The sequence below is a fragment of the Pseudoalteromonas rhizosphaerae genome, assembly GCF_902498845.1.
GTDB classification, from domain to species: Bacteria; Pseudomonadota; Gammaproteobacteria; order Enterobacterales; family Alteromonadaceae; genus Pseudoalteromonas; species Pseudoalteromonas rhizosphaerae.
The window spans coordinates 1-115343 of the sequence record NZ_CABVLM010000011.1 but is presented as its reverse complement, the minus strand read 5'-3'; the positions used below and the strand labels follow the sequence as shown (position 1 = coordinate 115343).

The 115343-nt window shown below is 40.8% G+C and carries 99 protein-coding genes, 1 tRNA gene and 2 pseudogenes (1 of these 102 running past the window's edge); 58 read left to right on the top strand and 44 right to left on the bottom strand.

From position 1 onward, the window contains the following. From PSR9079_RS16790 to PSR9079_RS16770, 5 genes are all read left to right on the top strand, one after another. A protein-coding gene (locus tag PSR9079_RS16790; RefSeq protein ID WP_145233164.1) for a transglutaminase family protein crosses the window boundary here: on the top strand, positions 1–1430 show its end. The gene continues 1882 nt to the left of window position 1, outside the view; only the last 1430 of its 3312 coding nucleotides appear in the window; its start codon lies off the left edge, out of view; it ends in the stop codon at positions 1428–1430. A 146-nt stretch (positions 1431–1576) separates the two neighbouring features. Next, entirely contained in the window at positions 1577–4096 is a 2520-nt protein-coding gene (locus tag PSR9079_RS16785) for a circularly permuted type 2 ATP-grasp protein (protein WP_149982507.1), read from the top strand. Further along, positions 4093–4971 (top strand): transglutaminase family protein, encoded by an 879-nt coding sequence (locus PSR9079_RS16780; RefSeq protein ID WP_149982506.1) that lies wholly within the window; start codon positions 4093–4095, stop codon positions 4969–4971. Before PSR9079_RS16785 ends, PSR9079_RS16780 begins: the two co-directional genes overlap by 4 nt. 43 nt (positions 4972–5014) lie before the next feature. Further along, a complete protein-coding gene (locus PSR9079_RS16775) occupies positions 5015–6469 on the top strand; it encodes a circularly permuted type 2 ATP-grasp protein (protein ID WP_145233167.1) in 1455 nt (484 codons plus the stop codon). A 1-nt stretch (position 6470) separates the two neighbouring features. Continuing rightward, entirely contained in the window at positions 6471–7400 is a 930-nt protein-coding gene (locus PSR9079_RS16770) for an alpha-E domain-containing protein (RefSeq protein WP_149982505.1), read from the top strand. 82 nt (positions 7401–7482) lie between these two features. On the opposite strand, the gene PSR9079_RS16765 is transcribed toward PSR9079_RS16770, so the two are convergent. The 3 genes from PSR9079_RS16765 to PSR9079_RS16755 form a co-directional block, all read right to left on the bottom strand. After that, complete coding sequence (locus PSR9079_RS16765) at positions 7483–9228, bottom strand: AMP-binding protein (protein WP_149982504.1); 1746 nt, start codon at positions 9226–9228, stop codon at positions 7483–7485. A gap of 201 nt (positions 9229–9429) precedes the next feature. Beyond that, a complete protein-coding gene (locus tag PSR9079_RS16760; protein WP_145233170.1) occupies positions 9430–9876 on the bottom strand; it encodes a DUF3010 family protein in 447 nt (148 codons plus the stop codon). 66 nt (positions 9877–9942) lie between these two features. After that, positions 9943–10956 (bottom strand): endonuclease/exonuclease/phosphatase family protein, encoded by a 1014-nt coding sequence (locus PSR9079_RS16755; protein WP_149982503.1) that lies wholly within the window; start codon positions 10954–10956, stop codon positions 9943–9945. A 258-nt stretch (positions 10957–11214) separates the two neighbouring features. Here PSR9079_RS16755 and thrS point away from each other — a divergent pair, with 258 nt between their 5' ends. From thrS to PSR9079_RS16725, 6 genes are all read left to right on the top strand, one after another. Continuing rightward, the gene (thrS, locus tag PSR9079_RS16750; RefSeq protein ID WP_145233174.1) at positions 11215–13125 is read left to right on the top strand and encodes a threonine--tRNA ligase; all 1911 of its coding nucleotides are present in this window, start codon (positions 11215–11217) and stop codon (positions 13123–13125) included. A 59-nt stretch (positions 13126–13184) separates the two neighbouring features. Beyond that, entirely contained in the window at positions 13185–13748 is a 564-nt protein-coding gene (infC, locus tag PSR9079_RS16745; protein ID WP_145233176.1) for a translation initiation factor IF-3, read from the top strand. A gap of 208 nt (positions 13749–13956) precedes the next feature. Then, positions 13957–14157, top strand: a complete 201-nt coding sequence (gene rpmI, locus PSR9079_RS16740; protein ID WP_004587840.1) for a 50S ribosomal protein L35 — start codon at positions 13957–13959, stop codon at positions 14155–14157. Positions 14158–14172: 15 nt separating this feature from the next. After that, positions 14173–14535, top strand: a complete 363-nt coding sequence (gene rplT / locus PSR9079_RS16735) for a 50S ribosomal protein L20 (protein WP_008110477.1) — start codon at positions 14173–14175, stop codon at positions 14533–14535. 174 nt (positions 14536–14709) lie between these two features. After that, entirely contained in the window at positions 14710–15783 is a 1074-nt protein-coding gene (locus tag PSR9079_RS16730) for a sensor histidine kinase (RefSeq protein ID WP_149982502.1), read from the top strand. Next, a complete protein-coding gene (locus PSR9079_RS16725) occupies positions 15780–16604 on the top strand; it encodes a LytR/AlgR family response regulator transcription factor (protein ID WP_149982501.1) in 825 nt (274 codons plus the stop codon). Before PSR9079_RS16730 ends, PSR9079_RS16725 begins: the two co-directional genes overlap by 4 nt. Before the next feature lie 104 nt (positions 16605–16708). Here PSR9079_RS16725 and pyk read toward each other — a convergent pair whose 3' ends face one another. Further along, on the bottom strand, positions 16709–18145 hold the full coding sequence (pyk, locus tag PSR9079_RS16720; protein ID WP_149982500.1) for a pyruvate kinase: 1437 nt from the start codon (positions 18143–18145) through the stop codon (positions 16709–16711). 404 nt (positions 18146–18549) lie between these two features. Here pyk and gndA point away from each other — a divergent pair, with 404 nt between their 5' ends. Beyond that, positions 18550–19923, top strand: a complete 1374-nt coding sequence (gene gndA / locus PSR9079_RS16715) for an NADP-dependent phosphogluconate dehydrogenase (protein WP_149982499.1) — start codon at positions 18550–18552, stop codon at positions 19921–19923. An 84-nt stretch (positions 19924–20007) separates the two neighbouring features. On the opposite strand, the gene ansA is transcribed toward gndA, so the two are convergent. Together ansA and sppA are read right to left on the bottom strand one after the other, a co-directional pair. Then, positions 20008–21018, bottom strand: coding sequence for an asparaginase (gene ansA, locus PSR9079_RS16710; protein WP_149982498.1), 1011 nt, complete (start codon positions 21016–21018; stop codon positions 20008–20010). A 70-nt stretch (positions 21019–21088) separates the two neighbouring features. Next, the gene (gene sppA, locus PSR9079_RS16705; RefSeq protein WP_149982497.1) at positions 21089–22954 is read right to left on the bottom strand and encodes a signal peptide peptidase SppA; all 1866 of its coding nucleotides are present in this window, start codon (positions 22952–22954) and stop codon (positions 21089–21091) included. Between the two features lie 218 nt (positions 22955–23172). Between sppA and PSR9079_RS16700 the strand changes: the two genes are divergently transcribed. The 7 genes from PSR9079_RS16700 (at position 23173) to bamJ (ending at position 28461) form a co-directional block, all read left to right on the top strand. Continuing rightward, positions 23173–25134: an oxidoreductase gene (locus PSR9079_RS16700; RefSeq protein WP_149982496.1), complete on the top strand. Its 1962-nt coding sequence runs from the start codon at positions 23173–23175 to the stop codon at positions 25132–25134. Between the two features lie 64 nt (positions 25135–25198). Beyond that, entirely contained in the window at positions 25199–25876 is a 678-nt protein-coding gene (locus PSR9079_RS16695; protein WP_149982495.1) for an HvfX family Cu-binding RiPP maturation protein, read from the top strand. A 106-nt stretch (positions 25877–25982) separates the two neighbouring features. Beyond that, the gene (locus PSR9079_RS16690; RefSeq protein WP_149982494.1) at positions 25983–26531 is read left to right on the top strand and encodes an NAD(P)H nitroreductase; all 549 of its coding nucleotides are present in this window, start codon (positions 25983–25985) and stop codon (positions 26529–26531) included. A 202-nt stretch (positions 26532–26733) separates the two neighbouring features. Further along, a complete protein-coding gene (locus tag PSR9079_RS16685; protein WP_145233198.1) occupies positions 26734–27111 on the top strand; it encodes a hypothetical protein in 378 nt (125 codons plus the stop codon). 101 nt (positions 27112–27212) lie between these two features. Next, positions 27213–27303: transfer RNA gene (locus tag PSR9079_RS16680), tRNA-Ser, on the top strand. A gap of 49 nt (positions 27304–27352) precedes the next feature. After that, entirely contained in the window at positions 27353–27739 is a 387-nt protein-coding gene (locus PSR9079_RS16675) for a hypothetical protein (protein ID WP_179959208.1), read from the top strand. 104 nt (positions 27740–27843) lie between these two features. Continuing rightward, positions 27844–28461 carry a BamJ family beta-barrel-assembly machinery protein gene (gene bamJ / locus PSR9079_RS16670; RefSeq protein WP_149982493.1) on the top strand — a complete coding sequence of 206 codons (618 nt, stop codon included), beginning with the start codon at positions 27844–27846 and terminating at the stop codon, positions 28459–28461. Positions 28462–28531: 70 nt separating this feature from the next. On the opposite strand, the gene PSR9079_RS16665 is transcribed toward bamJ, so the two are convergent. Continuing rightward, entirely contained in the window at positions 28532–30904 is a 2373-nt protein-coding gene (locus PSR9079_RS16665) for a TonB-dependent receptor (protein ID WP_149982492.1), read from the bottom strand. A gap of 150 nt (positions 30905–31054) precedes the next feature. On the opposite strand from PSR9079_RS16665, the gene PSR9079_RS16660 reads away from it, so the two are divergent. Then, complete coding sequence (locus tag PSR9079_RS16660) at positions 31055–31582, top strand: YaeQ family protein (RefSeq protein ID WP_145233204.1); 528 nt, start codon at positions 31055–31057, stop codon at positions 31580–31582. A 4-nt stretch (positions 31583–31586) separates the two neighbouring features. Here the strand turns inward: PSR9079_RS16660 and yfaE are convergent, their stop codons facing one another. From yfaE to ubiG, 5 genes are all read right to left on the bottom strand, one after another. Continuing rightward, positions 31587–31859 (bottom strand): class I ribonucleotide reductase maintenance protein YfaE, encoded by a 273-nt coding sequence (gene yfaE, locus PSR9079_RS16655; protein WP_145233207.1) that lies wholly within the window; start codon positions 31857–31859, stop codon positions 31587–31589. Then, positions 31859–32989, bottom strand: a complete 1131-nt coding sequence (gene nrdB, locus PSR9079_RS16650) for a class Ia ribonucleoside-diphosphate reductase subunit beta (protein ID WP_149982491.1) — start codon at positions 32987–32989, stop codon at positions 31859–31861. The genes yfaE and nrdB overlap by 1 nt, the downstream gene beginning before the upstream one ends. A 69-nt stretch (positions 32990–33058) precedes the next feature. Next, positions 33059–35341, bottom strand: coding sequence for a class 1a ribonucleoside-diphosphate reductase subunit alpha (gene nrdA / locus PSR9079_RS16645; RefSeq protein ID WP_145233211.1), 2283 nt, complete (start codon positions 35339–35341; stop codon positions 33059–33061). 401 nt (positions 35342–35742) lie between these two features. Continuing rightward, the gene (locus tag PSR9079_RS16640; RefSeq protein WP_149982490.1) at positions 35743–36426 is read right to left on the bottom strand and encodes an HAD family hydrolase; all 684 of its coding nucleotides are present in this window, start codon (positions 36424–36426) and stop codon (positions 35743–35745) included. After that, positions 36426–37136: a bifunctional 2-polyprenyl-6-hydroxyphenol methylase/3-demethylubiquinol 3-O-methyltransferase UbiG gene (ubiG, locus tag PSR9079_RS16635; RefSeq protein ID WP_149982489.1), complete on the bottom strand. Its 711-nt coding sequence runs from the start codon at positions 37134–37136 to the stop codon at positions 36426–36428. Before ubiG ends, PSR9079_RS16640 begins: the two co-directional genes overlap by 1 nt. A 179-nt stretch (positions 37137–37315) precedes the next feature. On the opposite strand from ubiG, the gene gyrA reads away from it, so the two are divergent. From gyrA to pyrF, 9 genes are all read left to right on the top strand, one after another. Next, complete coding sequence (gene gyrA, locus PSR9079_RS16630) at positions 37316–40015, top strand: DNA topoisomerase (ATP-hydrolyzing) subunit A (protein ID WP_145233217.1); 2700 nt, start codon at positions 37316–37318, stop codon at positions 40013–40015. 114 nt (positions 40016–40129) lie between these two features. Then, a complete protein-coding gene (serC, locus tag PSR9079_RS16625; protein ID WP_149982488.1) occupies positions 40130–41212 on the top strand; it encodes a 3-phosphoserine/phosphohydroxythreonine transaminase in 1083 nt (360 codons plus the stop codon). Next, entirely contained in the window at positions 41212–42489 is a 1278-nt protein-coding gene (gene aroA / locus PSR9079_RS16620; RefSeq protein ID WP_149982487.1) for a 3-phosphoshikimate 1-carboxyvinyltransferase, read from the top strand. Before serC ends, aroA begins: the two co-directional genes overlap by 1 nt. Positions 42490–42596: 107 nt before the next feature. Continuing rightward, positions 42597–43307 carry a (d)CMP kinase gene (gene cmk / locus PSR9079_RS16615; protein WP_149982486.1) on the top strand — a complete coding sequence of 237 codons (711 nt, stop codon included), beginning with the start codon at positions 42597–42599 and terminating at the stop codon, positions 43305–43307. A gap of 93 nt (positions 43308–43400) precedes the next feature. Then, on the top strand, positions 43401–45068 hold the full coding sequence (gene rpsA / locus PSR9079_RS16610) for a 30S ribosomal protein S1 (protein ID WP_029216020.1): 1668 nt from the start codon (positions 43401–43403) through the stop codon (positions 45066–45068). Between the two features lie 62 nt (positions 45069–45130). Then, the gene (ihfB, locus tag PSR9079_RS16605) at positions 45131–45418 is read left to right on the top strand and encodes an integration host factor subunit beta (RefSeq protein WP_016707218.1); all 288 of its coding nucleotides are present in this window, start codon (positions 45131–45133) and stop codon (positions 45416–45418) included. 21 nt (positions 45419–45439) lie between these two features. Then, positions 45440–45721, top strand: a complete 282-nt coding sequence (locus tag PSR9079_RS16600) for a lipopolysaccharide assembly protein LapA domain-containing protein (RefSeq protein WP_016707217.1) — start codon at positions 45440–45442, stop codon at positions 45719–45721. A 2-nt stretch (positions 45722–45723) separates the two neighbouring features. Next, positions 45724–46860, top strand: a complete 1137-nt coding sequence (gene lapB / locus PSR9079_RS16595) for a lipopolysaccharide assembly protein LapB (protein WP_145233226.1) — start codon at positions 45724–45726, stop codon at positions 46858–46860. 49 nt (positions 46861–46909) lie between these two features. Next, on the top strand, positions 46910–47614 hold the full coding sequence (gene pyrF, locus PSR9079_RS16590) for an orotidine-5'-phosphate decarboxylase (protein ID WP_149982485.1): 705 nt from the start codon (positions 46910–46912) through the stop codon (positions 47612–47614). Between the two features lie 263 nt (positions 47615–47877). On the opposite strand, the gene PSR9079_RS16585 is transcribed toward pyrF, so the two are convergent. Then, the gene (locus tag PSR9079_RS16585; protein WP_149982484.1) at positions 47878–48240 is read right to left on the bottom strand and encodes a TIGR02391 family protein; all 363 of its coding nucleotides are present in this window, start codon (positions 48238–48240) and stop codon (positions 47878–47880) included. A 100-nt stretch (positions 48241–48340) separates the two neighbouring features. Between PSR9079_RS16585 and PSR9079_RS23795 the strand changes: the two genes are divergently transcribed. Beyond that, complete coding sequence (locus PSR9079_RS23795; RefSeq protein ID WP_218939785.1) at positions 48341–49744, top strand: SNIPE associated domain-containing protein; 1404 nt, start codon at positions 48341–48343, stop codon at positions 49742–49744. Between the two features lie 10 nt (positions 49745–49754). Further along, complete coding sequence (locus PSR9079_RS16575; RefSeq protein WP_149982483.1) at positions 49755–51017, top strand: SNIPE associated domain-containing protein; 1263 nt, start codon at positions 49755–49757, stop codon at positions 51015–51017. Positions 51018–51263: 246 nt separating this feature from the next. On the opposite strand, the gene PSR9079_RS16570 is transcribed toward PSR9079_RS16575, so the two are convergent. Beyond that, the gene (locus PSR9079_RS16570) at positions 51264–52094 is read right to left on the bottom strand and encodes a CvfB family protein (RefSeq protein WP_149982482.1); all 831 of its coding nucleotides are present in this window, start codon (positions 52092–52094) and stop codon (positions 51264–51266) included. 2 nt (positions 52095–52096) lie between these two features. Beyond that, positions 52097–53425 (bottom strand): DEAD/DEAH box helicase, encoded by a 1329-nt coding sequence (locus PSR9079_RS16565; protein WP_145233234.1) that lies wholly within the window; start codon positions 53423–53425, stop codon positions 52097–52099. Between the two features lie 215 nt (positions 53426–53640). Between PSR9079_RS16565 and trhO the strand changes: the two genes are divergently transcribed. Next, entirely contained in the window at positions 53641–54648 is a 1008-nt protein-coding gene (trhO, locus tag PSR9079_RS16560) for an oxygen-dependent tRNA uridine(34) hydroxylase TrhO (RefSeq protein ID WP_149982481.1), read from the top strand. 137 nt (positions 54649–54785) lie between these two features. Beyond that, positions 54786–55316, top strand: coding sequence for a gamma subclass chorismate mutase AroQ (gene aroQ, locus PSR9079_RS16555; RefSeq protein ID WP_149982480.1), 531 nt, complete (start codon positions 54786–54788; stop codon positions 55314–55316). 320 nt (positions 55317–55636) lie between these two features. On the opposite strand, the gene PSR9079_RS16550 is transcribed toward aroQ, so the two are convergent. Continuing rightward, entirely contained in the window at positions 55637–55978 is a 342-nt protein-coding gene (locus PSR9079_RS16550; RefSeq protein WP_149982479.1) for a hypothetical protein, read from the bottom strand. Positions 55979–56388: 410 nt separating this feature from the next. Here PSR9079_RS16550 and PSR9079_RS16545 point away from each other — a divergent pair, with 410 nt between their 5' ends. The 4 genes from PSR9079_RS16545 to PSR9079_RS16530 all read left to right on the top strand — a co-directional run bounded on the left by PSR9079_RS16545 (position 56389) and on the right by PSR9079_RS16530 (position 63192). Next, positions 56389–57405, top strand: a complete 1017-nt coding sequence (locus tag PSR9079_RS16545) for an efflux RND transporter periplasmic adaptor subunit (protein ID WP_179959207.1) — start codon at positions 56389–56391, stop codon at positions 57403–57405. 2 nt (positions 57406–57407) lie between these two features. Next, positions 57408–60488, top strand: a complete 3081-nt coding sequence (locus tag PSR9079_RS16540; protein WP_149982478.1) for an efflux RND transporter permease subunit — start codon at positions 57408–57410, stop codon at positions 60486–60488. Positions 60489–60582: 94 nt separating this feature from the next. Further along, positions 60583–62478 (top strand): DUF294 nucleotidyltransferase-like domain-containing protein, encoded by a 1896-nt coding sequence (locus PSR9079_RS16535; protein WP_145233241.1) that lies wholly within the window; start codon positions 60583–60585, stop codon positions 62476–62478. Between the two features lie 3 nt (positions 62479–62481). Continuing rightward, complete coding sequence (locus PSR9079_RS16530; RefSeq protein WP_145233243.1) at positions 62482–63192, top strand: 3'-5' exonuclease; 711 nt, start codon at positions 62482–62484, stop codon at positions 63190–63192. Between the two features lie 83 nt (positions 63193–63275). On the opposite strand, the gene PSR9079_RS16525 is transcribed toward PSR9079_RS16530, so the two are convergent. Next, on the bottom strand, positions 63276–64856 hold the full coding sequence (locus tag PSR9079_RS16525; RefSeq protein WP_149982477.1) for a BCCT family transporter: 1581 nt from the start codon (positions 64854–64856) through the stop codon (positions 63276–63278). Positions 64857–65362: 506 nt separating this feature from the next. Here PSR9079_RS16525 and egtB point away from each other — a divergent pair. The 3 genes from egtB (at position 65363) to PSR9079_RS16510 (ending at position 68497) form a co-directional block, all read left to right on the top strand. Further along, on the top strand, positions 65363–66592 hold the full coding sequence (gene egtB, locus PSR9079_RS16520; RefSeq protein WP_149982476.1) for an ergothioneine biosynthesis protein EgtB: 1230 nt from the start codon (positions 65363–65365) through the stop codon (positions 66590–66592). A gap of 2 nt (positions 66593–66594) precedes the next feature. Then, entirely contained in the window at positions 66595–67566 is a 972-nt protein-coding gene (gene egtD, locus PSR9079_RS16515; RefSeq protein ID WP_149982475.1) for an L-histidine N(alpha)-methyltransferase, read from the top strand. A 142-nt stretch (positions 67567–67708) separates the two neighbouring features. Beyond that, positions 67709–68497, top strand: coding sequence for a 2-keto-4-pentenoate hydratase (locus PSR9079_RS16510; protein WP_246175590.1), 789 nt, complete (start codon positions 67709–67711; stop codon positions 68495–68497). Here PSR9079_RS16510 and PSR9079_RS16505 read toward each other — a convergent pair. From PSR9079_RS16505 to pxpB, 7 genes are all read right to left on the bottom strand, one after another. Further along, positions 68468–69316 (bottom strand): PhzF family phenazine biosynthesis protein, encoded by an 849-nt coding sequence (locus PSR9079_RS16505; RefSeq protein ID WP_179959206.1) that lies wholly within the window; start codon positions 69314–69316, stop codon positions 68468–68470. The genes PSR9079_RS16510 and PSR9079_RS16505 overlap by 30 nt on opposite strands. Then, a complete protein-coding gene (gene asnB / locus PSR9079_RS16500; RefSeq protein WP_145233255.1) occupies positions 69300–70973 on the bottom strand; it encodes an asparagine synthase B in 1674 nt (557 codons plus the stop codon). The genes PSR9079_RS16505 and asnB overlap by 17 nt, the downstream gene beginning before the upstream one ends. Before the next feature lie 154 nt (positions 70974–71127). Beyond that, a complete protein-coding gene (gene pcp, locus PSR9079_RS16495; protein WP_149982472.1) occupies positions 71128–71796 on the bottom strand; it encodes a pyroglutamyl-peptidase I in 669 nt (222 codons plus the stop codon). Beyond that, entirely contained in the window at positions 71789–72814 is a 1026-nt protein-coding gene (locus tag PSR9079_RS16490) for a DUF979 domain-containing protein (protein ID WP_149982471.1), read from the bottom strand. The genes pcp and PSR9079_RS16490 overlap by 8 nt, the downstream gene beginning before the upstream one ends. Then, entirely contained in the window at positions 72814–73518 is a 705-nt protein-coding gene (locus PSR9079_RS16485; protein WP_145233413.1) for a DUF969 domain-containing protein, read from the bottom strand. Before PSR9079_RS16485 ends, PSR9079_RS16490 begins: the two co-directional genes overlap by 1 nt. A gap of 65 nt (positions 73519–73583) precedes the next feature. Then, positions 73584–74519 (bottom strand): 5-oxoprolinase subunit C family protein, encoded by a 936-nt coding sequence (locus tag PSR9079_RS16480; RefSeq protein ID WP_149982470.1) that lies wholly within the window; start codon positions 74517–74519, stop codon positions 73584–73586. Next, positions 74516–75184 carry a 5-oxoprolinase subunit PxpB gene (pxpB, locus tag PSR9079_RS16475; protein WP_149982469.1) on the bottom strand — a complete coding sequence of 223 codons (669 nt, stop codon included), beginning with the start codon at positions 75182–75184 and terminating at the stop codon, positions 74516–74518. Before pxpB ends, PSR9079_RS16480 begins: the two co-directional genes overlap by 4 nt. A 383-nt stretch (positions 75185–75567) precedes the next feature. Here pxpB and msrA point away from each other — a divergent pair, with 383 nt between their 5' ends. Next, positions 75568–76860 carry a peptide-methionine (S)-S-oxide reductase MsrA gene (gene msrA / locus PSR9079_RS16470; protein ID WP_149982468.1) on the top strand — a complete coding sequence of 431 codons (1293 nt, stop codon included), beginning with the start codon at positions 75568–75570 and terminating at the stop codon, positions 76858–76860. A 156-nt stretch (positions 76861–77016) separates the two neighbouring features. Here the strand turns inward: msrA and PSR9079_RS16465 are convergent, their stop codons facing one another. Beyond that, positions 77017–77895 (bottom strand): LysR family transcriptional regulator, encoded by an 879-nt coding sequence (locus PSR9079_RS16465; RefSeq protein ID WP_145233266.1) that lies wholly within the window; start codon positions 77893–77895, stop codon positions 77017–77019. Positions 77896–78339: 444 nt separating this feature from the next. Between PSR9079_RS16465 and PSR9079_RS16460 the strand changes: the two genes are divergently transcribed. Further along, the gene (locus PSR9079_RS16460; RefSeq protein ID WP_149982467.1) at positions 78340–78927 is read left to right on the top strand and encodes a zinc-ribbon domain-containing protein; all 588 of its coding nucleotides are present in this window, start codon (positions 78340–78342) and stop codon (positions 78925–78927) included. Positions 78928–79030: 103 nt separating this feature from the next. Here the strand turns inward: PSR9079_RS16460 and PSR9079_RS16455 are convergent, their stop codons facing one another. The 8 genes from PSR9079_RS16455 to PSR9079_RS16420 all read right to left on the bottom strand — a co-directional run bounded on the left by PSR9079_RS16455 (position 79031) and on the right by PSR9079_RS16420 (position 87415). Then, positions 79031–79687 (bottom strand): 3-oxoacid CoA-transferase subunit B, encoded by a 657-nt coding sequence (locus tag PSR9079_RS16455; protein WP_145233269.1) that lies wholly within the window; start codon positions 79685–79687, stop codon positions 79031–79033. 12 nt (positions 79688–79699) lie between these two features. After that, positions 79700–80398 (bottom strand): CoA transferase subunit A, encoded by a 699-nt coding sequence (locus tag PSR9079_RS16450; RefSeq protein WP_145233270.1) that lies wholly within the window; start codon positions 80396–80398, stop codon positions 79700–79702. Positions 80399–80452: 54 nt separating this feature from the next. Then, positions 80453–81364, bottom strand: coding sequence for a hydroxymethylglutaryl-CoA lyase (locus PSR9079_RS16445; RefSeq protein WP_149982466.1), 912 nt, complete (start codon positions 81362–81364; stop codon positions 80453–80455). Continuing rightward, positions 81357–83333 carry an acetyl/propionyl/methylcrotonyl-CoA carboxylase subunit alpha gene (locus tag PSR9079_RS16440; protein WP_149982465.1) on the bottom strand — a complete coding sequence of 659 codons (1977 nt, stop codon included), beginning with the start codon at positions 83331–83333 and terminating at the stop codon, positions 81357–81359. Before PSR9079_RS16440 ends, PSR9079_RS16445 begins: the two co-directional genes overlap by 8 nt. A gap of 8 nt (positions 83334–83341) precedes the next feature. Beyond that, complete coding sequence (locus PSR9079_RS16435) at positions 83342–84112, bottom strand: enoyl-CoA hydratase/isomerase family protein (RefSeq protein ID WP_149982464.1); 771 nt, start codon at positions 84110–84112, stop codon at positions 83342–83344. Positions 84113–84122: 10 nt separating this feature from the next. Then, a complete protein-coding gene (locus PSR9079_RS16430) occupies positions 84123–85730 on the bottom strand; it encodes a carboxyl transferase domain-containing protein (RefSeq protein ID WP_149982463.1) in 1608 nt (535 codons plus the stop codon). 11 nt (positions 85731–85741) lie between these two features. Continuing rightward, positions 85742–86917, bottom strand: a complete 1176-nt coding sequence (locus tag PSR9079_RS16425) for an isovaleryl-CoA dehydrogenase (RefSeq protein ID WP_145233275.1) — start codon at positions 86915–86917, stop codon at positions 85742–85744. A 63-nt stretch (positions 86918–86980) separates the two neighbouring features. Continuing rightward, complete coding sequence (locus PSR9079_RS16420; RefSeq protein WP_145233276.1) at positions 86981–87415, bottom strand: MerR family transcriptional regulator; 435 nt, start codon at positions 87413–87415, stop codon at positions 86981–86983. Between the two features lie 329 nt (positions 87416–87744). On the opposite strand from PSR9079_RS16420, the gene PSR9079_RS16415 reads away from it, so the two are divergent. The 7 genes from PSR9079_RS16415 to PSR9079_RS16385 all read left to right on the top strand — a co-directional run bounded on the left by PSR9079_RS16415 (position 87745) and on the right by PSR9079_RS16385 (position 95383). Next, a complete protein-coding gene (locus PSR9079_RS16415) occupies positions 87745–88926 on the top strand; it encodes a thiolase family protein (RefSeq protein WP_145233277.1) in 1182 nt (393 codons plus the stop codon). Between the two features lie 89 nt (positions 88927–89015). Then, the gene (locus tag PSR9079_RS16410; RefSeq protein ID WP_149982462.1) at positions 89016–90506 is read left to right on the top strand and encodes a CoA-acylating methylmalonate-semialdehyde dehydrogenase; all 1491 of its coding nucleotides are present in this window, start codon (positions 89016–89018) and stop codon (positions 90504–90506) included. A 124-nt stretch (positions 90507–90630) separates the two neighbouring features. Continuing rightward, positions 90631–91788, top strand: coding sequence for an acyl-CoA dehydrogenase family protein (locus PSR9079_RS16405; protein ID WP_149982461.1), 1158 nt, complete (start codon positions 90631–90633; stop codon positions 91786–91788). Positions 91789–91798: 10 nt separating this feature from the next. Next, positions 91799–92578 carry an enoyl-CoA hydratase gene (locus PSR9079_RS16400; RefSeq protein WP_145233284.1) on the top strand — a complete coding sequence of 260 codons (780 nt, stop codon included), beginning with the start codon at positions 91799–91801 and terminating at the stop codon, positions 92576–92578. After that, positions 92578–93723, top strand: a complete 1146-nt coding sequence (locus PSR9079_RS16395; protein ID WP_149982460.1) for an enoyl-CoA hydratase/isomerase family protein — start codon at positions 92578–92580, stop codon at positions 93721–93723. The genes PSR9079_RS16400 and PSR9079_RS16395 overlap by 1 nt, the downstream gene beginning before the upstream one ends. Before the next feature lie 4 nt (positions 93724–93727). Next, positions 93728–94618 (top strand): 3-hydroxyisobutyrate dehydrogenase, encoded by an 891-nt coding sequence (gene mmsB, locus PSR9079_RS16390; RefSeq protein WP_149982459.1) that lies wholly within the window; start codon positions 93728–93730, stop codon positions 94616–94618. A 3-nt stretch (positions 94619–94621) separates the two neighbouring features. Beyond that, positions 94622–95383 carry an SDR family oxidoreductase gene (locus PSR9079_RS16385; protein WP_145233291.1) on the top strand — a complete coding sequence of 254 codons (762 nt, stop codon included), beginning with the start codon at positions 94622–94624 and terminating at the stop codon, positions 95381–95383. Positions 95384–95529: 146 nt separating this feature from the next. Here the strand turns inward: PSR9079_RS16385 and PSR9079_RS16380 are convergent, their stop codons facing one another. Beyond that, on the bottom strand, positions 95530–96453 hold the full coding sequence (locus tag PSR9079_RS16380; protein ID WP_149982458.1) for an IS1595 family transposase: 924 nt from the start codon (positions 96451–96453) through the stop codon (positions 95530–95532). Positions 96454–96682: 229 nt separating this feature from the next. Here PSR9079_RS16380 and PSR9079_RS16375 point away from each other — a divergent pair, with 229 nt between their 5' ends. Further along, positions 96683–97534 carry an HDOD domain-containing protein gene (locus tag PSR9079_RS16375; RefSeq protein ID WP_149982457.1) on the top strand — a complete coding sequence of 284 codons (852 nt, stop codon included), beginning with the start codon at positions 96683–96685 and terminating at the stop codon, positions 97532–97534. Positions 97535–97912: 378 nt separating this feature from the next. Here the strand turns inward: PSR9079_RS16375 and PSR9079_RS16370 are convergent, their stop codons facing one another. Next, entirely contained in the window at positions 97913–98350 is a 438-nt protein-coding gene (locus PSR9079_RS16370) for a DUF4265 domain-containing protein (protein ID WP_149982456.1), read from the bottom strand. Between the two features lie 448 nt (positions 98351–98798). On the opposite strand from PSR9079_RS16370, the pseudogene PSR9079_RS24035 reads away from it, so the two are divergent. Next, a pseudogene (locus tag PSR9079_RS24035) lies at positions 98799–99094 on the top strand (hypothetical protein); the annotation flags it as partial. An 82-nt stretch (positions 99095–99176) separates the two neighbouring features. Here the strand turns inward: PSR9079_RS24035 and PSR9079_RS16355 are convergent. The 4 genes from PSR9079_RS16355 to asnS form a co-directional block, all read right to left on the bottom strand. Further along, positions 99177–99497: a hypothetical protein gene (locus tag PSR9079_RS16355; protein ID WP_149982455.1), complete on the bottom strand. Its 321-nt coding sequence runs from the start codon at positions 99495–99497 to the stop codon at positions 99177–99179. 86 nt (positions 99498–99583) lie between these two features. Further along, on the bottom strand, positions 99584–99898 hold the full coding sequence (locus PSR9079_RS16350) for a hypothetical protein (protein WP_149982454.1): 315 nt from the start codon (positions 99896–99898) through the stop codon (positions 99584–99586). A 204-nt stretch (positions 99899–100102) separates the two neighbouring features. Next, positions 100103–101644 carry a methyl-accepting chemotaxis protein gene (locus PSR9079_RS16345; RefSeq protein ID WP_149982453.1) on the bottom strand — a complete coding sequence of 514 codons (1542 nt, stop codon included), beginning with the start codon at positions 101642–101644 and terminating at the stop codon, positions 100103–100105. Positions 101645–101803: 159 nt separating this feature from the next. Then, the gene (gene asnS / locus PSR9079_RS16340; protein ID WP_149982452.1) at positions 101804–103201 is read right to left on the bottom strand and encodes an asparagine--tRNA ligase; all 1398 of its coding nucleotides are present in this window, start codon (positions 103199–103201) and stop codon (positions 101804–101806) included. 287 nt (positions 103202–103488) lie between these two features. Between asnS and PSR9079_RS16335 the strand changes: the two genes are divergently transcribed. Then, the gene (locus PSR9079_RS16335) at positions 103489–103923 is read left to right on the top strand and encodes an AAA family ATPase (RefSeq protein WP_149982451.1); all 435 of its coding nucleotides are present in this window, start codon (positions 103489–103491) and stop codon (positions 103921–103923) included. 218 nt (positions 103924–104141) lie between these two features. On the opposite strand, the gene PSR9079_RS16325 is transcribed toward PSR9079_RS16335, so the two are convergent. Genes PSR9079_RS16325 through PSR9079_RS16315 form a run of 3 tightly spaced genes read right to left on the bottom strand, consistent with a single transcriptional unit; the run spans position 104142 to position 106777 of the window. Beyond that, the gene (locus PSR9079_RS16325) at positions 104142–105206 is read right to left on the bottom strand and encodes an HD domain-containing phosphohydrolase (protein WP_149982450.1); all 1065 of its coding nucleotides are present in this window, start codon (positions 105204–105206) and stop codon (positions 104142–104144) included. A 40-nt stretch (positions 105207–105246) separates the two neighbouring features. Further along, positions 105247–105612 (bottom strand): response regulator, encoded by a 366-nt coding sequence (locus tag PSR9079_RS16320; RefSeq protein WP_149982449.1) that lies wholly within the window; start codon positions 105610–105612, stop codon positions 105247–105249. Beyond that, positions 105587–106777, bottom strand: a complete 1191-nt coding sequence (locus PSR9079_RS16315; RefSeq protein WP_149982448.1) for a sensor histidine kinase — start codon at positions 106775–106777, stop codon at positions 105587–105589. The genes PSR9079_RS16320 and PSR9079_RS16315 overlap by 26 nt, the downstream gene beginning before the upstream one ends. A gap of 407 nt (positions 106778–107184) precedes the next feature. Between PSR9079_RS16315 and tnpA the strand changes: the two are divergent. Continuing rightward, positions 107185–107480: pseudogene (tnpA, locus tag PSR9079_RS24030) on the top strand (IS200/IS605 family transposase); the annotation flags it as partial. 247 nt (positions 107481–107727) lie between these two features. On the opposite strand, the gene bioA reads toward tnpA, so the two are convergent. Beyond that, positions 107728–109029, bottom strand: a complete 1302-nt coding sequence (bioA, locus tag PSR9079_RS16305; protein WP_149982447.1) for an adenosylmethionine--8-amino-7-oxononanoate transaminase — start codon at positions 109027–109029, stop codon at positions 107728–107730. Between the two features lie 95 nt (positions 109030–109124). Between bioA and bioB the strand changes: the two genes are divergently transcribed. The 5 genes from bioB (at position 109125) to htpX (ending at position 113895) form a co-directional block, all read left to right on the top strand. Further along, a complete protein-coding gene (bioB, locus tag PSR9079_RS16300; protein WP_149982446.1) occupies positions 109125–110165 on the top strand; it encodes a biotin synthase BioB in 1041 nt (346 codons plus the stop codon). A gap of 55 nt (positions 110166–110220) precedes the next feature. Next, on the top strand, positions 110221–111375 hold the full coding sequence (locus PSR9079_RS16295; protein WP_149982445.1) for an aminotransferase class I/II-fold pyridoxal phosphate-dependent enzyme: 1155 nt from the start codon (positions 110221–110223) through the stop codon (positions 111373–111375). Continuing rightward, positions 111372–112190, top strand: a complete 819-nt coding sequence (locus PSR9079_RS16290; RefSeq protein ID WP_149982444.1) for a methyltransferase domain-containing protein — start codon at positions 111372–111374, stop codon at positions 112188–112190. Before PSR9079_RS16295 ends, PSR9079_RS16290 begins: the two co-directional genes overlap by 4 nt. A gap of 18 nt (positions 112191–112208) precedes the next feature. Further along, complete coding sequence (bioD, locus tag PSR9079_RS16285) at positions 112209–112892, top strand: dethiobiotin synthase (protein WP_149982443.1); 684 nt, start codon at positions 112209–112211, stop codon at positions 112890–112892. Positions 112893–113031: 139 nt separating this feature from the next. Beyond that, on the top strand, positions 113032–113895 hold the full coding sequence (htpX, locus tag PSR9079_RS16280) for a protease HtpX (protein WP_064666216.1): 864 nt from the start codon (positions 113032–113034) through the stop codon (positions 113893–113895). Between the two features lie 71 nt (positions 113896–113966). On the opposite strand, the gene gloA is transcribed toward htpX, so the two are convergent. After that, positions 113967–114494, bottom strand: a complete 528-nt coding sequence (gene gloA, locus PSR9079_RS16275; protein WP_149982442.1) for a lactoylglutathione lyase — start codon at positions 114492–114494, stop codon at positions 113967–113969. Positions 114495–115343 lie beyond the last annotated feature (849 nt).

Genomic DNA, 115343 nt, shown 5'->3' with positions numbered 1-115343 from the left:
GTCGTGTAGAAAAATACGCCGTGACACCTGATCCAGGTGTCATTGAAGTGAACATCCACCCATCTTCGTCATGGCAGCAATTGGTAGATAGAACAACGACACTTTACGATCTAGCCAAACAAGCACGTTTAGGAACAGATAAGTTTATGGCGGACGGTCGTCATACCGGCACCGGGGGGGGTAATCATGTCACTTTAGGTGGTGAAACGCCGCAGCAAAGCCCGTTCTTACGACGCCCAGATATTTTAAGAAGTTTTATTACTTATTGGCAGCACCATCCTGGATTATCTTATTTATTTTCAGGTTTATTTATTGGCCCTACAAGCCAAGCACCTCGTGTGGATGAAGCACGTGATGAGTTGCTCTATGAGCTTGAAATCGCATTTTCACATATGCCTGAAGGGGAAGTACCTGAGCCATGGCTCGTTGATCGTTTGTTACGCAACTTACTTGTTGATTTAACAGGTAATACACACAGGGCGGAGTTTTGTATTGATAAGCTATATTCACCCGATTCAGCAACAGGACGACTAGGTATTGTCGAGTTTAGGGGGTTTGAAATGCCACCTCACTCACAAATGAGCTTAGTGCAAATGTTGTTATTACGGACTTTATTAGCTTGGTTTTGGAAAAAGCCTTATCACAAACCGTTGATCCGTTGGGGCACCGAATTACATGATAAATTTTTATTACCTCAGTATGTTGAAAATGATTTAGCTGAGGTTGTTAGAGATCTGCAGCAAGCTGGTTTTGCATTCCAAGTAAGTTGGCTAAACCCATTTTTTGAGTTTAGGTTCCCTGTTTGCGGCACCCGAGAACTCGATGATGTGACGTTAGAGCTTAGAACCGCGATTGAACCTTGGCATGTACTGGGTGAAGAAGCCAGTGCATCTGGTACTGCTCGGTATGTTGATTCGTCATTAGAACGCGTGCAAATCAAAGTAATTGGCACAATGAGTGACCGCTATATCGTTACATGTAATGGCCGACGCGTGCCGCTTAAAATTGTTAAAGGCAAAGCGAAAGATGAAATGGTTGCCGGAATCCGTTACCGTGCATGGCAGCCACCAACAGCGCTGCATCCTACAATTGGTGTACATGCACCGTTAGTATTTGATCTGATCGATACCTGGGAAGGCCGCTCAATGGGTGGTTTTGTCTACCATGTTAGTCATGCTGGTGGGCGAAATCCAGAAACATTACCCGTTAATGCATTTGAAGCTGAAGGGCGAAGGGTTGCACGATTTTGGGAGCATGGTCACACACCATCATTATTAGCATCTGATCAGCCTAGTTGGAGCCCATCGGCTGCGACACGAAGCTTTGAATCAGCACAATCGGTGAGTGAATTTGTTGTTCCCGATGAAGAAAATACTAATTCAGATTACCCTAATACGCTCGATCTAAGAAGGCAGCCTAAGTTCAAATAAATGATATTTTTGGGTTGTTAATTGTATGACTCCACTTTGACATTACGCAAAGTAGAGTCATTATTTAACAGACGCTTTTGTTAATACAATTACCAACAAATTGAACTAGAATGATAGTTTACTTTTTATAGCGGAGCGCTTTTAGCTTGTACATTAATAATAATACGATGCCAGAGCTACCTAATTGGTTGTCTTTATACCTTGATAAACGCCACGGTCATGATGAATTGGCGGATCACAGTGGCTTAAACCCTGAGCATTGGGATACTTTATTTAATCGTTTAGCAAGTTTAACCGCTGAAGATGTAAGTAGTCGTGCCATTGAAATTACGCAACTTTTGCAAAATGGCAATATTAAAAGTGAGAGTAATCAACAGTGGCACTTCGATCCACTGCCTTTTATGTTTTCTCGAGCAGATTGGAATACGTTAGAGCAAGGCATAAAACAGCGAACTTTATTACTTAATAAGATCCAACAAGATGTTTATTCTGAGCAAAAGCTACTTTTGAGTGGGCAAATATCACCGCAGCAGCTGTACCAAGATAGTCATTACTTACGTGAAGGATTTAGCTTACCAAGTGATGAGCTAAAACTTTTTTTTACAGCGGTTGATGTGTATCGCGCACCATCGGGTGAATTTAAAGTCTTAGCTGATCATTGCCAATGTCCGTTAGGTCTAGGGCTATTGCTTAAAAACCGCATTATAGCTAGGCGCGTCATGGCTGAAGAGTTTGCTGAATGCAACGTGCAACAAATTAAAGAGTTTTTAAATTTGTTTCAAGAAGGCATTAACGAGTTTATTCATTATATGGATGATCCTCGTATTGTTATTTTAACTCAAGGGATCGATGATCCAAATTATAACGAGCATGCGTTTCTATCTACTTACTTTGGCTATACTTTAGTGCAAAGCGCTGATTTAACAGTGCGTAATGGCGAAGTGTGTTTAAAGTCATTACAAGGGTTGGGGAAAATCAATGTGATTTTACGTTGGATCCCAGATCAAAGTATCGATTCACTTGAACAAACACAATACTCGTTACATGGTATTCCAGGCTTATTACAAGCTGTACGTGAGGGCTCTGTAAAAGTATTAAATCCTTTTGGAAGCGGGGTACTCTCATCACCGGCAATACAATGTAATTTAGCCCAGCTATCAGAGCAACTTTTACAACAACCATTATTACTAGATTGCCCTAAGTACCACAGCACTGAAGATGTTAAATCATCGGATTGGTCACAGTTAGTGTTTGGTAGTTATAAAGATCCTAAACTAACACTTGATGGCCATTTAGACGCGGATAAAATTAAACAACTTATAACTAAGCAACCTAGCGATTATTATTTTCAAGATAAACCCGCATTTAGTAGCGCACCATTTTGGGATGACGGTAAGTTAATTGCAAAACCTGTGGTATTTAGGTGTTATGTATTAACCACAGAAAATGGCATCGAAGTGCTGCCATCGGCACTGTGTTTCTCTTATCAAAATAGTGCTAACGCTAAGGGCGCTGGTTGGCTCAAAGATACTTGGATAAATACCAGTAAAGATATTGATTTAACTGAGCAAAGTGTACCAACACCAATTAAAAAAAGAATGGATGTAAGCTTACTTGAAGGGGTTATATCAAGTCGTACTGCAGAACATTTATTTTGGCTCGGTCGTTATTTAGAGCGCTGTGAAAATACCATAAGAATATTACGTATCTTTATTGATCGTTACACTGAGTTGGCTATTTATCCAGATTTAATACGCCGCAGTACTGTTGCTCGTTTGTTGGCTGCTATCAGCGCTCAGCATATTGTCTACCCTTATGTAGAGCAAGCCATCAAGCTTGAAGAATTTGACAGCGCAGTGTCTAAGCAAACAGCGTTTGCTTTACTCGCTGATGAGCTACGCGCGGGTAGCATAATAAATACGTTAAATTATTTAGCGAATGCATCAGTACAGATCCAAGAATTATTGTCTCATGATAGTCGTCGTATTATTGATGAAATTAATGAGCAAGTTAAAGTGCTAAAGCATATCAATATCAACATTTCATCACGTGCGATGCAAAGTATTTTAGATAAAGTGATTGGTTTGATCATGGCCTTTAATGGCTCGTTAGTGGATTGTATGCCAAACAGCAATGGCTGGTTTTTACTTGAGATGGGTCGCAGAATTGAGCGCAGCTTACAAATCACCTCATTAACAGGGGCTTTATTAACGCAAGAACTCGAGCAAGCTGAAGAGCTTGGTTTACTCGAAGCGGTTTTGAGTAGTCAAGTTAGCTTAGTGACCCATAAACGTCGCTATAGAATGTATCAAAGTATAGGTACTGGGCTTGAGCTGTTATTACTTGATGCAGAATACCCTCGCTCATTACTTTTTCAGTTAGAGCAAATAAACCAGTTATGCAAGCATTTACCGACTAAACGCAGACAGGGAGTGATAGCAGCACATGAAAAAGCAATTTTACTTTCTAAAACGAGTTGCTATGTCACAGAAAAAGACTACCTGCAAAGGACGGACGCTGGAGTTCGTAAACAGTTAATCGAGTTTAACCATAATATTCGCCTGAACTTAAATACCTTTTGTGATGTATTATTATTGCAGTATTTTTCTCATACACAAACGGCGAATAAATTGAATTGGACTAATATTGAGCAAGCTCAATCGTGAAATATAAAATAAAGCATTCCACAACTTACAGTTATGCCGATTTTGTTAGCTTGTGTCAAAACCAAGCACGGTTAACACCAAAAACAAATCGTGCTCAGATATGCCACAGTAGCCGCATAGATATTGAGCCGCCGGCAAATTATATACAAGAATTTACGGATTATTTTGATAATAAAGTGACCGCGTTTGAAATAGCCACACAGCATAAAAAACTGAAAGTGACTATGACCAGTGAAGTGGAACTTTTATTAAGTGCAAATATTAACCTCGTCGACACTGATATGCCTTGGCAAGAGGCTCGCGATATCGTCGCAAAGCCAAATACATATCAGCTGTTAAAAACATCGGAGTTTATTTTGCCATCTCAATATACTCCTTTTGTACAGGGTATAAAGGAATACGCTTTAACGTCGTTTTTAGCTGATATTAGCTTGATTTGTGGCTGTAAAGATCTCATGGCACGGATTTTTCATGAGTTTCAGTATGATCCCGGTTTTACTACGATTAGTACGCCTTTGAGTGTTGTTTTTGCACAAAAAAGGGGCGTTTGCCAAGATTTTGCACATTTTGCGATAGCGTGCTTACGCAGTATTGGTTTAGCAGCACGCTATGTTAGCGGGTATATAGAAACAATGCCTCCCGAGGGTGAAGAAAAGTTAGCAGGTGCAGATGCGACCCATGCATGGTTTTCTGTGTTTGTGCCAAGGTTTGGTTGGGTAGACTTTGATCCAACAAACAATGTTATGCCTAATGAGCAGCATATAACACTTGCTGTTGGCCGTGATTTTTCTGATGTCACTCCTTTGAAAGGCGTGGTTTTTGGTGGCGGTACACAATTGCTTGATGTAGCGGTTGATATGATTCGATTGGAGTGATTAAAACAACTCAATATTAATAATGGATAAGGCGGAAGGATGTATGAAAATTGACTGGAAAGCATATCAAACAAATGGCTTTTTTGATGAATTAATAGATGCACAAGGAAATATTCGAACGCACGGTAAACAGTTAGCACAGTTTTTTTCTAGCTTATCAAAAGAAGAATTAGTTAAAGCCAGAGCTGTTGCAGATCTTGCCATAAAAGAAATGGGCATTACGTTTACAGTTTATAATGAAGGCAATATGATCGATAGAGCGTGGCCGTTTGACATTATTCCGCGCACTATTGGTAAAAAAGAATGGCAAACTATTGAGGTAGGTTTAAAACAGCGTGTAGAAGCGTTGAATCTGTTTATAAATGATTTATACCATGATCAAAAAATAATAAAAGACGGTATTTTTCCAAAAGGCTTACTCGAAAAATCAGTTAACTTTCGCTCTCAATGTGTTGGAATTACTCCGCCAAATAATATATGGGCGCATATCTGCGGCTCCGATTTAGTGCGCGATGGAAATGGCACTATGTTTGTACTCGAAGATAACTTACGCGTGCCGTCTGGGGTGTCTTATATGCTTGAGAACCGCTCTGTGATGAAACGTGTTTTCCCTGAGTTATTCGAACAAGTGTCGATTTTACCAGTTGATGATTATCCTTCACAACTGTTTGATATGTTGGCAGCAATGTCACCTCGTCCAGACGATAAGCCTGAAGTAGTGGTATTAACACCCGGTGTATTTAACTCCGCCTATTTTGAACATTGTTACCTTGCTCAAGAGATGGGCTGTGAATTAGTAGAGGGGCGTGATTTAGTAGTCGAAAAAGACGACTGTGTCTATATGCGCACAATTACAGGCTTGCAACGCGTTGATGTAATTTATCGACGCATCGACGATTTATTCTTAGATCCCGAAGCTTTTTTACCTGAATCACAATTAGGTGTACCCGGTTTAATGCGAGCATGGTCGAAAGGTAATGTGGCGTTAGTCAATGCACCCGGTGCAGGGGTTGCGGATGATAAGGTGGTTTATGCCTATGTACCTGACATCATAAAATATTACTTGGATGAAGAACCCAAGATAGAAAATGTGCCAACCTATAAGTGTTTAGATCCTAAAGAATGTGATTATGTTATTAAAAATATCGATAAACTAGTTGTCAAACCTGCAAACGAGTCGGGTGGCTATGGTTTATTGATTGGTCCTAAATCGACTAAAAAAGAGCAACAAGCAACCATTGCACAAATAAAAGCCGATCCACGGAATTGGGTAGCGCAACCAACTCTTGATTTGTCTACGGTTCCCACCCTTGACGGGACAGAGCCTGATGGACGTCACGTTGACTTGAGACCGTTTATATTATCGTCAGGTAAAGACACACAGATCACTACTGGTGGCCTTACTCGTGTTGCGATGGTGAAAGGTTCATTAGTGGTAAATTCATCTCAAGGCGGTGGTAGTAAAGATACCTGGATTGTTGACGAAGAGGCTAAATAATATGTTATCAAGAGTAGGTGAAACTTTATATTGGGTAGCTCGTTACATTGAACGTGCAGAAAATGTTGCACGGTTAATTAATGTCAACAACATGCTGATGTTGGATTTACCTAAAGGCGTATGTACAGGCTGGGAGCCATTAATAGATATTATTGGCGCGCGTCAGGCGTATGAAGATAAACACGCTGATTACACAGAGCAAAAAGCGCTGCGTTATTTACTTGTCGGTAGTGATAATGGCTCGTCTATTTTAAATTCTATTATCTATGCAAGAGAGAGCGCTCGGACAATCCGAGACGTAATGCCTCGCGATGTATGGGAAGAAATTAACTCCCTTTATTACTATGTAAAAGATAATCAAAAAGAAGGGCTTGCTAAGCGTGGCCGATTTGCTTATCTAAAGAAAATCATCGAATCAGCCCATCAAATATTTGGTGCTTTAGATGCGACTATTAACCATGATCATGGTTTTACGTTTATCCGCTTTGGGTCGTTAATAGAACGTGCTGATATGACGTCACGAATATTAGACATTCGTTCAGAGACGTTGATTACCAGCGATGAAGCAAAACCTTATGAAAATATTCAATGGATCAGCTTATTGCGCTCGCTTAGTGCTTATCAAATGTATCGACAAGAGATGAGCGTACGTGTGCAACGTGCTGATGTATTAGAATTCGTGATGCACAGTGAAGTATTTCCACGGTCAATTTTGTTTTGCTTAATAGAGCTGAAAACGCTGATTTCACCTTTACCAAATTCTACAGAGATTATAAATTTAATAGATGCAGTGGTAAAACAATTGAAAGCTGAAGATGTAAGAGCGCTTAAAAATGGCCACTTACACAATTATATGGACCAAATTCAAATTGAATTAGCGGGCATTCATAATGCATTAGCGCAAACGTATTTTTTAAAACCGCCAGAATAGGCCTGTTAAGCTATTAATCTTATAATACGCCCAAGGTTTTAAATTACATTGGGCGTTATTAACTAACGTGAGCTTTGGCTAATTATGAAAACGCGTTGTCTTTTAATTGTGCTTGCATTTGTTCGCGCATTTTAAACTTTTGTAGTTTTCCGGTAACCGTCATAGGGTAACTTTCAACAAATTGAATGTGTTTTGGTATTTTAAAATAAGCTAATTTATCTTTTAAGAAGCTGCGAATTTCTTGCTCTGTTAACACGGCATCATCTTTAGGCTGCACCCAAGCACATACTTCTTCGCCGTACTTGTCGTCACTGATGCCAAAAATAGCAGCATCTTGCACGCCAGGGTAAGTGTAAAGTACTTCTTCAATTTCGCGCGGGTAGATATTTTCGCCACCACGAATGATCATATCTTTAATTCTGCCCACTATTGCAACAAAACCTTCCGCATCCATTACACCTAAATCACCGGAGTGTAGCCAACCTTCTTTATCGATAGTTGCGGCGGTTTTTTCTTCATCATTCCAATAGCAACGCATAATACCCGCACCACGGCTGCATACTTCGCCAGCAAGCCCTATTTTTTGTAAATTACCCACTTCGTCAATAATTTTTACTTCTGTATGCGCCAGCGCGCGACCGACGGTAGTAACTTGTTTTTCAATGGATGAGTCAATCTCCGTGGCATTATTGATGGGACTACATTCCGTTTGACCGTAACCGATAACAACTTCATTCATATGCATCAGCGATTGTACTTTACGCATTACTTGCTCAGGACACGTCGAGCCTGCCATGATACCCGTACGTAAACTGGATAAGTCAAAACGAGCAAAATCTTTTAGTTCCAGTTCAGCAATAAACATAGTCGGTACGCCATGCAGTGCAGTACAGCGTTCTTTTTCAACCACCTCAAGCGTGATTGTTGGATCAAAAGAATCTCCCGGAAATACTGCCGTAGCTCCTTTACTTATACATACTAAATTACCTAATACCATTCCAAAACAGTGATATAACGGCACTGGAATACACAGCTTATCATCTGCAGTTAAGCGCATTGCATTAGCCATAAGAAAACCATTATTTAAAATGTTTTTATGGGAGAGCGTAGCGCCTTTGGGATTGCCTGTTGTGCCGGAGGTAAATTGAATGTTGATGTCTTGATCTGGTTGCAAAGTTGCACCAATGGCGTTGAGTTCAACGCGGTGGGAGGCAGTTGGCATTGTCATAACTTGACTAAAACTAAACATGCCAGCGGCAGGCTCATCACCAATGCGAATAATATTTTTTAAATAGGGGAGGTTTTTTGCCTGCAGTTGCCCTGCTTTTGCAGCGGCAAGTTCGGGCAGTAATTCATTAAGCATGCCTAGGTAATTACTGGCTTTGAAACTTGAAGCGGTTATAAGAGTTGAACACTCGACTGAATTTAGTGCAAATTGTAGTTCGTTTGGACGATACGCTGGGTTAATACAGACCATGATTGCGCCAATTTTGGCGGTCGCAAATTGGGTTAAGCACCACTCAAGGTTGTTTGGTGACCAGATACCAACACGATCACCTGGTTTTACACCTAAAGCCAGTAACCCCATTGCCAGCTGGTTGATCTGCTGCTGATATTCTTTATAGCTTAAACGAATGTTTTGATGATGCAGTACTATTGCAGGGTGGTCTGGGTTATTGTCGACAATGGAGTCGAAGTAATCACCTATGGTTTTATTGATCAATGCTGGGCTTTGTGCTCCTTTATAGTAGCTATGCTCTAAGCCTGCTGCATCTTTGACTGTTTTATTCGCATCGGTTGCAGTTGTATTATTGTTACTTATTTGCATGTACGGTCTCCGTGTCAATGTTGTGAGAGTCTACTTAGTTAGAAAAACACAGATTGTCGACAAATGAAAGCGCTATACGACCAATGTAGTAATAAAAATGATAAATATTAGGCAATAAAAAACGCTAGCTGTAGCTACAACAAAAACATTGCAGTACACACTAGCGCAGTATCTGATTATAAATTGAACTTTAATTGAAAATTAAAGTTCTTCGCTGCGGTAGGTTTTTTTCATTAAATGTACATATGCATTTACAAACGCATTTTCTTGGTACTTTTTAAGCCCCGTTTCAGCGAAATCAATAGGAATAGGATTACGTTTTAATTGCTCTTTGATCTCGGTTGTGCTGAATAAATAAACACTCAGCTCAGGGATCAATTGAATTGCAGTTTCCATTTTGAAACCGTTCGCACTACCGGCAAATTTACCTTTAGGCGCACGTTGACGAATAGCAACTGAGTCAATTTGATAGTCCTGCATAAGTTTCGCAAAATCAAATTGGAATTTACGCATTACTTCAGTGTCATTACCATTACCTAAGGTAAAGCGAGTTTGGCGAATATCTCGTATATCAAATACATCGTTATCTTTTGTTAAAATACACAGTAGTACGTCACTACCGGTAATTTCTACACCGCATGTTCTCATTGTCATTCTCTAAATAACTAATTTGGGCAGCATTATATCAATTAAACGCCTTAAAAACAGTGCATTTTAAAAACCGATTTCAATCCCAATGCCGCTGTGGTCGCTTACGCAGATATCTTCATCAATTTGGTTTGGATTTAAGTGTTTATCAAAGCTTAGATAGTGCAACGATTTTATCCGCGATAATGCACAATCAGTATTAAAGTGTCCTGAGGTCAAAATATAATCAAGCACATTGCCACGACCTTGATAGTAATGTGTTGCTGGTTTTACTTTACCATTTGCTGATTCACTGCTTAATGCAAACGAATCAGTTAATCCTACAATGGGTTGTTCAAGCTCTAAACAGGGCTCGCAACGAGTAGGGTGAAATCCTTGGGTCATGAATGACAGCGCAGGGCTGTCAATATTGTCGTTAAAATCCCCCATTACTAATGTTGCACAGTTTTTTTCACGCTGGGTTTTTAGCGCATCATAATAAACAATCGAAGCTTCCAGTGAGCGTGATATTTGCGATTGCATCATGCCAACGGTTTGTTGTAATAGATTTAATAAGGGATCGTCTTGATTATGAATGTTTAAAATATGCGCCATTGAATGCACCCGTTGTGATTTAAAGTGCACCACATAGCAGGTTAAATCACCAAATTCAGGTACATCAAAACTGCATTTAATAGGTGTGCGATTAAATTTAAATTCATTTTGATTATTTAAGTACTCAAGTAGTTCTGGGCAAGGGGTGAGTTCGTGACACGCTTGAAAAGGGATTTTCGCGGCAATCGCCACCACAGGGTTAAATAACACCTGTGGATAGAGATGATCACTGCGTGGACTGGCAACAGTAGCAAAATAGTCATAGCCTTGCTCTTTACACAAAATGGCCAATTGTTTGGGGCTAAACACCTCTTGGAAAGCAACAACCGTTGCCTGGCTTTGCTGTAGAAAGTCAGTGATAAATTGCTGTTTTTGCCGCCATTGCGTTGCGTTATAACGTTCATGTAATTGATAAAAAGAATAAGGTGGCGCCGCAAAATTAAGTAAATTTAAAGTGGCAAAACGGATACGATTAGACGTCGTCATTAGGTTATCCAACAGCTGAAATTAAATTAAGTATGAAATGCGAGGGTTATTTGTCAATTTGTCTGGCTAAATACTTGTATTTAGTGGCTCCAAACGCGACAATAACTGCTTGTGTTTGCTAAGACTCAACAAATACATTAACCAAATACGGTTAAAATTAACAATGCTTATTCGTAAAAGCGTTGTCGAGTTATTCATTTTAATTTAATAAATACATGTGATGCATTGTAGGCGTCACCACTGTAGTAAGGACTTATAATGCCAGTTATTACTCTTCCTGACGGCAGTCAGCGTAGTTTTGAAAACCCTGTAAGTACACTTGATGTAGCCAATGATATCGGCCCAGGCTTAGCAAAAGCCACTATCGCTGGTCGTGTTAATGGCACTCGTGTTGATGCCTGTGATTTAATTTCTGACGATTCTCGCCTTGAAATCATCACCGCAAAAGATGATGACGGCTTAGAAATAATTCGTCACTCATGTGCTCACTTGATTGGTCATGCAGTTAAGCAACTGTTTCCTGATGCAAAAATGGCAATTGGTCCAACGATTGATAATGGTTTTTACTATGATATCGATATGGAACATTCATTAAGTCAAGATGACTTAGAAGCTATTGAAAAGCGCATGTTGCAACTTGCTAAAACAAACTACGACGTGGTTAAGAAAACCGTAAGCTGGCAAGAAGCCCGTGATGCATTTGCAGCGCGCGGTGAAATGTACAAAATTCAAATCCTTGACGAAAACATTGCTAAAGATGACCGTCCAGGATTATATCACCACGAAGAATACATCGATATGTGTCGTGGTCCACACGTACCGAACATGCGTTTTTGCCAACATTTCAAAATAATGAAAGTAGCCGGTGCCTACTGGCGTGGCGATTCAGATAATAAAATGTTGCAGCGTATTTATGGCACTGCATGGGGCGATAAAAAGCAACTTAAAGCCTACTTGCAACGTTTAGAAGAAGCCGAAAAACGTGATCACCGTCGTATTGGTAAAGCACTTGATTTATGGCATTGGCAAGAAGAAGCGCCAGGCATGGTGTTTTGGCACAACGATGGGTGGAGCATTTACCGTGAACTTGAAGAGTTTGTGCGTGAAAAGTTACGCGAGTACCAGTACGAAGAAGTAAAAGGTCCAATGATGATGGATCGTTCTTTGTGGGAAAAATCAGGTCACTGGGAAAAGTATTCAGAAGCAATGTTTACCACTGAATCTGAAAAGCGTGAATACGCAATCAAACCAATGAACTGCCCAGGTCACGTACAGATCTTTAATCAAGGTTTAAAATCGTACCGTGATCTTCCACTGCGTATGGCTGAATTTGGTTGTTGTCATCGTAACGAGCCGTCAGGCGCACTTCATGGTCTAATGCGCGTACGTGGCTTTACTCAGGATGATGCCCATATCTTCTGTACTGAAGAACAAATCATGGACGAAGTATCAGCGTGTATCCAAATGGTTTACGATACGTATGAAACATTCGGCTTTGAAAAAATTGTGGTTAAGCTGTCAACACGCCCTGAACAGCGTATTGGCGAAGATCATATGTGGGACAAAGCAGAGCTTGCATTAGCTGATGCCCTGAAAGCAAATAACATCGAATTTGATTATTTACCGGGTGAAGGTGCTTTCTACGGTCCAAAAATTGAATTTACTTTGTACGATTGCTTAGACAGAGCGTGGCAGTGTGGTACAGTGCAACTAGATTTTGCATTACCAGGGCGTTTAGGGGCAACTTATGTTGCTGAAAACAACGAACGTCGTACACCTGTAATGATCCACCGTGCAATATTGGGCTCTATCGAGCGCTTTATCGGTATTCTTACAGAAGAGTACGCGGGCTTATTCCCGACTTGGCTTGCACCAAAGCAAGTAGTGATTATGAATATCACTGATAAACAAGCAGCTTATGTGCAGGAAATTGTACAAAAATTAAATAAACTTGGAATTAGAGCCGCTGCTGACTTGAGAAATGAGAAGATTGGCTTTAAAATCCGTGAACATACATTAAAACGTATCCCCTATTTACTTGTTGTTGGTGATAAAGAAGTTGAACAACAAGAAGTAGCAGTACGTACCCGCACAGGTGAAGACTTGGGCAAATTTAATGTTGATGAATTTGTCGCTAAAATTAGCGAAGAAATTAAAAATCGACTATAAAAACTCTGCGTGTAGGGCATACATTTAATTGCTAACTACACGCTTATTATTTGATATTCTTGGAGGAACGTACTATTAGAGGCGGCAAGAAAGGGCAACAAACAGCCCAAAAAAATCGTATTAACGAAGAAATTACAGCTCAAGAAGTTCGCTTAATTGACATTGAAGGCGAGCAAGCTGGAATTCAGTCATTAAAAGACGCGCAAACTATGGCTGATGCCGCTGGTGTTGATCTAGTAGAGATTAGCCCAAATGCTGAGCCGCCTGTTTGTAGAATCATGGACTACGGTAAGTTCATCTTTGAAAAAAGCAAAGAACTAAAAGAGCAGAAGAAGAAGCAAAAGCAAATCCAGATAAAAGAAATCAAATTCCGTCCTGGTACGGATGAAGGTGATTATCAGGTTAAGCTTCGCAACTTACGTAAGTTCTTAGAAGGTGGCGATAAAGCTAAGATTACCATCCGCTTCCGTGGTCGTGAAATGGCCCACCAAGAAATTGGTATAGAATTACTAAACCGTATCAAAGGCGATTTGGAAGAGCTTGCAGTTGTTGAGTCTTTCCCTAATCGTGTTGAAGGTCGCCAAATGGTTATGATGATGGCGCCTGTTGCTAAAAAGCAATAAACAAGCTAAGATACTCAGCGAATTTAGCTCAGGTCACCAAGTAATATGCAAATATTCACCTGTGCTAACCGGTAATAAAGTAAAACTGCAGCATTTATGTTGGGTTTTCACCGGAATATGGCAGTAAGTTAGGCCTAAAAGTGGAGCTATAGCAATATATCTCACGCCTGCTTACTAATTTTAAAGCAATACATTTGGAGTTATTGCAATGGCTTATAAGCTAAAAAGTCACAGAGGCGCGGCTAAGCGTTTCAAAAAGACTGCTTCTGGCGGTTTCAAGCGTAAACAAGCGCATCTTCGTCACATTCTGACTAAGAAAACTTCTAAGCGTAAGTTACACCTACGTCCTAAGATGATGGTTCATAAGAACGACCATGGTCTAGTTTCACGTATGTTACCATTCGCTTAATAGGGGTTTTTAGAAATGGCAAGAGTTAAACGCGGCGTTGTCGCACGTGCACGTCACAAAAAAGTTTTAAAACAAGCAAAAGGTTACTACGGAGCACGTTCACGTGTTTACCGCGTAGCTTTCCAGGCTGTTACTAAAGCGGGTCAATACGCTTACCGTGACCGTCGTGCGAAGAAACGTACTTTCCGTCAATTATGGATTGCACGTATCAATGCTGCTTCACGTCAAAATGGTCTGTCTTACAGCCGTTTTATCAATGGTCTTAAAAAGACATCTGTAGAAATCGATCGTAAGATCCTTGCAGATATCGCTGTTTATGACCAAGTTGCATTCGCAGCGCTTGTTGCAAAAGCTAAAGAAGGCCTAGCGGCAGCTTAAGCTTTTAAAAATAAGTATTAAAAAGGAGCCTATGGCTCCTTTTTTTGTGGCTAAAATAAAGTTTTCACCAACAGTTATTTGCGGTAAGGCTCGTGAAAAGCGAGATAGTCGGTAGTGATCCCAACCGCGCTAACGCTATATAATAATTACAAATAAATGAGGTAATTAACTATTTTGAATTGGCAATCCTTAGTTGATAACCGTCAACGCTTTTTCTGGGTATTACAGATTGCGGGTTGGGTCGGTTATGCACTTGTTAACTACATTGGCTCTAAAGTCTTTGAGATGCGCGATATTTATGTATTTGTGATCGTACTCAATGCTTACGCCGGCTGTTTAATGACTGTACCATTGCGTTATATGTATCGCAAAGCCTGGAATGCATCTCCTTGGGTTTTAATGTTAGTAGTGTTCGGCGCTTCGTACATTACAGGGACTTTATGGGCAGTAATACAAAAGTTCAATTTATGGGAGATTTATCGCCATGGCTATCGTCCTACAGAGTGGTTTTACTACCTACAACAAGGCTTAGATTCGGTTTATATTATTCTTTGTTGGAGTGGTTTGTACTTTGGCATTAAATATTATCAACTACTGCAAAGTGAGCGCCAAAAAGCCCTTAAAGCAACAACGATGGCGCATGAAGCACAACTGAAGATGCTACGTTATCAATTAAATCCTCATTTTTTGTTTAATACTCTTAATGCTATATCTACATTGATTTTGGTAAAAGAGAATAAAGATGCTAATTTAATGGTGTCAAAATTGAGCGACTTTTTACGTTATACACTCAATACCGATCCGATAAAGAAAGTCCCACTTGAACAAGAGTTGCATGCACTGATGCTTTATCTTGAAATAGAGCGAGTACGCTTTGATGAACGGTTGCAAGTGAATGTGCAAATCAGTGATGAAGCAAAAAATGCATTAGTGCCGAGTTTAATATTGCAACCGATCATTGAAAATGCGATTAAATATGCGATAGCTCATCTGATCGAAGGTGGGGTGATTGATATTAAAGCACAAGTTTTTGCTAATGAACTATTACTGGAAGTAGGCGATAATGGCCCTGGTACTGAATTACTTAATGGCCAATTAGTTAATTCACAAGGGGTAGGGGTGGCAAATACGAAAGACCGCCTGAAAACTTTGTATGAAAATAACTATTCGTTTGTGTTATCACATAATACGCCAAGTGGATTGAAAGTGAATCTGCGCGTTCCGTTTGAGAAGGCTGTGAAGAAATGAGCAAGATTAAGACCCTGATTGTCGATGATGAACCATTAGCCCGTAGAGGCTTAGCTGTAAGACTAGAGGAGTTTGATGATATCGAAGTCATTAAATTATGTAGCTCTGGCCAAGAGGCAATCGATGCATGCCAAGCAGGGAAAATAGATTTAGTTTTTTTAGATATTCAAATGCCTGGAATGAATGGATTTGAGGTTGCCAGAGCACTCAGTGAAAGTGTCAGAGCGTTACCTGCTATTGTATTCGTTACCGCATTTGATCAGTTCGCAGTCAAAGCATTTGAGATCCATGCTTTAGATTATATCCTTAAACCAGTCGACGACAACAGACTAAAACAGGCGGTAGAAAAAGTGCATACCTACTTGAAGACGCAACAAGACAACGCCCATAAAAAGAAATTGGCGAGTTTTGTAGCTGGAATTACTGGTAATAATTGTGAAGAGATTTTGAAAAAACTGGCAACTGGCGATACATTAACAGATCGCCGTTACCCAGAATCTTTAGCGGTGAAAGAGCAGGGTGAAATAATCCGTGTACCTGTAGCGACAATTCAATGGGTTGATGCCGCTGGTGACTATATGTGTTTACATTGCCAAGATGGTCAAACGCATATTTTACGAAAAACAATGAAAGAGCTTGAACAGGAACTTGATCCTCAGCTATTTGTACGTGTACACCGCAGTGCAATAGTAAATACTAAACAAATTAGCAAGCTTGTAACTCAGGTAAGTGGTGAGTATTTATTAGTATTAGATAATGGGCAAGAGCTAAAAGTAAGTCGTAGTTATCGCGATAAAGTAAAAGCTGCGTTAGCAAGTTAACTTAGAAACGGGCTCAATAGCTGTTATATAACGAAGTAAATTAAACCATGTGTTTTAAATAAAAAACGCGAGCCTTGGCTCGCGTTTTTTTATAACTGCGTTAATTAAGCAACAGTAACAATTTTCATAGTGTTGGTTGCACCAATCGTTTCCATAGCATCACCATGAGTAATGATCACAGTATCGCCAGATTGTAATGAACCCGCATTCACAAGTGTGTTAAGGGCATCTTTTACCATGTTATCTTTTTCACATTGTGTTGAGTCAAAGAATACCGGGTAAACACCACGATATAATGCTGTTTGACCAAGCGTACTGGCATGACGAGACAATGAATAAATAGGTAAGCCAGAGCTGATACGTGACATCAATTTTGCTGTGCTACCTGATTCAGTTAAAGTAATAATCGCTTTTACTGAATCTAAATGGTTTGCCGCATACATAGCTGACAATGCAATTGATTCTGCATTAGAAGAGAAACGGCTGTCTAAGCGATGTTTAGAAACGTGAGTTTCTTTTTGTGATTCTGCCCCTAAACAAACGCGCGCCATGGTTGCCACGGTTTCTTCTGGGTAATCGCCTGCCGCTGTTTCAGCTGAAAGCATTACCGCATCAGTGCCATCAAGGACTGCGTTGGCAACATCCATAACTTCTGCACGGGTTGGCATTGGGTTATCGATCATTGATTCCATCATTTGTGTTGCTGTGATCACGGTACGGTTAAGTGAGCGAGCACGACGGATAATGAGTTTTTGTTTACCCATTAAGGCAGCATCACCAATTTCAACACCTAAGTCACCACGAGCAACCATCACCGCATCTGAGGCAAGAATAATATCATCAACTGCTTCTACCGTTTCAACGGCTTCAGCACGCTCAATTTTAGCTAAAAGCTGTGCTTTAGAGCCTGCAGCTTCAGCTAGTGAACGCACATAACGCATATCGTCGCCACTGCGTGGGAACGATACTGCGATATAATCAACATCAATTTCTGCTGCAGTTAATAAATCTTCTTTATCTTTATCAGTGAAGGCTGGAGCAGTTAAACCACCACCTAAGCGGTTGATGCCTTTATTGTTAGATAACACGCCACCAACAGTTACTGTGGTATGCACTAAATGACCTTCAACATTTACTACTGTTAATTGAATTAAACCATCGTTTAAAAGTAGTAAGTCACCAGGGGCAACATCTTGTGGTAATTCTTTATAATCAATACCTACGGCGTTGATATCGCCTAGGCCTTTTTCCATTTTTGCATCAAGAATAAATTTTGCACCAACAGATAGCGTTACTTTGCCATCTTTAAATGTCGATACACGAATTTTTGGGCCTTGTAGATCGGCTAAAATAGCAATGTGCTTGCCTAGTTTTTTGGCAATGTCACGCACAGCTTGGGCACGGTCTTTGTGATCTTGTGCAATGCCGTGTGAGAAATTCAAACGCACTACGTTTGCACCAGCACGGATTATTTTTTCTAAGTTGTTATCTCGATCGGTTGCAGGTCCAAGGGTCGCGACTATTTTTGTGCGTCTAAGCATCAAATTCTCCTGTAGGCTTACGATGTTGTAAGCAGGTTGACGGTTTTTCGTTATTTATAGGTGTTAGTTTAACTGACACGCATAATACAGTTTTTACTGACAGCAAATAGCGCGTTGACATCAAGGTAACGTGTAAAGCTGTCATTATTTTATACAAAAAAATTATGACCACATTATGACACCGGTGTCAGGTCTCGTCAATGCTCGACTCAGAAATCCATATCAGGAAAATTTATCGCCCCGAGGCAACGGTTGTTTGATATAATCACTGTATCTTGCGTGTTTGTCTTGCGCAAAGCGTTGTATCTGTTGTCTAGGCTCGCATTTTTAAGTGGCTTGGGTATATAATGCGCGCGGTATTATTTCATTTACTAACCAATAGTTGTTACCGAGGAGGACACTAAATGCAAGTTGCATTAGTAGGGTTAGGCGTTATGGGTAAAAATCTTGCTCTCAACTTGATTGAACAAGGGATGACGCTAGTAGCTTATGATAAAAACCCAGACGCGGGCGAAGAGCTATTAAGCTGTGCTAAATTACAAGGCATGGCAGATCGTCTGCACATTGTGTCTGATTTAGGTGATATGGTAAAACGGTTAACGCCGCCTCGCTCAATTTTGTTATTAGTGCCAGCGGGTGAGTTAGTCGATACAGTTTGCAGCGATTTAGTTGATGCAGGCGTTGATTGTGACGATATTATCGTCGATTGTGGCAATAGTAATTATAAAGACGGTATTACTCGTAAACTTAAATATCAAAATAAATTTGAATTTGCCACGATGGGTATTTCTGGCGGTGCCGAAGGCGCGCGTCATGGTCCTGCGATGATGGCAAGTGGTTCAGAAGGCGGCTGGGAACGCGTTGAGCCATGGTTTGAAAAAGTAGCAGCAAGCTACAAAGGTGAATCGTGTTTTGCCCGTGTTGGTCAATCAGCCAGTGGTCACTTTGTAAAAATGGTGCACAACGGAATTGAATATGCATTAATGCAACTAATCGCAGAAATGTATCAATTATTACGCTTAGGCACTAACCGCACTCCACATGAAGTTGCAGAGATTTTTAATCAATGGTCTGAAGGCACACTCAATAGCTATTTATTATCTATCTCAAGTCATATTTTATCGTTAGAAACCGATGCGGGTGAAGCGTTAGTTGATTTGATTGATAATAAAGTTGGCGCGAAAGGCACTGGTTTGTGGACGGCACAAAATGCATTAGAACTGGGTATCGCCGTTCCTTCATTGGTTGCAGCTGTGCAAGCGCGTCACTTAACCAATACTGGTGACACACATGCAGCGAAAGAAATGACGTATGCAGCTAAATCAACTTCACAGGTTGAATTAGATTTAGATGAACTTAAAGATGCCTTCTTGTTTGCAAGTTTACTGGCTTATCGTCAAGGCCTTGCGCTGATCAAAGGTGCATCACGTGCACATCAATGGAAAGTCGATTTATCTAAAACACTGCAAACGTGGCGTGCTGGTTGTATTATCCGTGCTGATTACTTAGATAACATCGCTGAAGGTGTTGAGTTTATCGACACTTTAGAAAAAGAGTCATTAGCGCTGCGTAAAATAACAGGTCAAGCAATGATGACTGGATTAGCATTTCCGGTACTTAGCTCAACGCAAACGTATTTTGCGACGTTGACGACACCAAGCAATGGTCATCTAGTACAAGCACAGCGAGATTATTTTGGTGAGCATGGCATTAAAACTCATAGTGGTGAGGTATGTCATTTAACTGATTTAGTAGAGATTGACGCGAAAGTACGTTAATTAGACCAATAGGTTTAAATGAAAGGCACGCTAATTAGCGTGCCTTTTTAATTTAAAAAATAGTTTTATTATAAAGCGCTCAGCTTATCTACTTAACTCACCACGTAAGTTGTCTTGCATTAAATGGCGAATAGTTTCAATTTCAAGCTTTTGGCTAAATAAGTAATGTAATTTAGTTAAGCATGCCTCTAAGGTCATATCGTAACCGCTGATCACACCAATGTTAAGTAATGCGTTACCAGTTGCATAGCCGCCCATATTTACATGCCCTTTTAAGCACTGGGTTAAATTGACGATAACCATTCCGCGCTTACTTGCGCTGGAGAGGATCTCTAAAAAGTCTGGATCTTGTGGCGCATTGCCTACACCGAAGCTCAATAATACGAGGGCTTTGATATTGTCGTTTACCAGACTTTTAACTACAGCATGACTGATCCCAGGATACAAGTATAAAACACCAATAGGTTGCGGCGTGATGTTGGTGACTTGTAGCTCATTTTCAACATACGGGCTTAACTGGCCTTTTAATAATTGAATATTAATACCTGATAGTGCTAATGGATCTAGGTTAGGGGATGCAAAGGCATCAAAGCCATCGGCATGTGCTTTAGTCGCACGATTACCGCGAAATAATTGATTATTGAAAAATAGACTAACCTCAGCAATCGGATAATTAGCCGCTAAATACATCGCATTAAGTAAATTTACTTGGCCATCAGAGCGCAATTGCGACAGTGGAATTTGCGAGCCTGTCACTATCACTGGCTTTGTTAAGTTTTCAAACATAAAGGACAAAGCAGATGCGGTATACGCCATGGTATCTGTACCATGAAGCACGACAAAGCCATCATAATCTTGGTATTTACTTTTAATATCATCAGCGATTAGTTGCCAATGAGCAGGGGACATGTCTGATGAGTCAATCAGCGGGCAATACTCGTGAATATCGAATAAGGGCATTTCATCACGATTAAATTCGGCATTGTTTTCTACGGTTTGTGTTAAAAAACCTTCAGCGGGAATATAGCCTCGACTCGATTTTTTCATCCCAATCGTACCGCCAGTATATGCGATATAAATACGTTTACGTTTCATAAAAAAAGCCCAGTAAAAAAACTGGGCTTAGTATAACGGTTAGTTGCTGCGATTACAGCCTATACACTATTTATTGCGAAATATTACACACTAAGCAGCGGGCATAAATGCCTTGCGGATCGTTGTAATCTTTTAGACCTTCAACCTCAGTTGTTAATTGCTTAACTAAACCATTGATAGATGCTTGGTTTGAGAGTGCGTTTTGTAGCGTACTTTGTGAGCCAATTAGCGATCTAATCGATGCATTTCCAAAAATATCCTGCATTAATTTCTCTTCCGCCGATAGACTCTGCTTAATGGTTTTAACTTCATAAAAATCAAGCTTAGCCAGTTCAGCTGCCGCTTTGATAGCGTCTTGCTTATTGCCTAATTTGTCAACTAAGCCAAGCTCTTGCGCTTGACTTGCAATCCAAACACGGCCTTGTGCAATAGAGTCAACTTGCTCAGGGGTCATATTTCGTGCTTCACCAACAACCTCTAAGAAGCGTTGATAAGCGTCTTCTACACTTAGTTGAATAACCTGTGCCATTTTTTCATTAAGCGGGCGAGCGATTGATAGACCAGCCATTTCAGTTGTGGCAACGCCATCGGAATAAACACCTAATTTAGCCATGGTGTTTTCAAAGGTCATAAAGTTACCAAATACACCAATTGAGCCGGTAATTGTGCTCGGTGCTGCCCAAATTTCGTTGGCAGCAGAGGCAATCCAGTAGCCGCCAGAAGCTGCTACTGAGCTCATTGAAGCAACCACGGGTTTACCAGCTGCTTTAAGAGCAAGTACTTCAGCACGAATAACTTCAGAGGCAAACATACTGCCACCGCCTGAATCAATACGCAGTACAACCGCTTTTACTTTATCATCTAAGCGTGCTTTACGTAGTAAAGCCGCTGTAGAGTCACCACCAATTTCACCGGCTTTACGTTCTCCGTCAGAGATAGTACCGCGTGCAACCACAACGGCGACTTTTTCTGTCATTGGGTTATCAAACTCAATCGGCGGTTTAACCAATGAAAGATATTCTTTAAATGATACTTGGTTGAATGTTTTGCCCGTTTCTTCAGTGCCTACTAAGGCAATTAATTGTTGACGCACTTGTTGATTGGTTTTTAAAGAATCAACCCATTGATGTTCAAGGGCATATTTACCTGAATCGCCATTAACTGCTTGCATTTTTGCCAGAAACACGTCCATTGTTTCATCAAAGTTTGCTTCATCAAATGGGCGCACAGCGGCAACGTCTTGTTTGTATTCTTGCCACAATGCACCTAGCCATACATTATTAGCTTCTTTTGCTGCATCTGACATATCGTTACGAATAAACGGTTCAACAGCCGATTTAAATGTACCAACACGGAAAATATGCTGAGTGATACCGAGTTTTTCAAGCGCATCTTTAAAATACAATGGGTACATGCCAAAGCCTTGGATCTCTACACCGCCATAAGGGTGCATCGATATTTCATCAGCGTGCGCAGCAATGTAATATTGTGCTTGTGAGTAATAATAACCAGAGGCAATTACTTTTTTGCCGCTCGCTTTAAACCGCTCTAACGCTTGAGTGATTTGTTTTAATTTATTTAAATGCGCATTAGGCATTTTTTGTAAATCCAGCAAAATCACACTAATGCGTTTATCTTCAGTGGCTTGATCAATTACTTCGATAATATCATCAAGTAAAATTTCAGCCGGCTCGTCGTTGCCCTGTGTTGCATCATTGATGGCAGCTTCAATTGGATCAACGTAAACTTTTTCTTCTACGATTGGACCATTGAGGTTTAGCCTGAGCACCGATGTGTCAGCAACATTGATTTCATTGTCATCGCTTGCGATTGAAACAATGAAAAGAATTACGAGTAACACAAATAAAAAATTGAGGACTAAACGACGAGAAAAGTTAATTCCTGCCCACAGTCCTTTAAATAGCTTTGCAATCAAAATAAATCCTTAGTCTGGTACAACTTATATCTGTCACCATCTTAGCCCAGAATAAAAATTAATTTAACTGTTAAATCGTAACTAAGTATTTATGAGCGAGGTTTTAACCGTGAGAATGTGAAAATATTAGCTAATTTATCGCTTTTGTTGCTTATTGCTTGCCAATCGAGCAAAATTGGCTAATGTATAGAGGTTAGACCAGTTTATTGGGGCAGAGGATGTTAGAACAACAATTACAATTGAAACACACACAGCTACGTAACCGTTTGGTAATGGGCTCAATGCACACGGGGCTTGAAGAGGGATGGCATAATCGAAAACGCCTGCGTGCTTTTTATGAAGCGCGCGCTAAAGGTGGTACTGCGATGCTCATTACGGGGGGCTACAGTCCTAATTTGCGTGGCAAATTAACCCCAATCTCATCGTCTTTTAATAGCTATTATGATGTGTTTAAGCACCGTGCATACACTGATGTTGTCCATCAACACGGCGGTAAGATTTGCTTACAATTATTACATGCTGGACGTTATGCGTATCATCCATTTAATCAAGCACCAAGTGCAATTAAAGCACCTATTAACCCATATCAACCCAAAGCAATGTCGCTCAGTGCAATAAAAAAAACCATCAAAGACTTTGCTCATTCCGCCTATTTAGCACAAAAGGCAGGCTACGATGGCGTTGAAGTGATGGGCTCAGAAGGTTATTTGATTAATGAGTTTATGGCACCGCATACCAATAAACGCTCAGATGAATACGGTGGAAGTTTAGAAAACCGTATGCGTTTAGCGTTAGAGATAGTCAAAGCTGTACGTGCCAAAGTAAATAAAGAATTTTTAATTATCTTTCGATTATCGGTGATGGATTTAATTCCGAATGGGTCAACACCTGAAGAGGTTACTATCCAGGCCAAAGCATTAGAGCAGGCTGGAGTTGATATTTTAAATACCGGCATAGGCTGGCATGAAGCACGAGTACCTACTATTGCGAGTATGGTGCCAGCAGGTGCATTTAAAGAAGCTTCAAAACGTTTAAAAGAAGTGGTATCGGTTCCTGTCATTGCTGTAAATCGTATTAATACTCCTGAGATTGCCAATGAAATTTTAACTGCAGGGGATGCCGATCTGATTTCGATGGCACGACCACTATTAGCCGATCCAGAGTTTTTTAATAAATATCAAGCACAACAAAGTAAACACATTAATATTTGTATCGGCTGTAATCAGGGCTGTTTAGATCATGTATTTAAAGGTAAACGAGCAACATGCTTAGTGAATCCTCATGCGGGGTTTGAGCTAGATTATCCTCTTGAGCTGACCAACAAGGCTAAAAATGTGTTGGTTGTAGGTGCTGGGCCTGCGGGCTTATCTGCCAGTTGTTACTTAGCGCAAAAAGGTCATACGGTAACGCTGATTGATAAAAATACAGATATGGGCGGCCAATTTAATTTAGCGATGCGAATTCCTGGTAAAGGAGATTTCAATCATACCTTGCGTTATTTTATTAATGAACTTGAACGTCTAAAGGTCACGGTAACACTCAATACTCCTTTTACCGATAAAATGCTTGAGCAATACGATGACGTGGTGTTTGCAACGGGTGTGCGCCCGCGTGAGGCAAACTTTACCTGCGCGGATAATAAACGTGTTTTTTCATACGATGAAGTTATTCGTGGTGAAGTTGAATTAGGGCAATCGATTGCAATTTTAGGTGCCGGCGGCATTGGCTTTGATATGGTTGCTTTTTTAAGTGAACATAAAGACCAAAGTATTGCTGATTTTAAATCGCAGTGGGGAATTGAATGTCAGCCAAGTCCAGATAAAGATAATCGTCAATTGTTTATGCTAAAACGCAGCGCCGGGCGTTTTGGCAGTGAGCTTGGTAAAACAACGGGCTGGATACATCGTCAAGTTGCAAAGCAACATGGTGTAAAACAGATCGCTGATTGTCAATATCATCATTTTGATCAGCAAGGTCTAAAGATTACTGTGGCAGGAGAGGAGCAGGTGCTACCTGTTGATACAGTGATCGCTTGTATCGGGCAAGTCTCTAATAACGAATTAATGTCGGGGTTAATCGATAATCCTAAAGTACATGTAATTGGCGGGGCCAAATTAGCATCAGCAATTGATGCAAAACGAGCTATTTATGAAGCGCTTCAGGTCGCGCGTAAAATTTAACTGAAATAAACTTTTAATCGTAGCGGTCTTTGTTTAATACATTTCAAAAGACTAGACTGCTACGATGAATACATTGATCACACTATATAAAACTTCCCTACAAAAAATAGCCATTTTTGATGGTATCCCTGCTTTACTATTTAGACTGATACTGGCGCCAGTTATGATCATCGCAGGTTATAACAAGCTAAATATCAGTGGTAATGGTAATGGTTTTTTTGAATTCTTTTTAGCTTCTCCAGATGTTGTTGCTTGGTTTGGTAACCCAGATTGGGGTTTAGGCTTACCTTTTCCTGATTTACTGGCTTTTTTAGCTGGCTGGAGTGAATTTCTCGGTGGCTGGCTGCTCTTAGTTGGTTTATTAACCCGTCTGGTTAGCATACCGCTGATGTTTACTATGGTCGTTGCCGCAACCTCTGTACATTGGCACAATGGCTGGTTTGCGATTGCGCCGACAGATCCAGATACCAGTGCTGCACAAGTACTTGATTGGTTGGCGATCCCCGGTGCAAAAGAAAGTTTAGATAATTCCCGAGAAGTAAAAGAACGTATTGAGAAAATTCGAGGGCTTGTACAAGAACATGGTTTCCCAGATTACCTTTATGAAAAGGGTAAACCGTCCATTTTGAATAATGGTATTGAGTTTTCAGCAATTTATTTTGCGATGTTATTGAGTTTATTTTTTACCGGCGGTGGGCGTTTTGTTAGCCTTGATCACTGGTTACGGAAAAGATTCGAATAATCTAAATCTCTACCTGTCAGTTTGCGACGCCCGTCGCAAACTTTCAAACTTTCTCAGCAATCCCTATCAATGCTATGCTAGTTTCTTTTTTAATTAGAGAATCGTTATGGACGCTATTGAGCTTTTATTGACTCGTCAGTCAGATCCTCGACTGATTGCACCTGCCCCAAACAACAGTCAACTTGATATTATTAAACAAGCAGCGCTTCGTGTGCCTGATCATGGTTGCCTTGCGCCTTGGCAATTTATTGTTGTTGCAGAAGATGCGCGAGAACGACTCGGCGAAATTTATTATCAAAGTGCAGTTGCAGAACAACAAGATGAAAAAGTCATTAATCGTGCCAAAGAGTTACCGCTGCGTGCGCCGATGATAATCATTGCCATTGCCAAATATCAAGCGCACCCAAAAGTACCGCGTATAGAACAAGTACAAAGTGCTGGTTGTGCTGTGTTAGCTATGCAACAAGCAGCTTTTGCGCAGGGACTGGGTGGTGTCTGGCGTACTGGTTACTTTGCGCAAAGTGAGGCGGTAAAAGCGGCGTTAAAGCTTGATAATGAAGATGAGATTGTCGGTTACCTGTATTTAGGCACTCCAGAAGTGGACTGTAAAAAGACTGTTCGTCATAGTCCAGAACACTTTTTCACACACTTATAGTTGCCAAAACGTAATTAATTGGAACTTTGTCGTGTTATTTCAGTCAGAGTGCATTAAGGCTACCTTTGTTATTATCTTTAGGTAGCTTGGCTGTCTGAAGCGCTTGGATGCAATAACCCTCAATACAATGGTTTGTTATTTTTCTGCAGTTTGTTAATGTATGGAGTGTCTTAATTAGAATAACAACAAGAAGACGAGGATAATGGGAAATTTATTTTTACGTGAAAAAGAAAAATGGTTAACGTGGTCCTTATGGGGTTTTGTTGGTGCGGCTATCACTCTTTACACAGCATTTAGTACACAGACTCCTCATTTAATCGCGATCTCATCAACTGCTATTGTGGTTATCTTAGCGTGGTGGATGCAACGCACAAGACGATTTGATTTTGGTAGAGCGTTTAAAGTGTGTTGTTACGTGTTGTTTGTGAGTATTTTACCCGCTTTTGTATTGGTGCTTGTACCAAGTGATGATCTAAACCGCTTTGATTTAATCTTTCAGAGCTTAAGTTTTGTAACTTTTAGCTTATTAGTTTGCTTACTGTGTTCGTGGGTCGCGAAACGTCCAAAACAGTATTATTGATGTATTTTTAAGCGCTTCGAGTAATTGTAACGATTAATTTGAACTTTTTTACTTTTAGGGCTTTACAACAAGGCGGCTAACCCCTATTATCCGCGCCGTACGGAGAGATGGCAGAGTGGTCGAATGCACCGGTCTTGAAAACCGGCAGGGGTTTATAGCCCCTCTAGGGTTCAAATCCCTATCTCTCCACCATATTTAAAAAGCCGCCTTATGGGCGGCTTTTTGCTATCTGGAGTTTAAGATGTCACAGCAAAATCAATTAAACACCACACAACGGGTGCTAAAACACGTACTGTTATGGTCGGTGTTTGGCTACTGTTATCACAGTGCTATTAACTTACTCGTTAAAATGGCGATGGATGCACAACCAGAGCATGTATTGCTCACAGCTATGCTTTACTGCCTAGGCTTTAATCTATTAGCTGGGCATTTAATTACTAAATATGATAAATACTGGCCAGAAATTGCGGCAATATTTATTGGTTGTATCGGTTTATTAGTCGTGCCGGTGTTATTAGTTGGTACGCAGGCATTACTGAGTCGTCCATTACTTGCTGGTATTTTAATCAGCTTGCCAATCTTGACTTTTGCTGTGCGCTTAATAAAGCGAAAACTCACTAAAAACTAGCTCTAAAGAAGCCCAAAAGGGCTTTTTTTTATGATAGCATAGGCGCGTCTTTTAACTGATACCAGCGTTATTAAGCTTGGTATAAACAAAACGTGAAACATATTATGTCAGATAATTTTACTACAGATGCTGAAAAAGCAAGTTACGGTATTGGCCTACAGATGGGTGAGCAACTTAAAGCTAACCCTTTCGAAGGTTTAAACTTAAATTCAGTATTTGCAGGCATGAAAGATGCGTATGTGGGCGGCGATTTCCAAGTTGAGATCCCTGAGATCCAAGCTGCATTCGAAAAAATCAACACTGAAATCCAAGCACGTCGTGAAGAAGAAGCGAAAGTACTTGCAGCTGAAGGCATTGCATTCTTAGAAGAAAATGCAAAACGTGCTGAAATCACAGTGACTGAGTCTGGTCTTCAATATGAAGTACTAGCAACAGGTGAAGGCAAAAAGCCAACTGCTGAGTCAACAGTGCGTGTTGATTATCACGGTACACTTATCAACGGTACTGTATTTGACAGCTCTTATGAGCGTGGTCAACCTGCTGAGTTTCCAGTTGGTGGCGTGATCAAAGGCTGGACTGAAGCATTACAAATGATGCCTGAAGGCACCAAATGGCGTATCTATGTTCCTCATGAGCTTGCTTATGGAGAACGTGGTGCCGGTGCTGCAATTGCACCATTCTCAACACTGGTATTTGACGTTGAGCTACACGAAATTCTTTAATTAGAAATTGAGTAATAAAAAGCCGCGCTAATAACTATTAGCGCGGCTTTTTTATGGTTATTTACTGAGTTCAGAAATAACCACGTAGACCAATTCTAAAGTTACGCCCGGGTAGTGGCGCTTTATCTTTAATAAATGAACTATGTACAAAACCCAGTTCATCCGTAATATTATCAACGTTGATATAAAACTGTGTATCTACCGGACCGACACTTAATTGGTAATTTGCTTGCGCATCAAACAGTGTATAGCTATCAGTTGCGGTTTCATAAGCCGTGATATCACGTTGTTCAAAGTAGTGTGTGCCAGTTAAGCTGAACTGCCAATCACTGATATTATACTGTAATTCTGAACCTAACTTATTTGCCGGAATACGCGGTAAATACCCTTCATCATCAGCAAGTTTTGCAGTGGTTGAGTCACCAAATACTTTTACCATCGCATTTGAATTTAATTGATAATGTGCATCAAATTCAATGCCGTATAATTTCGCATCTTTACTGACAAATTGATAAACAGCCATACCATCATCGTGGCCAGGCTCTGCAGCTTCAAGGCCGTGCTCTTCATCAAACATTAACCCCGTGTTTTGCTGATAGTAAAAATTGGCAATGTCGTTATAGAAAAAGTTAACCGTATAACCAAAATCGCCACTAAAGCGTCTAAAGCCAAAATCAATATTGGTTGATGTTTCTTGTTTGATATTTTCAGGTTCGAAGTGAATTTCACCGTCTTCTATCGCGTAGCCTAAACCAAGCTCATAGGTGCCAGTTGCAATATGGACACCATTTGATAATAGCTCGGCTGATAACGGTGCGCGTTCAGAGTGTGACACGCTCAGCGCAATACTTTGTCCGGGTGTATATTGCCAAATAGCGCCTGCTGAAGCGCTCAGATTAGTAAAGCTTTTACTGTAAGGCGTTATTTCATTGGCGTGTTCATCAGTATGATCATCTTCATCTTCATGGTCATGCGCAGCAGCACCGACATTACTATCAATATTATAATCTTCAATACGCGCACCTAATTCTAATGTCACGTCGCCAAACTGTTTTTCTTCGAGGATAAATAATGCATGAGTAGTCGTTTTGCTAGCGGGTGTGAAGGCTTCTTCACCATCGGCATCATAATCAGAGTCACTAAAATGATAACCAGCCATACCATGCCAATTACCTAACTTATGCTCAATATTTAAACGTGCTTCAGTGGTTTCATTACTAAAGATAGTACCGATCGCGCCATTTTCAATTTCAGCATGGCGATAATCAGTATAACCTAGACGTAAATTAATAGTTTCAATCCAGTTGTTGTGTAATGCATAGCTCATCAAACCTTGCCAGCGATCTTGTTCTACACGCGCATAAACGGCTTCTTCTTCGCCTTCATCATGGTCGTGTTCGTGATCATGGCTATGTGCTGGAATACCGTAGTCGGTTTCAATACGGCCATAAGAAACACCTAGCGTTAAATGCTCACCTACATAGCTAGTACCAAAGTTAACGGTTTGGCTATCAATAAAGGTATTTTTTACCGAGGTGGCTGTTTCATGCTCTTCTTCGTCATGACCCTCATGATCTTCGTGCTCTTCTTCAGGTAAGTTAAAACGCGGAGTTTGGTAGTCATCACCAGTGCGTTTGGTACCATCAAAATGGAAATTAAAGTTGTTATGGCCCGTCTCAAGCTTGGCAGCATAGGTGTTGGCATTTGAAACTGTGTCATGGCTGTATTCAACAGCCCCAGTTAACTGCTCGATATTATCAGTTGGAATGCGGTTATCTACTACGTTAACTACGCCACCAATCGCGCCTGAGCCATAAAGTAGCGTAGCTGGGCCACGCAAAACTTCAATCTGTTCTGCAGCTAGGCTGTCATTCGATGTTGCGTGATCTGGGCCAATACGTGACGCATCGCTGCTGTCTAAGCCATTTTGGGTGATTTTAACGCGAGGGCCATCTAGGCCACGGATTATAGGGCTAGATGAAACAGGGCCAAAATAGCTGGCATTAACACCTGGAAGGCCTTTGAGCGTTTCGCCTAACGTGGGTTTTGCTTTATTGCGCAGTTCATCACCACTGAGTACACTCACTGGTGAAATCATCTCTAAGCTATTTTTATGCAGGGCAGAGGCGTACACAACGACAGATTCAACTGACGTAGGTACAAGCGTGATATTTAGAGCAGAACTGGTTTCAGTTACTTGAACTCTAGCATCAACAAAATTATTTTTACTAATATGTAATTGGCTATTAGCATCAATATTAATACTAAATCGGCCATTCTCGTCAGTTTTAATTGACTGTGCTTTACCGTGTACGTGCACATCGGCATAGCTGAGTGGTTGCTTGTTATTGTCAAAAACTTGCCCAGTTACCAGCGCAGCATGAGCAGAAAAAGAGCTTAAAGCAGTGATAATTGCAGTTGATATTAAGGAATGTCGGATCATGGTTACTACGTTGTTGCTATTATGTTGTGATATAATATAACACCATCATTTGTGCTGATCAATAATGTTATACCATAACTTTTAAAATAAACGTGCTTATATCAGATTGGGCTATACTCAATAGGAGTAACGGCGAGACTGGTGAATATTATGTCTGATAAAACACGTATTTTTAAAGCACGATTTAGCATAGCTGATCTGCGTCATCAGCGTAATCACAAAGAAATTTTTACCACAGCGTTGACTAAAAATGAAACACTGGAGCATTTTGTTTTAAAGCTGTTAGGCTATTGTATTTTATCTTATGACAGCCATGCAGTGCTTAATAAACTTGCTGATAAACTACAGCCAGATGTAGGAATTCTAGCGTTGGATGAACATTATAAAACCTGGTTAAGTGTTGATAAACCTGACCTTGATGAATTAGTTAAGATCGCTAAGCAAGTGGATGAATTATTAATATTAACAACGGGCAATAGTGAATGGTTAACGCAATCTCAGTCACGGTTAAAGTTATTTGATAATAGCCATATTATTGAGATTGACCAGCAGTTTATTGATGATATTCAGGTGGATTTAACCCGCAGTTTAAATTGGGATGTAACCATAGATGAAAGTAGTTTAATGATCAGCGATAAAATACATTGCTATGAAACAAAGCAGTTTGACTGGCATTAATAAATTACTTCAAATTGAGAGTGATATTGCCATCGGGTTTACAGCAGCACAGCAGTACTTCTCCATCACGTACAAAGGCGAGTGGTTCTTCGTTATAGGTGACTTGCCCTGCTACTAGGGTTGCTCTACAGGCACCACAATATCCTTCTCTACACTGAAAAGGAATTTCATATTGCTGTTGTTCTAGGCAGTCTAAAAGGGAATGACAGCCAGTGTCAAAATCTACACACTGGCTATTATCTGCAAAGTGGATCTTTGCAGTTTTGTTGCTGGTCATTAGAGATCGAAGTCACCGAAATCAGAGGCATTAACTTGAGAGTCAATTTGGCCTACAAGGTATGAGCTGATCTCCGCTTCTTGCGGAGCAACTTGTACATTGTCTGACACTAACCATGAATTGATCCATGGGATAGGGTTACTGCTGGTTTTAAACTGTGTTGGTAAACCAACTGCAGTCATACGAGCATTAGTAATGTACTCAACGTATTGGCATAAAATATCTTTGTTTAAGCCAATCATTGAACCATCTTTAAACAGGTATTCAGCCCATTCTTTTTCTTGTTCAGCAGCATCAACAAACATCTTGATCGCTTCATCACGACACTGGGCTGCTACGATAGCCATTTCAGGATCGTCTTTACCATCTTGCATAATATTCAAAATATGCTGAGTACCAGAAAGATGAAGCGCTTCATCACGGGCGATCAGCTTAATAATTTTAGCGTTACCTTCCATTAATTCTCGCTCTGCAAACGCAAATGAACAGGCAAAGCTGACATAAAAACGGATCGCTTCTAAGATATTCACTGACATCATTGCAAGGTATAAAAGCTTTTTAAGTTCAAATAAACTGATATGAACTGTTTCGCCATTAAGTTCATGTTTACCTTCACCGTATAAGTTATACACAGCCACTTTATTAATTAATTCATCGTAATATTTAGTTACGGCATCAGCACGTTCACTGATTTTGTCGTTACTAACGATATCATCAAAAATAAGCTCAGGGGCTTGGGTAACGTTACGAATAATATGTGTATATGAACGGCTATGGATTGTTTCACTAAATGCCCATGTTTCAATCCAGGTCTCAAGTTCTGGGATCGACACAATTGGCAGTAACGCAACATTAGGCGAGCGACCTTGCACACTATCAAGTAAGGTTTGATATTTTAAGTTACTTAAAAATATATGTTTTTCGTGATCAGGTAAGGCCTGAAAATCTAACCGATCTTTACTTACATCGACTTCTTCAGGACGCCAAAAAAACGATAGTTGTTTTTCAATTAGCTTTTCGAAAATAGGGTACTTCTGTTGATCATAACGCGATACGTTAACGGTTTGGCCGAAAAACATCGGTTCTTGTAGTTGGTTATTATGGTTTCGGCTAAAAGTAGTATAAGACATAAGATCACTCAAAAAACGAACAGGGCAAAGCGGGCGTATAGCCCGCTTCCAATTTATATTTATTACCGATTAGATTTTACACGCACCGCCTGCACAATCATCATCTTCCACTTCTGGTGTATCTTCTTGCATATCAGATGCACCATCACGGGTGTTATGGTAGTAAAGGGTTTTAACGCCAAGTTTGTAAGCACCCAGTAAATCTTGTAATAAGACCTTCATTGGTACTTTACCACCTTCAAACTTATTTGGATCGTAGTTAGTATTGGCAGAAATTGTTTGGTCAACAAACTTTTGCATAATACCCACTAATTCTAAATAACCTTTATTTGATGGGATATCCCACAATAATTCATAATTATTTTTAAGGCGTTCATACTCAGGTACAACTTGTTTTAAAATACCATCTTTACTGGCTTTAACACTGATATGACCACGTGGTGGTTCAATACCATTAGTTGCATTTGAAATTTGCGACGATGTCTCAGATGGCATCAACGCAGATAACGTTGAGTTACGCATACCATGCTCTTTAATATTTGCACGTAATGTATCCCAATCTAAATGCAATGGTTCATCACAAATTTTATCCAAATCACGTTTGTACGTATCGGTTGGCATAATACCTTGCGAATACGTTGTTTCGTTAAATTTAGGACATGCACCACGTTCTTTAGCCAGTTCATTTGAGGCTTTCATCAGGTAATACTGAATTGCTTCAAATGTTTTGTGAGTCAATGCATTGGCACTGCCATCAGAATAACGTTTGCCATTTTTAGCAAGGTAATATGCGTAGTTGATTACGCCTATTCCGAGTGTACGACGGCCCATCGTTGCATTATGTGCTGCTGGCACCGGGTAGTCTTGGAAATCCAGTAAGTTATCAAGTGCACGTACCGCAAGTTCTGCAAGCTCTTCAAGTTCATCCAGTGACTCAATCGCACCTAAGTTAAAGGCCGACAGCGTACACAGTGCAATTTCACCTTCTTCATCATTAACATTGTTAAGTGGTTTAGTTGGTAATGCAATTTCTAAACATAAGTTAGATTGGCGAATTGGTGCCACTTTAGCGATGAACGGGCTGTGTGTATTACAGTGGTCAACGTTTTGTAAATAGATGCGGCCAGTGCTAGCACGCTCTTGTGCAAACATTGAAAACAGCTCAATCGCTTTAATACGTTTTTTACGAATTGACTCGTCTTGTTCATATTGTACGTAAAGACGATCAAATTCATCTTGATCTTCAAAAAATGCATCATATAAACCAGGCACATCAGATGGGCTGAATAATGTGATGTAATCATCTTTTATCAAACGTGAGTACATTAGTTTATTAAACTGTACACCATAATCTAAGTGACGAACGCGGTTATCATCAACACCACGGTTGTTTTTAAGCACTAATAAGTTTTCAACTTCTAGATGCCAAAGTGGATAGAACAGGGTTGCTGCGCCACCACGGACACCACCTTGCGAACAACTTTTAACAGCCGTTTGAAAGTGCTTATAAAACGGGATACAACCGGTGTGGTATGCTTCACCATTGCGAATAGGGCTACCTAGTGCGCGAATACGACCAGCATTAATACCAATACCTGCACGTTGCGATACGTATTTTACAATCGCTGATGAGGTTGCATTAATTGAATCTAGGCTGTCACCGCATTCAATCAGTACACATGAACTGAATTGACGCGTAGGGGTACGAACGCCCGCCATAATAGGCGTAGGTAATGAAATTTTGAACAATGACACCGCATCGTAAAAACGCTTTATGTAGTCTAAACGTGTTTCCTTTGGGTAATCAGAGAACAAGCTGGCCGCAACTAAAATATATAAAAACTGTGCGCTTTCATAAATTTCACCCGTAACACGGTTTTGTACTAAATATTTACCTTCAAGCTGTTTAACAGCAGCATAGCTGAAGTTTAAATCACGTCCATGATCAAGGTATTCATCCAGTTGATCAATTTCTTGCTCTGTGTAGTCAGCTAGTAAGTGTGCATCGTAACGCTTATCTTCAACTAACTTAACGATATGATCATACAAGCGCGGTGGCTCAAATTGACCATAGGCTTTTTTACGCAAATGGAATACAGCTAAGCGGGCTGATAAATATTGATAATCAGGCGACTCTTTAGAGATCTGATCAGCGGCCGCTTTGATGATGGTTTCATGGATGTCTTCAGTACGAATACCATCATAAAACTGGATGTGCGATTTCAGCTCAACTTGTGAGACAGACACATTATTTAGACCTTCGGCGGCCCAAGCAATAACGCGATGGATCTTATCTAAATCAAGTGACTCTTTACGGCCGTCACGTTTGCTTACAGATAGCTGTTGGTTCATAGTTTTGCCTGTATTCCTTGGGATATAATATTTTTTAGTGACACATTTTTCTTAAAATAAATTTTTTATTGCAATAAAACTGTATTAGCGCGAATTTAATTGAATAACATTTAGCCACAACATCTGGTGTTCATCAAATTCTAGATCACAAGATAGTGTGGTATGCGATCATTTGCAAGGGGCATAAACGCCCCACATTGTGGATAACGTTGGGATAACATGCTTGTGTTAGTAGCCATTAACCTTTGACCATCTGATTAAAATGAAATTTATAAAAATCAACTGATGATCGATTAAATTTACGCATTTTAAAAATAAATTTTGGCTGCTTTTTTTATCAACAAACAATGTGCAAAAAGTAACACGATCACAATATGTAGTGGTTAAAATTTAACATGGCACTATATATGGTTAAATGCATCAATAGGTGATTGCCAATTAAAATCGGCTTGCCAACTCAATGCTTCAGCTTCACTAGGGATGTAGCCCCACAACGCAGCAGCGCTATGCATGTTTGCAGCCTTAGCTGCAATTATGTCACGCTGCGCATCACCGATATACAAACAACGACTCGGATCAACATCTAACAGTTGGGCTGTATGCAGTAAAGGTAAAGGAGATGGTTTAGCGATATCGAGGGTGTCACCACTGACAATTGCTTGTGCATCTTTGAGTTCAGCAATTGCAGCAACTAATGGAATAGTCAAAAACTCAGGTTTATTAGTCATGATCCCCCATTTGATCTGTTGTTGATCAAGTGCGATCAATAATTGTGCAATTCCAGTAAAGCATTGACTATGGGTGGCAATATTATCTGCGTAGGCAGTTAATAGCTGCTGGCGTAAGTCAGCTTGATTTGGGTGATCGTGCCATTGCTGACCAAATCCAGCTGCAAGCAGCGCCATTGCACCGTTAGAAGCTGCAGGGCGATATATATCAGCGGTTACTGATGGTTGGTTATGATCAGCGAGTACGTAATTTAGCGCAGCCCCTAAATCATCTGCGGTATCGAGTAATGTACCGTCTAAATCAAAAATAAAGGCGTCGTAATCAATTGCGGGGGTTGCTGTGTTAAAACCAGCCATTACGCTAGTTTCTCAAAATGCAGAATATAATTAACGCTTACATCGGTATTTAAGCTGTACTGCTTTGATAAAGGGTTATAACTCAATCCCGCACTAGCACGTACTTTGAGGCCCGCTTGTTCTGCCCATGCAATGAGTTGTGCTGGTTTGATAAACTTTTTATGATCATGGGTTCCATCAGGCACCATCTTCAATAATTTTTCCGCCCCGATAATTGCGTACAAATATGCTTTTGGGGTTTTGTTTAATGTAGAGAAAAATACATCAGCACCAGGTTTCGCTAATTCTGCTACTGCATGAATGATAGATGCAGGGTCTGGCACATGCTCTAACATTTCCATACAAGTAATAGTATCAAAGCGGGCAGGGTGTTCGCTGGCATACTGTTCGGCAGGTATTTTTATATAGTCAACGTTTACACCGGTTTCTAAACTGTGCAGTTTCGCAACGGTTAACGGCTCTTGACCCATATCAATACCAGTCACATGTGCGCCCATTCGCGCCATACTTTCACTCAATATACCGCCACCACAGCCGACATCTAGGGTTTCTTTATCAAATAAGCCGTTGGCTTTATCGGCGATAAAATCTAATCGTAACGGGTTAATTTCATGAAGGGGTTTAAATTCCCCGTCGCGGTCCCACCATCGCTCGGCAATGGCTTCAAACTTTGCAATTTCTGCACTATCTACATTCTGATGTTCGGTCATAAAAAACTTCCTCGTCAATCTGAGGCCATTATATAGGGTGAAATTGATAAATCGCAAAGATTTAGCGCCTGTAAATTTAAATTAATTGTGGTAGCATGACTTGGTAATAATAACTAATATCCTCGCAAGCGCCCGTATGCGGCACTTTGTGGGGAAATACTGAAGGAATGTGATATCAAATGACTGATTTCGCCAACGAAATTCTGCCAGTCAATATTGAAGACGAGTTAAAAAACTCCTACTTAGACTACGCGATGAGCGTAATCGTAGGACGAGCACTACCAGACGTACGTGATGGCTTAAAACCTGTTCACCGCCGCGTTTTGTTTGCTATGAACGAGCTTAATAATGATTGGAATAAGCCTTACAAAAAATCAGCCCGTGTGGTTGGTGACGTAATTGGTAAATACCATCCCCATGGCGACAGTGCGGTGTATGACACAATCGTACGTATGGCCCAGCCATTCTCTTTACGTTATATGTTAGTTGACGGCCAAGGTAACTTTGGTTCAGTTGATGGTGACTCAGCAGCAGCAATGCGTTATACCGAAGTCCGTATGGCGAAAATGTCTCATGAGCTTTTGGCTGATCTTGAAAAAGAGACTGTTGATTTTGTACCTAACTATGATGGTACAGAGCAAATTCCTGACGTATTACCGACCAAAGTTCCTAACTTATTAGTGAACGGTTCATCGGGTATTGCGGTAGGTATGGCGACGAACATTCCGCCTCATAACTTAACTGAAGTTGTGAATGGCTGTTTAGCACTTATTCAAAACCCTGAATTAACCATTCATGAACTAATGGATTATATTCCGGGCCCAGATTTTCCAACTGCGGCAATTATCAACGGTAAAAAAGGCATTGAACAAGCCTATTTAACTGGCCGTGGCAAAGTGTACATGCGTGCACGTGCGGAAATTGAAGTTGACGAAAAAACCCATCGTGAAACGATCATCGTTCACGAGATCCCTTATCAAGTAAATAAAGCCCGCTTAATCGAAAAGATTGCTGAGCTTGTTAAAGATAAGAAGATTGAAGGCATTAGTGCATTACGTGATGAATCAGATAAAGACGGTATGCGTATCGTTATCGAGATCAAACGTGGTGACGTAGGCGAAGTGATCTTAAACAACCTTTATGCACAAACTCAGTTACAAACTGTGTTTGGTATGAACATGGTTGCGTTGATCAATAACCAGCCTAAGTGTTTCAACTTAAAAGAAATGCTTGAAGAATTCATCATTCACCGCCGTGAAGTAGTGACCCGTCGTACGGTATTTGACCTACGTAAAGCCCGCGATCGTGCACACATGCTTGAAGGCTTAGCAATTGCACTTGCTAACATTGACCCAATTATCGAGCTTATTCGTAACTCACCAACGCCAGCTGAAGCTAAAGTAGCACTTGCTAGCCGTCCGTGGGAATTAGGTAATGTGAAAGCCATGCTTGAAAAAGCCGGTGAGGCAAATGTTGCCCGTCCAGATTGGTTAGCGGATGACTTAGGCATTCGTGATGGTCAGTATTATATTTCTGAGCAACAAGCCCAAGCAATTCTAGATTTACGCTTACACAAGCTTACTGGTCTTGAACATGAAAAGATTCTAAGCGAATACCAAACGTTATTAGATTTAATTGCCGAGCTTTTATATATTCTTGCTAATCCTGAGCGTTTAATGGAAGTTATCCGCGATGAGTTAGTTGAAATTAAAGAGCAATACGGCGACGAACGTCGTACTGAAATTAATGCCGCGGCTCATGATATTAGTCTTGAAGACTTGATCACAGAAGAAGACGTAGTAGTAACCCTATCTCACGAAGGGTATGTGAAGTATCAGCCATTGTCTGATTACGAAGCACAGCGCCGTGGTGGTAAAGGTAAATCAGCAACCAAGATGAAAGATGAAGATTTCATTGAACGTCTACTAGTTGCTAATACTCACGACACGATTCTTTGTTTCTCAACGGCGGGTCGCTTATATTGGCTTAAAGTGTATCAATTACCACTTGCCAGTCGTGCAGCCCGTGGTAAGCCAATTGTAAACTTATTGCCGCTTGAAGCAGACGAACGTATTACGGCTATCTTGCCAGTACGTGAGTATGAAGAAAATAAATACATCTTTATGGCAACTGCATTTGGTACCGTGAAGAAAACACCATTGACTGCGTATAGCCGTCAACGTGCTAGCGGTATTATTGCCGTTAACTTAAACGACGGTGATAGCTTGATTGGTGTCGATATCACTGATGGTAGCAACGAAATCATGTTGTTTACTGATGCTGGTAAAGTTGTTCGCTTTAAAGAAGCCGAAGAATCACCTGTTTTAGATGAAAACGGCAACCCAGTACTTGATGAAAACGGTAACCCGGAAATCAAGTTCAAGGGTGTTCGTCAGATGGGCCGAACTGCAACAGGTGTTCGTGGTATTAAGATGGCTGAAGGCCAACGTGTTGTATCATTAATTGTACCTAAGACGAATGGTGCTATCTTAACCGTGACAGAAAACGGCTACGGTAAGCGTACATTGCTCAGTGACTACCCTGCTAAGAGTCGTGCGACTCAAGGTGTGGTATCAATCAAAGTAAGTGAGCGTAACGGTGCTGTAGTTGGTGCTGTACAAGTTGACGATAACGATGAAATCATGATTATCTCTAATCGAGGTACTCTGGTGCGAACTCGCGTTAATGAAGTTTCTACCGTTGGGCGAAATACCCAAGGTGTTATTTTGATAAGAACTATTGACGAAGAGCAAGTAGTTGGTTTACAACGTATCGAAGAGATCGAAATCGATGAGCTTAACGCTATTATCGAAGGTGAAAGCGTTGAACTAGTCGACACTGTTAATGATGACGCTGGGGATAATCCTCCAGAGGCATAACATTAATCATTAAAGCGGCTTCGGCCGCTTTTTTTTACTATAAAAATCAAAAAAATTAATTGTTAAAATTAGCAATTAAAAACAATTGTTAAATTACTGGAATGAGGAAAGGTAATGAGTATATATAATTTTTGTGCTGGGCCTGCAATGTTACCGCCAGCTGTGATGGAAAAAGCACAAAAAGAATTTCTTGATTGGCAAGATTTAGGTGTATCGGTGATGGAGATCAGTCACCGTAGTAAAGAATTTTTAGCATTAACGGCACAATGTGAAGCAAGCTTACGCCGGTTAATGAATATCAGCGATGAATTTGAAGTGCTGTTTATGCATGGCGGTGGTCGAGGCCAATTTGCTGCAGTGCCACTGAACCTGCACCAAGCAGGTAAAGACGCCGTATATTGTGAAAATGGTGTGTGGTCTAAAGGTGCGGTTGACGAAGCGATCAAATTCACCACCGTCACTGAGCTTGATGTCCGTAATGACACAAATGAGCAATTTTCTATCAAACCAGTTAGTGAGTGGCAATTTCCAGCCGATCCTTCATACATCCACTATTGTCCAAATGAAACCATTGATGGCATTGAAGTGTTTGATGTACCAAGTCACCCAACAGCGCCGATCGTTGCAGACATGTCATCAACTATTTTATCGCGTGAGTTTGATGTTGATCAGTTTGATTTAATTTACGCTGGTGCACAAAAGAATATTGGTCCATCAGGCCTTGCCATTGTGATCATTCGTAAAACGTTGCTTGAGCGTGAAGGGGTTGCAAAGCCAGGTATATTTGATTACGCACTCGAAGTAAAACAAGGCAGCATGTATAACACGCCACCTACGTTTGCTTGGTATTTAGCGGCAGAAGTATTTGACTGGCTTGAGAAAAATGGTGGTGTTAAAGCCATGGAACAGCAAAATATAGCAAAAGCCGAACTGCTGTACGGCTTTATTGATGAATCACCGTTTTATAGTAATAAGGTTGCTAAGCATTGTCGTTCACGTATGAATGTGCCTTTTTGGCTCAATGATGAAAGCTTAAATGCACAGTTTTTAGCCCAAGCAAAAGAAGCTGGCTTACTTGCACTTGAAGGTCACCGTATTGTTGGCGGTATGCGTGCGAGTATTTACAACGCCATGCCACTTGCCGGTGTACAAGCGTTAGTTGACTTTATGGCGAAATTTGCCAAGGAGCACAGTTAATGGAGCAGTTACGCTTAGAGCCAATCAATCTAGTAAATGGCAGTGTTACCTTACCTGGCTCAAAAAGTTTATCAAATCGTATTTTATTGTTAGCGGCACTTGCGCAAGGCACAACGGTTGTAGAAAACTTATTAGACAGTGATGATATTCGTCATATGCTTGGTGCATTAAAATTATTGGGCGTTGATGTCAGTCTTAATGATGATAAAACTGTAGCCACTGTAAAAGGTGTTGGCGGGCAGTTTTTGACTCCAGCTGAGCCATTGTTTTTAGGTAATGCAGGCACTGCGTATCGCCCACTGACTGCGGTTTTAGCCGCTGTGAAGGGAAACTATGAACTAATTGGCGAGCCACGTATGGAGGAACGTCCAATTGGTCACCTAGTTGATGCATTACAAGCGCTCGGTGGGGATGTTAGTTATTTAAAAAATAAAGACTATCCGCCACTTAAAATTGTTGGTGGGCAAATTAATGGCGGCAACGTTGCAATTGATGGCAGTATTTCGAGCCAATTTCTTACCGCATTATTAATGGCAGCGCCGTTATTTAATGGCGATACGTGCATTACAATTAAGGGGACGTTGGTATCTAAACCGTATATTGATATTACCTTAGATGTAATGGCTCGCTTTGGCATAACGGTAACTCACGATAACTATAAAACCTTTACTGTAAAAGGTGCGCAGCAATACCAAGCTGTTGAACGTATTATGGTTGAAGGGGATGCATCAAGTGCATCTTACTTTGTCGCTGCGGCGGCAATTGCCGGTGGTGAAATAGAGATCAAAGGTGTAGGTGCAAAATCTGTGCAAGGCGATATCGGCTTTGCAAAAGTGATGGAGCAGGTCGGTGCTAAAATAGATTGGTATGACGAGCGCTTAGTGGTACGTAAAGGCGAATTAAAAGGTGTTGATATCGATGCCAATGCTATTCCTGATGCGGCGATGACCCTTGCGACAGTGGCGTTATTTGCAGATGGTCCAACCGCTATTCGTAATATCTATAACTGGCGCGTAAAAGAAACTGATCGCTTACATGCAATGGCGACAGAGCTGCGTAAAGTCGGTGCAGAGGTAGTTGAAGGTGAAGATTTCATCGAAATAACACCGCCAAAACACTTTAACGATGTGGCGATTGATACCTATGACGACCACCGTATAGCGATGTGTTTTGCCATGGTAGCGGTAGGCGGCAAGCCAATAACTATCAATGATCCTAAGTGTACATACAAGACATTTCCAACATTTTTCAATGTACTAGCATCGGTTAGTCAATAAATGACTAAAGTTGAAATATAAAAAGTTACATACAAAAAGCGGATATATTTAATTAAGTAACGTATAATGTCGCAGTTTTATTTTGGTGTGCATTGCAGGAGGTTTAAATGCAGGCGTTATTAATGCCCGTGATCACCGTTGATGGCCCAAGTGGTTCAGGTAAAGGAACTGTTTGTCGCTTGTTAGCCGATAAATTAGGGTGGGATGTATTGGATAGTGGCGCGATTTATCGCGTATTAGCACTAGCAGCACTTCATCACCAAATTGCACTAGACAACGAAGAGGCATTGGTGCCTTTAGCTGCTAACTTAGATGTGCAGTTTTTAGTTGATAGTCAAACTAACGCTGGAAAGGTTATTCTGGAAGGTGAAGATGTATCAACAACAATTCGAAATGAAGAAGTAGGAGCTGCCGCTTCAAAAGTAGCAGCCTTACCGCGCGTAAGAGAAGCGTTATTACGGCGCCAACGTGCATTTCGAACTGAAAATGGGCTAATAGCCGATGGCCGCGATATGGGCACTGTGGTGTTCCAAGATGCTCCATTAAAAATTTATTTAACCGCTAGTGCAGAAGAACGCGCGCGCCGACGTTTTGTTGAGTTGAATGAACGCGGTCTTGATGTTACACTAAGTGGTCTATTAGAAGATATTCAAGCACGTGATGACCGCGATATGAATCGTGCTGTTGCGCCGCTTGTACCAGCTGACGATGCTATTGAACTCGATACTAGCGAGCTTAATGCACAGCAAGTGTTTGATAAGGTTATGACTTTATTAGATGCAGCGATTGTCGAAGGTAAACTTCCAAAACGACGATAAACTATTTATGCGCCAGCAGGATGCCAGTGCTATTTTAACAACCCCATGCAGCATGGTTGCTTATTGGTAATAATATATGAGACGTATATTCGTATGTCAGAAAATTTTGCGCAGTTATTTGAAGAAAGCTTAAAGGGTTTTGAAGCAGAGCAAGGCTCTATCGTTAAAGGTACAGTTATCTCTATCGAGAACAACATTGTACTTGTAGATGCTGGTCTTAAATCAGAAAGTGCTATCCCTGCAGAGCAGTTCAAAAATGCTGCTGGTGAACTAGAAGTTGCTGTTGGCGACGAAGTAGATGTTGCACTAGATGCAATTGAAGACGGTTTCGGTGAAACTATCCTTTCTCGTGAGAAAGCGAAGCGTCACGAAGCGTGGATCCGTCTTGAGAAAGCATGTGAAGAGCAAGAGACTGTTACTGGTGTTATCAACGGTAAAGTTAAAGGCGGTTTCACTGTTGAAGTTGATTCAATCCGTGCTTTCCTACCTGGTTCACTTGTTGATGTTCGTCCAGTACGTGACACAACTCACCTTGAAGGCAAAGAGCTTGAATTTAAAGTAATCAAGCTTGATCAAAAACGTAACAACGTTGTTGTTTCACGTCGTGCAGTTATCGAATCTGAAAACTCACAAGAACGTGAAGAGCTTCTTGCTAACCTTGTTGAAGGTCAAGAAGTTAAAGGTATCGTTAAGAACCTTACTGACTACGGTGCATTCGTTGACCTTGGTGGTGTTGATGGTCTACTACACATTACTGATATGGCGTGGAAGCGTGTTAAGCACCCTTCAGAAATCGTTAATGTTGGCGACGAAATCGCAGTTAAAGTTCTTAAATTCGACAAAGATAAAACTCGTGTATCTCTAGGCCTTAAACAGCTTGGTGAAGATCCATGGGCAGCTATCGCTGGTCGTTACCCAGAAGGTTCTAAACTTTCTGGTCGTGTAACTAACCTTACAGATTACGGTTGCTTCGTAGAAATCGAAGAAGGCGTTGAAGGTCTAGTACACGTTTCTGAAATGGATTGGACTAACAAGAACATCCATCCTTCTAAAGTTGTTAGCTTAGGCGACACTGTTGAAGTTATGGTTCTTGAAATCGACGAAGAACGTCGTCGTATTTCACTTGGTCTTAAGCAATGTATTGCTAATCCTTGGCAAGAATTTGCTCGTCTACAAAACAAAGGCGATCAAGTTACTGGTAAGATCAAATCAATCACTGACTTCGGTATCTTTATCGGTCTTGACGGTGGTATTGACGGTCTTGTACACCTTTCAGACATTTCTTGGAATACACCTGGCGAAGATGCTGTACGTGAATTCAAGAAAGGCGACGAAATCACTGCTATCGTATTGCAAGTTGACCCAGAGCGTGAACGTATCTCTCTAGGTGTTAAGCAAATCGAAGCTGACCCATTCAATAACTACCTTGATGCAAACAAAAAAGGTGCTATTGTTAAAGGTAAAGTGACAGAAGTTGATGCGAAAGGCGCAACTGTTGAACTTATCGAAGGCGTTGAAGGTTACATCCGTGTAGCTGATATCGCTCAAGAGCGCGTTGAAGATGCAACTACTGTTGTTTCTGTAGGCGACGAAATTGAAGTGAAATATGTTGGTGTTGATCGTAAGAACCGCACTTTAAGCCTTTCAGTTAAAGCTCTTTTCGAAGCAGAAGAGAAAGAAGTACTAGAAAAGCTTAAGAAAGAAGAGCCAGTGTTCGAAAACGCAATGGCAGCTGCATTCGCAAATGCACAAAAAGACTAATTAATCAGTCTTAATTGGAAGGGCAGTGTTGCCCTTCCTTTATCTCTTTTTAAGGAAACGTTATGACTAAGTCAGAATTGATAGAACAATTAGCCGAGCAACACGCACATGTACCTGTGAAAGATGTTGAAAATGCTGTTAAAGAAATTCTTGAACAAATGGCCGGCTCATTATCAAGCTCAGATCGCATTGAGATCCGTGGCTTTGGTAGTTTCTCACTACACTTTCGCTCACCACGCACAGGTCGTAATCCTAAGACTGGCGACACAGTTGAGCTTGAAGGTAAGCACGTACCACATTTTAAACCAGGCAAAGAGTTACGAGATCGCGTAAACGCGAGCATTGCCTAGTTACTTAGTTGGAGTAGTTACTTGTTTAGGGTATTAAAAATTATCCTGGTAGCAATATGCTTAATTTTTGCATTTGTACTTGGTTCGCAAAATCCACAGTTAGTGCAAATAAATTATATTATTGCCAGCAATACTTTACCCCTCGCAATGATAATAAGTATCTGCTTTGCTTTAGGTGTCGCAATTGGTTGTTTTATTAGCTTTAAATTGTTTTCGCAATTAAAGTGGCAAAACTATCGTTTGAAAAAAAAATTAGCGCCTGAAAAAGATAATAATAAGCTTGTTGCTAATAAAGACACCTAACTATGATTGAGCTTTTGTTTTTACTTTTACCTGTTGCGGCTGGTTATGGCTGGATCATGGGTAAAAATAGCGCTAAAAACCAAGCTCATCAACTTAATCGTCAGATCACATCTGAATACAGTAAAGGCTTAAAGTTTTTACTCGACAGAGAGGAAGATCAAGGCCTTGAGCACTTAATCAACTTGCTTGAAGTCGCCGCTGACTCTGTTGAACATTATTCTACATTAGCAACGATGTTTCGCCGCCGAGGTGAATTAGATCGTGCAATAAAAATCCACGAATTACTGCTCAAACACCCAAGCCTTAATGAACAACAAGCTGCTGCTAGTCGCCTTGAACTTGCTGAAGATTATATTATGGCGGGTTTGCTTGATGGCGCAGAAGAACATCTTGTTTGGTTAGTAAAAGCCAACCACAGTGATGCATTAGAGCCGATACTTAATTTATATTCGCAAACACGCGAATGGGAAAAGGGTATCAATATGTTTGAAGCACACAGTGATTTATTTTCAAAGCCGCAACATTTCAAAGCCATTGCTAACTTTTATTGTGAAGCTGCGTTGCTTAGCAATGATCCGCAAATTATGCGCAAAGCCATTAGCCTAAATCATAAAGCGATCCGCCCATTATATGAATTAGGTAAATCAGCATTTGCAAAAGAAGATTACGTAAAAGCAATTTATTATTGGCGTGAGCTGATCTGTAGTTTCACTTTTTTTGCCCCCTTGTTTATAGATGATTTAGCTCACAGTTATGAGCAATTAAACTTAACCCACCAATTTCATGAATTATTACAGCAGCTACTTGATAAGGGTGGGGTGCTAATAAAAATAAAACATTGCCAAGCATTACTTGAGCAAGGGCATACCGAACAAGCAATTAAATTTTTAACTGATAGTTTAAAACGTCAGCCGACAATTCGTGGCTTTAGTTTTTTATTACAGCTATTAGCAAAACAAAATAATGATATTAAAGATGTACTAGACCAAATAGATAAATTGGTAACCTCTTATATTGCAACAAAGCCAGATTTTCAGTGCCAACACTGCGGCTTTACCAGTCATACAATTTATTGGGTTTGTCCTTCGTGCAAACATTGGGAAACCATAGTACCGAGCCGTGGTTTAGACGGTTTTTAGTTTTCTATAAAAATATTCACTTACTTCTACAATCAGTTTTAGGAAAGTTATGTCTCTCGAACATTCAAAAAAAGTTCTTATCGCCCTCGATTACGATGATCAGCAAACCGCTTTAAACTTTGTAAAGCAATTATCGCCTGATACATGTCGTTTAAAAGTAGGCAAAGAAATGTTTACCTATTTTGGACCTGCTTTTGTAAAAGAATTAATTGACCTTGGCTTTGACGTATTCTTAGATTTAAAGTTTCATGATATTCCAAATACGGTTGCCAAAGCGGTTACCGCAGCTGCCAAAATGGGTGTTTGGATGGTTAATGTTCATGCCAGTGGTGGTGTCGAAATGATGACTAAAGCCAAACAGGCACTTGAGCAATTTGGTGATAAAGCGCCATTATTAATTGCCGTAACCGTTTTAACCAGCATGGATGAAACAGAGCTTAAGCGTTTAGGTGTCGAGAAAACACCTGCGGAGCAAGTAATCTATTTAGCTAAGCTTGCAAAAGAATCCGGCCTTGACGGGGTAGTGTGCTCAGCACAAGAAGCCAAGCAATTAAAAGCTGAGTTAGGTGATGAATTTAAACTTGTCACCCCAGGCATTCGCCCTGCAGGCAGCGATGAAGGCGACCAAAAACGCATTATGACGCCAAAACAAGCCATTGATGATGGCAGTGACTACCTAGTTGTTGGGCGACCAATTACACAAGCCGCAGACCCTGTTGCGGTTCTTAAAGAAATTAATGACTCGATAAAATAAACAAGCGTTATTTTAACTATTACTAATACTAAGAACTAAGAACTAAGAACTAAGAACAAAGAGCAAAGTATTTACTTTGCTCTTTTTGTTTCTAGGTATACAAACTTAATAACTTGGCGATGAATAGGCTGGAATGTGCCACAAGCGGACATTTGTAACGCCGCTATAAAAGACGCGCGTTAGCGCGTCCAGTGGAGGCCGTTTTTTGGCCGGAACGATTTTTGATAGCCTTGTTAACACGGGTGTTACACACAATTTTAGCTTTAATGGGCATTGTCTAGCTTCCTGTGAATAAATGATATCGTTGACAAAATATCCAGTGCATCTAGCTCACTCATGGGCCACGATGTTTTTGGCGCATGAGCTACAGGATTCCTAACTGCGCCAAACAACCCTACAATCATATTGCTAAAGCCTTTTTGTTCACTGATTTCTGTATCTGTTCTCAGAGCGTTTATCTTTAAGATTGGGTGCTTAACAGAAAATGCGGTATTAAATAGATCTGCGCCATCTGTTGTTAAAGATGACATATTGCGAATTCGTTCTGCAATACCCTTTACGGCTTCAAGGACAGTATGAAAGTAATTTTCATCGACTAGTTCAGCCCGACAATAATTGAAAACCACTACACGTTAATAAATGTAAAAGCTGAGCATGTTGATATGGTAATTATGGTTTGGATTTCGACAAAAGTGCGATTAAGGAAGTTACTGTTCGGAGGTAGTGTTGAATATATTCCATACAAAAGATAAGGTAATCCAAAAGCATAATAAAATGAAGGGAAATATGATTGAGGGAATAGACATACACGTTTACTTATGGGCGCTATTTTGCGGAGCCATAATTGTTCTCGCCATCAAAGCGAAATCTAATCACACGAAACGAATTGAACAAATTGCTGAAATTCAACGTCAAAAGGAAAACCTTGAAAAGGAATCTGTTGAAAATCAGGTTGCCAAACTTGAAGGTGAGTTAGAAGAAGTGGAAAGGAAAATCACTTCTGGTCAAGAACATTTTAAAACACTCGAGGAATCCACTGAGAAGCTTGAGCTAGAGAGACAATATATCGAAGTTGGATTACTGCCACCTGTTTATAGCTTTGATGACAGAGAGGAACTTAAAGCTCAAATCAATAAATGTTATGCGGATCAGTATCGTGTCATAAGCAGAGGCCTGGCAACAGACGCATACTCAAAATGGGAATGGTTTGGCTGCGAAAAAACTGGTGCACGAATGGTCGAAGATTACCGATATCTTTCGCTCAAAGCATTCAATGCAGAATTTGATGCCATACGAAAAACAATGCGCCATTCAACTTATGATACGGCGGTTAATAAACTACATCGTGTAAACGAACAACTTGGTAAACTGGGCGAGACGGCTAATGTAACCATCTCAGCAGAATTCTTTAATTTTAAAATCAATGAGTTAAACGCTTGGCATCGAGAACTTTTATACAGAGAAAGACAGAAAGCGGAGAGGAAAAAACAACAAGCTATCCTCCGTGAGCAAAATAATCAATCCGGAGATGAAGCCGATGACCTTGAAGACGAAATATCTTACCGGAGCTCTGATCTGAAAAAAGCCCAAGCCTTAGCTTTAAAACTGCACGGGGCAAGCGCTAAAGTCATGGAAGAAAGAATCCAAAAGATGAAATCTGAAATTGCCAAGTTAGAAAATAAATTTCAACGCGCAACCTCGCAAGCACAGATCACAAAGGTCGGCTACATATATGTCATTTCAAACCTAGGTAGTTTTGGAGAGGGTGTTGTTAAAATCGGAATGACTCGTAGACTCGAACCGATGGATCGCATTAATGAACTCGGTGACGCAAGCGTACCGTTTAAATTTGATGTGCACACGATGGCATTTGTGCAGAATGCTCCAGAAATAGAGAAGAAACTTCATAGAAAGTTTGACGAACAACGAGTGAATGTGGAAAACAATCGAAAGGAGTTTTTCAAGGTAAGCCCCCAGCAAGTAAAAGCTGCAATGGACGAACTGAATGTGTCAAGCGACTGGTACTTTGATGTAGAAGCCAAGGAATACAGAGAAAGTATTTTGATTCGTGAAGCAATGAACAAGCAATCGCACGAAAACCTAACTGGGTCAATTCCGGCATCAATATAAGGACATAACCATGCTCATAACAATTATATTATTCATTTGTGCATTAGGTGCATTTTTCTTGTGGAGGAAATCATGCGCAGCGCTTGAAATGGTCGAAGCAGATGGTAAGAAAGTTAGAGATGCGTACTTCCCTGTATCGAGGGCAGAAGACAAGCTAAAACAAATTAAAGAGAAATATTCAGACTTACAGATAAAGTACAATAAGACATTCAGCAGACTACGTGACAACAAAAAAAAGCTTTCATTGTACAACCTTGGCGTGGGTACCTCTGATGATACTTCTTACGCATTTATATCGGAAACGAAAGAAGTCAGAAAAATTGAAGCAAAACTTGCTCAAGTTAAAGAAGACTTAAAGGAAATGGTAAAAAACAAAACAGCTTGTATCTGCAGTATGAGTAAAGACGTAAGAGTTAATGGTCGCAAAGCTGGCGCTACAAAACTATTCAATCGTGAAATAAAACTCCGGATCCGCTGTTTAGATAATGAGTTTAAAGCGGCATGTTCAATGGTTGATTGGAACAACATCAATAGGCTATCTCAACGCGCCCGTGAAACATTCGACGATATAAACAACTCAGGCCGTATAGTTAAGACGCAATTGTCTGAAAGTTATTTCAGGTTAAAGAATAAAGAGCTCCGACTAACATATGAATTGAACCAGATCAAAGCTGACATCAAAGAAGAACAACGTGAGGAAGCACGTATAGCGAAAGAAGCAGAGCGAGAAGAAAAGCGTATAATTGATGCTGCGAATAAAGCTAGGAAAGATCGTGAGATTATGGAGAAGCTGGTTGCGCAGGAGTTGAGCAAACTAGAGTCCAGCTCTGATGAGCAAAAGGAACTGTACGAGCTGCACAAATTGGAACTGGAAGTGTTGAAGAAAAGAGAGGTTCGCGCACAATCGCTCGCTCAACAAACACGAGCTGGTTACGTTTATATAATCTCTAATAGGGTGTCATTTGGGGAGGGGATGGTAAAAATTGGCATGACTCGAAGAGCAGATCCAGATGAGAGAGTCAAAGAACTCGGAGATGCTTCTGTACCAGAACTGTTTGATATCCACGCATATATATATTCGGAAGATGCCCCCAGTTTAGAGAAATTTCTACATAACGAATTCAGCAAACAAAGAGTCAACCTAGTAAATCATCGCAAAGAGTTCTTTAAAGTGGATGTTCAAAGCGTTGTTAAGGCACTCGACAATTACCAAGAAGATTACGAGATCGAATTGGAGCCGCATAAAGACACTGACACGTTAGCAGTGGCATAGTGGCAAGCTGCTGTGGTAGCTTTTGTATTGCGCTAGCAAGGCGTTACCAACATCTTTCTCTAGCACAGAGCGGTTCTTCGGCTCTAACACGTTTTTGTCCAAAAATGAGTTTGATCGACCGTCTGCTTCTCGCTCATTGTTGCCATTGGTGCTTATAAAATAAAAAAGAGCAAAGCTTTCACTTTACTCTTTTCATGATATAACAATATTTTGTTAGCCCGTAGCCCGTAGCCCGTAGCCCGTAGCTTATTTCAACCTAATAGCCTTAGCTTCAATATCAATTAAGCCTTGCTTAAACAAACCGCCAATGGCTTTTTTATAGTTTGCTTTACTGGTTGAGAAGATTTTTTTGATAAGTTCAGGATCTGATTTATCGCCAATGGCGAGCACGCCACCTTCTTGTTTTAACTTATCCATGATCTTTTCGCCAAGCTCGCTTACTTTAGCCATACCTGGTTTTTCTAGGATAACGTCAATTTTTCCGTCTTCACGTACTTTTTGAATAAATCCAGTTAAGCGTTGGCCTACAAACATGTTTTTAAATACCATGTTATAGAAGAGCACCCCAAAGTGAGCTTCTTCAATAATAACTTTGTAACCGATGTCTGTTTTTCCTGCCACTATAAGTTGTACTTCTTGTAGTGGTGCATACTCAGGCTCTGTTTTATTCAGAAAACGATTAAAGTTATTTGATGCACAAATACGGCTGCTGGCATTATCTAAATATAAACGCACGAGGTAAGAATAACCTTCCTGCATTCTTGGTTTTTGTTCGTTGAATGGGGCAAGTACGTCTTTTTCAAGCCCCCAATCTAAGAATGCGCCAATGCTATTGATTTCTTTAACACGAAGTAGGGCGTATTCACCTACTTGAGCTAACGGCTTTTTAGTTGTTGCGGTGGCGAGATTAGCGTTATCTAAAAAGATAAATACGCTGACACTGTCGCCAGCTTCTAGCTCATGTTTAATTTCACTGCTTGGTAAAAAAACTTCACCCAGATCATGACCATCAAGGTACGCGCCTTCGTTACTTACTTCGTTAACGAATAGGGTTTGGGTGGTTCCAAGGTAACTCATAATTATTCCTGTTCTGGCTTTTTACGACGGCGCATTGGTGCATCACCATCAATATTAAGAGGGGCTTTGATTGGCGCTTGTGGCTTTTTAGGTTTTGCTTTGCGTTTAGTCACAGCTTTTACTTTAGGCTTTACATTTTCTTGTGCTTTAGCCCATGTTGCATCAGGTTTTGGTTCGCGTAAACCTTTAAACTTACCTTTTAACCCTGCAACGGTATGAAACTCAAGTTCATCATTTAAGAATGATTTAATTGCTTTATAGCTTAACCAATCTTTAGGACCGACCAGTGAAATAGCGGTACCTTTAAAGCCAGCTCGACCAGTACGACCAATACGATGCACATACTCTTCAGCGTGTTTAGGTAAATCAAAATTGATTACATGAGTTACGCTCAGTAAATCAAGACCACGAGAGGCAACATCGGTGGTTATTAAAATTTTAAAGTTTTCACGGCTAAAGCCGTCCATGATATCTAAACGTTTATTTTGGGCTAAATCACCTGCTAATGCTTGGGCTTTAAAACCTTTAGCATTAAGTGATTCGCTTAAACGGCTGGTATCAGTACGAGTCGCTGTAAATATAATGCATTGCCCGACCTCGTCTTGCTTTAAAAAATGCTCAAGCAGCGCTTCTTTATGATCAAGATGATCAGCTAAATATAAGCTTTGTTTAATATCTGAATGTTGTTCGTTAGCCGCACTAAGGGTAATTTGTTTTGGCTTTTTCAGTAAATTACGTGATAACGCATCGACTTGTGCATGATCCAGTGTCGCTGAAAACAATAATGTTTGGCGCAGGCGATGATCAGCTTGCTCGTTGATCATCTTTAACTGTGCAGTAAAACCTAAATCTAAAATACGGTCAGCTTCATCAAAAATAAGTAACTCAAGGCCACTTAATTGTAATGAACGCTGAGTTAAGTGATCGGCTAAACGACCCGGTGTAGCAATAACAAATTGCGGGTCGTTACGCAGTGCTTTAATTTGATCATTAAAGTTTTCACCGCCTAATATTTTCACCGCTTTAATATTAGTACCTGCAATTAGCAGGCGAAGTTGGGTAAATACTTGGGTCGCCAGTTCACGAGTAGGCGCCACAATAAGCACACGAGGATCACGTTTACTGAGCGCCTTTTGTTTCATAACCCGTTGAACAGCAGGTAATAAAAATGCCAAGGTTTTGCCCGACCCAGTTTTAGACTGGGCGAAAATGTCATGGCCTGCCAGTGCGGTGGGCACTGCATGGGCCTGAATATCAGTGGGCTGGGTGATCCCTTGATGCGCTAATTGTGTTTCAAGGCGAGTATCAATCCCAAGATCAGTAAAATGCAAAGTGTGTTTCTCCAAAATGAGCAATTTGTTTGGGTATAAATAATTTCGCTATTATAGCGCAGTCCCGAGTGCGGCTAACAGTAAAAAGCCAATTATCACTGCTTTTTTTGCATTTAATTAGAAAAAGCGTAAAATACGCGCCCTCAATATGTATTATGCGCCGGATTTACGATTCGGTTACCGCCAATAACGGCTAAAGCAAAATAGGAATCACCATGACTGCTGTCCATAAAGACAATGTAACCAGCGAGCACTTTGTTGTATGTGCACTTTATAAGTTTGTTTCTTTACCTGAATACGAAGCCCTACGCCAACCATTGTTAGATGTGATGGAAGCCAATGAAGTACGTGGTACTTTATTAATTGCCGCAGAAGGTATCAACGGCACAGTTTCTGCCAAGCGTGAAGGCATTGACAACCTTTTAAGCTGGTTAGACAGCCAACCAAACCTTGATAACATTGTTAGCAAAGAATCATTTGATGATGAATGCCCGTTTTACCGTACTAAGGTAAAACTAAAAAAAGAAATTGTCACAATGGGTGTTGAAGGGATTGATCCGCTGAAAGTGGTTGGCAGTTATGTAAAACCACAAGATTGGAATGCATTGATCTCAGATCCTGAGGTTATTTTAGTTGATACCCGTAACGATTATGAAATCGAAATTGGTACTTTTCAAAACGCAGTAGACCCAAATACTAAAACATTCCGCGAGTTTCCGCAGTGGGCGAAAGAAAACCTCGATCCGAGCAAACATAAAAAAGTAGCTATGTTTTGTACTGGTGGTATTCGCTGTGAAAAATCAACTGCTTACATGAAAGAGCAAGGTTTTGAAGATGTGTACCATCTTGAAGGCGGTATTTTAAAATACCTAGAAGAAGTGCCAAAAGAAGAAACCATGTGGGAAGGTGAGTGCTTTGTATTTGATAATCGCGTAGCAGTCGATCACGACCTACAAAAAGGCTCATACGATCAATGTCATGCGTGTCGTATGCCAATCACTGAAGAAGAAAAACTCAAACCAGAGTACATGGAAGGTGTCTCGTGTCATCATTGTATTGATGATGTTACCGACGAACAACGTGAACGATTTGCTGAGCGTCAAAAGCAAATTGAATTAGCGCAAGCTCGTGGCGAAGGCCATATTGGCAACGAAGCACAAGCCGTTTTACAAAAGCGTAAAGAAGCTAAAAAAGCGCAAAAAGACGCACAGCGTAAAAAGTAATTTAGTAGAGCTATTACTATCGTTTTATAAAGCCTCAGCGTTGTCTGGGGCTTTTTTAAGGTAACCAAGATTGAATAAATTTTAATCATTAGGTTTTTATTGCACGATAACAGTCTCCATTCATAAGGTAAGATATTATGTTTCGAATCATCTCAATCTTTGCAGCTATGCTGCTTTCAACTAATTCTTTTGCTGCAAGTACAGCACAAGAGCTTTTTTCAACAATAAACTTGCGCTTGAGTTACATGGAAGATGTTGCGCTTTATAAGAGTAATAATAACCAAGCCATTGAAGATAAAGAGCGTGAGCTAATTGTTATTAACAATGCAAGTTTGTCAGCAGAAAAACAAGGCTTAAACAAAGAAAGTGTCCTCGCGTTTTTTCGTGCCCAAATATCTGCGGCTAAGGCTATACAATACAGATACCGCGCTGACTTGCTTAGTAAGCCAACAGATAAAGAGCCTAGAAATTTAGATACTGTTATCCGTCCTGCACTGATAAAGCTAGGGAAAGACATCAATATTGAACTTACACAGTATTTACGTCATGGAGGCGTTTTTTCACAGCAAGAATTTAAAGTTTTTGAACGCACACTAAATTCTCGATATTTAACACGAGCAGACAAAGAGATGTTATTTAACGCCTTGATTGAAATCAGGCTTCAATAATATAAATTTTTATACTAGCAGGTAAGCGTTAATCTGTAACAATGGGACAGGCACAAATTTTTAAAAATCATAGCTTTAAGCACAGTTATTACATCAGTGATTAAGCTATTAGTATTTTATGATTCGAGCAACAGCAACTTTATTGATTTAGTATTCAGATCCGGTTATTAGCATTGCGTTTTTCGCTGCGTGCGTCGTGCATTTTTATGTGGTGAAAACCTGTTTTAGGTAAATAATTGTGATAGGTGTCATCTTAAGTTCTAAATAAGCGTGTTAACACGGTGATGTTTTTATTAAATCACCATGTATACATGCCAACTTTAGATTAATGTTTTTAAATGCGCTTCGGCGGCATTGGTGAGCTGTTCAGGTGTCATGTCTTTAGCGTTATCTACAGCAATAGTGCATTGCTCTAGTGTGTACACATCTTTTTTATACATAAAAATCAGCGGCTCACAACCGTCCTCTTTAGCTTTTGCTGATGTCCAATAAACGGCTGAAAATTCAACATTGCCATGTTCGTAAGACTCAACGCTAACTTCTCCGCTGTGATCGAATTGTAGTTGTTTAGAAAGCTGTTCACTAATGTTGATCAGGTTGACCAAAAATACGGCTTCTTGGTGTGTAATACCATGTATATCGGTAAATTTTTGCTTAAACATAATTGTCCTTTTAAATATAAACTAGCAGGGGGGACCCTAATAAAAACTATTGTTGCATACTATACCTGTTTGCCCACTTACTCAAAAGTACTTAGCAATAAATTAGATATTTTGGACCACTTTCAGGGTTTATTAATCCGTAAATTCAACAATTTTTAGTTCTAAAAGCTCAAACTATCATTATGAGTAAATTTAAGACAATACCTTATTCTGATCAATTAGGCTGTTTATGTATAGGGTCTTTATAGCTAGTTAGCCTCTTAGTATTAAATACAATGCTATAGTTACTTTCCCCTATAAAGGTATTTCAACGTATTGTTTTGACAGTTAATCGAACTAGACTTTTTATTGATCAAAACACTGTTACACTGCGTACCATAATGGAAATAATAATTAATTAGGTGATCTTTTTGAAATTACGAGTTCTTTTAGTCAGTGTTTTTATTACTTGTTCAGCGGTAATGCCATCGGCATTTGCTGCTAATGTAATTGTTGAACCTGTTGCGATGGAACGTGCAAAAGAGCAAGTTCAAGCGGTTGGTAATGCCGAAGCGATTCGCTCTGTTATCCTCTATCCTGCAGTGGGGGATAAAGTGACGGCTGTGCATTTTAAACCCGGTGATCAGGTAACCGCAGGAGCTATTTTATTAGAGCTCGATTCGCGCAGACAAAAAGCGGCGCTTAATGAAGCGAAAATAAAACTTGCAGATAGTGAACGAATACAAACACGTTTACAGCAAAGTCACGCTAAAGGCGCGGTGCCAAAAAGCGATCTAGATGATGCAAAAACCGTGTATGAGTTAGCTATGGTTGCGGTGACTAAAGCCGAAACCGAATTAGAAGATCGCCAAGTACGAGCACCTTTTAGTGGCACCATGGGGTTAACGGATGTCGAAGTTGGCGATCGAATTACCACTCAAACAGCCATCGCCAGTATTGATGATACTCGTTCGTTATACATTAATTTTAATGCACCAGAGTCAGCTATTTCAATGCTCAGAACTAGCGGTAACGTGACTGTGATGCCGTGGCAAGGAAGCGATGCGATAAATGCGCAAGTCGCTTATCTTGACTCACGCATTGATCCACAAACACGTACGCTGCGTGTCAAAGCAAAACTGGATAATGCACAAGCACAATTTTTACCGGGTATGAGTTTTAGAGTACATATTGAGGTATTAGGGCAGAGTTTAGCTGCAGTGCCTGAAGCTGCGCTTTTATGGGGGGCAACTGGCCCCTATGTATGGAAAAGTGTTGAGCAAAAGGCAACTCGAGTTGATGTTAAAATCCAGCAACGTTTAGCGGGTCGTTTGCTCGTATCTGGGCCTTTAAACGAAGGCGATATTTTGGTAGTTGAAGGCGTACAACGTTTACGCCCAGCGCAAGAGCTTAATTATATCAAGCCGCTTGCAGCAGCGCAGGAGTAGGTATGAAACAACAACCTATGATGCAAGATCTCCCTTCAATGGCCATTCGCCGCCCAGTGCTTATTGTAGTACTTAATTTACTGATCATTATTGCGGGTATTGCAGCCATTGCTGGGGTTGAAGTTCGTGAACTGCCTGATGTTGATACGCCAAGGATCACGGTGTCGGCTTCATTTCCTGGGGGCTCTCCAGAGACTGTTGATACCGAAGTAACCAGTAAACTTGAAGGGGCGGTAGCCCGCGTAAGTGGTGTAAAAACCATTCGCGCACAAAGTGAAGAAGGCAATGCACGGATTGTTGTTGAGTTTCGTGCTGGTGTTGACCTTGATGATGCTGCGAATGAAACCCGTGAGTCGGTAGCACGTGTACAACGGGAGTTGCCAGAAGAAGTTGAGCGCGTTTCTATTATCAAGGCTGATAATGATGCTGAGGCGGTGGTATCGCTAACCGTATCAAGCGATACCATAGCCCTTGAAGCGTTGACTGAACTGGTTGAGGTTGATTTAGCACCGCAGTTTTTAACCATTCCAGGTGTGGCCGATGTACGTTTAAATGGTGACCGAAAACGTGTTTTACGGGTGCGTCTTGATCCACTTAAATTAACCAGTTTTAATTTAACCGTTCCTGATGTAGCCCAAGTACTGCGCCAAGCGCCATTTGACGTACCTGCCGGTAGTTTGAAATCGACGGATCAACAAATTATAGTGCGCGCAGATGCAACCTCAATTACCGCTGAGCAAGTGGCCGATATTATTATTCGTGATGGTACGCGTATTGGTGATATTGCGGCGGTGTATTTTGGTCCTGCGGATCCTCGCTCTATGGTGCGCTTAAACGGCCAGCCAGTGATTGGCATGGAAGTTATACGTCAAGCACAGTCAAATACCATTGAAATATCTGACGAAGTATTAAGTTTATTAGCAAAAATGCAAACGCGTTTTCCGGAGCTGAAATTTACTTTAACTTCCGATGATGCCCAATTTATCAGGAGCTCAGTTGATGAGGTGATTTACTCACTGGTGTTAACTGTGCTGCTGGTGATCATTACATTATGGGTATTTATCGGCTCTTGGCGCGCGACTTTAGTGCCTGCATTTGCAATTCCTGTTGCCTTGGTTGGTTCATTAGCGTTGATATGGGCACTGGGTTTTTCAATCAATATACTTACTTTGCTGGCATTAGTGTTAGCAACGGGGTTGATTGTTGATGATGCGATTGTGGTCAGCGAAAACATTCAACGTCAACGCGGTTTAGGCCTTGGCCGCCGTGCTGCTGCGGTAATTGGCACGCGAGAAGTGTTTTTTGCTGTTGTCGCAACGACAGCGGTGTTAGCGGCGGTATTTGTTCCTATCGCATTTTTACCCTCAACAGCAGGGCGATTATTTAGAGAGTTTGGTGGGGTACTTGCGGGAGCGGTGATCATTTCAAGCTTTGTAGCGCTTTCATTAGTGCCAGCGCTCACCTCAAAGCTAAAACTCAAACAAGGTGGTAAACACCCATTTGCTAAAATAGGTCATTGGCTTGCTAATATTTATACTAAAACCATTCATTGGGTGCTTGATCATGCGTGGCTTACGTTTATAGCTAGTATATTAGTCGCTGCGGGTTCGGGTGCTTTGTATCTCAATTTAGATAATGAATTACTGCCTTCAGAAGATCGCGGAAAAATACGTATCTTTGCTCGGGGCCCTGACGGTGTTGGTTTGAATTTTATGGACCGTCAAGCAATGCAAATGGAAGATATTTTGCTGCCGTATGTGCAAAGCGGCGAAATTGAATCTATTTATACTGTTGTAGGGCAGTGGGATCCAAATATAGTGTTTATTACTGTGCCTTTAAAACACTGGGATGAGCGTCATTTTTCACAGCAAGAGATCATTAATAAAATTCGCGGTCCGCTGGGTAATATTCCTGGGGCGGCAGGTTATCCGTCTGGGTCAAATAGTTTAAATTTACGCGGTCAAGGTGGCGGTATTGAGCTGGCACTATTAGGGCAAGATTACCTGCAGATTTATAAGGCCGCACAAGATTTTGCTGCCCAGGTTGAGCAGACTATCCCGTCGATTGACAACGTGCGTATTTCATATCAGCCATCACAGCCGCAATTGCGTGTTAATATTGATAGACGTCGTGCAGAGGAATTAGGAGTGTCACTGAGTGATATATCAATCACCTTGCGTGCTGCGATAAATGGCGATGATATTGCAGATTTAAATATTGGTGACCAATCGGTACCGATTATTCTGCAAGCACAAAATCAAACCATTAAAGATCCCAGTGATCTCGCTAATTTATATATCAGTGCAAATAACGGTCAGTTAGTACCACTGAGTAGCGTTGCAACCATTACAGAAGAAGGTGTTGCCGCCGAGCTTGAACGCCACGCACAGCGTCGTGCTATCGAGCTTGATATGGAACTGCCGGCGGACATGAGTATTGCACAGCTAGTATCGCAATTACGTGATATTTCAGAGCAAACGCTACCAAGTGGCATTAGCTTGGCATTTAAAGGTGAAGCTTTAACCTTTGAAGAAACTTCTAATGAAGTATTTATCACTTACATACTGGCATTTTTAATCGTATTTTTAGTATTAGCCGCACAGTTTGAAAATGTTAATAGTGCTGTGGTGGTGATGGTAACAGTACCGTTTGGTATTACATCTGCAATTTTAGCGCTGTATTTAACTGGTACTTCGTTAAATATTTACTCGCAAATAGGTTTGGTGATGTTAATTGGTTTAATCGCGAAAAACGCGATTTTGTTAGTTGAATTTGCTGACCAATTGCGCGACCAAGGTTTAACAGTTCGTAAAGCTGTAGAGCAAGCAGCATTAGTACGTTTAAGACCAATTACTATGACCTTGATATCAACCTTACTAGGTGCACTGCCGCTGATATTATCAACTGGGGCAGGTGCTGAGGCACGTAATGCGATTGGCTGGGTCGTGTTTGGTGGCTTGTCTTTAGCGGTGCTATTTACGCTGTACTTAACACCGGTAATTTACTTGGGCTTAGCACGCTTTACCTCACCTCGTGGTGATGAAAGTAAGCAACTTGCGCAGGAGCTTGATAAGGTAGAGTAAATCACAATTAAAATAGCCTAATTAACTATTTATCTTTGAAAAATAAGTTAATTAGGCTCACACTTGGGAAAGCTATCCCCAACAGGTTTTTTTTATGCAAGCCGAACAAGTAGAAATCGCGCAGTTTTTAGCACAACACCCGCCTTTTGACAGTCTACCGAGCAAAGCAATCAATGAGCTCGCGCAACAAGTTGAAGTCGCTTACTTTAGAGCGCACACCGATATTTTATTATTTGGTCAAGATATTGCTGATCTTTATGTGATCAGAAGCGGCTCTGTTGAAATGTATCGACGTAATGGGGAACTGGATAATCGTTTAACCACTGCCGGTATATTTGGGCAGATGGGTTTACTGATGAATCGCAAGGTGCGCTTTCCAGCTAAAGCACTTGAAGATACGCTAGTGTATTGCATTAATGTTGAACTATTTAACCGCTATTGCGACGAATTTGATTCATTTGCTGACTATTTTGAAACGGATGGTAATGTTCGTTTACATCAGGCAATTGTTGAACAAGCCGATGGTAATGATTTAACCACAGCAAAAGTAAAATCGCTGATCCACCGTGATGTGGTGACAGTTAATACTGATTCAACGGTGCAACAAGTTGCCCAGCTTATGACTGATGAATCGGTGTCATCGGTTTTAGTGACTGATAGTACTAAACCTATTAACGACGACCCAGAGGAAGATGATGGTCAAGTTGTTGGTATTATCACAGACAAAGATTTACGTACCAAAGTCATTGCCCATGGCCTTGCATTTGACACACCCGCGCATACGATAATGTCTACAAACTTGGTATTATTAGATGCCAATGCCTATGTTTTCGAAGCTGTACTTGCAATGCTACGTGATAACTTACATCACTTACCGGTGGTGCAAAAACGCCGTCCAATTGGGGTTATTTCTCTTTCTGATATTTTACGCTATGAATCACAAAGCAGCTTGCTATTAGTACGTGGAATACTTGCGCAGCAATCGATTGAAGATTTAACACACTATGCACGCCAGCTGCCGAATGTGTTTGTACGGATGGTAAATGAAGATGCAAACTCGCATATGATTGGCACGGCAATGGCTGTGATTGGCCGCACTTTTAAACAAAGGTTACTGGTATTAGCTGAAGAAAAGTATGGGCCGCCGCCGGTTGCGTACTGTTTTATCGCTTTAGGTTCAATGGCGCGGGATGAGCAACTCATTGTTACTGATCAAGATAACGCGCTCATTCTAGATGATGATTATGATGATGAACTTCATGATACGTATTTTCAAAATATTGCCGATTTTGTTTGTGATGGTTTAGCTCAATGCGGTTATACCTATTGTGATGGCGAAATAATGGCGTCATTTAAAAAATGGCGAAAAACACGTGCACAATGGTTTGAGCAATTTGCTCAGTGGATAGAGCTGCCTAAACCGCAAGCCTTACTAAATAGCTCCATATTTTTTGATTTAGACGGGGTGTGGGGTAAAACCAAATGGGCCGATGAGCTTAAAATATTTATTGCCAAACAAAGCAAAGTTAATCGCGTATTTTTAGCTAATATGGCTGCAAATGCTCGCAACAGAACCCCACCATTGGGGTTTTTTAAAGGCTTTGTTATGGAGCACAACGGTCAGCATAAACGTTCTATGAATTTAAAGCGCAGAGGCACAGCGCCGCTTTCAGATGTTATTCGTGTTCACGCATTGGCGGTTGGATCACGTAAGCAAAACTCGTTCGAACGCTTAGAAGATATTATTGAAGCCAAGCTCCTACCGCAAGGCAAAGCACAAGATTTGCGAGATGCGCTAGAATATATTGCCATGATGCGGATCCGTCACCAAGCATGGCAAATTGAACAAGGGGAAGAACCCGACAACGATTTAGACCCTCATTTATTATCGCCTTTTGAGCAGCGTAACTTAAAAGAAGCTTTTGCAATTTTAGAAAAAGCACAAAGCTATTTGAAATTTAGTTACTCAGCAAACTCTGGGGTAAAGTAATTTATGGCTTTCAAAAAGCAAGCAATGATTGACTGGGCAACACGCTATAAAAATTTATTAAGCGGCGCTCAAAATGACACTATCAAACGTTTTTATGGAGCTGCTTTTAGCGATAAATTCGCAGCAATTAAAGATGTGCCATTTGTTGCAATGGACTTTGAAACAACCGGTTTAGATAGCACTAGTGATGATATTGTCAGCGTTGGTTTAATTCCTTTTAATTTACAGCGTATATATTGCAAAGATAGTCGCCATTGGGTGGTGCGCCCTAGGCGTAATTTCAACGAGGGATCCATTGTAATACATGGCATAACGCATTCAGAAATTGACGATGCCCCGGATTTTAATCATATTATTGAGCCATTATTGCAAGCACTCAGTGGTAAAGTGGTTGTTGTACACTATGGCGCGATTGAGCGGCACTTCTTAAATACTGCACTGTTACTTAGGCTTAACGAGGGGATCAACTTTGCTTTGGTTGATACCATGGAAATTGAACGAAAAGCCTTAAAAGCAAGGCAGGGTTTGCTAGGTTGGTTATTTAATTCTAAGTTAGGATCGCTTAGATTAGGTGATTGTCGCCAGCGCTATTCGTTACCTGTGTATAAAAACCATAACGCTTTAACTGACGCTTTAGCAACGGCTGAACTGTTACAAGCACAATTGAGTCACCATTACCGAGAAGATACACCGATCTCGCAGTTATGGAGTTAAAAATTTCTTAACCTGAACTTTGGCTAATAAGCTTAAATAAAAAAACGCCGCAAATTTGCGGCGTTTGTGGTTTTAAATAGCGTTTATTTAGCCGGTAACGGCTCAGTTCTCAGACCTAAAATAAGGCTTAAACACATAAACAGCAAGACGATTGTAAATGGTAAGCCGGTAGAGACCGCACCTGCTTGCAGTGCTTCGATTGCTTGTGTACCACCAATCCACAGTAGCGCGGCTGCGATAGCACCTTCAATAGATGCCCAAAATATGCGTTGTGGTACTGGCGCATCAATTTTCCCGCCAGCAGTGATAGAGTCTATTACTAATGACCCTGAATCAGATGAAGTGATAAAAAACACTAAAACTAATAGCACAGCAATTACAGACAAAATCTTAGACATAGGTAATTCATCTAGCATTTGAAACATAGCCATCGGGACATCGGTTAAACCATTTAGGCCAAGTGCGCCAACACCATTGACTACTTGATCAATTGCGATACCGCCGTAAATTGACATCCATAATACTGTAACCAATGTTGGAATAAGTAATACCGCAATCAAAAATTCACGAATAGTACGACCGCGTGATACGCGAGCGATAAACATGCCTACAAACGGTGACCACGAAATCCACCAAGCCCAGTAAAATACAGTCCAGCCATGCATCCATGTTTCGTCTTCACGGCCATGTGGATTACTTAATGGAATGATATTTTCTACATAACCCATAAAGGTGGTAGGAATATTACCCATCGCAACAGCAAAGCCAACTAAGCAAACAAATACCAATAGGGCAAAAGCAATTAGCATGTTGATATTACTAAGGAGTTTTACACCGCCATCAATGCCGCGCACAACGGAAATAATAGCCAGTAGGGTAACGCCAACAATAACGAGTATTTGTGAGCCAATGCCACCTTCGAGACCAAACACGTGGTTTATCCCCGCAGACGCTTGCTGAGCGCCTAACCCCAATGATGTTGCCAAGCCAAATAAAGTTGCCAGTACTGCTAAAATATCAATGATATGACCAGGCCAGCCCCATGCTTTATCGCCCAATATAGGGTAAAAAATTGACCGGATAGACAGTGGTAAACCTTTGTTATATGTAAAGAATGATAGTGATAAGCCAACTACAGCATAAATAGCCCAAGGGTGCAGGCCCCAATGGAACATAGTTGCCCCCATTGCCAGTTTTGCAGCTTCTGGGGTGTTGGCTGTTACATTCAGTGGTGTTTCATACCAACCAGTAAAATATGCAACCGGTTCAGCTACCCCCCAAAACATTAAGCCAATACCCATGCCTGCGGCGAATAACATAGCGAGCCATGAAACACGAGTATATGAAGGCTTAGCATCACTGCCTCCTAAACGGATCTTTCCGTAAGGAGAAATAATCAGTGCTAAACAAAAAATAACGAAGAAGTTTGCAGCCCACATAAACAAGGCATCAAAATTATTAATTATATCGAGTTTCACACCATCAAGTGCTGCTTTTGCAGTTTGTGGATCGGTAGCGAGAATGGCGATTAAAAAGATGACAATCAGGCCCGCGCTGATGCCAAAAACAGGGTTGTGTATATCAAATCCCCATTTTTGCACGTTATCCTGACCTACGGTGTAATCCGTATTGTCGATACTATATTTGTCATGATTTTCGCTCATGCAATACCTCTTTTGTTGTCCTAACAAGCTGCTTGTTACCAGCAACATACCTAATTTAATTAGTCTAAGTAACTTGAAGCTTCGGATAATAAATCACTATGTTAGTAAATTTTTAAAGCAAAGTTCAGGTTAGGTAATAATTGATACTTTAATTTATTTGAAGACTAACTAATTTAAAAGATGATCATACAGCTACTAGTGTATGAGTTAAATACCAAATGTAAATGATTTTGTTGTTAAATAGCGGCTTATATGGCCATTGTAACCATTTTTATGTTTTTATATAAAAGTACATAATTCGCAAAAGGTCAAAAATTAGTTTGATTGTTAAAGTAATCGCGGCTGTTTTTTGTGGTTAATTGAGCTATTATTTTTTGTAGTTGTAAAAGGCAGTTGCACGAGATTGACGTTTTATAGTCGCAGTAATGAAAGCGTAATATGAATATGATTTAACATTAGGTGAGGTATATCATTGAACAGTAGCGATAAGGAATTTAGTCATTACTATGAGTAACCATGGCAAAGAGAACACTAAAAACACGGCTGATGAGCATCAATTAGTCCATCATTACCAGCGTGTTCGACGCCAAAGCGTGACGTTAATAAACTCGTTATCAGCAGAAGACTGCCAATTACAAGCTATGGCAGATGTAAGCCCTAGTAAATGGCACCTTGCGCACACAACGTGGTTCTTTGAAACTTTTTTGCTAATTGCACATAGCTCTCACTACACAGTATTTAATCCTAACTTTAAAACTTTATTTAACTCATATTATAACGGTATAGGTGAACAATTTAAGCGTGCCTGCAGAGGGAGTTTATCGCGGCCTAGTTTAGATGACGTGATTACCTATAGAGAATATGTAGACCGGGCGGTGATTGGATTACTGAGTGCACCGTGTAGCGAGTCAATAAAGCAAGTTATTGAATTAGGACTTAACCATGAACAACAGCACCAAGAACTAATGCTGATGGACATTCAATATAACTTTTCAGTTAATCCGTTGTTTCCTGCTTATTGTGACACTAACAACAACCGTATAGAAAATCCTGTTACGCAAGCCAGTCCTCTTAGCTTTGTGGCATTCTCAAAGCATACTGCACATATTGGTGCAACTGAGCAAACGTTTAGCTACGACAATGAACGGCCAACTCATCAAGTGCTTATTCAGCCATTTAAATTTGCTAACCGGCTAACTACCAATGGTGAGTATTTAGCGTTTATACAAGATGGTGGTTACCAAAACCCAGAGCATTGGCTCAGTGACGGTTGGGCGCAGATAAATAATGCTCGGCAAACTGCGCCACTCTATTGGCATAAAGTAAATAATGAGTGGTTTGAATTTACATTAGCTGGCTTACAGCCTTTGGCGCTAAATGAGCCGCTAAGCCATGTTACCTTTTACGAAGCAAACGCTTTTGCACATTACTCACAAGCGCGCCTCCCAACCGAATTTGAATGGGAAAGCGTGGCTAACAGTAATGCGGCGCAAACTATCATCCAGCTGACAGACAACTGTTGGCAGTGGACAAACAGTGCCTATTTACCGTATCCAGGCTTTAAGCCAATAGCAGGCGTGGCAGGGGAATACAATGGTAAATTTATGGCGAACCAAATGGTACTGCGCGGTGGCTGTAAACTTACCCCACAAAATCATTTAAGACTAACTTATCGCAATTTCTATTATCCACACCAAGCGTGGATGCGCAGTGGTATTAGACTCGCTAAGGATTGAGCATGAGCCAAATAACAACATTAACGACAATCGACATTGATAACCGCTTTTTAAACGATGTTATTGCGGGACTGTCACAGCAACAAAAGAATCTACCCTGTAAATATTTTTATGATGATAACGGGGCCGCTTTGTTTGAGCAGATCACTGAGCTTGATGAGTACTACGTGACACGCACAGAGCTGAGCATTTTAACCAAGCACAGCCAAGCAATTGCCAAGTTGCTTCCTGATAACTTATCAATCATAGAGCCGGGCTGTGGCTCGGGTAAAAAAATTGCTTATTTGTTAGCGCACTTAGTGAATGTGAAAAGTTTTGTGCCATTTGAGATCTCTAATGAAATGCTTAATTACTCACTGGCCCATTTATCTCCATTATTTCCTGAGTTAGCTATTTCGCCGTTGTTGGGGGATTTTACTCATAGCCAAATGGTAAAGCAGTTAAGCCGTGAAACACAATTGGATAGCCAAACGAATCTCGTGTATTTTCCAGGCTCAACAATAGGCAATTTTTCACCACTAAAAGCCATTGAGATCATGAAAAATTTCCATCGGTTATGTGGTATTAACGGTTATGTATTGATTGGCATTGATTTACTCAAAGACCGTCAAGTATTACTTGATGCTTATGACGATAAACAAGGCGTCACTGCGGCATTTAATAAAAATCTGCTCCAGCGTATTAATGCTGAGTTAAATGCTGATTTTGATCTTAGCCAGTTTAATCACCAATCACGGTTTAATGAAAAGCTAAGCCGTATTGAAATGCATTTGATCAGTCACTGTGATCAAACAGTCACCGTCAATGGCGAATCATTTAGCTTTTCTCAAGGTGAGAGCATCCATACAGAAAACTCCCATAAATACGCACTACAGGCATTTACTCAACTTAGCGCCCAAGCTGGATTACGTTTAGAGCAAACGTGGCAAGACGAGCAGGGTTATTTTGCATTGTGTTTATTAAGGCCAATTTAAACAATGCACAGTCCATCATTTATTATTTAACTGTACTTAGCTAAAAATGCTGCGCAAATTGATTTTTTAATAGTATAAATACTACATTAAACCTACGGCTGCTGGTGTAGCCATTATAAAACCTTATTACGAAGAGGTTAGTGTGGACCGTTCTACTAAATTAAAAACGATTGCAGCACATTTATTTGCACAACGCACAAGTGCAGCGCCACAATCAGATTTACCGCCACAATTAGCATTAACAAGCACTGAAGATAGTTTAGCTGTTCAACAATTGATGATTGCATTAAACAAGGGCCAAGTATTTGGTTGGAAATGCCTATTACCACTTGATAACGGTGCGATTATTTTGGCTCCAATATTAAAGCCGCCGCAATCATTTGCACAAATCTGCACATTATATACTGAACAAAACAAGGCACGGATAGAGCCTGAAATTGCTTTTGTGTTTGCGCAAAATATGCCAAAGCAGGCCAGCTATAGCGAAGCTGAAATTGACCACGCGGTGAGTGACACGCATATGGCACTTGAGCTGATCCAAAACCGTTTCTCTACAGCTTATCAAGCAAATCACTTTGCAAAGTTAGCGGATGGTTTAAGTAACCAAGGGGTGTTACTTGGTCCTAAAATTAATAAGCAAGCGGCTTATGATGCGGCACATATTACTATCGCGATAACACAAAATAATCGCTGTCATAGCTATCTTGGCAAGCACCCATGTGGTCTGGCACAAACACCAATCTATTGGGCATTAAATTATCTGGCTAAGTGTGGGATCACGCTCGCTGCTGGCCAAATTCTCATAACAGGCTCATATTGTGGTGTTATTGAGTTAGACACTGATGTTGATACTGAAATTGACTATGCAGGGCTTGGAAAATACACCGTCAAATTTAGTGGCTTAACTGATAATGACATTACAGTTTTTTAAACGGTAATTAATGGTTGCTCCGGCAACAGAATCTTGGAAAAGCTGGCCATATGTTTGTTCAGTGTATTGTTTGATTATCGGGGCAATAATGCTGATGGCTGAACCAGTAGCGCTATCTTCATCCACGCCATAATAAGGAGCAAAATATCGAAAATGCCACTGTGTGGTTTGATTAGCTGTTTGGCGTTGTTGCAATACAATCACTGCATTTGGGTAGTATTGTAATTGTGCTGTATTTATCGCGAGTGTTTCTAAAGGCAGAACACTGTTAATCATCACAGTACTGTAGCCGTTAATTTCTGCTGTTTTATAGCTTTGCACTATTGAGGTAGGAATGGCTTGTTGCAGCAGAACCTCTGTTTGTACCTCGGTGCTATCAATGGTGACTAATTCTAGTTGCAGTGCGCGTTGATGTATTCTGGTTTCAAATACTTCCCCTGTATTTGTATAAAAGGTGTTTGGGCTAAACCCTTGCCATTTTTGTAAAAACAGTGCAGCGGCGAGTGTCCCATGACCACAGCGGCTGATCTCATGGCTGTGATTAAACCAACGAATAGGGCATCGATTTTTTTTGATATTGGCTTGATTTAAAAATACGGTGGCAGGCTGAGCGGTGTTTTTTGCAATGCGCTGCATTAGTCGAGTTGTTAACCCGGTTTTATAAATAACAATTAACGCAGACGAACCTTTACAGCGTCTCGCTGTATCGTTAAAAACTTGCTCAATAGCAAAAGACTGCACAAAGCGCGGGGCTTTGTGCAGTCTGTGAGTTAATGCCAGATTTAATAAGCGACTAGGCTTATTATTTCTTTTGTGCATAGGCGTCGTTATGAATACCTGCGGCACGACCTGATGGATCGGCATTATTTTGAAATGATGCATCCCATAATAACGCTTCAGGTGTTGAACAGGCGACTGACTTACCATGTGGTACGCATTTGGCGGCTGCATCACCTGGGAAGTGAGATTCAAAAATAGTACGGTAGTAATACGCTTCTTTTGAATCAGGTGTATTAATAGGGTATTTAAATTTTGCGTTTTCAAGCTCTTGATCGGTTACTTGCTCGTTTACAAACTCTTTTAATGTATCAATCCAGCTGTAGCCTACACCATCCGAAAACTGCTCTTTTTGACGCCATAACACTTCATCAGGTAAGTAGCCGTCAAAGCCTTCACGTAAAATATGCTTTTCAATTTTGCCATCTTTACACATTTTAGCTTCAGGGTTGATACGCATAGCAACATCAACAAACTCTTTATCAAGGAAGGGAACGCGGGCTTCTACACCCCATGCCGCCATTGATTTATTTGCGCGTAAGCAATCAAACATGTGTAGTTTAGATACTTTACGATTTAATTCTTCATGAAACTCTTGTGCATTTGGTGCTTTATGAAAGTACAAGTAACCACCAAATAGCTCATCAGCGCCTTCACCAGAGAGCACCATTTTAATACCCATCGCTTTGATTTGGCGAGCCATTAAGTACATTGGCGTCGAGGCACGAATAGTGGTTACATCGTAGGTTTCAATGTGATAAATAACTTCACGTAGGGCATCAATCCCTTCTTGAATCGTAAATATAATCGGGTGATGAACAGTTCCTATCATATCAGCTACTTTTTGTGCAGCCGCTAGATCTGGGGAGCCCTCAAGGCCAACCGAGAAAGAGTGCAGTTTAGGCCACCATGCATCGCTTTCATCATTATCTTCAATACGTTTTGCTGCAAAACGTTGGGTTATAGCTGAAATAACGGATGAATCTAAACCACCTGACAACAACACGCCATAAGGTACGTCACACATTAGCTGACGTTTAACGGCGGCTTCAAGTGCATCTTTGACGTCTTCGGCTTTTGCGCTGTTATCTTTAACTGCATCGAAGCTTTGCCAATCACGGGCATAATATGGGCGCAATTGACCATCTTTACTCCATAAAAAATGTCCAGGAGGAAATTCTTCAATATGCTTACAGATTGGTGAAAGTGCTTTTAGCTCTGAGGCAACATAAAAGTTACCGTGCTCATCGTGGCCTGTATAAAGTGGAATAATACCAATATGGTCACGGCCAATTAAATAAGCGTCTTGTTCTTCGTCATATAAACAAAAAGCAAAAATACCGTTCAGATCATCTAAAAATTCAGGCCCTTTCTGTTTGTATAACGCTAAGATAACTTCACAATCTGATTGAGTTTGAAAAGTGAAATCGGTTTCAAGGTTAGCGGCAAGTTCTTTGTGATTATAAATTTCGCCATTAACCGCTAGAATATGAGTTTTTTCAGGGTTGTATAAAGGCTGCGCACCGCTTGATACACCAACAATGGCTAAACGTTCATGCACTAAAATCGCTTTCTCAGATGAATATACACCAGACCAATCAGGCCCGCGGTGACGTAATAATTTTGACATTTCAATTGCTTGCGTACGCAATGGAGCGGGATCAGACTTTATATCTAATACACCAAAAATTGAACACATAGTAACTCCTCATTCCTATCATGTGTGTTAGTTAGGTCATAATACCTAACCATTCACGTTTGTTTTAACAGAAATAATTAACTAAGTCACATAGCTTTTACAATATTTTCAGAATAATTTATGCACCAGCATGGCCGCTGATGCACCAAATTGATCAGTGGGTGGTGCCAGCCGCGACTTTCACATCTTGTTTTGCAACAATAGCTTCGTTGATCATTACTTTTAACGCGCTTAGCACGGTTTCTTCGCTCATACTCGGTGCGCCATTATGGTGCACAGCTTGGCTTGGTAAATAAGGGATATGTACAAAGCCCCCTTTGATGTGTGGTTCATGCTCATTGATATGATGTAATAGACCATACATAACGTGATTACACACATATGTACCCGCTGTATTAGAAATGGCGGCTGGGATCTCACTTTGTTGCAGTGCTAATAACATGCGTTTGATAGGTAATTGTGCAAAATAAGCGGCAGGAGCATTTTTGACGACGGGGTGATCAATGGGTTGCTTTCCTGCGTTGTCTTTAATTCGGGCATCATCAATATTAATCGCGATACGCTCTATGCTTATTTCACTGCGGCCACCGGCTTGGCCGATACATAATACTAGAACCGGATGATGCTGCTCTATGGCTTTATAAAGCACCTCTAATGAGGTATTAAACTCACACGGTAGCTCAAGGGCTATTACTCGGTGCTTAGCGATTAAATGTTCGTCGAGTTTGCTTACCGCTTGCCACGACGGATTGAGCGATTCGCCGCCAAATGGTGCAAACCCAGTTATCAATACGCAGGGCATGCTTGATGTCAGTTTAGTCATTAAAAATCACCATATACATTAAAATAATATTGACCGTTAATAAGGCCAGCGCAGTAGGTATTTGCACCTTTATAACATGGTATTTGTCTTTTAGGTCGAGTAATGCCGCTGGAATGATATTAAAGTTTGCTGCCATTGGCGTCATTAACGTTCCACAGTAACCACTGTACATCCCAATTGCTACCAGTGGTGCGGCGCTGGCGCCATGACCTTCGATTAAAAAAGGCATAGCAATACCCGCAGTCATTACCGGAAATGCAGCAAACGCATTTCCCATCACCATGGTAAATAACGCCATGCCAACACAATACAGCACCACCAGCATAAAACGATTCTCTGGCGCTATAAATAAAGTAACCAACTCTTTAATTGAGTCTCCTGTTTGCGCCACAATAAACACGCCACCAAGCATTGCTAGCATTTGTGGCAGTATTGCTGCCCAACCGATAGAATCTAGCAGCCGACGGGATTCAGTGACAGCTTCAATCGGATTTCCCCCAGTAATTTTCCAGCCAATAAGTAGCGCAGACACACACGCTATAGTGAGCGATGCGAGAGTTAAATGACGTTGATCAAGTAAGTAATAATCACCAATTGCGATACCATCAAAAGAAACAGTCAGTAATACCGTGATCACGGGTATCATTAATGCGGGAACAAATAATTTATTGCCTAGGCGAGAGGCCGATTGTGTTTGTTGCTGCTCAGTGAGTGGTTGATAACTGCCCATGCTTACTAGGTTTAAACCCGCTAATAGGGCAATTAATACTACGCTCACACCAACCCATAAATAAGTGTTGGCTTTGCCGAACAAGGCAATAGATACATCACCAAATAAAAAACTGCTACCAAATAACAACCAAAATAATGCTGTGGTGAGCCTTTTTGGATGGTTTGTGTCTTGCAGCGTTCGAACAACTAAAAACATCACAACGAGACCAATTAATAAATAAATGTTCTCAATGGTGATAATTGTAGCGTTTGAGTTAGTTACATCGGTTGTTAGTACTTTACTCATCACACTTCCTGCTGTTTGTAGTGAGCAACAGCCAGAGCTATTTTTGCTTCTAAACGAGATAATCTAAATAAATGAATAATGAGTGCGGCAATGGCGGTCGGAATAGCCCATAAACCAATATGCAGCGGTTCAATACCGGCAATGCCGTTTTCCTTTAAGAAGGCATCCATCAATAGTACAGCACCAAAAGCAATGAAAATGTCTTCTCCAAAGAACATCGCAATATTATCAACGGCAGCTGCATGGGCGCTGATCATGTCTTTTATGGGTTTTGGCAGCTCACCGTGTTTATTGGTCGCGGCACCTAATGCCATGGGGGCTAATAATGGACGAACAGTTTGTGCTTGACCGCCAAGGCTTAATAACCCAAGGGCTGCTGAGCATTCTCGAACAATAAAATACAGGGCTAATATACGTGCGCTGGTGGCACTTTGAATTTGTGCAATCCAGTTTTTCGCATGCTGTTGTAAACCATAGCGCTCTAGCAGTGCGATAACGGGTAAAATAAGAATAAAGCTGGCCAGTTGACGAGAGTTCATAAACTTCTCGCCAAAGGTTTGCAAAAGGGTGAGGATATCTAAATTTACCGCCCAACCAGTTGCAAGGCCAGCAACGGTTACTACAATCAGTGGGTTAAAGCGCAAGGCAAATCCTAGCACAACCACTGGAATGCCAATTAATGGCCAATAATTAAGATCAAACATCATAGTTCCTACACTGTGCTGTGTTTATTATTATTTATTAAGCTGAGCTTTTATTTAGTGATTGGTTATCTGATGCTCAAGTTTTTTAGTGCAATAGTCAATTGTTGTAGGTGAGCGTCAAGTTTTCGCTGCGCAGTATTTGCAGCTGCTAGGTTGACGAATTCAAATATTACAAAGTCACCAGGTTTAAGTTGTGCAAATTGGTGTTGATCCGCACTTATTATAGTACCAAGTAGCGGGTATCCTCCGGTTGTTTGGCCATCATTTAGCAATACGATAGGCTCACCACTGGGGGTTAGTTGGATAGAGCCCGGGCTAACAGCTAAAGAAGGCAATGAATGTGTATGCATTAATTGATTATGCTCAGTACTGAGCCTTACTCCCATACGATTACTTTGCGGACTGACTTGCCATTTCGTCTGGGCAAAAAAATCACTAAATTGTTGTGATAGTAATTGTTGATGTGGGCCTGAATGGACGCGGATCACACTGCGCTTAGCGGGGGCAATCGCACCACGTTGCGGCCAATTGCCATCAAATGGCGTGATTGGGACTTGATCATTGGCTTGTAAAGGCGCGCCCGTTAGGCCGCCAAAACCTGCTGCAATATCGGTGGCTGTTGAATTCATCACTGCATGACAATCAATGCCGCCTTTAATTGCGAGGTAGCTGCGAAAACCTTGCCGAGCGGTGGCAAATGTCAGTGTTTGTCCTTGCTCTACTGGGTAACTCCAGCCGGGATAAATACTTACTCCATCAAGCTTTGCTTGCATATCAGCGCCATGCAGCGCAATAACAGTGGCACATTGAAACTGTAATTGCGCTAAGCCTAAAGTGATCTCAATAACACTTTGATTGTCATCATTGCCCACTAAACGATTGGCAATGATCATTGCATAAGGGTCAAGCGCACCAGATTGGGCAATTCCTAAATGACGATAGCCATGACGACCAAGATCTTGAATCGTCATTTGCATTCCGGGCTTTATTACGGTGATCATAATACCGACTCCTTAGTAACAAATTGCAACGTATCGCCCGGTTGTATTGCGCATGGTGGAGTATTTTCACTGTCAAATAATGCAAAATCACTGTGGCCGATAATATGCCACCCACCGGGCGAATCAGCTGGGTAAATCGCGGTTTGATTAGCGCCAATGGCAACCGAACCTTTGGGCACTCGAGTTCGCGGCTGTGCTCTGCGCGGAGTATGTAATTGACTATTCAGACCGTGCAAATATGCAAAGCCTGGCTGAAAGCCTAAAAACAATACTTGATAATGCCCTTGGCTATGTATATCAATTACTTGTTGTAGCGATAAATTGTGATACTCAGCTACATAGTCTAGATCTGGGCCATAGTCACCACCGTATTGGGTAATAATTTTATGATGCTTACCCTGATAGTCGTGCGGATTTATATTTGCCCACCAAAGTGCTAACTGAGCTTGCCAGTGAGCAAGCGAAGTAGGGTCTATTAAATAAACTGTCAGCGAGTGCATTGCGGGTACTACATCTATAAAGGCGTCGCTGGTGTTGCATTGTTGCACTAGTGCCCAGATTTTTTTTTGAATGCTCAGACTGTCATCGTTTAGGGCAGTGGCATCAAGCAATATGCTGTTATTACTGAGGACACTAATAGTTGGAGAGATAGTTTGTTGATCCATAGCCAAATGTATTTATTATTCTTGAATACCTCAAACTAGCATATAACGTATGAAATGTTTATAGCGATGCGACTAGTTAACAATCTTGCAATATTTGCAGCGTTCTAATAAAGCAAAATGGATGGGTACAAAAAGAAAAATTAAACTTTGCAGCATGGCTTTGCGTACTAAGTATAGGTCGATTGATAAAGCAGAATAAGCGACAAGGTTTTTGATCTGTCAGCCTTTATTAAATGAATTCGTTTTACCTCATTGCAACGCATAGCTTAAGTTGGATTCGCTACCGAAGTGATAATGAGCGATAAAATAACCCACATGGCTGAAATAATATGTTCTGCTTCAAGGTCTACTAAAATGAAGCAACAAATAGAATGAGGTAGAGTATGTTGGTAGCAAAGAATTGGCTTAAATTGACCACTTTAACAGTTTTGTTCAGTGCGGCAAGTTATGGTGTTTCCCTTAACAATGAAAAAGATAATGATATTCAAGCAACAATGCATTTAGAAACCATGGTACTTGGTTCTGGTTGCTTTTGGGGGGCAGAAAAACGTTATGAAGCGCTTGCTGGAGTAATTGATGCAAAGTCAGGCTATGCCGATGGTAAGGGTTTTAAAGCAACTTATCGTAATATTACCCAATCATCGCGCAAGTTCGATGAAAATAATTACGCTGAAGTTGTAGAGGTTACTTACAATAGCAATATAATCAGTGCTGCAACGTTATTAAAAAGTTATTTTGAAAGTCATGATCCAACGCAAAAAAATCGCCAAGGAAATGATATTGGCACGCAGTACCGTTCAATTATTTTAACTACTACTGAGCAACAAGCTGCACTGGCTGAAGAATTAAAACAGCAGTATCAAGATAAACTAACCCAAGCTGGGTATGGCTCTATAAAAACCATTATAAAACCATTAACGGCATTTTTTCCGGCTGAGGAGTATCACCAAGACTACTTAGTTAAAAATCCTAATGGCTATTGCCCTGATCATTCAACAGGCGTTGTATTTGAAAAACGCAGTGATGATAAAGTTGATAATACGGCTTTACTTGCAGGAAAGCAGATAGTGATCATTGATTCACGAGATTATTGCCCTTATTGTGAAAAACTCAAAAAAGATGTGTTAAATGATTACCAAGGCACCATTGCCGTCACTTATCGTAAAGCTGATCAACTTGATGGTTTAACGATTAAATCAGCGACCTGGGCCACCCCAACAATCTTATTTTTAGAAGATGGTAAAGAGGTTTATGGTCGCCAAGGTTATGTGTCTAGCGAAGAGTTTTATAAAGCACTTGGCGCATTTAAATTAGGGGATAGTGAAGCATATACAGTGGCATTTAAGGCCCGTACAGATAGTCCGTTTTGTAAACAGTACGATATTTTTAAAAATACCCCAGACGGTATTTTTATAGACAAACTCAGTGGTGTACCACTGTTTGATACTCGGGATCGGTTTAAATCGGGCACCGGGTGGTTGTCATTTACTCACCCCATCAAAGACAGCGTGACCATGCATGAAGACAATAGTTACGGTATGCAACGTATTGAAATTAAATCTAAATCTACGGGTATTCATTTAGGGCATTTGTTCCCAGGTGAAGGCCCAAAAGGTGAAGATCGTTATTGTATCAATGCAACTGTGTTAGATTTTGTTGCTCGCAAAGACACCTAACAGTTTATAATAATGGCTGAGGAAATTGCAGAGTAAGGCTTCAAAATATACTATTTTGATTACGATAAACCCATTGAGCTGGGTTTATCGTATTTAATGAGTTGTATATCAAATTATAAGAGTACAATTAATGTCGGATCATCACTGTTATTGGCTTTATTTTAAGTGTTTAAATGTGTCTAGCAGCCATTTTATAAATAGCTCAAGCTGTGCATTTGCCTCGCCAGGGTAGTGCTGTACTAAATAGTATTTATCCTTGGTCACTAATGGTTCATCAGTAAAGTTGCATAACCAGCCTTCGTCAAACCATGTTTGACTAATTGGCAAAGGAATTAGCGCTATTCCCATACCTTGTTGCGCCGCGCGAGCAACACCAAACATACTATCTACTTGTATAATTTGCTTGGGTGAAAAGTCATCAAGGCCTGCATGTTCAGCCCATTGATGCCAAGCCCAAGGACGCGCTTTATGCAAAATTAACGGCACTTGTTGTAATGCTTCGAGTGGCTTTTTGTGCCACTGTTGCCAATTTTCTTTATTACAAGCCGGTGTGTATTGTAATGAAAACAGCTCGTGAACAACACCTTCAATTGGCTTCGAAGACGACAGCACAATAGATAGATCACTTTGTTTTGTTAACTCTTTACGCGTTTTCATGGTGTTTAGCTGTAAATTGGTTTTAGGGTGCTCAACAGTCCACTCGCTCAGTTTCGGCATTAATAACTCACTGGCAAAAAACTCTGGCAAAGTAATGCTGATGGTTATATTTTCTTGCAGCTGACTAAATTCGTTAATGGTTTTTTCGAGTGCTTTTATAAGTGGTGATACCGAGTCATAAAAGTTTTTCCCCGCAGCTGTAAGTCTGATCGAGCGTGTTTGGCGTTCAAACAGCTCAATCCCTAACTGTTCTTCTAGTTGCTTTATCTGATGACTAACTGCAGATGGAGTCAAATAAAGCTGATTGGCGGCTTCTTTAAAGCTTAGCGTTCTTGCCGCAAAACAAAATGAACGTAATCCTCTAATAGGTGTTTGCATAGTCGATGTTAGTAATTCTCAATAACGTTAGTTAAGCAATTATTATCCCAATTTGCAAAAAACCTCTGCTTAAAGTATGGGAATAGGTAATATTTGCCAGAATGCCTAATAAATAGACTTTATTGGATTGTTTAATCTGCTATAAGTATTTAAATAGCTAATATATTAAGTTATTTCCGTTGCTTATTAAATTATATGTTTAAGCAATTTCAGTGATTTTCACAATCATGGGGCATTATACGCTATTTGTGTGACAAATTGGTGCAGCCAAAAAAAATCCCTCTTGCGAGGGATGCAACTCTTGTAATGAACTTTGAAGGGGCAATTTTAGTGTAATTGTGTGACGTAATAATACCTATTTGTGTACAAAAATAAAGTGGAGATATGAAGCACAACCAATCTTGATTAGACATTAATGTAACAAAACACAATAATAGTAGAAAAATGAAAAAGGATTTACTGATAATGTTTTGTACAAATTGTGGAAAGGAAAACCAAGATTCTAATAAGTTTTGCTTTAATTGTGGCCTTAGCTTAAAGGAAGTAATTACATTTAAAGCCTCTTGTACTAGTGAGCCTAAGAGCACTCACAATAATTTTCCATTAGTAACTATTCCGCAAAATAAACACTTCAATAAAGCCGTTATAGTTTTTATATTCTTGTTAGTTATTGCTGCTTTAGCCCCAGATAAAGAAGAAAGTGAATTTTACTCAGCTGAAGATAAATCAAGACTCTGTAGAGCTTATATAGGAACAGTTTTTCATAAACCATTTACTCATGTTTCTGCATACAATCAGCATGGTAATCATACCTATGTTGAATATACTAGAAACTCTGATATGACTAATTGGCAATATGTTTGTAATGTTACTGATAAGGAAATTGTATGGGCAGGATGGCAAAGTGATTTAAATGATTGGGGGCGTTGGAGGTATGAAGAACTAGGTAAATTGTCATATCGAGAAGATGAGAATATTGTAATAATTTCAGGTAAGAAAATAGATGTTACGAGAGTCTATTTGATGGATTGATAAGCAACAGGATAAAAAAAATCCCTCTTGCGAGGGATTTTGGGTAACTCAGCGCCATTGGCACTGGGAATGAGGTCGGTACAGGGTGGACCTGAGCGTTAAATTAAAAAACCATCTCAGGGATTTCACCATCAACAAGTAATTTACCTGCTGTTTTACTAATAATTTCATCAACTGACACGCCCGGTGCGCGTTCTAAAAGATGAAATGCGCCGTCTTTGACTTCTAACACGGCTAAATCTGTTACTATTTTCTTCACACAGTTAACACCAGTTAAAGGTAAAGAGCAACTTTCTAGCAGTTTCGAGTCACCATGTTTACTTGCATGGGTCATAGTAACGATAATATTTTTTGCACCAGCGACAAGGTCCATCGCGCCGCCCATGCCTTTGATCAATTTTTTAGGGATCATCCACGATGCGATACTACCGTTTTGGTCAACTTCAAATGCACCTAGAACAGTTAAGTCTACATGACCTCCACGGATCATTGCAAAACTATCTGCACTATTAAATATGGCTGCGCCTTTAGCTGCTGTCACGGTTTCTTTACCCGCGTTGATCATATCTGCATCAAGCTCTGCTTTAGTAGGGTATTGCCCCATGCCTAGTAAGCCATTTTCAGACTGTAACATCACCTCAATGTTATCAGGTACGTAGTTTGCCACTAACGTAGGAATACCGATACCGAGGTTAACGTAATAACCGTCTTGTAGTTCTTGTGCAACGCGCATTGCGACTTGTTCACGTGATAATGCCATAATTATTGCTCCTTAATCGCGAGTGGTTACACGTTCAATGCGTTTTTCAAAGTTACCTTTGATCACGCGATTAACAAAAATACCAGGGGTGTGAATTTGGCTTGGCTCAAGTTCGCCTGGTTCAACAATTTCTTCAACTTCAGCAACGGTAATTTTACCTGCTGTTGCGGCCATTGGGTTGAAGTTCATCGCCGTGTGTCGAAACACTAAATTACCATAACGGTCCGCTTTCCATGCTTTTACAATGGCAAACTCACCAGTGATTGATTCTTCTAAGATATAAGGGCGTCCGTTAAATTCTTTTACATCTTTACCTTCTGCCACAGGCGTACCGTAACCTGTTGCTGTATAAAAAGCAGGAATGCCAGCACCACCGGCACGCATTTTTTCAGCCAGCGTACCTTGCGGAGTAAGCTCTACATCAATTTCGCCGCTCAACAATTGCTGTTCGAATAGGGCATTTTCACCCACGTAGGAGGCAATAATTTTTTTAATTTGCTTGTCGTGCAATAAAATACCTAAACCAAAATCATCTACACCGCAGTTATTCGATACCACAGTAAGTTCTTTGGTTTGTTTACGTTTGATTTCGCTGATCAACCCCTCAGGGATACCGCATAAACCAAAACCACCAGCGATAATGGTATCGCCATCTTTTAAGCCTTCCATTGCAGCTTCATAACTTGAAACCACTTTATCGAAACCGGCCATGGGCCCACTCCTTATTTGTAATTATATGACTACTAATTTAAGGCTAAATATAGACTATTGATCAGTAGTTTGATTTTTAAGTGCCAAGGATACCTTGCTCACAGGTTGTTTATTTAATGCCGTGCAAATTGCCCAACCAGCTTTAGCCAGTCTTTCTAAATCAATTCCATGCTCTATGCCAAGTCCTTGTAGTAAGTAAACTACATCTTCAGTGGCAACATTTCCTGACGCACCCTTTGCATAAGGGCAGCCACCAAGGCCTGCAACCGCACTGTCAACCGTTGCTATACCTCGCTTTAAGGCAGTGTAAATATTTGTGAGCGCTTGACCATAAGTGTCGTGAAAATGAACAGCTAACAATGACTTATCAATTTCAGCTAGTAGCACGTCCAACAGCTCATCGACCTTTTTTGCGGTACCTACGCCAATAGTGTCACCTAGGCTTACTTCGTAACAACCAAGGTCTAATAACTTTTGACATACTTGTAGTACGCGCTGCGGATCGATATCGCCTTCGTATGGGCAGCCAAGCACACAACTAACATAACCACGAACACGAATATTATGTGATTTAGCAAAGGCCATTACATCAGTAAAGCGGGCTATGCTTTGGTCAATTGAGCAGTTAATATTCTTTTGACAAAAGGCTTCACTGGCAGCAGTAAAAATAGCAAATTCTTTAATACCTACAGCATGGGCTGCTTCTGCACCTTTTAAGTTAGGCGTAAGTGCCGTTAAATTAGTCGTAGGTAAATCAAGCGCACTGATCACATTGCTGGAATCGGCCATTTGTGGTACCCATTTCGGTGATACAAATGCGCCTGCTTCAATGTCTTTAATACCTGCATCAGCAAGAGCGTTAATTAAGGTTACCTTATCTTGAGTAGTTACTGCACGCTCGTTTTGTAAGCCATCACGGGCACCCACTTCAACAATGCGAACATGACTTGGTAGTGTACTATTCATCTGCTGCGCTCTCATCGCTGACAATTGCTAATAGGGCACCATGACTCACCAGAGCACCTTCTGCAAAACAATAGCTTTGCAATACACCATCATGGGGGGCGGTGAGCGTATATTCCATTTTCATGGCTTCAATGATCACCACAGCATCACCTTTTGTGATGGTGCTGCCAACGTCAATAAGGTGTTTTACAACGGTACCGTTAAGTGGTGCTGCAAGCGGTAGGGCATCGCTTTCGTGATCACTGATATAGTGTTTATCAAAAATATCAAAGGTAGTTTGCAATGCTTTGTACATTACTGTGATGGTATTGTCTGCAGTAACCACATGGGCGATATGTTTATTGCCATTGATAAATACACTACACAGGTTATTGTCGATACTGCCAGAGGTTGTATAGTCAACCTCATCGATGCGGACTGTGTACCCCGCTTGATGAGCTGTTGCAGTGATCGCATTATCAACGAATGGCACCTTGATTGTTGCTTCTGCATTGAGTTTAAAACCAGCTAGACTGTCCCATACGTTCTGAGTTCCTTGACGATTAAGCCCAGTTAAATAGCTAAATGCAGCTATAATGCGGCTACTAACAGCGTGTTGTTGATCAACTTTAAGCAACGCATCGCCTTGCTCTTCAATAAAGTGAGTATCAGGAGCGCCTTGCTTAAAGGTTGCATGGTTAGCAAGGGTGTGTAAAAAGCTCACATTACAACTAAAGCCCGCTAAATGAAATTGTTCAAGGGCTGTGCTTAATCGTGCTAAAGCTTGCTCGCGCGAGTCATCATGAACGATCAATTTAGCGATCATAGGATCGTAAAATGGACTGATCTCATCCCCTTGCATGATCCCAGTATCAATGCGTACATACTCAGATTGAACTGGTATATACAAGCCATTGATGGTACCAGAGCAAGGAATAAAGTCATTGCTTGGATCTTCGGCGTAAATACGCGCTTCAAAGCTGTGGCCCTGTAATTGGATATCACTTTGTTGCATGGGTAATGGGTTACCTGCGGCGACGTTAATTTGCCAATTAACTAAATCGACACCAGTCACCATTTCAGTAACAGGGTGCTCAACTTGCAGCCGGGTGTTCATTTCCATAAAGAAGAATTCATCGCCACACAGTAAAAACTCCACCGTGCCTGCACCTCGGTAATTGATCGCAAGTGCGCAGCGTACAGCGGCTTCGCCCATTTCTTTACGTAGTTCGTCAGATAAACCAGGCGCGGGGGCTTCTTCAATCACCTTTTGATGGCGGCGTTGTAATGAACAATCACGATCACCTAAGTACACACAGTTACCGTGATTATCAGCAAAAACTTGCACTTCAACATGGCGTGGTTTATTAACATAGCGCTCAAGTAGTACTAAGTCGTTACCAAAACCGGCGATTGCCTCACGCTGTGCACCTTGTAGAGCACTGATAAAGTCTTTTGCATGTTCAACCACGCGCATGCCTTTACCACCGCCACCAAAGGCTGCTTTGATAAGCACTGGGTAACCAATTTTTTCAGCTTCAGCTTGTAAAAACGCAGGATCTTGTTTGTCACCATAATAACCAGGTACTAATGGTACATTCGCGGCTGCCATTATTTCTTTGGCGCGGGTTTTTGAGCCCATTGCTTCGATACTGCTCGCTGGTGGGCCTATAAACGCAATATTATTGGCTTCACAGGCCTTTGCAAATTCACTGTTCTCAGATAAAAAGCCGTAACCAGGGTGAATGCAATCAGCACCTGCATCCAGTGCTACTTGAATAATTTTATCAGCCACCAAATAGGAGTCTTTACTCGGCGCTGCGCCAATATGGTAGGCTTCATCGGCGAGTTTTACATGTTGTGAATTTTTATCTGCATCAGAGTAAACCGCCACAGTGATTAAGCCCATTTGCTTTGCGGTACGCATAACCCGACAGGCAATTTCGCCGCGATTAGCAATAAGAATTTTTTGTAATGATTGTGTGCTCATGGTGATCCCTATTTTTGCCAATTTGGTGGGCGTTTTTCAAAAAAGGCAGATAATCCTTCTTGACCTTCTTCAGATACGCGAATTTTGGCGATACGCTCTGCGGTTAAATTTATGATTTGTTCATTAATATCATGGCCAGCTACATCGTTGATCAATTGTTTTGCTGCGCGAACCGCGACAGGGCCGTTGTTGATCAGTGTTTCGAGTAGTTGATCAAGCGCGCATTCAAGTTTACCGGTTACTTGATGAATTAAGCCTAATTGCTTGGCTGTGTGGGCATCAAAAATCTCAGCGGTTAAAAAATAACGACGTGCAGCGCGCTCGCCAATGGCTCTGATCACATACGGGCTGATTACAGCTGGAATGAGGCCAAGTTTTACTTCGCTTAAACAAAACTGTGCATTGTCTTGGCATATGGCTATGTCACAACAGGCAATTAAGCCCAGTGCGCCGCCAAATGCCGCGCCTTGCACAGCACATACCGTTGGCAGTGGGCTGCTGGCTAATACATGCATTAATTTGGCAAGTTGTTTTGAATCCGCAAGATTCTCACTAAAGTCATTGTTTGCCATGGACTTCATCCAATTAAGATCAGCCCCTGCAGAGAAATGCTCTCCCTCAGTTTTTAAAACAAGGGCGCGTACATCTAAGCTATTAGCATGCTCTATACATTGAATAAGTTCTTGGATCACTTGCTCGTTAAAGGCATTGCGCTTTTCAGGGCGACTTAAAACGAGTACAGCCACATTTGATTTAGTTATTTGTAGTGTTACTGACATACTCACGTCCTTACATTCTAAATACGCCGAATTGCGAATCACGTTTTGGTGCATTGGCTGCAGCACTGAGAGCTAAACCTAGCACACTTCGGGTATCTGCTGGATCGATGATACCGTCATCCCACAAACGGGCGCTGGCATAGTATGGATGACCTTGTTGCTCGTATTGCTCGATAATCGGCTGTTTAAACTCGCTGATTTGCTCATCAGTCATGCTTTGGCCTTTACGGGCTAAACCATCTTGTTTAACTTGCGCCATAACGCCTGCTGCTTGTTCGCCGCCCATCACAGAAATACGCGCATTAGGCCACATCCACATCATAGTCGGTTCAAACGCACGACCACACATGCCATAGTTACCTGCGCCATAAGAGCCGCCAATTAATACGGTAAATTTTGGAACATCAGCACACGAAACAGCCATCACCATTTTAGCGCCGTGTTTAGCAATGCCTTCGGCTTCGTATTTTTTACCTACCATAAAGCCGGTAATATTTTGTAAAAACACCAGTGGAATATTTCGTTGTGCGCACAGCTGTATAAAGTGCGCGCCTTTTTGAGCTGACTCACTAAACAAAATGCCATTGTTAGCAACAATCCCAACCGGATGACCATAGATTTTCGCAAACCCAGTCACTAAGGTATCGCCAAAGTAACGTTTAAACTCATCAAACGAAGAGTCATCCACGGTACGTGCAATCACTTCGCGAACATCAAATGGCTTTTTAAGATCGGTGCCAACAATGCCGTATAATTCGTTAATATCATAACGGGGTGCTTTTACTTGCTCTAATATTGGCGAAGTAGGGCGTTGATAATTAATTCGTTCAATACATTGGCGAGCAATTGATAACGCATGAGCGTCATTTTCAGCGTAATGATCGGCAACCCCTGATGTTTTACAGTGGACATCAGCGCCGCCAAGTTCTTCTGCGGTTACCTCTTCACCTGTAGCCGCTTTTACCAGCGGTGGGCCGGCTAAAAATATTGTGCCTTGCTCTTTTACAATGATGCTTTCGTCGGCCATTGCAGGCACGTACGCGCCACCTGCGGTACATAAACCCATAACGACTGCAATTTGTGGAATGCCTTTGCCCGACATACGCGCTTGATTATAAAAAATACGACCAAAGTGCAGTTTGTCAGGAAATACATCATCTTGCTCAGGTAGGTTGGCACCACCTGAATCAACCAAATATATACACGGTAGGTGACACCGCTCGGCAATATCTTGTGCGCGTAAATGTTTTTTAACGGTTAGTGGAAAATAGGTGCCGCCCTTAACTGTCGCATCATTGGCGATGATCATACATTCAACGCCTTTAACACGGCCAATACCAGCAACTACACCGGCACAAGGAATCGCTTGCTCATAAACACCAAAGGCTGCAAATTGTGAAATCTCTAAAAATGGTGAACCTTCGTCAAGTAAGGTACTAATGCGTTCACGCACGAACATTTTACCACGGCTTTCATGGCGTTCTATTAACGCTACGCCACCACCTTGACTGATCTCGCTTACTTTATCGCGTAAATCATCAACCAGTGCCGCCATATTTTTATGATTTTGCAAAAACTGCGGGTCGTGAGGGTTGACGCTTGATTTTAAAATAGTCATAGCGCTTATCCTTAACGGCTTTCAGTAAATAATTCGCGACCAATTAGCATGCGACGAATTTCCGAGGTACCGGCACCAATTTCATAAAGCTTAGCGTCACGCAATAGGCGGCCAGTGGCGTATTCGTTGATATAACCGTTACCACCAAGAATTTGAATAGCATCAAGTGCCATTTTAGTTGCCAGCTCTGCCGCATATAAAATTGCGCCTGCGGCATCTTTACGGGTCGTTTCACCGCGATCACATGAACGCGCAACAGTGTATACATAAGAGCGGGCTGCATTCATTTGTGTATACATGTCGGCTACTTTGCCTTGTATCAGCTGAAATTGACCAATCGGTGTATCAAACTGCTTACGTTCATGAATATACGGTACTACAATATCCATACAGGCTTGCATGATCCCCAGCGGGCCTGCCGCTAGCACAACACGTTCATAATCAAGGCCACTCATTAGTACCTTAACGCCTTCGTTTAAATTGCCAAGAATATTCTCTTCTGGTACTTCACAGTTTTCGAACACTAATTCACAGGTATTTGAGCCGCGCATCCCGAGTTTGTCGAGTTTTTGGGCGGTAGAAAAACCAGGGAAATTACTCTCAACAATAAATGCGGTGATGCCTTTAGCTCCAGCGGTTAAATCAGTTTTAGCATAGATCACTAAAGTATGCGCATCTGGACCATTGGTGATCCACATTTTATTACCGTTTAAAATGTACTTATCGCCTTTTTTCTCGGCTTTAAGTTTCATTGATACTACGTCAGAGCCTGCGTTTGGCTCACTCATGGCAAGGGCACCAATGTGCTCACCACTAATTAATTTAGGTAAGTATTTTTCTTTTTGTGCTTGCGTGCCATTGCGATTAATTTGATTAACACACAGGTTAGAATGAGCACCGTAACTTAGGCCGATAGAGGCACTCGCTCGGCTAATTTCTTCCATTGCGATTACGTGTTCAAGGTAACCAAGACCGGCACCACCGAGCTCTTCGGGTACGGTCATACCTAGTAAGCCCATTTCGCCAAGTTGTGGCCAAAGCTGATTAGGAAACGCATTATCAAGATCGGTTTTTTCAGCTAAAGGGGCAATTTCTTGGCTAGCAAAACTGTTTACATGATCGCGGATCATATCTGCGGTTTCGCCAAGGCCAAAGTTCATTTCTTTATATAGTGAAATAGTGCTCATGATTCATTCCTGTGTGAGAGACTGTTAATGAATAGTCATTTAATCGTTATTGTTTAAAACTAGTTATTCATCTAATTGATTTAAGGTGTCGCGACAACGACGCTCTGCGGTTACTAATTCCATCAAGACAACTTTAATGTCATCCATTTGTTGGCTTAGATCAGCTTTTTTATCTGAAATTAAGTCAAGCATAGTCACTAACTGTTTAGCGCTGGATTTATCGGCATCATAAAGTTCAAACAAACGGCCTGTTTCAGCTAAGGTAAAACCTAACCGCTTGCCACGTAAAATAAGTTTTAAACGCACTTTATCGCGTTTTGAATAAATACGGGTTTGGCCATTACGCTCAGGTGAAATTAAGCCCTGATCTTCGTAAAAGCGAATTGAGCGGGTGGTTATATCAAACTCTTTAGCCAGTTCACTGATACTAAAGGTTTGTTCATTGCTTGCCGGTTCGGCGGCTGAACTTGCAAAGTTTGTTTGATTATCTTGATTCATAGTGTTTTTACCTCATTCGAATAACTCCAATATAAGTGAAGTTTACGTAAAGGTAAAGTGGATTGTAGAACTTATACTTTAGACTAATAACCTAAAGCCATAAACAGCAGGTGTAACCTGTATTAATGCAGCTTGCAGGGGCGCTGTTTGTATTAGGCTACAGCAAAATAAAGATATGTTTACACTTTCGTTGGGCGCAAAAATCTTGATTTTAGATTTACGTTGGCGTAAACGTAAATATTATGTATGCTCATAAGCAGATTATAAATTACAGTGTTTGGCTAATCTCTGCATATGAATATAGCCAATTATAAAATGGAGCCTTTTTTATGACTACCGAAGCCGTTGTTATTGTAGCAGCAAAACGCACCCCAATGGGTGGTTTTATGGGAGCCCTTAGTGATGCAGCCGCCACTGAGTTAGGTGCAACAGCCATTGCCAGTGCGCTTGCTGACACCGGATTAAGCGATACAGCTATTGATGAAGTGATCATGGGCTGTGTATTACCGGCAGGTTTAGGTCAAGCGCCAGCACGTCAAGCAATGTTAAAAGCAGGTCTTGCGCGCAGTACTGGCGCTACGACCATCAACAAAGTATGTGGTTCAGGTTTAAAGGCCGCCATGCTTGCACATGATTTAATTAAAGCCGGTTCAATTAACAGCGCGGTTGCAGGTGGCATGGAAAGCATGACCAACTCGCCATATTTTATTCCTAAAGCGCGTGGCGGTATGCGTATGGGCCATGGCGAAATTAAAGATCACATGATGAGTGATGGCCTAGAAGACGCATACGATAATAAAGCGATGGGCTGTTTTGCTCAAGATACGGCTGATGAATACGGTATTGGCCGCGAGCAAATGGATGAATTTGCGCTTAATTCACTGACCAAAGCCAATGCAGCGATTGCAAATGGCGATTTTGTAAATGAAATTGCGCCGCACACTATTAGCTCTCGCAAGGGCGATGTAACCATCAGCATTGACGAGCAACCAGGTAATGCACGCCCAGAAAAAATTCCCGGTCTGCGTGCTGCGTTTAAAAAAGACGGCACCATCACTGCGGCTAATTCATCGTCAATTTCAGACGGTGGCGCAGCCCTTATTTTAATGAGTGAATCGCACGCCAAAGCACAAGGGCTTACGCCACTGTGTCGTATTGTTGCGCACAGTACCCATTCTCAAAAACCAAGTGAGTTTACTCTTGCTCCTGTTGGCGCAATGAATAGTTTGCTTGCAAAAGCAGGCTGGACAACTGACGACGTTGACTTATGGGAAATTAACGAAGCATTCGCCATGGTAACAATGTTGGCGATTAATGAATTAAAACTTGATGCCAGCAAAGTGAATGTTAATGGTGGTGCTTGTGCACTTGGCCACCCAATTGGTGCTAGCGGCGCACGTATTTTAGTGACACTTATCCATGCTCTTAAAAATCGTGGCCTGAAAAAAGGCGTAGCATCTTTATGTATTGGCGGTGGCGAGGCGGTCGCACTGGCGGTTGAAGCACTATAAATTAGTTAAATTTAAACTCTTACAGCCGTAGGCTCTTTTAACAATAACTACTGCGGCTTAATTTATTACCCTCTGGGGAGGAGTGCGTTATGCACCAAGTACCATTACTGATCAACGGCGAATTTGTTCAATCAACATCAGATCAACTGATTGACGTTATTAATCCAGCAAACCAAGAAGTGTTAGCACAAGTTCCGTGTGCTACCGACGCTGAAATGGATGCGGCTATCGCATCTGCCAAAGACACCTTTAAAAGCTGGAAAGACGTGCCAATTACTGAACGTGCGCGCATTATGATGAAGTATGCAGCACTTTTAAAAGAGCACCACGATGAACTAGCCACCATTATTTGCCATGAATTAGGCAAAACCTTTGAAGATGCCAAAGGCGATGTTTGGCGTGGTATTGAAGTGGTTGAGCAAGCAGCTAATGCGCCATCTTTAATGATGGGCGAAACCATGGAAAACGTGGCCCGTAAAATCGATACTTACTCATACATGCAACCACTGGGTGTGTGCGCGGGTATTACGCCGTTTAACTTTCCAGCGATGATCCCACTATGGATGTTCCCACTGGCGATTGTCTGTGGTAACACCTTTATTTTAAAACCCTCTGAGCAAGATCCGCTGACGCCAATGCGACTCGCTGAACTGTTCATTGAAGCCGGCGCACCTGCAGGTGTACTACAAGTTGTTCATGGCACTAAAGTACAAGTTGACCGCTTATTAGAAGATCCCGCAGTACGCGCAATTTCGTTTGTTGGCTCGTGTGGCGTAGGTGAATACATTTACTCTAAAGGCACGGCTAATTTGAAACGTGTACAAGCCTGTGTCGGTGCTAAAAACCACATGGTGATCATGCCTGATGCAAGTCGCTCACATGTAGTTAATAACCTTGTTGGTGCCTCTGTTGGTGCTGCGGGTCAGCGTTGTATGGGTATTTCAGTGGCGGTGTTTGTTGGCCAAGCGAAAGACTGGGTTGAAGACATCAAAGCCGGTTTTGCCAATGTGCGCCCGGGTGTGTGGGATGACAAAGATGCAGCCTATGGTCCGCAAACATCGACCGCAGCCAAAGCGCGTATTTTGTCACTGATTGCACAAGGTAAAGAGCAAGGTGCAACGTGTTTAATTGATGGTTCTGATTTTACTGTTGCAGGCCATGAAAAAGGTAACTGGGTAGGACCTACCTTATTTACTGACGTCACCACTGAGATGGATTTATACAAAGAAGAAATTTTTGGCCCAGTACTGGCGTGTATGTTTGTTGATTCGCTTGATGAAGCAATCGCGCTTATAAATGATTCTCCATTTGGGAATGGCACGTCGTTATTCACCTCAAGTGGTGCGGTTGCGCGTAAGTTCCAACATGAGATTGAAGTCGGTCAAGTGGGTATTAACGTACCAATTCCTGTGCCACTGCCATTCTTTTCGTTCACCGGTTGGAAAGGTTCATTCTATGGCGATACGCATACGTACGGTAAGCAAGGTATTCGTTTTTATACTGAGACCAAAACAATTACTTCACGTTGGTTTGAAGATGAGATTGCCTCTGGCCCAAACATGAGCATTAATCTTAAATAACTAATTTAACTTACTCCACATAATAAAAAAGAGGGGCACGAAGGCTATTTCACACACAATATTGCCTTCGTTGCTCTTCACGAATATCTAATTTGACAACGCAATTATAAACAAGAGGTCTCCAATGGACTTTAATTTAACAGAAGATCAGCAAGCATTTGCTCAAACAGCTCGTCAATTCTCAGAATCAGCACTGGCTCCTTATGCAGCAAAATGGGACCGCGAACATATTTTTCCAAAAGATACCATTAAAGCTGCAGGTGAACTGGGTTTCTGTGGTTTGTATACGCCAGAGGAAGCAGGCGGTTTAGGCCTGTCGCGCTTAGATTCAAGTATTATTTTTGAACAGTTGGCGATGGGTTGTACAGCTACAACCGCCATGTTGACCATTCACAATATGGCGACCTGGATGATTGCAAGTTTTGGTACTGAGCAAACAAAAGCTCAATATTGTGATCAACTTGTTATGGGAGAGCTACTAGCTTCTTATTGTTTAACAGAGCCTGGTTCAGGCTCCGATGCAGCCTCATTGAAAACAAAAGCGGTTCGTGATGGCGATGATTACGTGATCAATGGCTCAAAAATGTTTATCTCAGGCGCAGGCGAGACCGAAGTGTTAGTGGTTATGGCGCGTACTGGCGGCGAAGGTGCGGCAGGTATTTCTGCGTTTGTAGTACCGGCTGATGCCAAAGGCGTTGAATACGGTAAAGCAGAAGAAAAAATGGGCTGGAATGCGCAGCCAACACGATTAATTAGTTTTGAAGATGTACGCATACCTGCTCATAATTTATTAGGTCAAGAAGGTGAAGGCTTTAAGTTTGCAATGCAAGGCCTTGATGGCGGGCGTATAAATATTGCAACTTGTTCAATTGGCACTGCCCAAGCGGCACTTGAAACAGCCCGTGAATACTTAAAAGAACGCACACAATTTGGTAAACCGTTGGCTGCTTTTCAAGCGCTGCAATTTAAAATTGCCGATATGAATACAGAGCTTGTTGCGGCGCGTCAAATGGTGCGTTTAGCGGCTTTTAAACTTGATAATAATGACAGCGAAAAAACTACTTATTGCGCCATGGCAAAGCGTTTTGCCACTGATGTCGGTTTTACTGTGTGTAATGACGCACTACAAATTCATGGTGGTTATGGTTATATCAAAGAATACCCACTGGAGCGCCATGTACGTGATGTGCGCGTTCATCAAATTCTTGAAGGTACTAACGAGATCATGCGGGTGATTATTGCACGCCGTATTTTAGCTGAATCAGCAGCCGATATTTTATAAGGAGCGCGAAATGTCAAACCCAAGTATTGAATTAACCATTGAAGGTCACGTAGCGATTTTAACCATGTCTAATCCGCCAGCGAATACCTGGACTAAAGACACGTTAATTGCCTTAAAAAATATGGTAAATGAGCTCAATGACAATAAAAATGTTTACTCCTTAGTGATCACCGGTGAAGGTGAAAAATTCTTCAGTGCTGGTGCTGATTTAAATGTATTTGCTGGTGGCGATAAAGGCGTAGCAGCGACTATGTCGCAAGTATTTGGTGACGCATTTGAAGCATTAACTGCATTTAGAGGTGTATCCATTGCCGCGATCAATGGCTATGCCATGGGTGGTGGTCTAGAAGTGGCGTTAGCATGTGATATTCGCATTGCAGAAGAGCAAGCACAAATGGCACTACCAGAAGCCAAAGTAGGTTTACTACCGTGTGCGGGTGGCACGCAAAACCTAGCATGGTTAGTTGGTGAAGGCTGGGCTAAACGTATGATCTTATGTGGTGAGCGTCTAAAAGCAGATAAAGCCCTACAAATCGGCTTAGTTGAAGAAGTGGTACCACAAGGCGAAAGTCTTGCTGTGGCACTTAAATTAGCTACTCAAGTGGCAGATCAAAGTCCTGTTGCTGTTAGTGCCTGTAAAACCCTGATCCAAAAGGGCCGCACTCAGCCAATGGCGCATGTATTACCGCTTGAACGTGAGTTATTTGTTGGTTTGTTTGATACACAAGATCAACAAGAAGGGGTGAATGCCTTCCTAGAAAAACGCAAAGCAAATTGGGTGAATGGCTAATGATTGAGTTAACGCAATTAAATTCACCAGATGCGCCCGTGGTGTTTGAAACTGCGAGCGCTGCAAACGGCTCACTCATTGGTTTTGCCACGCTCAACTCCCCTAAATCGTTAAATGCACTTAATTTTGAGATGATCAAATTATTAGCGCCGCAACTTAACGCATGGGCGGCTGACAGTAGTGTTGCGATGGTGATACTTAAAGGGGCAGGGGATAAAGCATTTTGTGCCGGTGGTGATGTAGTCAGCCTGCATAATGCTATGAACAGCGGTGAACCGGCAAATCTAATAGAAGATTACTTTGCTCACGAGTATCGCCTTGACCACCTCATTCATTGTTATGATAAACCGATCCTTGTTTGGGGTAATGGTATTGTGATGGGCGGCGGTTTAGGCTTAATGGCGGGAGCAAGTCATCGTGTGGTAACTGAGAACTCACGTATAGCTATGCCTGAGCTAACAATTGGTTTATACCCAGATGTAGGCGGCAGTTATTTTCTACATAAAATGCCTGAACATGTCGGCTTATTTTTGGGGTTAACTGCAGCGTCTATTAATTGTGACGATGCAATGTATGTGGCATTAGCTGATCACTACCTCAAAGCGGATAAATACGACACTCTGATTGAGCAATTGTGCAGCATTAAGTGGGGTAAAACGGCTTCATTGAATCACGAGAAGCTGACCAGTTTACTTACCGAACTTGATAATGTTTCTGGGCGTATGCCAAAAGGCAATGTAAAGGCGCATTTAGCCACCATTCAAAAATTGGGTGAGCTTACTGATCTACGCGATAAAGTAAATTATATCTTAAATCTAGAAACTGACGATACGTGGCTTACCCGAGCGCAAAAAGCATTAAAGCATGGTTGCCCGCTCAGTTGCGCCTTAGTTGAGCGTCAACTTGCCAGTTCAAAAGGTAAAAGTTTAGGCGAATGTTTTCAAATGGAACTGGGTATGTCGGTTCGCTGTGGTGAAGTCGGCGAGTTTCAAGAAGGTATTCGTGCGTTACTGATTGATAAAGACGGCGCGCCTAATTGGCAGTTTAAAACGCTTGAACAGATCCCAGATGAATTAGTCGAGAGTTTTTTTGTTCAACGTTGGGATCACGACTCACATCCACTAAAACAACTTACACAAGGATAATGTTATGTCACTTTCTATTGGTTTTATTGGTTTAGGTAACATGGGTGGCCCAATGGCTGCCAACTTAGTTAAAGCGGGTCATCAGGTTAAGGTGTTTGATTTAAACCGAACGGTCGTAAATCTACTTGCTGAAAATGGCGCGATCGCCGCGGATGATGCTAAACATTGTGCAACGGATGTTGATGTATTGATCAGCATGCTACCGGCCAGTAAGCACGTTAAGTCACTTTATTTAGGTGATACCGGACTTGTACATATTTTAGCAAAGTCAACGTTAGTAATTGATTGTTCAACGATTGATGCAGCATCAGCACGCGACGTAGGCGCTGAGCTTAGTGAACATGGTATCGACTTTGTTGACGCGCCGGTATCCGGTGGTGTTGCCGGTGCAACGGCAGGTACACTGACCTTTATCGTCGGTGGTGGCGATGAGCAATTTGCTAAGGCCCAACCGGTGCTTACTGATATGGGTAAAAATATCTTTCATGCAGGTGATATTGGCGCAGGACAAGTCGCAAAAATTTGTAATAACATGCTATTGAGTATTTTAATGGCGGGAACCAGTGAAGCAATTCAAATGGGTATAAATAATGGCCTTGACGCAAAAGTGCTGAGCGACATTATGACCGCCAGCTCTGGTCGTAACTGGACCCTTGAGCTTTACAATCCTTGCCCAGGTGTGATGGACACAGCCCCTGCTAGTAATGATTATAAACCAGGCTTTATGGTTGACTTAATGGCTAAAGACCTAGGTCTTGCGATGGAAGCCGCGCAGCAAAGTAATTCAGTAACCCCGATGGGGTCAATGGCTAAAAACCTTTATACCATGTTGCAACACCAAGGTGCGGGCAGCGAAGACTTTAGCGCCATATTTAAATTATTCTCGAAGGAGTAACAGGTGGAAATTAAAAATAATACCGTGGTGATCACCGGTGGCGCGCAAGGCTTAGGCTTTGCAATGGCGCATAAACTTGCGTCGCTTGGTGCTAATATTGCGTTAATTGATATGCAACAAGCGCTGTTAGATGATGCAGTTGCTGAGCTTAGCCAACATGGTGTAACTGTAAAAGCCTATGTTGCCAATGTGACTGATGAAGATGCGGTGGTAAATACATTTAATACCATCAATACAGATTTTGGTCATATTGGTGTATTGATAAATAATGCCGGTATTTTACGCGATGGTATGTTTATCAAAGCTAAAGAAGGCAAAGTGGTTGCTAAAATGGCGCTTGATCAATTTAAGTCAGTGATTGATGTAAACTTAACCGGCGTGTTTTTAGCGGGGCGTGAAGCTGCATGTCATATGATTGAATCGGGTAAAGGTGGCGTGATAGTTAATATGTCGAGTGTTGCTCGTGCAGGTAACATTGGTCAAACTAACTACGCTGCGTCGAAAGCGGGTGTGGTAGCAATGACTACAGGTTGGGCAAAAGAGCTTGGCCGTTTTGGTATTCGTGTAGGTGCCATTGCACCGGGCGTTATTCGTACTAATATGACTGATGCTATGAAACCAGAAGCCAAGCAGCGTATGCTAGCAGTAACACCCGTAGGGCGCTTTGGTGAAGCGGATGAAATTGCACACACTGCGCAGTATATTATCGAAAACGACTTCTTCACCGGTCGCGTGGTTGAGATTGACGGCGGTATTCGTTTGTAAGTAAACCTTTTTTAAGTGTAATAAAACGGCAAGCCTCGGCTTGCCGTTTTTGTTTTATAGCTTAATTGGTTAATAAAGTAGCATTTTAAATGGTACTGTATGTATAGGGCTGTGTTGTAGTTGAGTGTGGGTATTAAAAATTTATATCATAATGCCTCTTTTATCCATGTTTGATCTGAATACTCAGTGTTATCTTCCATAAACCTAAACCAGCTTAAATAATTCTCAATGTAGTCTGTACCAATGCCATTAAAACGTCTTAACCATGCCTTCCAGCGCATCATATAATTATTAAGTGTTTGGATATGGTAAATACCTTCTACCACTCTTTGGTTATCCAAGCCAATCAAGCGTTTATGGTCAATATCGAGTTCTTTAGCAATACCTTTATACGATAAGTTTCCATCAGTACAAAGCACTGAGCCTGATGATAATAAAGGCTTCAATTGTGCTTGAATATTTTCTTTTGTATTTCGCTCTAAAACCTTGTGAGATATAGCACCACTACGATCAAGAGCAATGAAAATAGGAACTTTTTCGATTTTTCCACCACCACGTTTACGGGACTTACGGTTAATAACCCTCTTACCTTTAAAAGATTCTGGTAAAGATGTTTCATCAGCTTCAATAACACCCGTTAGTACTGAAGGATTAAAGCTGGCAGGGGCTTTAATAAACATATGTCTCCAACGAAATGACGTTCTAAGTGTTATATTCAAAGCTTTAGCTGATTTTCTAAGGGATACGCCTTCCCACATCAATTTGGTATATTCGATCCACTTCTCAGCCTTTTTCATTCGGTAAAGTGGTGAGTCTGCAAGTGCATTAAATGTTTTGTTGCATGATTTACACTTAAAGCGCTGAATTCCTTGCTTTGTCATTCCCCAACGATTTAGATTATGTGAATCACAATGGGGGCAATGAGATATTGATTCTTCATGGTCGGCAATGGCTTGACCTACTTGGTTAGTGTCAATATTTGATTCAACTTCGTGGCGAAGCTTTTTAAGTTGAGCGTAATTTAAGTTGGTAATGTGATGTAGTATATTTTGAAACTGCTTGGAAGCCATATTGCACCTGCCGTTGTTGGGTTTCAGTACATTAACTATAGTTCACCAACACCGAAAGACAACATAGCCATGTATATACAGTGCTTTTTATTTGTCAGTAATAGCTTAACTATTTGAGCTGTAATTCATCTAGCGCTTCCTATTTTAGTTGTCATAGTTGCGATGAACTTCTACTATTAATTATCTATTTGTTCTTATAATGATAAGCACCTTCAGGGATCAAACATACATGATTGAGATAAACGAACAGATACTGAAAGATATAAATAGAAATTTTATTATTCCTCCTAAACCTGAAATATTAACTGAGTTACAAAATTTAATAGCAACTGGCGATGCGCCTATTGCTGATGCTGCTAAGGTAGTGGTAAAAGACTTAGCGATTTCATCAGCAATACTAAAAATAATAAATTCTCCTGCTTATGGCTTATCTCGTACTGTGGCTGATATAAAACAAGCCGTGATGTTTCTTGGTTGGGATGGAGTCAATGCGCTTGCACAGGGCTTGAAATTAAAAGAAATGTTTGCAACCGATAACAGCTGTATTAGTTTAGAAAGATTTTGGGATACTTCAACCGAGATTGCTAATGTAAACATGATGATAGGTCAGCGTCTTAAAAAACAGATAGCCATAGAGCCCTTGTATACGCTTGGGCTTTTTCATGATTGTGGTGTGCCTCCTATGGCAATAAAATATGATAATTATTTAACCGCTTTACACTGCGCTAATCAAACAGACAAAGAAACTATTATTGAGATTGAAGAGCGTTTATATAAAACAAACCATGCAGTTGTTGGCTATTATTTTGCTAATAGTTGGCATTTACCAAAAGAGATATGTCAGTTAATCCTCAACCACCACAATGCAGCTATTCTTGCTGAGGTGACAGATACAGATGAACAAATCTGCTTTGCTATTTTGAAAATGTCTGAAAACTTAGTGACTATGGTCAGACGAGGCTCGCCTATACCACAATGGGGTATTATAGAATCAAAAGTCTTAGATGTACTGCATTTGAATGATGATGAGTATTGTGACTTACAAGAGGACGTTATTGATTTTTTAAACAGTTGCTCATAAATAATTAATTAAGGTTCTTAGCTTTCGCCTCAGCTATCGTTTAGTGCCAATGTTAGTCCAGTTTTTAGCACTATATTTCTACTTGCTTGGGTACCTTACTGAGCAGCCTAATAACCTTGAGCCGCTGTTACCTTGGAACATTGAGTAAACTAGGTGTTGTTAGCTATACGCTTACCGTTGAAGCTCGAAAACAAAAGGAATTAACATTGCGCTAGGCAATGACTTAGCTTCACAAGGTTTAGTGTCACTGAGAGATATTTGGATACATATTCATTACTGGAGATGACCCGCCCATCGCACTTCATTTTAATAAAAAGTGCATGATGGGTGGTGTGGGGGCTGGAGGTTAGAGACCTCCGGCTACCCGATTAGGTTAAATTAATCACCGTGCCTCCAGACTGGAAAAGCATATTCTAAGCCTTGTTCTGCATGTAAATCTAATAGTGGATCTAGTGCATCAAGATCTAGTCCTGGCGGTACATCGACTGACATTAAAGAAAACTGGTTGAGAGTCTCAACTTTACAACCTAGTCGTTTAAGCATATCTATGAAAAAAGTGGTATCGATACCATCATTATTCATAACCCAGATAACAGAATGACCTGACTTTTTTACAACTTTAAATTCAAATATATGCTCATTTACTTCATCAGGAGTAGCAGAAAAAATATCGCCATAAGCCAAATCAGGAACAAAGAAAGGGGCATTAACTAACTTATAGTTACCATTAACTCGCTCGCACCAAGCACCTTCAGCACTTACTGGTGGCCAACCGTTTTCGATATCTAAAGCGAACATTACTTTTTTGGCAGACACTGAACTTCCTTTTTCACCTAACGAGCTTGTAGAATAACTCGTTTTTAATTTATTTTTATTGATGCATTAACCATAGCCGAGTTCCTATTTTGATTCAATCGACAACTGACTTTCACATAAAATATAAAAAAGGATTTGCTGTTGCTTTAATTGGCATTTTGCAAGGTATTACAGTTGGTTTACTGGCTATATTACGGCTTAAGTGGTTTTAATGCAGCCTGTTTGCAGCTTTTCTATATTATGAACTAAGCAATACAGTTGTATTGGGAGTTTACTTTCGTTTGAACCCGTAAGATCAGTTTTTTCATGCCTTTGTTGACCGTAAAATTTCGCTTTTCACCTCAGTAAAGCGGCTCTATAAAACCACGTTGTTTGCCATTCCTTCAAGAAAAACCTGTCGTCGCGCCATTGGACTGTCTATTTTGACCTTTATTTTAATTAGCTAACGGTGGATTTAGATCACTGGATCCGCCGTAGGATAAGAATGTGCTACTGGCGGCAGTGGCGCTCTTTATAAAAAATAGCACGCACTAAAGTACGCAGTTTAATGAAACTGGGTGTCAGCGAACGGCTCGCAATAGCCTGTGGTATCACCAGTACCAAAAGTAGGCGCTTGGAAGCGAAGGCCCTTGTAGAAGCTCAAAAACAAAAGGAATTAACATTGCATTAGGCAATGATTACTTAGCTTCACAAGGGTTAGTGTCATTGAGAGATATTTGGATCAATATTCATTACGGGAGATGAACCGCCCATCGCACTTCATTTTAATAAAAAGTGCATGATGGGTGGTGTGGGGGCTGGAGGTTAGAGACCTCCGGCTACCCGATTAGTTTTCGTTATACCAACTTTCCCAAGTTTTAGGAGCCGAGTATTTTAATTTATATGCCTGAATATCGTCTTTACTTGCGTACTTTAAATAAACAGTAAAATAATCGGTTAGATACTCTTCACCTGTCCCCATTCGCCAAAATATATTGCCCGATTCATATTCAGGAAACTTCTCCCAAGGAGGTAACGGTGGTGTCGCTTTGAGTTCATTTTCAAACCTTTGCTGAAGCATGGCTTCCCAGTCCTTTTTGTGCTTTAGATAGACTTCCCAATCTTCAGCCGAGACTCCTTCTGGTGGTCCTATTTCATTTGAAGCCATAGTTGTCCCTGCCAACATAAACAAACTTAAAAATATAAAACGAATCATAATAAGAAAACTAATGCCTTATTATGTGCTTAATATACCTAAGCTTTATTTGAATCTAAATTTACCAATAAGTCCTCGAAGTAGCCAACATTTTGTAGTTCTTGGTTGTCCTCAAAAGCCATACACAAAATAATTCTCATTTTGATGACTAGTTCTGTAGTCAAATTATAACCGTCATTTGAATCAACCCAGTCCCATAATTTACTACGAATTATTTCAAGGTTAATATCAGTATTTTTAAACCAATATTCTTTGATTAATTCAAATGAGTTTTGGGCAAGTTGGTTATCTGGGACACCTGATTTATCAAGCCACTCAATCATATACTTTGCATAAGAAATATTATCAATCAAGTACAAAAGCCTCCTGAGCACATTACAGCTTATTGAACATCATTTTGGTGTTTTATAACACACCAAAACGGCATATATTACATACTTTGATAATTCCACCAATAATTACTTTTGTAAACAAGTGATTAAAATAGCAAAAATTCAAGACTTGTTATTTTCCCCCAAAACAGTGGTTAATAATGACTTATCGCTTACAGCTTCTTTTCAACTGCTTTTAAAACCAATTCTAAAGCCGCCCCAGTGTTTGCCATTTACATAAATGGGTACTGATAGGTCATGTAAAATCTCGCCGGTATCACGTTTATAGGTTTGTAGTAAAAAGCTCTCAGTGTGGCTGCCACAGCGGCTGCCGGTGGCATCGTTGAAAATACGTTTAGTACGGTTATTCACTAAATCTTGTTGGTAGTTGCCCGTTAAAGGCTGGCTGTAGCGTTTATTGTGGGTAGGGAAGTAACCTTTTTTGTCGACTGCACCAGCAAATAGGATTTGTTTATTTTCAAGAATCGGTTCTTGTATTGGCGGTAAAACTTTATCGGTTAAGCTGTCGTAGTCGGTGCTGTACTTGGTTGGGTTACTATTGGGTATTTCTCTATAATCTTGAGAAAATAACTGTTTCTCGCTTAGTTGTGATGTTGCTAGTAGCTCTATAAATTTAGTTGATATGGCTGAGCTTGCTTGTAGTGCAGCTTCTAAAATAGGTTTAAAGAATGCGTTATGTTCTACTTTATTAAGCTCTCTGAAAATTGTTTCAGATCCCAGTGATAAATTAGAGGCTTGATCAGAGATTGAAGTACTTTTAGTGGATACTTCAGCGAGTAGGTGGCTAATACTACCCACCGAGGTATTAATTTGTGTGGTTGCATTTTGAAACGCACTGACTGCTTGCTGCATGTTTTCAAGTGTTGATGATGACTCACTAATATCGTGGTTAATTGCTAAAAATGATTGAGTGACGTTCTCTAGTTGTTGTTTTACAGAATCACTGCGTGTTGATACTTGCTTCATGTCGTCATTTGTTTGCATGCTATTGGCATTAATTTCCGTGAGCATATCTGCAATTTGTTTAGTGGCTTGATTAGTTTTATTAGCTAGGTTTCGTACTTCATCGGCAACCACAGCAAAGCCTCTGCCTTGCTCGCCAGCACGAGCCGCTTCAATAGCTGCGTTTAATGCGAGTAGGTTGGTTTGCTCTGCAATAGTTTGAATAACTTGGGTAATACTTTGAATATCTGTGGCACTTTTTAGCAGTAGATCGAGTTGCTTAGATACCTTATCAATGGAGCCAGATAACGAGTCTATTTGTTCTGTGGCCAATTGCAGGCGCTGATCAGCAGAACTCGATGCCTTTGTTGTTTGCATCATTGCTTGGCTAACGGTGGTTATATCATTAGTCAGCTCGCTACTATTGTGGAATAGCGCTTGGGTTGCTTGGCTAACGGCTTCACTTTCGCTATAACAGCCATCAATTTCTTTGGCTAAACTATCAATATAAAATGCAACTTCTGCTGCACCGATAGCATTTTTAGACGTTGCCTTAGTGATATTATCAGCAACCTTAGTAATAACTGCATGTTTATCAGGTTCAGGCTTAACTGGAGCTTTTTTAGCAAAAACTTTCTCCCGAAAAAATATCAGAGCGCTAAATGCAGATAACAGCAGCGCGCTAACTAGAGTCAGTTGTGCAAAAAAGTACAGTACAGCAATTACGAAATAGAATAATGCATAAAACAGTGAGTTTAAATTCATGCCATTGGCCTTTTTTTATTGTAATTTTTAGTTTTGAATATAAAACAAACTAAATCAATTATTAAAAGGTCTTATATGGGCATAAATTTACCATTAAAAAAGCCAACCCTAAGGTTGGCTTTTGCAGTAATCTATTGCAGTAATGAGCATCAACTCATTTTAGTAAGTTGCACTGCCTTTGGTACGAGGGAAGGCGATTACGTCACGTACGTTGCCCATACCCGTTACATAGGCAACTAAACGTTCAAAACCTAGGCCAAAACCTGAGTGTGGTACAGTGCCGTATTTACGTAGGTCGCGATACCAGCTGTAGTCTTCTTTGTTTAAGCCCATTTCTTCTAAACGTGCATCAAGTACATCAAGACGTTCTTCACGTTGTGAACCACCAATGATCTCGCCAATACCTGGTGCTACAACGTCCATTGCAGCAACGGTTTTGCCGTCTTCATTTTGGCGCATGTAGAATGCTTTAATATCACGTGGGTAGTTTTTAATAACTACCGGTGCTTTAAAGTGCTCTTCTGCTAAGTAACGCTCGTGCTCAGATTGTAAGTCAACACCCCATTCAACGGCGTATTCAAATTTCTTACCACAGTTTTTAAGAATTTCTACTGCATCAGTGTAATCAACTTGTGCAAAATCTTTCTCAACAAATTCTTCTAGGCGCGTGATAGCAGTTTTCTCAACACGTTGAGCAAAAAATTCCATATCATCACGACGTTCTTCAAGCACCGCTTTGAACACATACTTAAGCATGTTTTCAGCAAGTTTGGCGATATCTTCTAAATCAGCAAACGCAACTTCTGGCTCGACCATCCAAAACTCTGCCAAGTGGCGAGAAGTATTTGAATTCTCTGCACGGAAAGTCGGGCCAAAAGTATAAATTTTTGACATCGCTGAGGCGTAAGTCTCACCATTTAACTGACCTGATACAGTAAGGAATGCTTCTTTACCAAAGAAGTCTTCGCTGTAATCAACATCGCCTTTATCTGTACGTGGCAAGTTTTGCATATCAAGCGTTGATACGCGGAACATTTCGCCTGCACCTTCACAGTCACTTGCGGTGATGATAGGGGTGCTGATCCAGTAATAACCTTGCTCATGGTAGAAACGGTGAATAGCTTGCGCTAAACAGTTACGTACACGTGTTACCGCACCAATCATATTGGTACGTGGGCGAAGGTGAGCGTGCTCACGTAAATACTCAATGCTGTGGCGTTTTGCCGACATTGGGTATGAGTCTGGGTTTTCTACCCAACCAAGTACCTGTACGCTATTTGCTTGAATTTCGAAAGATTGACCTTGGCCTGCTGATTGTACTAAAACACCAGTAACTGACACAGAGCAACCGGCTGTTAGGCTAGTAACTTCATCATAATTATTTAGTGAATTAGGTACTACCGCTTGAATAGGATCAAAACACGAACCGTCATGAACGGCTAAAAATGAAATTCCTGCTTTTGAATCGCGGCGTGTACGGATCCAGCCTTTAATTGTTACTTGGCTGTCTACCGCAACCTTGCCTTTTAATAGCTCTGAAATCGCTAAGTGGCTCATCTTCACTCCAATGATATAAGTTGCCTACATTAATATGTGCGCTATTGCACTTGAACGGTGTATCTTACCTTTGAATGTAAAATAAAAAAACATTCAAAAGTAACTCTTTGCTTATTCTTTTGCATTTTTGTGGTTTTTTGTCGTTTAAAACCTAGAACTTTAATTTTTTGTGATAAGAAACAACTTAGATCAAAATTTAAAGGCGATTTTCACTGCGATAAAAACGGGTTTTGTGGCATTATATGCAATTACGATATTTAAACTAACTTGCTAAACATATAGGTATTATGAAACAAGTCTTTATTTTACGTGGTTTACCAGGGTGTGGTAAGTCTTATTATGCGCAAAACCTAGCCGATGAAATGGTAGCGGGCGATCAAAGCCAATACTTAATTTGTTCGACCGATGATTATTTTTATAATGAGCAAGGGGAGTATCATTTTGATAAGTTCAAGCAGTCGCAATACCACAATTTAAATTTAGCTCGTTTTATAAATGCGTTAGCGCAAGAAATCCCACTTATTATCGTTGATAATACTAACATCAAGAAATGGGAATTTATTGCTTATAGCCAAGCCGCTGTTGCACTAGGCTACCAAGTTAAAGAAGTGATTGTGGGTGAAGTAAAAGACAAATCAATGCAACACCTGTACGCCAAACGTAATAGCCATAACATTCCACTGAAAATGATCAGCAAAATGGCTTACATGTTTGAGTGGTAGGTATTTTAAGTATTAACTAGAGTTTAGTTAATGCCTTTATATCGCATTGTGTATTCACATCTAAGTGAGCCGTGATTTTATCATTGCTGCTATCCCATTCAATATTGGCAGAAGTGATAAAACTCTTAAAAAACCTACTTGAGGAAAGCCTTCCATTGGTGAAGGATTATTGGTACTAGGTCCGTTAATGGCGTTTCATCTAATTGATTATGGGCGTGTTACTTTTCAGCATACTTTTGTTTAATCGCTAAAATCTCTTCTTTAACTGCAAAAAAAGCATCTACTACTTTGGGGTCAAAGTGATTCCCACTGCCTTCTGCAATAATGGCAAATGTTTTTTCTTCAGAAAATGATTTTTTATAAGGACGCTTTGACGACAGGGCATCAAATACATCAGCAATAGCAACTACGCGTGCTGCAATTGGAATTTCATTACCTTTTAAGCCATCAGGATAACCAGATCCGTCCCATTTTTCATGGTGTGAGCGGGCAATAACTTCGCCTAACTTAATAACTTCAGAATCAGAACCCGAAAGTATACTGGCGCCTACAACGGTATGCTGTTTCATTATTTCCCATTCTGCAGCATCTAGTTGTCCTGCTTTTAGCAAAATATGGTCAGGTGTAGAAATCTTTCCGAGATCGTGCATTGACGCTGAAAATAAAATATTTTCAACTGTTACCTCATCTAATCCAACACTGCGTGCAACGGCTTCGGAATATAAGCTCATGCGTTGAATGTGTGCACCCGTTTCTTCATCTTTGTATTCAGCAGCTTTGGTTAGTCTATTAATTGTTTCTAGTGATGCGGCTTTAATACTTTGCATTGCTAGCTTTAGTGATTCAGTTCTTTGAGCAACTTCTGCTTCTAATTGTTTCTGATAATTTGTTCTTAAATCGTTATAGTCTTTAATCTTAAGAAGGGACTTAACACGCGATAATAGCTCGTTTTTATCTACAGGTTTTGTAATAAAATCATCACAACCAGCATCAATCCCTTTAACTCGCTCTTTTGTCTCTCTTAAGGCAGTAATAAGGACGATAGGTAATAGCTTTAATAGAGCGTCTTCTCTAACTCTGCGCGTTACTTCAAAGCCGTTCATATCAGGCATCATTATATCAAGTAAAATAAGATCGACGGGTTGTTGTGCTAAAATATTTAATGCTTCTTGCCCACCAGTCGCTGTTACTGTTTTATATCCCTTGGGTTCAAGATAAGCTTGCATAAGTTCAATATTTTGAAGGTTGTCATCTACAACCAAAATTAAAGTGCTATCTTTCATTAGCTTTTCCTGTGTATCAAGGTTTAAATAATTATAGTCATTATTTTATATATAAACTTATTTGTTGAGCGAACGTACGTGTATCAATAGGCTTAGAAATATACCCACAGTTAGGTATGCACAGTAGTTGATCTATATCAGCGGGTAAAACAGAAGCCGTAACAAAAACAATAGGAATATCTGCCGTTTCTTTTTCATGACGCAAAATTTTTGCAACTTCTGCTCCAGATATATCTGGGAGTTGGACATCTAATATAATAATTTTTGGAGTCTCACGCTTTATAATCAAAAGCGCATCTGTTGCGTTCATAGCAGTAAATACTTCAAAATTTGCCATGAGTAAGAGATCTTCCTCTAGCAATAGATTATTCGCATTATCATCAACTACAACTATTTTGGTTTTCATTATGCTTGGCCACAGACTTTTGTTTAATTGGCAAAGTGATACGAACTGATGTGCCTTTATTAACACCTTCAGATTCAATAACAAACTCGCCTCCATGCAACTTAACTAGACTTTTTGCAATAGGGAGTCCAAGCCCTGTACCTTCGGTTAATCTAGAATAGGGGGTTTCTATACGGAAAAAGCCTTCAAATATTTTTTCCATATTTTCAGCAGCAATACCTATACCCGTATCCCAAATTATTATTTCTATTTCTGTATCAGTATGTCGTGTTTTGACACCAATTTGACCCTCATCTGGTGTGAATTTCACTGCATTTGAAAGCAAATTATAAAGTATCTGTTTAACCTTAAGAGAGTCAGCTTCAATTGGTGGCAAGTCATCAGCAATATCAAGACACATATTCAATTTTTTCTGATTAGCTGTATCAGCTGTAAGCCCTGTAATCTCGTGCAATACTTGGCATATCGGCAAATAAGAGATTGTTAGACTCATTTTGCCTGCTTCAATCTTTGCCATATCCAGTATTTCGTTAATAAGTAACAGTAAATGTTTGCCGCTCACCAATACATTTTTAACATACTGTTTTTGTTTGTCGTTTAAAGTGCCAAAAGTTTCATCGTAGAGCACTTCAGAAAAACCATTAATAGAATTAAGTGGGGTTCTTAGTTCATGCGACATATTTGCTAGAAACTCTGACTTAACTCGAGCAGCACTTTCCAAGTCATTAGTTAGCACTTCCAGCTCTTTGTTCGCTTTTACTAGCCCTTCTTGAATGGCATTACGTTCGGTAATGTCTTCGATAGACAATAAAATTATACGATCTTCTGATTGCGTACGTTTAATTTGCCTTGCGTTGAGCAACATTGTGCGCCAGCCAATTGTTTTAAAGTTATGCTCAACTTTGTAATCATCAAAGCTCGTTTTTTGAGGCAATATAGTTTCTAATAATTCACGTAGTTTGGGAATGTTCCATTGGTTATTACCAAGGTTGTATATCAGCTTCCCAACCGTGTCTTTGTGATTTTCGCGAAAAAACTCATAAAATGAGCGGCTCGCTGTTACTACTCTTAAGTGCTGGTCTAAAACAATCAGTGGTTCTCGAACCGTATTTACAATACTTTCGGAGTATTCTAATAGTTCTTTCTTGGTACTTATTTTATTCACTATCTAGATCCTTTGTACCATTAAGGGCGGAACTATTTCATAAACTTTAAAATTTAGGTTCTGCAACGCTGTGTATATAGTTTTTTATACTAAATGCACCAAAACAATACATTAATAATGTGTTTTAATTTGTACTATGTTGTACTAACTAATATAAAAAGCGTAACTGGATAAGCGATATCAGAGTGGGACTATCTCAATATTAATATACGTTTAGTAAACAGCAACAATTCATTAATAGCAAGAAGTTCATTGTTTAACGCGAATATATTATTAGCCGTCGGACATCGTGGGAGCTTTAAAAGAAAAAAGTATTCGTTTTAAGCGCAATAGGGCAGGCTTTAACGGGGAACGTGTTTAAATTTCCTCTGGATTATTGCCCGCAGCTTGCTGCGTAGTATTGAGTAATGAGTGAATTTATACACAAAAGCCACAATGTGACAGTTTTACTTTATCACTGAGTTTTTCCTGCAAAATATAGAAGAGATTCTTGATGTGAGAGTTGCTAGGGCAATCACAAAAATTTGTGCTGAAATAGAAAAGCGCTACGAAATCAAATTTTAGCAGTTGCGACGGATGAAGATCATATTCATTTTTTAGTTCAGTTAGTTCTGACCTACAGCATTACACAGTTGGTAACGATTATTAGAAGTTTAACGGTAAGAGAGGTTTTTAAAAGTGCCTTTATGTTAAAAAGCAGTTGCCTAAATAAACAGTTAACTCGCTTTTAAGCTTTGGTAAATCAAACTGGGTTTGCTATATCAGCGGCTAGCATACGAGAGAGAGGGAATGACAATGAGCCCCCCTAACGGAAAGATCCTACGCTGCTATTGTCATATAGTTTGTGATTAACGATAACAATAATCACAAACTCGCTTAATAGATAAAAACACTAAATGTATCGGTAAGTTACTTATACCTAGCACTATAATTTGTATTGAGACCGGTTATTAAGCGTAATACTTGCCTTTAATGGCATTATAAATGGTATCACACAGTTTTTTTATACTGGTATCGTCACTTATATACGGTGGCATAAGGTAAATTAGTTTACCAAAAGGGCGGATCCATACGCCTTGCTCTACAAAATAAGCCTGAATTTTAGCAACATCGACATTGCCTGCAGCATCGTTTAGTTCAACAACACCTATTGCGCCTAAGGTACGTACATTGGCAACAGCATCTAGTTCACTGCACTTATTAAGTTGTTGCAGTTGAATGTATATTTGGCTTATTCGTTGTTGCCAGTCTTGCTCAAGTAATAAATCAATACTCGCACAAGCCACAGCGCAGGCCAATGGATTGCCCATAAATGTTGGGCCATGCATTAACACCCCAGCTTCTCCTTCGCTGATACCAATGGCAATTTTATCTGTGGTTAATGTGGCAGATAACGTCATCATGCCACCTGTGAGTGCCTTGCCTATGCATAAAATATCTGGCTCAATATCAGCATGTTCTACGGCAAATAACTTACCTGTGCGGCCAAACCCTGTGGCTATTTCATCACAAATTAATAATACGCCGTAACGATCGCATAGTTCACGCACGGTTCTTAAATACTCAGGATGATAGAAGTTCATTCCCCCTGCATTTTGTACAATTGGCTCGATGATAAAAGCTGCAACATGCTGATGATGTTCTTCGAAATACTGTGCAAGGTGGTGTGCTTCTAGTTTATCGAACTGTTGTCCAAACTGAGTCTTTGGTGCAGGCACAAATACATGCTCAGGTAAAAAGCCTTGGTATAAAGAGTGCATTGAATTAATAGGATCACATACGCTCATCGCAGCGAAGGTATCGCCATGATAGCCTTTATAAGGCGTCATCAGTTTTTGTTTGCTGGTTACTCCTTGACTAAGCCAATACTGCAAAGCCATTTTTATCGCCACTTCAACACTTACCGAGCCGCTGTCGGCTAAAAATACTTTTTGCAACTTACTCGGGGTTATTGCAACCAGCTTTTTACAAAGCTCTACTGCTGGCTGGTGGGTTATGCCACCAAACATTACATGGCTCATTTTATCTACTTGCTCAATCACTGCATTTTTCAATACTGGATGACCATAACCATGAATAGCACTCCACCATGAGGCCATACCGTCAATGAGTTGTTCGCCCGTTTCTAAGTGAATAAGGTTGTGACTTGCATGTGTAACGGGGTAAACCGGAATAGGTTGAGTCATTGAGGTGTAGGGGTGCCAAATGTGCTGACGATCAAAATCAAGGTCTATCGTTTGTTTATTAATCATATGTAAACTTTAACTAAGTGGGCTTCGTTGACAATGGTACGGCAATACGTATTCTAAGCCAATAACACAAAGAGCAAAAAATAAAAGAGAGTATTATGGAGCTTGCAACTGTTCGCCACGATTGGACCCACAGTGAGGTGAAAGCCTTATTTGAAATGCCATTTAACGATTTATTATTTAAAGCCGCCTCTGTGCATCGCGCTAATTTTAATCCAAACGAAGTACAAATTTCTACGTTGTTATCTATTAAAACCGGTGCCTGCCCAGAAGACTGTAAATATTGCCCGCAATCGGGTCATTACAAAACTGATTTAGAACGCGAGCGCCTAATAGAAGTAGAAAAAGTGGTAGAGCAAGCGCGGTTAGCAAAACAAAAAGGCGCTACCCGTTTTTGTATGGGGGCTGCATGGTCAGATCCAAAAGACAGAGACATGCCATACATTTCGCAAATGGTAAAAGAAGTAAAAGCCCTTGGCCTTGAAACCTGTATGACTTTAGGCATGTTAAATAACGAAAAAGCCCATGAACTGCGCAGTGCAGGGCTTGATTACTATAACCACAACCTCGACACTTCACCTGAATACTATGAGCAAATTATATCAACTCGTACCTTTCAAGACCGCCTTGATACTATAGGCAATGTGCGAGACGCTGGTATGAAAGTCTGCTCCGGCGGTATTGTCGGTATGGGTGAGCAAGCAAGCGACCGCTATGGCTTATTAATGCAGTTAGCTAATTTACCCCAGCAGCCCGAAAGTGTGCCAATTAATATGCTAGTAAAGGTGAAAGGGACACCGCTTGAAAACGTTGATGACTTAGATCAGTTTGAGTTTATTCGTACCATAGCCACAGCACGTATTATGATGCCCCATAGCTACGTACGTTTATCGGCAGGGCGCACTGCAATGAACGAGCAAATGCAATCAATGTGCTTTTTTGCCGGTGCTAACTCTATATTTTATGGTGATAAACTTCTTACTACCGAAAACCCAGAAGCCGATGCCGACATGCAATTAATTAAAAAGCTCGGGATGAACCCAGAAACACGCCACGATTATTCAGATGAAGCCGTTACTGCGTCTTTGTCATCGCAAGTGGCTGATAAAGCAACCTCAGAATTGTTTTACGAAGCGTAAAGTGCTCAGTACTATGCTAATGGTTTAAAGTATCGCGTTGAAGGTTAAAGCATTTATGTCATTTGAATTTATAAACACCCATTTAGATGAACGCAAAGCACAGCAGCTATTGCGTAAACGCTATGTAGTACAAAGCGCAACGGCGCGCACTATTACGGTTAATGATAAAACCTACCTTAACTTTGCGAGTAACGATTACTTAGGGTTTGGCGATTCGCCGGTGGAGTTAACCAGTGCGCCCTTACTCGGTAGCCACAGCTCAGCACTAGTAACGGGTTATCAACAACCACAGCAAGCGCTTGAGCATGCTTTATGTAGTGCTTTGAGTTATGAGGCAGGCATGTTGTTTAATTCGGGCTTTAGCGCAAATAGCAGTATTATTAAAGCCTTGTTTCAAGATAAAGCGACAGCGCAACACAGTGCTATTTTTCAAGATAAACTCAATCATGCCAGTTTAATTGATGGCGCATTACACGCCAACGCCGCGTTAATACGCTTTAACCATAACGATATAAACCATTTACGCTCACGGCTAGAAAAATCAAAAGCGCGCAATAAGCTCATTGTGTCTGAAGGTGTGTTCTCCATGGATGGTGATACCGCGCCAATTAAAGCGCTATTTACCTTAGCAAAGCAGCATAACACCTGGTTAATGATAGACGATGCCCATGGTTTTGGTGTTTTAGGAAAATCGGGGCTTGGCAGTTGTGAAGCCTTAATTGCAGCCGACACTTTGCCCGATATTTTAGTGATCACCTTTGGTAAAGCGGTTGCTAGTAGTGGGGCGTGCGTATTAGGTTCGCAGCATTTTATAGATTACATGCTGCAGTTTAATCGTGATTATACCTACTCAACCGCTATGTCGCCGTTTATTGCCTCTCATACTTTGGCGCGTATCAAAAGCATAAGAGACGCCAACGACAGGCGAGCTAAATTAAACGCTAATATTGCGCTGTTTAAACGCCTAGCAAAAGAGCAGCACATTGCGCTAATGGACTCTAACACCGCGATTCAACCGATTGTTTTAGGCTGCGCCGAGCAAACGTTAAAAGCCAGTGAGCAACTAAAGCAGCAGGGCATTTGGTTAACGGCTATTCGCCCGCCAACTGTTTTACACAATACCTCGCGTTTGCGTATTACCTTAAGTGCAGCCCACACCCATGAGGATATAAAACAACTCGTTGGTAGTTTACAAAAGGTCATTTCATGATAAGCCCGCAGGCAATTAAAGCTAAGCCACTTAGCCCTACAAATGTGTGTATAGCTGCTCAGGTTTTAAAAAAAACCACAGCACATAACTTTTCAAAAGCAGCAAACAGTTACAGCCAGCATGCCAATGTGCAAAAACAAGCGGCAAATGATTTATTTAAACTCATTACTGCAAACCCTAAAAAGCTCTGTGTTGACCTAGGCGCAGGGCCGCTTGTTAATACTCAGGCTTTAAGGGCATTATTTGGCCAAGTTGTTGCCATAGATTTAAGTTTTAACATGCTAAAAAGCAGTGCTTTAAAAACTCCTAAACTGTGCGCCGACATGGATAATTTACCGCTGCAAGCTAACAGTATTGACGTTCTATTTAGTAATTTTGCGCTGCAGTGGTCTGCTAATTTTGAAGCCTTAATGCACTCGCTTTACCAAGCATTAAAACCAGGCGGGCAAGCCTATATTAGTACGGTTGTTGCAGGGTCATTAAACGAAATAAAAACCGCCTTTGCTGCGCTTGATTCACATAATCATATTAATCAGTTTGCAAGCCATAATAATATAAACCAATCGGTCGAAAAGGCAGGGTTTAAGATCAACGCATCAAAAAAAGTCATCTATACCGATCAGCACAGCAGTGCATTAGCGGCTATAAAATCGATTAAAGCCATTGGTGCCACAGCACAAAATCATGCAACAAGTCGTCGTGGTTTATTAACCAAATCAGCGCTGCAAAAAGTATGTGATGCCTATCCGATTATAAACAATAAAGCCCATGTATCTTACCATGTAGTATTGTTATCATTAGAAAAAGCCCAGTAAAAATAATAAGGCCATGCCATGAACCAGTTTTTTATTACCGGTACCGATACCGATGCCGGTAAAACTCATGTAACCAGTTTGCTGTTAAAGTTACTCGCGCAACATAAAAAGCGCGCAATAGGTTTTAAGCCGATTGCCTCTGGGTGTGAAATGGCGTTTGAGCAGCTCGTAAACGCAGATGCGCTAATGCTAATGGAAAGTGCCACAGTCAGTGCTAAATACGACATAATTAACCCATTTGCATTTGCGCCGCCAATAGCTCCGCACATTGCTGCAGAGCAAGCGGGACTAAACATAACAGTAGAAAAGCTAAGCACGGCTTATCAACATGTTAAGCAACAAGGCGCAGATTATCTGTTAACAGAAGGTGCAGGCGGCTGGGCATTACCAATTAATAATAACGAGTATTTATACGACTGGGTAAAAGCAGAGCAACTGCCAGTAATATTAGTGGTAGGGATGAAACTAGGCTGTATAAATCATGCATTACTCACTGCTGCACACATGCAAAGCTTAGGGATTAATTGTGTAGGGTGGATTGCAAACCAAGTTGATGCCACTATGGATGAATACCAAGCAAACCTAGATTCACTTAAAACACGTTTACCATTTCCACTGCTTGCCATTAGCCCATACACAGAGCAAACCCCTAAATTACAAATTTATAAAACTCTGCTTGAAAAATTATCGATAAATCCATAAATAACCCTTGTGTTGTGACATAGTTTGTCACAGAATAGCGCTGACGTTATGACATAGTGTGTCATAACGCAGTGATTGCTCAAAGCCGATCAAACATAGTAAATCGCTCAGCAATAAATGTTATTTTTGGAGAACTCGTATGAAACGTGTATTTTTGTTTTTATTAACTAACCTCGCGGTTATGTTGGTATTAGGTGTGGTGCTTTCAATAATAATGAGTGCGCTGGGCTTAAGCCATCGTAGCCTTGGCGGAATTTTACTAATTGCGACTGTATTTGGTTTTGGTGGATCGTTTATTTCGTTATTTATGTCGAAATGGATCGCAAAAAAATCAACCGGTGCGCAAGTGATCACCCAACCTCGTACCGAAACCGAACAATGGCTGGTAAACACTGTGGCTGCTCAAGCTAAAAAAGCCGGCATTAACATGCCAGAAGTGGCGATTTACGACAGCCCAGAAATGAACGCGTTTGCAACCGGCCCAAGTAAAAATAATTCGTTGGTGGCGGTAAGTACGGGTTTATTACATAACATGAGCCAAGATCAAGCAGAAGCCGTACTGGCGCACGAAGTATCGCATGTTGCTAATGGCGACATGGTAACGCTCACGCTTATTCAAGGTGTGGTTAATACCTTTGTTATTTTTGCCGCGAAAGTGCTGGCTGGCATTGTTGACAACTTTATCAATAGCGATGAAGAAGAGGGCGGCAGTAGCTGGACTTACTTCTTATTCGATATGTTATTCCAAGTATTATTTGGTGTATTGGCGAGCATAGTGGTTGCCCATTACAGCCGTAAACGTGAATTTGCAGCCGATAACGGCGCAGCTCAGTTGGTTGGCGCAGACAAAATGCGTTCAGCCCTTGAGCGATTAAAGCAAAACCACCCATCGCAATTAGAAGGCTCAATGATGGCCTTTGGTATTGCCAGTGGTAAAGGCATGGCTGAGTTGTTTTCATCTCACCCACCGCTGGATGCACGTATTGACGCACTACGTCGTTAAAAAAATCAAGTTTTTCACAGTACTTGTAACAAAAAGCCTGCATTTGCAGGCTTTTTTATGCTTAATGGTTTTTATTGCGATTGAATAATATCTGTAATGCCCTCTGGCGAGAGTATTTCAATCCAGTAACCATCAGGGTCTTTAATAAAGGCAAGGCCTTTCATAGAGCCGCCATCTGGCTGTTTTACAAACTCCACATCGTACTTAGCAAAGCGCTCACAGGCAGCGTATACATCGGGTACGCTAATACCAATATGGCCAAAGCCTTTTGGTTCTTCATTACCACTGTGATAACCGGTAAAACTGTCGTCGTTTTCAGTGCCCCAGTTATGGGTAAGCTCAATCAGCGCAGGGCGGCGAAACACCCACTGTGTTTTTTGTTTATCATCGCCTTTTGGCATATCTTGCTCATAGCCTAAAAAGTACAAAGTAAACTCCATACCAGGAAAGTCGTACTTACCTAACAGCTTCATGCCCAATACGTTTTCATAAAATGCCAGCGATGGTTTTGGATCTTTAATACGCAACATGGTTTGCTGCATCACATAGCCCTCAGTGGCCTGTGCAATTTGCTCTGGAGATTCGTTATAGCTAGACATGAGATAATCCTTAATAAAATGACTGAAAAAACCTTAATGGATTTAAAAAAGGCAGGGTGTGCGCTCATCATAATCAACAGCAGCAAAAATTAAAACCACCGAGCTAAATTACCAGCCAGTGAGCTGAATGTTTTATAAGCAAAAAAATGGCATATTTAGCGATACTGTTTATTTATACAGTATTTGGTATTTTGTCCAATAACATTATTAAAAGTCGTTTTGGTCTATTTTAGAAAGGGTAATTTTACCACCTACGTAATTACTTGTTTACATTGAAGTTGTTTAGTGGAATTATTAAGCAATGTAATATACGCCGTTTTGGGGTGTGATAAACCCCCAAAGTGGTGTTCAATAAGCTGTTAGGTATTCAGGGAAGGTTCGAGTTTGTTTAATCTACTAAAATTTATAAGTATCGTTTTACAATGCTTTTTACTCTTATCATTATTTAACTTCTTTTCAGGTTTATATTCCGCATTCCTAGAATTATCTACAAACGATCCTAAATTAGTAGCAGGTCATATATCCGCAGGCATCGTGCTTTCTCTTATCCAAATAATTCCTGCTTTAATCGGTCTAATTATCAGTGTTTGGTTATTGAATAAAAATCATAGCTCCAAGTTGTTTGTTAATTACTGCAAATATTTCGCGTATCTATGGCTTTTATTTATTCCTATTGGTACATTCTTGGGTGTTAAGCAACTAAAAAGGTTAAAGAATACCTAATCGGGTAGCCGGAGGTCTCTAACCTCCAGCCCCCACACCACCCATCATGCGGGTCCGCAATGGGCGGTTCATCTCCCGTAATGAATATTGATCCAAATATCCCTCAATGACACTAAACCTTGTGAA

Coding starts and splice junctions, on each gene's coding strand:
- htpX (WP_064666216.1), top strand. CDS start 113,032: ATGAAACGTGTATTTTTGTTTTTATTAACTAACCTCGCGGTTATGTTG.
- PSR9079_RS16755 (WP_149982503.1), bottom strand. CDS start 10,956: ATGACGACGTCTAATCGTATCCGTTTTGCCACTTTAAATTTACTTAAT.
- PSR9079_RS16665 (WP_149982492.1), bottom strand. CDS start 30,904: ATGATCCGACATTCCTTAATATCAACTGCAATTATCACTGCTTTAAGC.
- gndA (WP_149982499.1), top strand. CDS start 18,550: ATGCAAGTTGCATTAGTAGGGTTAGGCGTTATGGGTAAAAATCTTGCT.
- yfaE (WP_145233207.1), bottom strand. CDS start 31,859: ATGACCAGCAACAAAACTGCAAAGATCCACTTTGCAGATAATAGCCAG.
- PSR9079_RS16480 (WP_149982470.1), bottom strand. CDS start 74,519: ATGATCACCGTAATAAAGCCCGGAATGCAAATGACGATTCAAGATCTT.
- PSR9079_RS16685 (WP_145233198.1), top strand. CDS start 26,734: ATGGGAAATTTATTTTTACGTGAAAAAGAAAAATGGTTAACGTGGTCC.
- PSR9079_RS16660 (WP_145233204.1), top strand. CDS start 31,055: ATGTCTGATAAAACACGTATTTTTAAAGCACGATTTAGCATAGCTGAT.
- PSR9079_RS16505 (WP_179959206.1), bottom strand. CDS start 69,316: ATGCACAAAAGAAATAATAAGCCTAGTCGCTTATTAAATCTGGCATTA.
- nrdB (WP_149982491.1), bottom strand. CDS start 32,989: ATGTCTTATACTACTTTTAGCCGAAACCATAATAACCAACTACAAGAA.
- PSR9079_RS16395 (WP_149982460.1), top strand. CDS start 92,578: ATGATTGAGTTAACGCAATTAAATTCACCAGATGCGCCCGTGGTGTTT.
- lapB (WP_145233226.1), top strand. CDS start 45,724: ATGATTGAGCTTTTGTTTTTACTTTTACCTGTTGCGGCTGGTTATGGC.
- PSR9079_RS16335 (WP_149982451.1), top strand. CDS start 103,489: ATGAAACAAGTCTTTATTTTACGTGGTTTACCAGGGTGTGGTAAGTCT.
- serC (WP_149982488.1), top strand. CDS start 40,130: ATGAGTATATATAATTTTTGTGCTGGGCCTGCAATGTTACCGCCAGCT.
- PSR9079_RS16355 (WP_149982455.1), bottom strand. CDS start 99,497: ATGGCTTCAAATGAAATAGGACCACCAGAAGGAGTCTCGGCTGAAGAT.
- bioA (WP_149982447.1), bottom strand. CDS start 109,029: ATGATTAATAAACAAACGATAGACCTTGATTTTGATCGTCAGCACATT.
- PSR9079_RS16725 (WP_149982501.1), top strand. CDS start 15,780: ATGAGCAAGATTAAGACCCTGATTGTCGATGATGAACCATTAGCCCGT.
- trhO (WP_149982481.1), top strand. CDS start 53,641: ATGACTGCTGTCCATAAAGACAATGTAACCAGCGAGCACTTTGTTGTA.
- PSR9079_RS16410 (WP_149982462.1), top strand. CDS start 89,016: ATGCACCAAGTACCATTACTGATCAACGGCGAATTTGTTCAATCAACA.
- pxpB (WP_149982469.1), bottom strand. CDS start 75,184: ATGGATCAACAAACTATCTCTCCAACTATTAGTGTCCTCAGTAATAAC.
- PSR9079_RS16770 (WP_149982505.1), top strand. CDS start 6,471: ATGTTATCAAGAGTAGGTGAAACTTTATATTGGGTAGCTCGTTACATT.
- PSR9079_RS16465 (WP_145233266.1), bottom strand. CDS start 77,895: ATGCAAACACCTATTAGAGGATTACGTTCATTTTGTTTTGCGGCAAGA.
- ansA (WP_149982498.1), bottom strand. CDS start 21,018: ATGAAACGTAAACGTATTTATATCGCATATACTGGCGGTACGATTGGG.
- PSR9079_RS16435 (WP_149982464.1), bottom strand. CDS start 84,112: ATGTCAGTAACACTACAAATAACTAAATCAAATGTGGCTGTACTCGTT.
- PSR9079_RS16575 (WP_149982483.1), top strand. CDS start 49,755: ATGCTCATAACAATTATATTATTCATTTGTGCATTAGGTGCATTTTTC.
- pyrF (WP_149982485.1), top strand. CDS start 46,910: ATGTCTCTCGAACATTCAAAAAAAGTTCTTATCGCCCTCGATTACGAT.
- PSR9079_RS16690 (WP_149982494.1), top strand. CDS start 25,983: ATGGACGCTATTGAGCTTTTATTGACTCGTCAGTCAGATCCTCGACTG.
- PSR9079_RS16530 (WP_145233243.1), top strand. CDS start 62,482: ATGGCTTTCAAAAAGCAAGCAATGATTGACTGGGCAACACGCTATAAA.
- ihfB (WP_016707218.1), top strand. CDS start 45,131: ATGACTAAGTCAGAATTGATAGAACAATTAGCCGAGCAACACGCACAT.
- mmsB (WP_149982459.1), top strand. CDS start 93,728: ATGTCACTTTCTATTGGTTTTATTGGTTTAGGTAACATGGGTGGCCCA.
- PSR9079_RS16460 (WP_149982467.1), top strand. CDS start 78,340: ATGAAAAAGGATTTACTGATAATGTTTTGTACAAATTGTGGAAAGGAA.
- asnB (WP_145233255.1), bottom strand. CDS start 70,973: ATGTGTTCAATTTTTGGTGTATTAGATATAAAGTCTGATCCCGCTCCA.
- PSR9079_RS16455 (WP_145233269.1), bottom strand. CDS start 79,687: ATGGCATTATCACGTGAACAAGTCGCAATGCGCGTTGCACAAGAACTA.
- PSR9079_RS16700 (WP_149982496.1), top strand. CDS start 23,173: ATGTTAGAACAACAATTACAATTGAAACACACACAGCTACGTAACCGT.
- rplT (WP_008110477.1), top strand. CDS start 14,173: ATGGCAAGAGTTAAACGCGGCGTTGTCGCACGTGCACGTCACAAAAAA.
- PSR9079_RS16535 (WP_145233241.1), top strand. CDS start 60,583: ATGCAAGCCGAACAAGTAGAAATCGCGCAGTTTTTAGCACAACACCCG.
- PSR9079_RS16775 (WP_145233167.1), top strand. CDS start 5,015: ATGAAAATTGACTGGAAAGCATATCAAACAAATGGCTTTTTTGATGAA.
- ubiG (WP_149982489.1), bottom strand. CDS start 37,136: ATGACCGAACATCAGAATGTAGATAGTGCAGAAATTGCAAAGTTTGAA.
- PSR9079_RS16485 (WP_145233413.1), bottom strand. CDS start 73,518: ATGTTTGATCTTAATTATTGGCCATTAATTGGCATTCCAGTGGTTGTG.
- rpmI (WP_004587840.1), top strand. CDS start 13,957: ATGGCTTATAAGCTAAAAAGTCACAGAGGCGCGGCTAAGCGTTTCAAA.
- PSR9079_RS16450 (WP_145233270.1), bottom strand. CDS start 80,398: ATGGCCGGTTTCGATAAAGTGGTTTCAAGTTATGAAGCTGCAATGGAA.
- PSR9079_RS16760 (WP_145233170.1), bottom strand. CDS start 9,876: ATGAGAACATGCGGTGTAGAAATTACCGGTAGTGACGTACTACTGTGT.
- PSR9079_RS16295 (WP_149982445.1), top strand. CDS start 110,221: ATGTCATTTGAATTTATAAACACCCATTTAGATGAACGCAAAGCACAG.
- aroA (WP_149982487.1), top strand. CDS start 41,212: ATGGAGCAGTTACGCTTAGAGCCAATCAATCTAGTAAATGGCAGTGTT.
- gloA (WP_149982442.1), bottom strand. CDS start 114,494: ATGTCTAGCTATAACGAATCTCCAGAGCAAATTGCACAGGCCACTGAG.
- PSR9079_RS16440 (WP_149982465.1), bottom strand. CDS start 83,333: ATGAGCACACAATCATTACAAAAAATTCTTATTGCTAATCGCGGCGAA.
- nrdA (WP_145233211.1), bottom strand. CDS start 35,341: ATGAACCAACAGCTATCTGTAAGCAAACGTGACGGCCGTAAAGAGTCA.
- PSR9079_RS16430 (WP_149982463.1), bottom strand. CDS start 85,730: ATGACTATTTTAAAATCAAGCGTCAACCCTCACGACCCGCAGTTTTTG.
- PSR9079_RS16490 (WP_149982471.1), bottom strand. CDS start 72,814: ATGAGTAAAGTACTAACAACCGATGTAACTAACTCAAACGCTACAATT.
- PSR9079_RS16675 (WP_179959208.1), top strand. CDS start 27,353: ATGTCACAGCAAAATCAATTAAACACCACACAACGGGTGCTAAAACAC.
- pyk (WP_149982500.1), bottom strand. CDS start 18,145: ATGCTTAGACGCACAAAAATAGTCGCGACCCTTGGACCTGCAACCGAT.
- PSR9079_RS16380 (WP_149982458.1), bottom strand. CDS start 96,453: ATGGCTTCCAAGCAGTTTCAAAATATACTACATCACATTACCAACTTA.
- pcp (WP_149982472.1), bottom strand. CDS start 71,796: ATGACTAAACTGACATCAAGCATGCCCTGCGTATTGATAACTGGGTTT.
- PSR9079_RS16290 (WP_149982444.1), top strand. CDS start 111,372: ATGATAAGCCCGCAGGCAATTAAAGCTAAGCCACTTAGCCCTACAAAT.
- thrS (WP_145233174.1), top strand. CDS start 11,215: ATGCCAGTTATTACTCTTCCTGACGGCAGTCAGCGTAGTTTTGAAAAC.
- PSR9079_RS16695 (WP_149982495.1), top strand. CDS start 25,199: ATGAATACATTGATCACACTATATAAAACTTCCCTACAAAAAATAGCC.
- cmk (WP_149982486.1), top strand. CDS start 42,597: ATGCAGGCGTTATTAATGCCCGTGATCACCGTTGATGGCCCAAGTGGT.
- PSR9079_RS16420 (WP_145233276.1), bottom strand. CDS start 87,415: ATGAATCAAGATAATCAAACAAACTTTGCAAGTTCAGCCGCCGAACCG.
- PSR9079_RS16570 (WP_149982482.1), bottom strand. CDS start 52,094: ATGAGTTACCTTGGAACCACCCAAACCCTATTCGTTAACGAAGTAAGT.
- PSR9079_RS16320 (WP_149982449.1), bottom strand. CDS start 105,612: ATGAAAACCAAAATAGTTGTAGTTGATGATAATGCGAATAATCTATTG.
- PSR9079_RS16550 (WP_149982479.1), bottom strand. CDS start 55,978: ATGTTTAAGCAAAAATTTACCGATATACATGGTATTACACACCAAGAA.
- aroQ (WP_149982480.1), top strand. CDS start 54,786: ATGTTTCGAATCATCTCAATCTTTGCAGCTATGCTGCTTTCAACTAAT.
- PSR9079_RS16325 (WP_149982450.1), bottom strand. CDS start 105,206: ATGAAAGATAGCACTTTAATTTTGGTTGTAGATGACAACCTTCAAAAT.
- PSR9079_RS16425 (WP_145233275.1), bottom strand. CDS start 86,917: ATGAGCACTATTTCACTATATAAAGAAATGAACTTTGGCCTTGGCGAA.
- PSR9079_RS16445 (WP_149982466.1), bottom strand. CDS start 81,364: ATGAATAGTACACTACCAAGTCATGTTCGCATTGTTGAAGTGGGTGCC.
- PSR9079_RS16400 (WP_145233284.1), top strand. CDS start 91,799: ATGTCAAACCCAAGTATTGAATTAACCATTGAAGGTCACGTAGCGATT.
- PSR9079_RS16415 (WP_145233277.1), top strand. CDS start 87,745: ATGACTACCGAAGCCGTTGTTATTGTAGCAGCAAAACGCACCCCAATG.
- PSR9079_RS16375 (WP_149982457.1), top strand. CDS start 96,683: ATGATTGAGATAAACGAACAGATACTGAAAGATATAAATAGAAATTTT.
- egtB (WP_149982476.1), top strand. CDS start 65,363: ATGAGTAACCATGGCAAAGAGAACACTAAAAACACGGCTGATGAGCAT.
- PSR9079_RS16540 (WP_149982478.1), top strand. CDS start 57,408: ATGAAACAACAACCTATGATGCAAGATCTCCCTTCAATGGCCATTCGC.
- bamJ (WP_149982493.1), top strand. CDS start 27,844: ATGTCAGATAATTTTACTACAGATGCTGAAAAAGCAAGTTACGGTATT.
- PSR9079_RS16345 (WP_149982453.1), bottom strand. CDS start 101,644: ATGAATTTAAACTCACTGTTTTATGCATTATTCTATTTCGTAATTGCT.
- PSR9079_RS16525 (WP_149982477.1), bottom strand. CDS start 64,856: ATGAGCGAAAATCATGACAAATATAGTATCGACAATACGGATTACACC.
- asnS (WP_149982452.1), bottom strand. CDS start 103,201: ATGAGCCACTTAGCGATTTCAGAGCTATTAAAAGGCAAGGTTGCGGTA.
- PSR9079_RS16640 (WP_149982490.1), bottom strand. CDS start 36,426: ATGGCTGGTTTTAACACAGCAACCCCCGCAATTGATTACGACGCCTTT.
- PSR9079_RS16765 (WP_149982504.1), bottom strand. CDS start 9,228: ATGCAAATAAGTAACAATAATACAACTGCAACCGATGCGAATAAAACA.
- gyrA (WP_145233217.1), top strand. CDS start 37,316: ATGACTGATTTCGCCAACGAAATTCTGCCAGTCAATATTGAAGACGAG.
- bioB (WP_149982446.1), top strand. CDS start 109,125: ATGGAGCTTGCAACTGTTCGCCACGATTGGACCCACAGTGAGGTGAAA.
- bioD (WP_149982443.1), top strand. CDS start 112,209: ATGAACCAGTTTTTTATTACCGGTACCGATACCGATGCCGGTAAAACT.
- rpsA (WP_029216020.1), top strand. CDS start 43,401: ATGTCAGAAAATTTTGCGCAGTTATTTGAAGAAAGCTTAAAGGGTTTT.
- PSR9079_RS16405 (WP_149982461.1), top strand. CDS start 90,631: ATGGACTTTAATTTAACAGAAGATCAGCAAGCATTTGCTCAAACAGCT.
- egtD (WP_149982475.1), top strand. CDS start 66,595: ATGAGCCAAATAACAACATTAACGACAATCGACATTGATAACCGCTTT.
- msrA (WP_149982468.1), top strand. CDS start 75,568: ATGTTGGTAGCAAAGAATTGGCTTAAATTGACCACTTTAACAGTTTTG.